The 112,042-nt window shown below is 64.9% G+C and carries 110 protein-coding genes, 3 tRNA genes and 3 pseudogenes; 71 read left to right on the top strand and 45 right to left on the bottom strand.

The genetic code is table 11. The features are described 5' to 3' along the window. The first annotated feature begins 392 nt into the window (after window positions 1-392). The 11 genes from dnaA (at window position 393) to AC50YC_RS14770 (ending at window position 12,667) form a co-directional block, all read left to right on the top strand. Entirely contained in the window at window positions 393-1,814 is a 1,422-nt protein-coding gene (gene dnaA, locus AC50YC_RS14820; protein WP_494952874.1) for a chromosomal replication initiator protein DnaA, read from the top strand. A gap of 533 nt (window positions 1,815-2,347) precedes the next feature. After that, a complete protein-coding gene (gene dnaN, locus AC50YC_RS14815) occupies window positions 2,348-3,472 on the top strand; it encodes a DNA polymerase III subunit beta (protein WP_494952873.1) in 1,125 nt (374 codons plus the stop codon). A 96-nt stretch (window positions 3,473-3,568) separates the two neighbouring features. After that, entirely contained in the window at window positions 3,569-4,453 is an 885-nt protein-coding gene (gene gnd, locus AC50YC_RS14810; protein ID WP_494952872.1) for a phosphogluconate dehydrogenase (NAD(+)-dependent, decarboxylating), read from the top strand. A 26-nt stretch (window positions 4,454-4,479) separates the two neighbouring features. Further along, entirely contained in the window at window positions 4,480-5,670 is a 1,191-nt protein-coding gene (recF, locus tag AC50YC_RS14805; protein WP_494952871.1) for a DNA replication/repair protein RecF, read from the top strand. Further along, on the top strand, window positions 5,667-6,230 hold the full coding sequence (locus tag AC50YC_RS14800; RefSeq protein WP_494952870.1) for a DciA family protein: 564 nt from the start codon (window positions 5,667-5,669) through the stop codon (window positions 6,228-6,230). Before recF ends, AC50YC_RS14800 begins: the two co-directional genes overlap by 4 nt. 422 nt (window positions 6,231-6,652) lie before the next feature. Next, complete coding sequence (gene gyrB, locus AC50YC_RS14795; RefSeq protein WP_494952869.1) at window positions 6,653-8,737, top strand: DNA topoisomerase (ATP-hydrolyzing) subunit B; 2,085 nt, start codon at window positions 6,653-6,655, stop codon at window positions 8,735-8,737. 61 nt (window positions 8,738-8,798) lie between these two features. After that, window positions 8,799-11,510 carry a DNA gyrase subunit A gene (gene gyrA, locus AC50YC_RS14790; protein ID WP_494952868.1) on the top strand — a complete coding sequence of 904 codons (2,712 nt, stop codon included), beginning with the start codon at window positions 8,799-8,801 and terminating at the stop codon, window positions 11,508-11,510. Continuing rightward, window positions 11,507-12,160: a DUF3566 domain-containing protein gene (locus AC50YC_RS14785; RefSeq protein ID WP_494952867.1), complete on the top strand. Its 654-nt coding sequence runs from the start codon at window positions 11,507-11,509 to the stop codon at window positions 12,158-12,160. The genes gyrA and AC50YC_RS14785 overlap by 4 nt, the downstream gene beginning before the upstream one ends. A 98-nt stretch (window positions 12,161-12,258) precedes the next feature. Beyond that, window positions 12,259-12,332: transfer RNA gene (locus AC50YC_RS14780), tRNA-Ile, on the top strand. A 63-nt stretch (window positions 12,333-12,395) separates the two neighbouring features. Then, window positions 12,396-12,518, top strand: coding sequence for a DLW-39 family protein (locus tag AC50YC_RS14775; RefSeq protein ID WP_494952866.1), 123 nt, complete (start codon window positions 12,396-12,398; stop codon window positions 12,516-12,518). A gap of 73 nt (window positions 12,519-12,591) precedes the next feature. After that, window positions 12,592-12,667 (top strand) — tRNA-Ala (locus tag AC50YC_RS14770). Between the two features lie 75 nt (window positions 12,668-12,742). Here AC50YC_RS14770 and AC50YC_RS14765 read toward each other — a convergent pair. Continuing rightward, a complete protein-coding gene (locus AC50YC_RS14765; RefSeq protein ID WP_494952865.1) occupies window positions 12,743-13,111 on the bottom strand; it encodes a cupin domain-containing protein in 369 nt (122 codons plus the stop codon). A gap of 117 nt (window positions 13,112-13,228) precedes the next feature. Between AC50YC_RS14765 and AC50YC_RS14760 the strand changes: the two genes are divergently transcribed. Then, window positions 13,229-14,143 (top strand): DMT family transporter, encoded by a 915-nt coding sequence (locus tag AC50YC_RS14760; protein ID WP_494952864.1) that lies wholly within the window; start codon window positions 13,229-13,231, stop codon window positions 14,141-14,143. 34 nt (window positions 14,144-14,177) lie between these two features. Here the strand turns inward: AC50YC_RS14760 and AC50YC_RS14755 are convergent, their stop codons facing one another. After that, window positions 14,178-15,053, bottom strand: coding sequence for a glycosyltransferase family 2 protein (locus AC50YC_RS14755; RefSeq protein ID WP_494952863.1), 876 nt, complete (start codon window positions 15,051-15,053; stop codon window positions 14,178-14,180). A 156-nt stretch (window positions 15,054-15,209) separates the two neighbouring features. After that, complete coding sequence (locus AC50YC_RS14750; protein ID WP_494952862.1) at window positions 15,210-16,190, bottom strand: hypothetical protein; 981 nt, start codon at window positions 16,188-16,190, stop codon at window positions 15,210-15,212. Between the two features lie 155 nt (window positions 16,191-16,345). Here AC50YC_RS14750 and AC50YC_RS14745 point away from each other — a divergent pair, with 155 nt between their 5' ends. Both AC50YC_RS14745 and AC50YC_RS14740 read left to right on the top strand, forming a co-directional pair. Further along, window positions 16,346-16,891, top strand: a complete 546-nt coding sequence (locus tag AC50YC_RS14745) for a peptidylprolyl isomerase (RefSeq protein WP_494952861.1) — start codon at window positions 16,346-16,348, stop codon at window positions 16,889-16,891. Between the two features lie 9 nt (window positions 16,892-16,900). Further along, window positions 16,901-17,782: a rhomboid family intramembrane serine protease gene (locus AC50YC_RS14740; RefSeq protein ID WP_494952860.1), complete on the top strand. Its 882-nt coding sequence runs from the start codon at window positions 16,901-16,903 to the stop codon at window positions 17,780-17,782. Between the two features lie 955 nt (window positions 17,783-18,737). Here the strand turns inward: AC50YC_RS14740 and AC50YC_RS14735 are convergent. Further along, a complete protein-coding gene (locus AC50YC_RS14735; protein WP_494952859.1) occupies window positions 18,738-19,343 on the bottom strand; it encodes a DNA-3-methyladenine glycosylase I in 606 nt (201 codons plus the stop codon). A 120-nt stretch (window positions 19,344-19,463) separates the two neighbouring features. After that, window positions 19,464-19,718 (bottom strand): cell division protein CrgA, encoded by a 255-nt coding sequence (locus AC50YC_RS14730; protein WP_354171480.1) that lies wholly within the window; start codon window positions 19,716-19,718, stop codon window positions 19,464-19,466. A 214-nt stretch (window positions 19,719-19,932) separates the two neighbouring features. Between AC50YC_RS14730 and AC50YC_RS14725 the strand changes: the two genes are divergently transcribed. Beyond that, the gene (locus AC50YC_RS14725; RefSeq protein WP_494952858.1) at window positions 19,933-20,574 is read left to right on the top strand and encodes an aminodeoxychorismate/anthranilate synthase component II; all 642 of its coding nucleotides are present in this window, start codon (window positions 19,933-19,935) and stop codon (window positions 20,572-20,574) included. 16 nt (window positions 20,575-20,590) lie between these two features. Here the strand turns inward: AC50YC_RS14725 and pknB are convergent, their stop codons facing one another. The 7 genes from pknB to AC50YC_RS14690 are packed head-to-tail and all read right to left on the bottom strand — an operon-like array spanning window position 20,591 to window position 30,155. Beyond that, complete coding sequence (gene pknB, locus AC50YC_RS14720) at window positions 20,591-22,552, bottom strand: Stk1 family PASTA domain-containing Ser/Thr kinase (RefSeq protein WP_494952857.1); 1,962 nt, start codon at window positions 22,550-22,552, stop codon at window positions 20,591-20,593. A 6-nt stretch (window positions 22,553-22,558) separates the two neighbouring features. Continuing rightward, window positions 22,559-24,376, bottom strand: a complete 1,818-nt coding sequence (locus AC50YC_RS14715) for a protein kinase domain-containing protein (RefSeq protein WP_494952856.1) — start codon at window positions 24,374-24,376, stop codon at window positions 22,559-22,561. Next, window positions 24,373-25,830 carry a peptidoglycan D,D-transpeptidase FtsI family protein gene (locus AC50YC_RS14710; RefSeq protein ID WP_494952855.1) on the bottom strand — a complete coding sequence of 486 codons (1,458 nt, stop codon included), beginning with the start codon at window positions 25,828-25,830 and terminating at the stop codon, window positions 24,373-24,375. Before AC50YC_RS14710 ends, AC50YC_RS14715 begins: the two co-directional genes overlap by 4 nt. Continuing rightward, window positions 25,827-27,278: an FtsW/RodA/SpoVE family cell cycle protein gene (locus AC50YC_RS14705; RefSeq protein WP_494952854.1), complete on the bottom strand. Its 1,452-nt coding sequence runs from the start codon at window positions 27,276-27,278 to the stop codon at window positions 25,827-25,829. The genes AC50YC_RS14710 and AC50YC_RS14705 overlap by 4 nt, the downstream gene beginning before the upstream one ends. Then, a complete protein-coding gene (locus tag AC50YC_RS14700; RefSeq protein WP_494952853.1) occupies window positions 27,275-28,930 on the bottom strand; it encodes a PP2C family protein-serine/threonine phosphatase in 1,656 nt (551 codons plus the stop codon). Before AC50YC_RS14700 ends, AC50YC_RS14705 begins: the two co-directional genes overlap by 4 nt. 2 nt (window positions 28,931-28,932) lie before the next feature. After that, window positions 28,933-29,412, bottom strand: a complete 480-nt coding sequence (locus tag AC50YC_RS14695) for an FHA domain-containing protein FhaB/FipA (protein ID WP_024368146.1) — start codon at window positions 29,410-29,412, stop codon at window positions 28,933-28,935. Continuing rightward, window positions 29,409-30,155, bottom strand: a complete 747-nt coding sequence (locus AC50YC_RS14690) for an FHA domain-containing protein (protein WP_494952852.1) — start codon at window positions 30,153-30,155, stop codon at window positions 29,409-29,411. The genes AC50YC_RS14695 and AC50YC_RS14690 overlap by 4 nt, the downstream gene beginning before the upstream one ends. A gap of 408 nt (window positions 30,156-30,563) precedes the next feature. On the opposite strand from AC50YC_RS14690, the gene AC50YC_RS14685 reads away from it, so the two are divergent. The 5 genes from AC50YC_RS14685 (at window position 30,564) to AC50YC_RS14665 (ending at window position 34,493) form a co-directional block, all read left to right on the top strand. After that, window positions 30,564-30,646 (top strand) — tRNA-Leu (locus AC50YC_RS14685). 240 nt (window positions 30,647-30,886) lie between these two features. Further along, window positions 30,887-31,963, top strand: a complete 1,077-nt coding sequence (locus AC50YC_RS14680; protein WP_494952851.1) for an ABC transporter substrate-binding protein — start codon at window positions 30,887-30,889, stop codon at window positions 31,961-31,963. A gap of 40 nt (window positions 31,964-32,003) precedes the next feature. Then, window positions 32,004-32,846: an ABC transporter ATP-binding protein gene (locus tag AC50YC_RS14675; RefSeq protein ID WP_494952850.1), complete on the top strand. Its 843-nt coding sequence runs from the start codon at window positions 32,004-32,006 to the stop codon at window positions 32,844-32,846. Then, complete coding sequence (locus tag AC50YC_RS14670; RefSeq protein ID WP_494952849.1) at window positions 32,833-33,678, top strand: ABC transporter permease; 846 nt, start codon at window positions 32,833-32,835, stop codon at window positions 33,676-33,678. The genes AC50YC_RS14675 and AC50YC_RS14670 overlap by 14 nt, the downstream gene beginning before the upstream one ends. Beyond that, window positions 33,675-34,493 carry an ABC transporter permease gene (locus AC50YC_RS14665; protein WP_494952848.1) on the top strand — a complete coding sequence of 273 codons (819 nt, stop codon included), beginning with the start codon at window positions 33,675-33,677 and terminating at the stop codon, window positions 34,491-34,493. Before AC50YC_RS14670 ends, AC50YC_RS14665 begins: the two co-directional genes overlap by 4 nt. A gap of 56 nt (window positions 34,494-34,549) precedes the next feature. On the opposite strand, the gene AC50YC_RS14660 is transcribed toward AC50YC_RS14665, so the two are convergent. After that, a complete protein-coding gene (locus tag AC50YC_RS14660; RefSeq protein WP_494952847.1) occupies window positions 34,550-35,239 on the bottom strand; it encodes a TetR/AcrR family transcriptional regulator in 690 nt (229 codons plus the stop codon). A gap of 187 nt (window positions 35,240-35,426) precedes the next feature. Here AC50YC_RS14660 and AC50YC_RS14655 point away from each other — a divergent pair, with 187 nt between their 5' ends. From AC50YC_RS14655 to AC50YC_RS14640, 4 genes are all read left to right on the top strand, one after another. Continuing rightward, window positions 35,427-36,839, top strand: a complete 1,413-nt coding sequence (locus AC50YC_RS14655; RefSeq protein WP_494952846.1) for a flavin monoamine oxidase family protein — start codon at window positions 35,427-35,429, stop codon at window positions 36,837-36,839. Window positions 36,840-36,885: 46 nt separating this feature from the next. Continuing rightward, window positions 36,886-37,797 carry a universal stress protein gene (locus tag AC50YC_RS14650; RefSeq protein ID WP_494952845.1) on the top strand — a complete coding sequence of 304 codons (912 nt, stop codon included), beginning with the start codon at window positions 36,886-36,888 and terminating at the stop codon, window positions 37,795-37,797. Next, a complete protein-coding gene (locus AC50YC_RS14645; RefSeq protein ID WP_494952844.1) occupies window positions 37,794-39,317 on the top strand; it encodes an APC family permease in 1,524 nt (507 codons plus the stop codon). Before AC50YC_RS14650 ends, AC50YC_RS14645 begins: the two co-directional genes overlap by 4 nt. A gap of 123 nt (window positions 39,318-39,440) precedes the next feature. Further along, window positions 39,441-39,923, top strand: a complete 483-nt coding sequence (locus AC50YC_RS14640) for a pyridoxamine 5'-phosphate oxidase family protein (RefSeq protein WP_494952843.1) — start codon at window positions 39,441-39,443, stop codon at window positions 39,921-39,923. A 56-nt stretch (window positions 39,924-39,979) separates the two neighbouring features. On the opposite strand, the gene AC50YC_RS14635 is transcribed toward AC50YC_RS14640, so the two are convergent. Both AC50YC_RS14635 and AC50YC_RS14630 read right to left on the bottom strand, forming a co-directional pair. Beyond that, window positions 39,980-40,618 carry an NADPH-dependent F420 reductase gene (locus AC50YC_RS14635; RefSeq protein WP_494952842.1) on the bottom strand — a complete coding sequence of 213 codons (639 nt, stop codon included), beginning with the start codon at window positions 40,616-40,618 and terminating at the stop codon, window positions 39,980-39,982. Window positions 40,619-40,696: 78 nt separating this feature from the next. Next, window positions 40,697-41,329 (bottom strand): hypothetical protein, encoded by a 633-nt coding sequence (locus tag AC50YC_RS14630; protein ID WP_494952841.1) that lies wholly within the window; start codon window positions 41,327-41,329, stop codon window positions 40,697-40,699. Between the two features lie 156 nt (window positions 41,330-41,485). On the opposite strand from AC50YC_RS14630, the gene AC50YC_RS14625 reads away from it, so the two are divergent. After that, a complete protein-coding gene (locus tag AC50YC_RS14625; RefSeq protein WP_494952840.1) occupies window positions 41,486-41,869 on the top strand; it encodes a VOC family protein in 384 nt (127 codons plus the stop codon). Window positions 41,870-41,922: 53 nt separating this feature from the next. Here AC50YC_RS14625 and AC50YC_RS14620 read toward each other — a convergent pair whose 3' ends face one another. Then, entirely contained in the window at window positions 41,923-42,327 is a 405-nt protein-coding gene (locus tag AC50YC_RS14620; RefSeq protein WP_441404776.1) for a DUF5997 family protein, read from the bottom strand. Window positions 42,328-42,405: 78 nt separating this feature from the next. Here AC50YC_RS14620 and AC50YC_RS14615 point away from each other — a divergent pair, with 78 nt between their 5' ends. Then, on the top strand, window positions 42,406-43,158 hold the full coding sequence (locus AC50YC_RS14615; RefSeq protein ID WP_494952839.1) for a LysR family substrate-binding domain-containing protein: 753 nt from the start codon (window positions 42,406-42,408) through the stop codon (window positions 43,156-43,158). Window positions 43,159-43,180: 22 nt separating this feature from the next. On the opposite strand, the gene AC50YC_RS14610 is transcribed toward AC50YC_RS14615, so the two are convergent. After that, window positions 43,181-43,516, bottom strand: a complete 336-nt coding sequence (locus tag AC50YC_RS14610; protein WP_494952838.1) for a hypothetical protein — start codon at window positions 43,514-43,516, stop codon at window positions 43,181-43,183. A 225-nt stretch (window positions 43,517-43,741) separates the two neighbouring features. Here AC50YC_RS14610 and AC50YC_RS14605 point away from each other — a divergent pair, with 225 nt between their 5' ends. From AC50YC_RS14605 to AC50YC_RS14570, 8 genes are read left to right on the top strand one after another with little or no spacing between them, the layout of a single operon-like run. Continuing rightward, entirely contained in the window at window positions 43,742-44,044 is a 303-nt protein-coding gene (locus AC50YC_RS14605) for an urease subunit gamma (protein ID WP_494952837.1), read from the top strand. Between the two features lie 9 nt (window positions 44,045-44,053). Further along, window positions 44,054-44,383 carry an urease subunit beta gene (locus tag AC50YC_RS14600; RefSeq protein ID WP_494952836.1) on the top strand — a complete coding sequence of 110 codons (330 nt, stop codon included), beginning with the start codon at window positions 44,054-44,056 and terminating at the stop codon, window positions 44,381-44,383. Continuing rightward, window positions 44,380-46,149 carry an urease subunit alpha gene (gene ureC, locus AC50YC_RS14595; protein ID WP_494952835.1) on the top strand — a complete coding sequence of 590 codons (1,770 nt, stop codon included), beginning with the start codon at window positions 44,380-44,382 and terminating at the stop codon, window positions 46,147-46,149. Before AC50YC_RS14600 ends, ureC begins: the two co-directional genes overlap by 4 nt. A 19-nt stretch (window positions 46,150-46,168) precedes the next feature. Continuing rightward, window positions 46,169-46,651, top strand: a complete 483-nt coding sequence (ureE, locus tag AC50YC_RS14590; protein WP_494952834.1) for an urease accessory protein UreE — start codon at window positions 46,169-46,171, stop codon at window positions 46,649-46,651. Continuing rightward, window positions 46,632-47,321, top strand: a complete 690-nt coding sequence (locus AC50YC_RS14585) for an urease accessory protein UreF (protein ID WP_494952833.1) — start codon at window positions 46,632-46,634, stop codon at window positions 47,319-47,321. Before ureE ends, AC50YC_RS14585 begins: the two co-directional genes overlap by 20 nt. A 27-nt stretch (window positions 47,322-47,348) precedes the next feature. Then, window positions 47,349-47,966, top strand: coding sequence for an urease accessory protein UreG (gene ureG / locus AC50YC_RS14580; RefSeq protein WP_494952832.1), 618 nt, complete (start codon window positions 47,349-47,351; stop codon window positions 47,964-47,966). A 38-nt stretch (window positions 47,967-48,004) separates the two neighbouring features. Further along, entirely contained in the window at window positions 48,005-48,835 is an 831-nt protein-coding gene (locus AC50YC_RS14575; protein ID WP_494953065.1) for an urease accessory protein UreD, read from the top strand. After that, the gene (locus AC50YC_RS14570; RefSeq protein WP_494952831.1) at window positions 48,835-49,956 is read left to right on the top strand and encodes a HoxN/HupN/NixA family nickel/cobalt transporter; all 1,122 of its coding nucleotides are present in this window, start codon (window positions 48,835-48,837) and stop codon (window positions 49,954-49,956) included. The genes AC50YC_RS14575 and AC50YC_RS14570 overlap by 1 nt, the downstream gene beginning before the upstream one ends. On the opposite strand, the gene AC50YC_RS14565 is transcribed toward AC50YC_RS14570, so the two are convergent. Then, window positions 49,953-51,896 carry a pectate lyase-like domain-containing protein gene (locus tag AC50YC_RS14565; RefSeq protein ID WP_494952830.1) on the bottom strand — a complete coding sequence of 648 codons (1,944 nt, stop codon included), beginning with the start codon at window positions 51,894-51,896 and terminating at the stop codon, window positions 49,953-49,955. The genes AC50YC_RS14570 and AC50YC_RS14565 overlap by 4 nt on opposite strands. A 256-nt stretch (window positions 51,897-52,152) precedes the next feature. Here AC50YC_RS14565 and AC50YC_RS14560 point away from each other — a divergent pair, with 256 nt between their 5' ends. The 5 genes from AC50YC_RS14560 to AC50YC_RS14540 are packed head-to-tail and all read left to right on the top strand — an operon-like array spanning window position 52,153 to window position 57,908. Next, complete coding sequence (locus AC50YC_RS14560; RefSeq protein WP_494952829.1) at window positions 52,153-53,445, top strand: ABC transporter substrate-binding protein; 1,293 nt, start codon at window positions 52,153-52,155, stop codon at window positions 53,443-53,445. Between the two features lie 3 nt (window positions 53,446-53,448). Further along, window positions 53,449-54,441, top strand: a complete 993-nt coding sequence (locus AC50YC_RS14555; RefSeq protein WP_494952828.1) for a carbohydrate ABC transporter permease — start codon at window positions 53,449-53,451, stop codon at window positions 54,439-54,441. Next, window positions 54,438-55,352: a carbohydrate ABC transporter permease gene (locus AC50YC_RS14550; RefSeq protein ID WP_494952827.1), complete on the top strand. Its 915-nt coding sequence runs from the start codon at window positions 54,438-54,440 to the stop codon at window positions 55,350-55,352. The genes AC50YC_RS14555 and AC50YC_RS14550 overlap by 4 nt, the downstream gene beginning before the upstream one ends. Continuing rightward, on the top strand, window positions 55,349-56,824 hold the full coding sequence (locus AC50YC_RS14545; protein WP_494952826.1) for a glycoside hydrolase family 1 protein: 1,476 nt from the start codon (window positions 55,349-55,351) through the stop codon (window positions 56,822-56,824). Before AC50YC_RS14550 ends, AC50YC_RS14545 begins: the two co-directional genes overlap by 4 nt. A gap of 25 nt (window positions 56,825-56,849) precedes the next feature. Continuing rightward, window positions 56,850-57,908 carry a LacI family DNA-binding transcriptional regulator gene (locus AC50YC_RS14540; RefSeq protein WP_494952825.1) on the top strand — a complete coding sequence of 353 codons (1,059 nt, stop codon included), beginning with the start codon at window positions 56,850-56,852 and terminating at the stop codon, window positions 57,906-57,908. Window positions 57,909-57,929: 21 nt separating this feature from the next. On the opposite strand, the gene AC50YC_RS14535 is transcribed toward AC50YC_RS14540, so the two are convergent. Then, on the bottom strand, window positions 57,930-58,844 hold the full coding sequence (locus AC50YC_RS14535) for a helix-turn-helix transcriptional regulator (protein ID WP_494952824.1): 915 nt from the start codon (window positions 58,842-58,844) through the stop codon (window positions 57,930-57,932). Window positions 58,845-59,034: 190 nt separating this feature from the next. Here AC50YC_RS14535 and AC50YC_RS14530 point away from each other — a divergent pair, with 190 nt between their 5' ends. The 3 genes from AC50YC_RS14530 (at window position 59,035) to AC50YC_RS14520 (ending at window position 61,342) form a co-directional block, all read left to right on the top strand. After that, window positions 59,035-60,078 carry an NAD(P)-dependent alcohol dehydrogenase gene (locus AC50YC_RS14530; RefSeq protein ID WP_494952823.1) on the top strand — a complete coding sequence of 348 codons (1,044 nt, stop codon included), beginning with the start codon at window positions 59,035-59,037 and terminating at the stop codon, window positions 60,076-60,078. Window positions 60,079-60,204: 126 nt separating this feature from the next. Beyond that, the gene (locus tag AC50YC_RS14525) at window positions 60,205-60,891 is read left to right on the top strand and encodes an HD domain-containing protein (protein WP_494952822.1); all 687 of its coding nucleotides are present in this window, start codon (window positions 60,205-60,207) and stop codon (window positions 60,889-60,891) included. 70 nt (window positions 60,892-60,961) lie between these two features. Then, window positions 60,962-61,342: a DUF7793 family protein gene (locus tag AC50YC_RS14520; protein ID WP_494952821.1), complete on the top strand. Its 381-nt coding sequence runs from the start codon at window positions 60,962-60,964 to the stop codon at window positions 61,340-61,342. Between the two features lie 11 nt (window positions 61,343-61,353). Here AC50YC_RS14520 and AC50YC_RS14515 read toward each other — a convergent pair whose 3' ends face one another. Further along, complete coding sequence (locus tag AC50YC_RS14515; protein ID WP_494952820.1) at window positions 61,354-61,806, bottom strand: hypothetical protein; 453 nt, start codon at window positions 61,804-61,806, stop codon at window positions 61,354-61,356. A gap of 216 nt (window positions 61,807-62,022) precedes the next feature. Between AC50YC_RS14515 and AC50YC_RS14510 the strand changes: the two genes are divergently transcribed. Together AC50YC_RS14510 and AC50YC_RS14505 are read left to right on the top strand one after the other, a co-directional pair. After that, complete coding sequence (locus tag AC50YC_RS14510; RefSeq protein ID WP_494952819.1) at window positions 62,023-62,649, top strand: dihydrofolate reductase family protein; 627 nt, start codon at window positions 62,023-62,025, stop codon at window positions 62,647-62,649. A 119-nt stretch (window positions 62,650-62,768) separates the two neighbouring features. Beyond that, the gene (locus AC50YC_RS14505; protein ID WP_056627301.1) at window positions 62,769-63,110 is read left to right on the top strand and encodes a YciI family protein; all 342 of its coding nucleotides are present in this window, start codon (window positions 62,769-62,771) and stop codon (window positions 63,108-63,110) included. A gap of 137 nt (window positions 63,111-63,247) precedes the next feature. On the opposite strand, the gene AC50YC_RS14500 is transcribed toward AC50YC_RS14505, so the two are convergent. Together AC50YC_RS14500 and AC50YC_RS14495 are read right to left on the bottom strand one after the other, a co-directional pair. Next, window positions 63,248-64,447, bottom strand: a complete 1,200-nt coding sequence (locus AC50YC_RS14500; RefSeq protein ID WP_494952818.1) for an NAD(P)/FAD-dependent oxidoreductase — start codon at window positions 64,445-64,447, stop codon at window positions 63,248-63,250. 4 nt (window positions 64,448-64,451) lie between these two features. Beyond that, window positions 64,452-64,658 (bottom strand): hypervirulence associated TUDOR domain-containing protein, encoded by a 207-nt coding sequence (locus AC50YC_RS14495; RefSeq protein WP_494952817.1) that lies wholly within the window; start codon window positions 64,656-64,658, stop codon window positions 64,452-64,454. 255 nt (window positions 64,659-64,913) lie between these two features. On the opposite strand from AC50YC_RS14495, the gene mmuM reads away from it, so the two are divergent. Then, window positions 64,914-65,882 (top strand): homocysteine S-methyltransferase, encoded by a 969-nt coding sequence (gene mmuM, locus AC50YC_RS14490; RefSeq protein WP_494953064.1) that lies wholly within the window; start codon window positions 64,914-64,916, stop codon window positions 65,880-65,882. A gap of 27 nt (window positions 65,883-65,909) precedes the next feature. Here the strand turns inward: mmuM and AC50YC_RS14485 are convergent, their stop codons facing one another. The 4 genes from AC50YC_RS14485 to AC50YC_RS14470 all read right to left on the bottom strand — a co-directional run bounded on the left by AC50YC_RS14485 (window position 65,910) and on the right by AC50YC_RS14470 (window position 70,030). Further along, window positions 65,910-66,869, bottom strand: a complete 960-nt coding sequence (locus AC50YC_RS14485) for a carbohydrate kinase family protein (protein ID WP_494952816.1) — start codon at window positions 66,867-66,869, stop codon at window positions 65,910-65,912. A 101-nt stretch (window positions 66,870-66,970) separates the two neighbouring features. Then, the gene (locus AC50YC_RS14480) at window positions 66,971-67,765 is read right to left on the bottom strand and encodes an ATP-binding cassette domain-containing protein (RefSeq protein WP_494952815.1); all 795 of its coding nucleotides are present in this window, start codon (window positions 67,763-67,765) and stop codon (window positions 66,971-66,973) included. Continuing rightward, a complete protein-coding gene (locus AC50YC_RS14475) occupies window positions 67,762-68,808 on the bottom strand; it encodes an ABC transporter permease (RefSeq protein WP_494952814.1) in 1,047 nt (348 codons plus the stop codon). Before AC50YC_RS14475 ends, AC50YC_RS14480 begins: the two co-directional genes overlap by 4 nt. Before the next feature lie 109 nt (window positions 68,809-68,917). Further along, entirely contained in the window at window positions 68,918-70,030 is a 1,113-nt protein-coding gene (locus tag AC50YC_RS14470; protein ID WP_494952813.1) for a substrate-binding domain-containing protein, read from the bottom strand. Window positions 70,031-70,194: 164 nt separating this feature from the next. Between AC50YC_RS14470 and AC50YC_RS14465 the strand changes: the two genes are divergently transcribed. The 3 genes from AC50YC_RS14465 to AC50YC_RS14455 all read left to right on the top strand — a co-directional run bounded on the left by AC50YC_RS14465 (window position 70,195) and on the right by AC50YC_RS14455 (window position 74,299). After that, window positions 70,195-71,193 carry a LacI family DNA-binding transcriptional regulator gene (locus AC50YC_RS14465; RefSeq protein WP_494952812.1) on the top strand — a complete coding sequence of 333 codons (999 nt, stop codon included), beginning with the start codon at window positions 70,195-70,197 and terminating at the stop codon, window positions 71,191-71,193. Window positions 71,194-71,236: 43 nt separating this feature from the next. Continuing rightward, the gene (locus AC50YC_RS14460; protein ID WP_494952811.1) at window positions 71,237-71,530 is read left to right on the top strand and encodes a putative quinol monooxygenase; all 294 of its coding nucleotides are present in this window, start codon (window positions 71,237-71,239) and stop codon (window positions 71,528-71,530) included. A gap of 138 nt (window positions 71,531-71,668) precedes the next feature. Beyond that, the gene (locus AC50YC_RS14455) at window positions 71,669-74,299 is read left to right on the top strand and encodes a GH32 C-terminal domain-containing protein (RefSeq protein ID WP_494952810.1); all 2,631 of its coding nucleotides are present in this window, start codon (window positions 71,669-71,671) and stop codon (window positions 74,297-74,299) included. Window positions 74,300-74,435: 136 nt separating this feature from the next. On the opposite strand, the gene AC50YC_RS14450 is transcribed toward AC50YC_RS14455, so the two are convergent. The 3 genes from AC50YC_RS14450 to AC50YC_RS14440 are packed head-to-tail and all read right to left on the bottom strand — an operon-like array spanning window position 74,436 to window position 75,834. Further along, a complete protein-coding gene (locus tag AC50YC_RS14450) occupies window positions 74,436-74,978 on the bottom strand; it encodes an alpha/beta fold hydrolase (RefSeq protein WP_494952809.1) in 543 nt (180 codons plus the stop codon). A gap of 36 nt (window positions 74,979-75,014) precedes the next feature. Beyond that, entirely contained in the window at window positions 75,015-75,629 is a 615-nt protein-coding gene (locus tag AC50YC_RS14445) for a hypothetical protein (RefSeq protein ID WP_494952808.1), read from the bottom strand. 31 nt (window positions 75,630-75,660) lie between these two features. Next, window positions 75,661-75,834 (bottom strand): hypothetical protein, encoded by a 174-nt coding sequence (locus AC50YC_RS14440; protein WP_494952807.1) that lies wholly within the window; start codon window positions 75,832-75,834, stop codon window positions 75,661-75,663. A gap of 88 nt (window positions 75,835-75,922) precedes the next feature. On the opposite strand from AC50YC_RS14440, the gene AC50YC_RS14435 reads away from it, so the two are divergent. The 6 genes from AC50YC_RS14435 to AC50YC_RS14410 all read left to right on the top strand — a co-directional run bounded on the left by AC50YC_RS14435 (window position 75,923) and on the right by AC50YC_RS14410 (window position 81,793). Continuing rightward, a complete protein-coding gene (locus AC50YC_RS14435) occupies window positions 75,923-76,465 on the top strand; it encodes a GNAT family N-acetyltransferase (protein ID WP_494952806.1) in 543 nt (180 codons plus the stop codon). 49 nt (window positions 76,466-76,514) lie between these two features. After that, a complete protein-coding gene (locus AC50YC_RS14430) occupies window positions 76,515-77,867 on the top strand; it encodes a 3-hydroxyacyl-CoA dehydrogenase family protein (RefSeq protein ID WP_494952805.1) in 1,353 nt (450 codons plus the stop codon). Next, window positions 77,851-79,041 carry an acyl-CoA dehydrogenase family protein gene (locus AC50YC_RS14425; protein WP_494952804.1) on the top strand — a complete coding sequence of 397 codons (1,191 nt, stop codon included), beginning with the start codon at window positions 77,851-77,853 and terminating at the stop codon, window positions 79,039-79,041. The genes AC50YC_RS14430 and AC50YC_RS14425 overlap by 17 nt, the downstream gene beginning before the upstream one ends. Beyond that, window positions 79,013-80,686 (top strand): AMP-binding protein, encoded by a 1,674-nt coding sequence (locus tag AC50YC_RS14420; RefSeq protein WP_494952803.1) that lies wholly within the window; start codon window positions 79,013-79,015, stop codon window positions 80,684-80,686. The genes AC50YC_RS14425 and AC50YC_RS14420 overlap by 29 nt, the downstream gene beginning before the upstream one ends. Window positions 80,687-80,749: 63 nt before the next feature. Further along, the gene (locus tag AC50YC_RS14415; RefSeq protein WP_494952802.1) at window positions 80,750-81,433 is read left to right on the top strand and encodes a TetR/AcrR family transcriptional regulator; all 684 of its coding nucleotides are present in this window, start codon (window positions 80,750-80,752) and stop codon (window positions 81,431-81,433) included. 123 nt (window positions 81,434-81,556) lie between these two features. Then, window positions 81,557-81,793, top strand: coding sequence for a hypothetical protein (locus AC50YC_RS14410; protein ID WP_494952801.1), 237 nt, complete (start codon window positions 81,557-81,559; stop codon window positions 81,791-81,793). 112 nt (window positions 81,794-81,905) lie between these two features. Here AC50YC_RS14410 and AC50YC_RS14405 read toward each other — a convergent pair. Continuing rightward, window positions 81,906-82,621 (bottom strand): annotated as a pseudogene (locus AC50YC_RS14405) (MFS transporter); the annotation flags it as partial. An 88-nt stretch (window positions 82,622-82,709) separates the two neighbouring features. Here AC50YC_RS14405 and AC50YC_RS14400 point away from each other — a divergent pair. After that, a complete protein-coding gene (locus AC50YC_RS14400) occupies window positions 82,710-83,054 on the top strand; it encodes a hypothetical protein (RefSeq protein ID WP_494952800.1) in 345 nt (114 codons plus the stop codon). 519 nt (window positions 83,055-83,573) lie between these two features. Then, window positions 83,574-84,317: a hypothetical protein gene (locus tag AC50YC_RS14395; protein WP_494952799.1), complete on the top strand. Its 744-nt coding sequence runs from the start codon at window positions 83,574-83,576 to the stop codon at window positions 84,315-84,317. A 1,294-nt stretch (window positions 84,318-85,611) separates the two neighbouring features. On the opposite strand, the gene AC50YC_RS14390 is transcribed toward AC50YC_RS14395, so the two are convergent. From AC50YC_RS14390 to AC50YC_RS14380, 3 genes are all read right to left on the bottom strand, one after another. After that, window positions 85,612-86,211 (bottom strand): response regulator transcription factor, encoded by a 600-nt coding sequence (locus AC50YC_RS14390; RefSeq protein WP_494952798.1) that lies wholly within the window; start codon window positions 86,209-86,211, stop codon window positions 85,612-85,614. Between the two features lie 268 nt (window positions 86,212-86,479). Further along, a complete protein-coding gene (locus tag AC50YC_RS14385) occupies window positions 86,480-87,397 on the bottom strand; it encodes a response regulator transcription factor (RefSeq protein WP_494952797.1) in 918 nt (305 codons plus the stop codon). Between the two features lie 1,142 nt (window positions 87,398-88,539). After that, on the bottom strand, window positions 88,540-89,445 hold the full coding sequence (locus AC50YC_RS14380) for an NmrA family NAD(P)-binding protein (protein WP_494952796.1): 906 nt from the start codon (window positions 89,443-89,445) through the stop codon (window positions 88,540-88,542). 363 nt (window positions 89,446-89,808) lie between these two features. Between AC50YC_RS14380 and AC50YC_RS14375 the strand changes: the two genes are divergently transcribed. Next, complete coding sequence (locus tag AC50YC_RS14375) at window positions 89,809-90,981, top strand: ATP-binding protein (protein WP_494952795.1); 1,173 nt, start codon at window positions 89,809-89,811, stop codon at window positions 90,979-90,981. A 26-nt stretch (window positions 90,982-91,007) separates the two neighbouring features. On the opposite strand, the gene AC50YC_RS14370 is transcribed toward AC50YC_RS14375, so the two are convergent. Then, window positions 91,008-91,154, bottom strand: coding sequence for a hypothetical protein (locus AC50YC_RS14370; protein ID WP_494952794.1), 147 nt, complete (start codon window positions 91,152-91,154; stop codon window positions 91,008-91,010). 245 nt (window positions 91,155-91,399) lie between these two features. Here AC50YC_RS14370 and AC50YC_RS14365 point away from each other — a divergent pair, with 245 nt between their 5' ends. The 3 genes from AC50YC_RS14365 (at window position 91,400) to AC50YC_RS14355 (ending at window position 93,934) form a co-directional block, all read left to right on the top strand. Beyond that, the gene (locus AC50YC_RS14365; RefSeq protein ID WP_494952793.1) at window positions 91,400-91,816 is read left to right on the top strand and encodes a hypothetical protein; all 417 of its coding nucleotides are present in this window, start codon (window positions 91,400-91,402) and stop codon (window positions 91,814-91,816) included. Window positions 91,817-92,122: 306 nt separating this feature from the next. Beyond that, window positions 92,123-92,959 carry an alpha/beta fold hydrolase gene (locus tag AC50YC_RS14360; RefSeq protein WP_494952792.1) on the top strand — a complete coding sequence of 279 codons (837 nt, stop codon included), beginning with the start codon at window positions 92,123-92,125 and terminating at the stop codon, window positions 92,957-92,959. Between the two features lie 342 nt (window positions 92,960-93,301). Further along, window positions 93,302-93,934: a hypothetical protein gene (locus AC50YC_RS14355; RefSeq protein ID WP_494952791.1), complete on the top strand. Its 633-nt coding sequence runs from the start codon at window positions 93,302-93,304 to the stop codon at window positions 93,932-93,934. A gap of 750 nt (window positions 93,935-94,684) precedes the next feature. Here the strand turns inward: AC50YC_RS14355 and AC50YC_RS14350 are convergent. From AC50YC_RS14350 to AC50YC_RS14340, 3 genes are all read right to left on the bottom strand, one after another. Further along, window positions 94,685-95,272, bottom strand: coding sequence for a sigma-70 family RNA polymerase sigma factor (locus AC50YC_RS14350; protein ID WP_494952790.1), 588 nt, complete (start codon window positions 95,270-95,272; stop codon window positions 94,685-94,687). 271 nt (window positions 95,273-95,543) lie between these two features. Continuing rightward, window positions 95,544-95,795, bottom strand: a complete 252-nt coding sequence (locus AC50YC_RS14345; protein WP_494952789.1) for a hypothetical protein — start codon at window positions 95,793-95,795, stop codon at window positions 95,544-95,546. A 167-nt stretch (window positions 95,796-95,962) separates the two neighbouring features. Next, the gene (locus AC50YC_RS14340) at window positions 95,963-96,553 is read right to left on the bottom strand and encodes a TetR/AcrR family transcriptional regulator (protein WP_494952788.1); all 591 of its coding nucleotides are present in this window, start codon (window positions 96,551-96,553) and stop codon (window positions 95,963-95,965) included. Window positions 96,554-97,477: 924 nt separating this feature from the next. On the opposite strand from AC50YC_RS14340, the gene AC50YC_RS14335 reads away from it, so the two are divergent. Beyond that, complete coding sequence (locus AC50YC_RS14335; RefSeq protein ID WP_494952787.1) at window positions 97,478-97,774, top strand: HAD family hydrolase; 297 nt, start codon at window positions 97,478-97,480, stop codon at window positions 97,772-97,774. After that, window positions 97,740-98,159: an HAD-IA family hydrolase gene (locus AC50YC_RS14330; RefSeq protein ID WP_494952786.1), complete on the top strand. Its 420-nt coding sequence runs from the start codon at window positions 97,740-97,742 to the stop codon at window positions 98,157-98,159. The genes AC50YC_RS14335 and AC50YC_RS14330 overlap by 35 nt, the downstream gene beginning before the upstream one ends. Before the next feature lie 301 nt (window positions 98,160-98,460). Here AC50YC_RS14330 and AC50YC_RS14325 read toward each other — a convergent pair. From AC50YC_RS14325 to AC50YC_RS14295, 7 genes and pseudogenes are all read right to left on the bottom strand, one after another. Then, a pseudogene (locus AC50YC_RS14325) lies at window positions 98,461-98,703 on the bottom strand (ester cyclase); the annotation flags it as partial. Between the two features lie 60 nt (window positions 98,704-98,763). Then, window positions 98,764-99,192 (bottom strand): cupredoxin domain-containing protein, encoded by a 429-nt coding sequence (locus AC50YC_RS14320; RefSeq protein WP_494952785.1) that lies wholly within the window; start codon window positions 99,190-99,192, stop codon window positions 98,764-98,766. A 71-nt stretch (window positions 99,193-99,263) separates the two neighbouring features. Beyond that, entirely contained in the window at window positions 99,264-99,899 is a 636-nt protein-coding gene (locus AC50YC_RS14315; protein ID WP_494952784.1) for a hypothetical protein, read from the bottom strand. A gap of 46 nt (window positions 99,900-99,945) precedes the next feature. Further along, window positions 99,946-100,401, bottom strand: a complete 456-nt coding sequence (locus AC50YC_RS14310) for a sortase domain-containing protein (RefSeq protein WP_494953063.1) — start codon at window positions 100,399-100,401, stop codon at window positions 99,946-99,948. A gap of 249 nt (window positions 100,402-100,650) precedes the next feature. Next, complete coding sequence (locus AC50YC_RS14305; RefSeq protein ID WP_494952783.1) at window positions 100,651-101,421, bottom strand: hypothetical protein; 771 nt, start codon at window positions 101,419-101,421, stop codon at window positions 100,651-100,653. 179 nt (window positions 101,422-101,600) lie between these two features. Further along, a complete protein-coding gene (locus AC50YC_RS14300) occupies window positions 101,601-102,074 on the bottom strand; it encodes a hypothetical protein (RefSeq protein WP_494952782.1) in 474 nt (157 codons plus the stop codon). Next, on the bottom strand, window positions 102,071-102,466 hold the full coding sequence (locus tag AC50YC_RS14295; RefSeq protein ID WP_494952781.1) for a cupredoxin domain-containing protein: 396 nt from the start codon (window positions 102,464-102,466) through the stop codon (window positions 102,071-102,073). The genes AC50YC_RS14300 and AC50YC_RS14295 overlap by 4 nt, the downstream gene beginning before the upstream one ends. 304 nt (window positions 102,467-102,770) lie before the next feature. On the opposite strand from AC50YC_RS14295, the gene AC50YC_RS14290 reads away from it, so the two are divergent. The 5 genes from AC50YC_RS14290 (at window position 102,771) to AC50YC_RS14270 (ending at window position 105,671) form a co-directional block, all read left to right on the top strand. Continuing rightward, window positions 102,771-103,559 carry an isocitrate lyase/PEP mutase family protein gene (locus tag AC50YC_RS14290; RefSeq protein ID WP_494952780.1) on the top strand — a complete coding sequence of 263 codons (789 nt, stop codon included), beginning with the start codon at window positions 102,771-102,773 and terminating at the stop codon, window positions 103,557-103,559. A 206-nt stretch (window positions 103,560-103,765) separates the two neighbouring features. Further along, window positions 103,766-104,317 (top strand): type IV secretory system conjugative DNA transfer family protein, encoded by a 552-nt coding sequence (locus AC50YC_RS14285; protein ID WP_494952779.1) that lies wholly within the window; start codon window positions 103,766-103,768, stop codon window positions 104,315-104,317. A gap of 37 nt (window positions 104,318-104,354) precedes the next feature. Then, entirely contained in the window at window positions 104,355-104,894 is a 540-nt protein-coding gene (locus tag AC50YC_RS14280) for a TraM recognition domain-containing protein (protein ID WP_494952778.1), read from the top strand. Between the two features lie 92 nt (window positions 104,895-104,986). Beyond that, window positions 104,987-105,187, top strand: coding sequence for a hypothetical protein (locus AC50YC_RS14275; protein WP_494952777.1), 201 nt, complete (start codon window positions 104,987-104,989; stop codon window positions 105,185-105,187). A 106-nt stretch (window positions 105,188-105,293) separates the two neighbouring features. After that, complete coding sequence (locus AC50YC_RS14270) at window positions 105,294-105,671, top strand: DUF4913 domain-containing protein (protein WP_494953062.1); 378 nt, start codon at window positions 105,294-105,296, stop codon at window positions 105,669-105,671. Window positions 105,672-105,742: 71 nt separating this feature from the next. Here AC50YC_RS14270 and AC50YC_RS14265 read toward each other — a convergent pair whose 3' ends face one another. Then, a complete protein-coding gene (locus AC50YC_RS14265) occupies window positions 105,743-107,296 on the bottom strand; it encodes an amino acid permease (RefSeq protein WP_494952776.1) in 1,554 nt (517 codons plus the stop codon). Between the two features lie 977 nt (window positions 107,297-108,273). Here AC50YC_RS14265 and AC50YC_RS14260 point away from each other — a divergent pair. From AC50YC_RS14260 to AC50YC_RS14245, 4 genes and pseudogenes are all read left to right on the top strand, one after another. Continuing rightward, a complete protein-coding gene (locus tag AC50YC_RS14260; RefSeq protein WP_494952775.1) occupies window positions 108,274-109,677 on the top strand; it encodes a DUF6421 family protein in 1,404 nt (467 codons plus the stop codon). Continuing rightward, a complete protein-coding gene (locus AC50YC_RS14255) occupies window positions 109,674-110,432 on the top strand; it encodes an SDR family NAD(P)-dependent oxidoreductase (protein WP_494952774.1) in 759 nt (252 codons plus the stop codon). The genes AC50YC_RS14260 and AC50YC_RS14255 overlap by 4 nt, the downstream gene beginning before the upstream one ends. Beyond that, window positions 110,429-111,541 (top strand): threonine aldolase family protein, encoded by a 1,113-nt coding sequence (locus AC50YC_RS14250; RefSeq protein WP_494952773.1) that lies wholly within the window; start codon window positions 110,429-110,431, stop codon window positions 111,539-111,541. Before AC50YC_RS14255 ends, AC50YC_RS14250 begins: the two co-directional genes overlap by 4 nt. Before the next feature lie 212 nt (window positions 111,542-111,753). Next, a pseudogene (locus AC50YC_RS14245) lies at window positions 111,754-112,042 on the top strand (pyridoxal 5'-phosphate synthase lyase subunit PdxS); the annotation flags it as partial.

Below are 112,042 nucleotides of genomic sequence, written 5' to 3'. Positions count from 1 at the left end.
GTATGTGCCGCTTCCCTCGACTCGCAAGACGCTGGGCGTCGGGAGAGATTCAAATGAGGCGAAAAGCGTACACATGGGACTTCACAACGTTAGGGCTTGCCGCCCTCCCGAGTCAAACCGGGGGTCGCGCAACGGGCTTTCCACAGTTGTGGCTAACTCCCGCTCCAGCCTGTGGATGAAGTGGGTCACGCACCCCGATTTAGAACTACAACGGTGTGATTATCCACAGGACACAACCCAGCTATCTTCTGGCGTTTTCATCCCCTAGAGTGTCTCAGTAGCCGATTATCCACGGGCTGTGCATAACCCTGTGGATTAAGCCGGGGCCAGCGCACTGGTTCGGGACTTGTGGCTGCAGGTAATGCAGGCAAGCAAGTTTGAGGAACTGATTGATGACAGTAGACGAAGCCAACCAAGCCAACACTGTCGGAAGTTCCTGGCGCCGGGTCGTGAGCCTGCTGGAGAACGATCACCGTGTTTCACCCCGGCAGCGTGGCTTCGTCATCCTCGCCCAGGCCCAGGGCCTGATCGGATCCACCCTGCTGGTGGCCGTACCGAATGAGCTCACCCGCGAGGTACTCCAGACGCAGGTGAAGGAAGCCCTCGACGACGCCCTCCGGAGCGTGTTCTCCGACGAAATCCGTTGCGCGATCGACGTCGATACCGATCTGGTGCCGCTCCACACGGAACCGGAAGCCGCCGTCGAGCTGTCCCTGGCGGCCGATCCGTCAGTGGAACTGAAGCCGCAGCCGATGCTGCCAAGCACCTCCCACGAATTCGGCCGGCTCAATCCGAAGTATGTCTTCGACACCTTCGTGATCGGTTCCTCCAACCGCTTCGCCCATGCCGCGGCTGTCGCCGTGGCCGAAGCGCCGGCCAAGGCCTACAACCCGCTGTTCATCTACGGTGACTCCGGACTCGGCAAGACCCACCTGCTCCACGCGATCGGCCACTATGCCCGACGGCTCTACAGCGGGATCCGGGTCCGGTATGTGAACTCCGAAGAATTCACCAACGACTTCATCAACTCCATCCGTGACGATGAAGGCACCAGCTTCAAGACGACCTACCGCAACGTGGACGTCCTGCTGATCGATGACATCCAGTTCCTCGCCGGCAAGGACCGGACCTTGGAGGAGTTCTTCCACACCTTCAACGCGCTGCACAACAACAACAAGCAGGTGGTCATCACCTCCGACCAGCCGCCCAAGCTGCTCGCCGGTTTCGAGGACCGGATGAAGTCACGGTTCGAGTGGGGCCTGCTGACCGACATCCAGCCGCCGGAACTCGAGACCCGGATCGCGATCCTCCGGAAGAAGGCCCTGAGCGAGGGCCTGTCCGCCCCGGACGACGCCCTGGAGTACATCGCTTCGAAGATCTCCAGCAACATCCGCGAACTCGAGGGCGCGCTGATCCGCGTCACGGCCTTCGCCAGCCTCAACCGCCAGCCGGTCGACGTGGCCCTGGCCGAGATGGTCCTAAAGGACCTCATCACCGATGACGGGGCCCAGGAGATCACCTCCGCGCAGATCCTCACGCAGACCGCGGACTACTTCAAGCTCAGCATGGAAGAACTCTGCAGCAAATCCCGGACCAGGACACTGGTGACCGCCCGGCAGATCGCGATGTACCTGTGCCGGGAACTGACGGACATGTCCCTCCCCAAGATCGGGCAGGAGCTCGGCGGCCGCGACCACACCACGGTCATCCACGCGGACCGCAAGATCCGTGAGCTCATGGCCGAGCGCCGAGTGATCTACAACCAGGTGACCGAGCTGACCAACCGGATCAAGCAGCAGCAGCGTAATTCCTGAGCTGATTCCTGACCTGCCCGGACGCGCACTCTGACCTTATTAACAGGTGCCTGTGGACAAGCCTGTGGATAGTTAAGGGGACAACTGCGGTTAATGGGCTTAAAACCCTTAAGGCGCCTGTGGATCAGCGGAACGGGCAAAAATGTTATCCCCATCCACACCCTGTTTAAAACCTGCTCCGCCCACAGTCCATGAACAGGGCTTAACCGCGGAATCGCGCCGCCAAACAGGGTTATCCACAGTATCCACAGCAGTTATTAACACTACTAATCCCTAGAAAATGAAATTCCCTCAAATAACAACTTCCGTCCGCACCCCGCACACAGCCCAGGACCGTTCCGGACTCCGGCCGGAAACCGGCACCGGGCCGGCCAGGCCGAACCACACGGATGTAACCCGGGGATGGGAGAATCACACTTCTTGCGGCTAAGCTGTCTGCAGTGTGTCCGTCCTGGACATCTTTTGTGATTCCTTGCCGGGCCCCGGGCCCGACCACCAGCGATGACAGCAGCAATGAAAGGCGGCACCCTTCCGTGAAGTTCAGAGTCGAGCGGGACGTCCTGGCAGAAGCCGTGACCTGGGCCGCCCGGTCGTTGTCTCCGCGGCCGCCAGTACCCGTACTTTCCGGCCTGCTCCTCAAAGCTGAAGCCGGTACCGTCAGCCTCTCGAGCTTCGATTACGAGACTTCAGCCAGGCTCGAAATCGCCGCTGACATCACCACCGAAGGCACGATCCTGGTCTCCGGACGCCTGCTTGCCGACATCTGCCGCAGTCTGCCCTCAGCACCGGTCGAGATCCAGACCGACGGAAATAAAGTCACCCTCAGCTGCCGCCGAAGCTGCTTCCACCTGGCCACCATGCCGGAAGCCGAATACCCGCCCCTGCCGGCATTGCCCCCCATCAGCGGCACCGTCCCGGGCGACTCGTTCGCCCAGGCTGTCTCCCAGGTGATCATCGCGGCGAGCAAGGACGATACCCTCCCCATCCTCACCGGCGTGCGGATGGAGATCGAGGACGATCTCATCACCCTGCTGGCCACCGACCGCTACCGGCTGGCCATGCGGGAGGTCCCGTGGAAGCCGGTCACCCCGGGCATCTCCACCAGCGCACTGGTCAAGGCCAAGACGCTTAACGAAGTAGCGAAGACCCTTGGCGGCAGCGGCGACATCAACCTTGCCCTCGCCGAAGATGACAGCAGGCTCATCGGGTTCGAAAGCGGCGGCCGCACCACGACGTCGCTCCTGGTCGACGGGGATTACCCCAAGATCCGCTCACTCTTCCCGGAGTCCACCCCGATCCACGCGACCGTGCAGACCTCCGAACTCGTCGAAGCCGTGCGGCGCGTCTCCCTCGTGGCGGAACGCAACACCCCGGTCCGGCTCGCCTTCACCCAAGGCCAGCTGCACCTCGACGCCGGAACCGGCGAAGACGCGCAGGCCTCGGAAGAACTCGAAGCCCAGCTCACCGGTGACGACATCACCGTGGCCTTCAACCCCCACTACCTGATCGAGGGCCTGAGCGTCATCGAAACCAAGTTCGTGCGCTTCTCCTTCACCAGCGCGCCCAAGCCGGCCATGATCACGGCCCAGAAAGAGGCCGACGGCGAGGACCAGGGCGACTACCGCTACCTGGTCATGCCGGTCCGGCTGCCCAACTAGCTGGCAGCTGGTTCCGCCGTGATCCTCTGGAACGGCTAGACCCTCTGGCTGACGCCACCACCCGAAACACCCCAGCGCAGAAAAGAGATCATCTAAGTGCACATCGGACTGATCGGCCTTGGAAAAATGGGTTTCAACATGCGCGAACGGCTGCGCAAGGGTGGAATCGACGTCACCGGTTTTGACCGCAACCCGGACGTCACCGACGTCGCCAGCGTGGATGAACTGATCGCCGCCGTGCCGGCCCCGCGCCTGATCTGGGTGATGGTTCCCTCCGGCGAGATCACCGATGCCGTGATCACCGAACTCGGCAGCAAGCTCGATGCCGGCGACCTGGTGATCGACGGCGGCAATTCCCGCTTCACCGAGGACCAGAAACACGGTGCGGCACTGGCGGAAAAGGACATCCGCTTCGCCGACTGCGGTGTTTCCGGCGGCGTCTGGGGCCTGCAGAACGGCTACGGCCTGATGGCCGGCGGGGACGCCGCCGATATCGAACGGGCGATGCCCGTCTTCGACGCACTCCGTCCCGAGGGCGACCGCGCCGACAGCTTCGTGCACGTCGGCGGGGTCGGTGCCGGGCACTACGCCAAAATGGTCCACAACGGCATCGAATACGGGCTCATGCAGGCCTATGCCGAAGGGTACGAACTCCTTGCCGCCAAGGACATCGTCACCGACCTGCCCGGCACGTTCCGCGCCTGGCAGAAGGGAACCGTGGTCCGGTCCTGGCTGCTGGACCTCATGGTCAAGGCCCTCGATGAGGACCCCGGCCTGGAATCGATCGACGACTACGTCGAGGACTCCGGCGAGGGCCGCTGGACGGTGGAAGAAGCAATCGCCAACGCCGTGCCGGCCCCGGCCATCACGGCGGCACTTTTTGCCCGGTTCTCGTCCCGGGAGGACAACTCCCCGGCAATGAAGATGGTTTCCGCGCTGCGTCACCAGTTCGGCGGTCATGCGACCCGTCCGGCCAAGTAGTCCTGCCCTGAAATCCTGAACCCCGCGTGTACCTAGAACAACTTTCGCTCACAGATTTCCGCAGTTACGCCCAGGTGGAGTTGAGCCTGGAGACCGGCGTTACGGTGCTGGTCGGCTCAAACGGCATTGGCAAAACCAACCTGATGGAAGCCATTGGCTACCTGGCCACGCTCAGTTCTCACCGGGTCAGTTCCGACGCCCCGCTGCTGCGGTTCGGCACCGAACGGGCCATGATCCGCGCGAAGCTGGTCCGCGGTGAGCAGTCCACCGTGCTGGAACTGGAAATCAACAGCTCCCGCGCCAACCGCGCCCGGATCAACCGCAGCAATCCGGTGCGGGCGAGGGACATCCTGGGTATCTGCCAGACGGTCCTGTTCGCCCCGGAGGACCTGGCCCTGGTCAAGGGCGATCCGTCCAGCCGGCGACGATTCCTGGATGAGCTCCTGGTCAGCCTCATCCCGCGGCACTCGGCCACCCGCAGTGACTACGACCGGGTACTGAAGCAGCGCAACGCGCTGCTGAAATCCGCCCGCGCCGGGAAATTCAGTTCGGGGCATGAGGCCACCCTGGATGTCTGGGACCAGCACATGGCCCGGGCGGGAGCCGAGCTGTTGCATGCACGGCTCGAACTGGTGGAACGCCTCCGGCCCCACCTCAGGAACGCTTACGCCCAACTCACCGACGGGTCCAAGGAAGCGGGTGCCGTCTACCGCTCAACGCTGCAGGGTGCCGTGGAGGACGACGGCGCGGTATCGGCCGCTGCTGCCGGAGCCGCCGAGGACCTGCGGCCGCTTTCCGTCGACCAACTCACCGAACGCTACGTCCAGGCCTTCGCATCGTCGCGGCGCAAGGAGCTGGAACGTGGGATCTCCCTCGTCGGCCCGCACCGTGACGAGCTCGAACTGGTCCTGGGGGAGGCCCCCGCGAAGGGCTATGCCTCGCATGGCGAAACCTGGTCCATGTGCCTGTCCCTGCGGCTGGCCTCGTACTACGTGATGCTCGACGACGCGCGCACCGGCGGATCCGCTCCCATCCTGATCCTGGACGACGTTTTCGCCGAGCTGGACGTCCAGCGGCGGCGTAAACTGGCGGCAATAGTATCCGGCGCCGAGCAGGTGCTCGTGACTGCCGCCGTCGAGGACGATATCCCATCGGAACTGGCCGGGCGGCGGGTGAAGGTAGTCCCGGGAGGAATCGATGAGCGGGAAGATCGATGAATAAGGATACCGACGGCGGCCTGCAACCGGGCCGCGATCCCGACGATATCGACGCCGCCCAGTCGGCCCTGAACAGGATGCGCGAAGCGGCCGCGTCCCGCGGCGAAATCCGGCGCAAGGCTCCTCCGCGCCCCGGCAGCACCCCGCAGAAGACCGGCCGCAGTTCCGGCGGCACCCGCGGCTTCGGACAATTCCACGGCACCGGCCGGGACCCGATGGGGCTCGGCAAGGTGGTTGGCCGTCTCGTCGCGGAGCGCGGCTGGAGCTCACCGGTCGCCGTTGGCTCGGTGATGGCCGAGTGGGCAACACTCGTGGGGCCGGAGATTTCCGCCCATTGCACCCCGGAAAGCTTCACCGACACGACCCTCCACGTCCGCTGTGATTCCACCGCCTGGGCAACCCAACTGCGCCTGCTCAGCATGAGCCTGCTGGAGAAATTCCGCACCGAACTCGGCGACGGCGTCGTGACCAAGATCCAGGTCCTCGGACCTGCAGCGCCGAGCTGGCGCAAGGGAAGCCGGACCGTCAACGGGCGCGGCCCGCGGGATACCTATGGATGAGTCCGGATTTTCGTGGTTCCCGCCGCACCCGATCTGAAGCACTCCTTGCAAAACTATTGAAAAATCCGCAAATGGCGTGTAGGGCGCTCAGACGCGGCGGAGTCGTATAGGCACCCGCATCCGGTGGTCCTGGAGCCTTGCAGGTATGGCCTGTGGCCTCCCAGCGGTACTTTCCTCCCCGTTTGGCCCCCGGGAATGCGGGTTTCGCCCCTATAACACGGTAGAATCGGGGGTAGATAACTGGGCGCCGGTGAAACGTTGACTGAGTCCGTTTCCGACGCAATATCCGCGTGCGGTAGACGGATCCTCGAGCCAGCAGCACAACCGGTGTCTTCAGCGACGTGCCCGTTGGCAGTAGCTCTTTCCTTTCGGGAGGGGGCAACGGCTGGCCTTTAACGAAAAAAGAGGAGTCGAAAGCGCCTGTGGCTAACGACAATGCAGAGATCCCGGCAGTGGAACCAGTAGTGGCGGGAACGGCGGATACCCCGCCGGAAGCCGCAACTCCCCACGGCTACGGCGCCAGCGACATCACGGTGCTCGAAGGCCTGGAAGCTGTCCGGAAGCGTCCCGGCATGTACATCGGCTCCACCGGGCCGCGCGGTTTGCACCACCTGGTCTATGAAGTCGTGGACAACTCAGTGGACGAGGCCCTGGCCGGGTACTGCACTCACATCGAAATCGTGCTTCAGGCCGACGGCGGGGTCAAAGTGGTCGATAACGGCCGCGGCATTCCGGTTGACATGCACCCGACCGAGCACAAGCCCACCGTGGAGGTCGTTATGACCATCCTGCACGCGGGCGGCAAGTTCGGCGGCGGCGGCTACGCGGTGTCCGGCGGCCTGCACGGCGTTGGCATCTCCGTGGTCAACGCGCTCTCGAGCCGCGTCGACACCGAGGTCCGCCGGCAGGGCCACGTCTGGCGGATGTCCTTCGCTGACGGCGGCAAGCCGCAGGGCGGGCTGGTTCAGGGTGAAGAGACATCTGACACCGGCACCACCCAGACGTTCTACCCGGATGCCGGCATCTTCGAATCCACGGATTTCGATTTCGAAACACTGCGCGCCCGCTTCCAGCAGATGGCCTTCCTGAATAAGGGGCTGCGGATTACGCTCACCGACGAGAGGCGCGCCGCGGAGGAACCGTCCGAGGACGGGGATCTGGACCTCGACGCTATTCCGACCGAAGGTGAAGTACCGGCCGAGTTCCACACCGTCGTGTACCAGTACGACGACGGGTTGCTGGACTACGTCAAACACCTCAACTCCGGCAAGAAGGTCGATGTGGTCCACGAGGACGTCATCGCGTTCGAAACCGAGGACAAGGAACGGCACATCGCCCTGGAAATGGCGATGCAGTGGACCAACGCGTATTCCGAGAGCGTCCACACCTATGCCAATACCATCAACACCCACGAGGGCGGCACGCACGAAGAGGGCTTCCGCGCCGCGATGACTTCGCTGATCAACCGCTATGCGCGGGAGAAGAGCATCATCAAGGAAAAGGATGACAACCTCACCGGTGATGACATCCGCGAAGGCCTCACGGCGGTGATCTCGGTCAAACTGGCCGAGCCGCAGTTCGAGGGCCAGACCAAGACCAAACTCGGCAACTCCGAGGTGAAGGGCTTCGTCCAGCGTGTGGTCACGGACGGACTGGGCGACTGGCTCGAACGCAACCCGGGCCCGGCCCGCGATGTCATCCGCAAGGCCATCTCGGCAGCCCAGGCACGTATGGCAGCGCGCAAGGCCCGCGACAACGCGCGCCGCAAGAGCCCGTTGGAATCGTTTGGTATGCCCGGCAAACTCTCCGACTGCTCTTCGAAGAACCCGGAGAAATGCGAGGTCTACATCGTGGAGGGCGACTCCGCTGGCGGTTCCGCCAAGCGCGGCCGCAACCCGGAAACCCAGGCCATCCTGCCGCTGCGCGGCAAGATCCTGAACGTGGAGCGGGCCCGGCTGGACAAGGCCCTGGGCAACGCCGAGGTCCAGTCCATGATTACCGCTTTCGGCACGGGGATCGGCGAGGACTTCGACCTGAGCAAACTGCGCTACCACAAGATCGTCCTCATGGCCGATGCGGACGTCGACGGCCAGCACATCACCACCCTGCTGATGACCCTGCTGTTCCGCTACATGCGCCCGCTGATCGAGAACGGCTATGTATACCTCGCGCAGCCCCCGCTGTACCGGATCAAGTGGTCCAACGCCCCGCACGACTACGTCTACAGCGACCGGGAACGCGATGCACGGCTGCTGTCCGGCCAGGCCGCAGGCCGCCGGATCCCCAAGGACAACGGCATCCAGCGGTACAAGGGACTCGGTGAGATGGACTACACCGAACTGTGGGACACCACCATGGATCCGGATCACCGCACCCTGCTGCAAGTCACCATGGACGACGCCCTGGCCGCGGACCAGACTTTCTCCACACTCATGGGCGAAGACGTCGAATCGCGCCGAAACTTCATTCAGCAGAACGCCAAGGACGTTCGGTTCCTCGATATCTAGCGGCCACCAAAGCCCTTCATATTCCCGGACTGATATATACCTGAAACGGAAAATATAGACTATGAGTGACGAAACACCAGAAGTTCCGGCCGGCCCGGCCGATGCCGACGCCGTTATCGAGGGCACTGTCCTGGACACCGACGTGCTGACCGACCGCGTCGAACAGGTCGACCTGCAAACGGAAATGCAGCGTTCCTACCTCGACTACGCGATGGCCGTAATTGTGGGCCGGGCCCTTCCGGACGTCCGCGACGGCCTAAAGCCGGTGCACCGCCGGGTGCTCTACGCGATGTTCGACGGCGGCTACCGCCCGGAGCGGTCCTTCAACAAGTGCGCCCGTGTGGTCGGCGAAGTCATGGGCCAGTACCACCCGCACGGTGACACGGCCATCTACGATGCGCTGGTCCGCCTGATCCAGGACTGGACCATGCGCTACCCGCTGGCGCTGGGTCAGGGCAACTTCGGTTCTCCCGGCAACGACGGTGCTGCTGCACCGCGGTACACCGAAACGAAGATGGCCCCGCTGGCCATGGAAATGGTCCGCGACATCGACGAGGAAACCGTTGACTTCCAGGACAACTACGACGGCAAGAACCAGGAACCCACCATCCTGCCGGCGCGTTTCCCCAACCTCCTGGTCAACGGCTCCTCGGGCATCGCCGTCGGCATGGCCACCAACATTCCGCCGCACAACCTCCGCGAGGTCGCCGACGGCGTGCAGTGGTACCTGTCCAACCCGACCGCAAGCCGCGAAGAACTGCTCGAAGAGCTGATCGTCCGCATCAAGGGACCCGACTTCCCGACCGGCGCCACCATCCTGGGACACAAGGGGATCGAGGACGCGTACCGCACGGGCCGCGGCTCGATCACCATGCGTGCCGTCGTCAACGTGGAGGAACTCCAGGGCCGCACCTGCCTGGTGGTCACGGAGCTGCCTTACCAGGCCAACCCGGACAACCTGGCGATCAAGATTGCGGAACTCGTCAAGGACGGCAAGATTTCCGGCATCGCGGACCTCCGCGATGAAACCTCGGGACGCACCGGCCAGCGCTTGGTCATCGTGCTCAAGCGCGACGCCGTCGCCAAGGTCGTGCTGAACAACCTCTACAAGCACACCCAGCTGCAGGACAACTTCGCAGCGAACATGCTGGCGATCGTCGACGGCGTGCCCCGCACGCTGAGCCTGGATGCGTTCATCCGCCACTGGGTCACCCACCAGATGGATGTCATTGCACGCCGCACCCGCTACCGCCTCCGCAAGGCCGAGGAAGAAGCGCACATCCTGCGCGCCCTCCTCAAGGCGCTCGACGCGCTCGACGAAGTCATCGCGCTGATCCGGGCCTCAAACACCACCGAAGCGGCCCGCGACGGCCTCATGCAGCTCCTCGACATCGATGAACTCCAGGCCCGCGCCATCCTCGACATGCAGCTGCGCCGGCTCGCGGCACTGGAACGCCAGAAGATCCAGGACCGCCACTCCGAACTCGAAGCCCTGATCGCCGAGTACAACTCGATCCTGGCCTCCGAGGAACGCCAGCGCGCGATCATCAGCACCGAACTGGGCGAAATCGTGGCCAAACACGGGGATGACCGCCGCACCAAGGTGCTGCTGGGCTTCGACGGCGACATGTCGATGGAGGACCTGATCCCCGAAGAGGAAATGGTCGTCACGATCACCCGCGGCGGCTACGTCAAGCGAACCCGCAGCGACAACTACCGCTCGCAGCAGCGCGGCGGCAAGGGCATCAAGGGCGCGCAGCTGCGCGGCGACGACGTCGTCGAGCACTTCTTCGTCACCACCACCCACCACTGGCTGCTCTTCTTCACGAACCTTGGCCGGGTGTACCGGGCGAAGGCGTACGAACTCGTGGAAGCCGGACGCGACGCCAAGGGCCAGCACGTGGCGAACCTGCTCGCATTCCAGCCGGACGAACACATCGCCCAGGTGCTGGATCTGCGGGACTACCAGCAGTCGCCGTACCTGGTCCTGGCCACCAAACGCGGTCTGGTGAAGAAGACCCGCCTCGAGGACTACGACACCAACCGCTCCGCAGGCGTCATCGCGATCAACCTCCGCGACGGCGACGAGCTGGTCTCCGCACAGCTGGTCTCGGAGACGGATGACCTGATGCTCGTCTCCCGCATGGGCCAGTCGATCCGCTTCACCGCAACCGATGAGGCCCTGCGCCCGATGGGCCGGGCAACCTCCGGTGTCACCGGAATGAAGTTCCGCGAGGACGACGAACTGCTGGCCGCCGACGTGGTCACGGACGGTTCCTTCGTGTTCGTCGTCACCGAGGGCGGCTACGCCAAACGCACCGCGGTGGAGGAATACCGCCTCCAGGGCCGCGGCGGCCTCGGCATCAAGGTCGGCAAATACCAGGAGGAGCGCGGCCACCTCGTGGGCGCCCTGATCGTCCAAGCGGAAGACGAGGTCCTGGTGGTCATGGAAGGCGGCAAGGTGGTCCGTTCCTCCGTGGCCGGAGTGCCGGCCAAGGGACGCGACACCATGGGTGTTATCTTCGCCAAGCCGGACAAGAACGACCGCATCATCGAGGTGGCGCGCAACAGCGAACGAGGCCTCGAAACCGACGAACCACTCGACGACGATGCTGCCGAAAGTCAGGCATCGGCGGCGGATGACGTAACGTTGGCTGAAAATAACGGATCACATGATGGGTCCGCAGCGGAAGAATCAGCACCGGCCCCGGAGTCAGATGAGTCATCAGGCAATGCCGAGCTGGACGAAGACAATACCGGAGGTAACGAGTGAGTAATTCCGACTCATATCCCAAGCCGAACAGCGGCGTTCCCGGCGGAGTGCGGCAGCCTGCTGCCGCTCCGCGGGTAGGCGCGCCGTCCCGTCCCGAGCAGCGCCCGGGGGTGGCAGGCGGTCCCAATGGTTCCGCTCAGCGCCCGCAGGTGCCTGGCCAGCGTCCGGCCACGCAGGGACGCCCGGTCGCTCCCGGGCAGCGCCCGGCCACCCCCGGACAACGCCCGGACCAGAACCGTCCGGGCCAGAGCACCTCGGGGCTGATTAAGCCGGCCCCCAAGGCCAAGGTCCGCCGCGCCCGCCTGCTGGTGAGCAAAGTGGATCCCTGGTCCGTGCTGAAGATGGCCTTCCTGCTCTCGGTAGCGCTGGGCATCGTGACAGTTGTGGCCGCGATTGTGCTCTGGACGGTGCTGGATCTGACCGGAATCTTCGACCAGGTCGACGGTCTGCTCGGCACCCTGGCCGGTTCCGAGGGCGGTGGCTTCGAATTGAAGAAGGTCGCCTCGCTGGGACAGGTGGCATCCTTTGCCACGATCATCGCCGTCATCAACGTCGTCCTGCTGACGGCGCTCTCGATGCTCTCGGCCGTGCTCTACAACATCTCGGCCACCCTGGTGGGCGGCATCGGTGTCACCCTCACGGACGACTAAATCCCATAGTTTTCCCGGATTTTTCCCGGGGAAATGCCTCGATTTGAGATCGGGCCGGGATGTGCTGTAAAGTCGTATCTCGGCCCGATGAGGCATCGGGGCGTATAGCTCAGGCGGTTAGAGCGCTTCGCTGATAACGAAGAGGTCCCAGGTTCAAGTCCTGGTACGCCCACGGAATCTGTACGGATTCAAGTGGAGGTTCGGTGATATTTGTTTATCGCCGGATCGGAACGGGGTGAATGTGAAGAAGTTGCTCGTTGTTGCAGCTACGATCGCAGGCGTCCTGCTCTACAAGAAAGTGCAGGAATCCGAGGCCCGGAAAACTGTCTGGAGCGAATCAACCGATACGGTTGACTAGCCCGGACTCCCCGGAACGGGAGCTGGAAATCAGCTCCTCGGACTAGGGTATGATTGTCGGGTTGCTTCTTATGGGGGGCATGGCGCAATTGGTAGCGCACCTGCTTTGCAAGCAGGGGGTTCGGGGTTCGAGTCCCCGTGCCTCCACCATAGGAAAGGCCCCGGATCGCGGAAACGCGGTCCGGGGCCTTTTGCATGCCCAGCTGGTAGCCGGGGAATTACTCCTCATTCCTTGGGCTTCGCGTAGTCGCTCATGCCCTGCCAGTCGATGAAGACGTACGGTTCGTCGCCGACAACCCACGCGTCGTGCCCCGGCGGGATGATGCCGAAGTCACCCGGGCCGAACTCGTTCTCCTCGCCGTTGTCCATCAGGACCTTGAGGCGGCCCGAGATGGTGTACCCCTTGTGGGCAACCATGCAGCTCTCTGTCTGGGCGATCGGCTTGACGTGCAACGACCACTTCCAGCCCGGCAGGAACGTCACCCGTGCCACGGCATCGGCGTCCAGATTGACGATCTCCACCTGACCCATGCCGTCCTTGACGGGGCGGGTCTCCTCCGGATGGTCCAGGCTCTTGCGGATGGTTGAAGCCATAATGGTCTCCTTTGTGGATGATTGTGAGACCGGATTTAAGACTGGCACCACCGCCTGCCACGGTCAAGGATGCATCAGCAACAGGTGGCAGCAGCGAGCCCACACTACTGTTGGACCGTGAACTTCTTCCTCGCCGCCCTGGGCGTCCTCGGCGTGGCCTCGTCCGGGCCGCTCATTGCCGCCACCCTGGGTGCCACCTCCGTCAGCGCCCTGGCGATCGCCTTCTGGCGCAACGCCATCGGATCAGTCGTTATGGCCGGCCCGGTATTGGTCCGGAACCCCCGCCAGTTCGGCCGGGTTACCGGCCGCGAATTTCGCTGGTCCCTGGCGGCGGCCGTCGCCCTGGCGCTGCACTTCGCCTGCTTCATCACCTCACTGCAGTTAACCTCGGTCGCGGCAGCCACCGCCCTCGTTTGCCTGCAGTCCGGCTGGATCGCCGTCTTCCAGCTCTTCCGGGGGGTCAAACACCGCTGGCCGGTCCTGGTGGGCCTGGGGATCGCGTTTGGCGGTGTCGTCGCCATTACCGGGTTCGACATGGGTACCTCGCCGGAGGCGCTGCTGGGCGACCTGCTCGCGGTGGCGGGCGGCGCCCTGGCCGGTGTCTACACGCTGGCCGGCGGCAAAGCGCGGCAGACCATGGGGACGGGCGTCTACACCACCCTGTGCTACGGGATGTGCGCGGCCGTCGTGGCGGTGCTGGCATTGTTCTCGCAGCAGCCGCTGGCAGGTTTTGAGGCTGCCGGCTGGATTGGCATCCTGGCGATCACGGTGTGCGCCCAGCTGATCGGTCACACTGCCTTCAACCACCTGCTCGCCACCATGAGTCCGCTGCTGGTGTCCATGATCATCCTGCTGGAGATTCCGGGGGCCGCGCTGCTCGCCGCAGCGTTCCTGGCGGAGACCCTGCCGGCAGGAACCTACGCAGGCCTGGCGATGATCCTCGTGGGGCTCGCCGTCGTCGTCCTGGGGCAGCGCAGTTCACGCACCGGGTGGCGCACTGCAGCCGGACTGGCGGAGCTGGGTACGGATTGACGACGACGGCGGGCGGCGCCGTCAGCGCTGGGGATTACTGGCCGCCGCGGCGGGCGGGCTGGGCCGTGTTGACGGTGTGGATCGCGCGCAGCAGTTTGGCCGGGAAGTACACCGAGAAGAAGACCACCATGGGGGCCTTGAGCGCCATCTTCTTGACGTTGTGGGCCTTGTAGGTGCGGTCGAAACGCGTCACGTAGTAGCGGTAGTCCCGGGGCGAGTCCTCCAGCCGGCGTGCGGACATGCCGGAGACCATCTGCGGCCAGTACTGGATCCGGAGGTCGTGGTCGGCCAGGTGCAGGGACAGATCGATGTCCTCGTGCATCTCGTCCTTCTCATCCCGGCACGTCTCGGTCCGGATGATTTCCCAGGCGGAGCGTCGGAGGGCCATATTGGAGCCGAAGAGAAAGTGGTACTGGTGCTTGGCCAGCTTGAGCATCAGCTGGCGCATCTTGTCGTCGGCTTTGAGGCCGAAGCGCCGCATCGGCATATCGTAGTAGACCACCGGCCCGGTCGCAGCGTGGACGGACTTGTCCCGGAAGGCCTTCTGCACCTGTTCAACCCAGTCGGGTTCCAGGACGGAATCGGCATCGATCCGGCCCAGGATGTCCCCGGTGGCATGGTCGAGGCCGAAATTGCGGGTGGGGATCAGGCCCTGGTCCCGGTCCTGGCTGAGCAGGATGATGGGGCTCTCCGGGTATTCCAGTTGCATCTGCCGGACGATGTCGGCCGTGCGGTCCTTGGACATGTTGTCGACGACGATGATCTCGTGTGCCGGGACAGACTGGTACACGGCGGCAATGAGACACTGCCGGATGACGCTTTCCTCGTTGTAGGCCGGGATGACAATAGACACAGCCGGTGTGTGCACAGCATCGAGTAAGGCATCCTCAGAGGATTTTTCGGGTGACATCCCCCCAAATTTAGCACCAACGCGGTTTTTCGAGTCCGGCGCCGGGCGGTGCCCCGGCTACAAACTGGTAAACATCGGGTGCAAAAAGGGAGGGATCCCGCCACAATGGCGGAATCCCTCCCTTTAGCGGCTGCCCGCAGGCCGCCGGCGGTCTGCTTAGCTGCCGGTGGTCTTGTCCGTGCCGTTGTTGCGGCTCGCGGCGATGTTCCGGACAGCGGTCTTCGCATCGGTGGCAACCTTGGCGGAAGCGTCCTTGATGTCCTCAACAGCGTCCTCGGCCGCGTGCTTGGCCTTGTCCGCGGCTTCGTCGGCGGACTCGGCAGCGTCAGCCGACGCGTCAGCAGCGGTGTCGGCGGCGGCAACCGTGGCGGCGCCGGCCTGACCGGCAGCTTCCTTGGCGGAATCCTTGACGTCGTTGACGGTGGTGGCCGGAACGGGTGCCGGCGTGACCGGAGCCGGCGTCTTCCAGGGGTCCTCGACCGGCCTGGAAGCCCGCCAGGCGGCAACACCGGCGGCAACTGCCGCGGCGATGATACCGAAGATCAACAGCCCGCGGTGCTTGGGCTTCTGCTTCTTGACCAGCTCACCGCTGACGGCCTTGCTCGCCTTGTTCGCGGCGACCTTGACGTGGCTTCCCGCGGCCTTCGCCTGTTCCTGAACGGAGTGGATGATTCCCGCTTCGCCGAGCCGCTGGGCAACCGCATCCACATGCGCCGGAGCGCTCTGGAGCGTACGGTGCACGGCGTCGGACGCGTGGCCGATCTGATCCGAAAGCTTCGGCAGGTACTCCACGACCACGAGGTCGCGCGCGTTTGCGATCACCGGCGTCGCCTTGTCCAGTGCCTCGTGCAGGCGCGGGGTGGCGCTGTCAACGGCGTCGTTGATCCTTGGTGCGAGGTGGGCGAGCCCGTCCTGGAGACGCGGGGTCACCGTCGCCACGCCATCGGCGAGATTGTGGGCCGCCGACTTGAGCCCCTCCTGGATCTTGGGAGAAGCGGTATCCAGGCCCTGCTGCAGACGCGGAACGGCCCAGTTGACTGCGGCTTCAACCCGCGGCGTTGCCCAGTCCTTGGCGGTCTCTACTCCGGTGCTGACTGAATGCTCCAGCTCACGGGCAATACGGTCCGTTTTCTTCACAACTACCTCCCGATTAATGTGACGGTTCTGCAGTTAGCCTACGTGTCCCAGACCTCACGGGCTATTCTTCAAGCCGATTTTGGGCCGATTTCACCCAGCGCGGAACTGGCGGACCGGCCCGGTGTGTGATGGCCTCTCATGGAAGAATAGGGCCTATGACTGCCATCGCAACTGCAAAAGCAACCATCCACACGAGCATGGGCGACATTGTCGTCAACCTCTTCGGCAACCACGCCCCCAAGACCGTCGAGAACTTCGTCGGACTGGCAACGGGCGAGAAGGCCTGGACCCACCCGGAGTCCGGCGAGGACAAGACCGGGACGCCGCTCTATGACGGCACCATCTTCCACCGCATCATCAAGGACTTCATGATCCAGGCGGGCGATCCCCTGGGCCGTGGCGTGGGCGGACCGGGCTACAAGTTCGACGACGAAATCCACCCGGAGCTGACCTTCAACGAGCCCTACAAGCTGGCCATGGCGAACGCCGGCATCCAGATGGGCCGCGGCACCAACGGGTCGCAGTTCTTTATCACCACCATCCCCACCGGCTGGCTGCAGGGCAAGCACAGCATCTTCGGCGAGGTGGCGGACGATGATTCCAAGAAGGTTGTCGACGCCATCGAGGGTGTCCGCACCGGTGCGGGCGACCGTCCGGTCGAGGACGTCACCATCAACAGCATTGACGTAGAAAAGCTCTAAGCCCAGCGCATGAGCTACGGAATTCCGGCGGCAGAGCCGTCCGCGGAGATCCCGGTGTGCCCCCGGCACCCGGACAGGCCCGCCTATGTGCGCTGCCAGCGTTGCGGGCGCCCCGCGTGCCCCGACTGCCAGCGGGCGGCCGCCGTCGGATTCCAATGCGTTGACTGTGTCAACGAAACGAAACGCACCACACCGGACGTCAAGACCGTCTACGGCGGCGCCGTGACCTTGGGCAAGCCTGTGGTCACGCTTTCCCTCATCGGGCTGTGTGCCCTGGTCTTTGTGTTTCAGTGGCTGGTTCCCAACGATTGGATCTACCGGAACCTGGCCTTCGCCACCGTCTTCGCCAGCCCGGAGTCCGGGGTCTTCGAGCCTTGGCGGATGGTGACGTCCGCCTTCCTTCATTCGCAGGGTTTCATCCTCCACATCGTGCTCAATATGTACATGCTGTGGGTGTTTGGCCAGGCACTCGAACCGCTCCTGGGACGAATCAGATTCCTGGCGGTGTATTTGCTGTCCGCCTTTGGCGGTTCGGTCGGCTATCTGCTGCTGACACCGGGATACGTCGCGGGCCAGCAGCTGAGCGGAGTTGTCGGCGCTTCGGGCGCCATCTTCGGGCTCTTCGGAGCCATGCTGGTGGTCCAACGCCGCCGCGGCGGCGACACCAGGCAACTCTGGGTGCTGATCCTTATTAACGGCGCCATCGGCTTTGTGGTCCCCTCGATCGCCTGGCAGGCGCACCTGGGTGGGGCCGTCACCGGTGCCCTGTGTGCTGCCGTACTGGCGTACACACCCCGCGGCCCGCGCCAGGGCCTGCTGCAGGCCGCCGGTCTGGTGTTGGTCTTCGCCCTATTGGTCGCCGTCTCCGCCCTCCGGGTCGCCAGCGCCTGACCCCGCGGGCCCACCCCTGCCGTGCCGCACCTGACGGTCACGCCGGCCTGCCGCGCCGCACCTGACGGTCACGCCCCCTGCCGCGCCGCACCTGACGGTCCAGCCCCCTGCCGCGCCTCTCGCGCGGACCCTCGTCCTGGGGTTTCCCACAGCGTGGTCCCGTTTTCCACAGCGCAACACGCCCGCGCATGCTTTGTGCACTCTCACCAGCAGTCGGCGGGAACCGCAAGAAGACCCGCCCACCGGTCGAACCGGAAAGTTGTCCACAGGGTTTATCCACACTGTTGGTAACTTACACGTCTGTAGTTCAGGCGGTCGTCCCGGATCTGACGGCCACACCGGGCGATTCCTCGCCGGAGCCCTTTGCGATCTCCACAAATGTGGATAACTCCTGTGGGCAGCCCTGTGGTTAAGTGGACAACTTCCCCGGGAATCCACGCTGGTGCGCTGGGGGCGCCTGCGTGGTCGAACAAGCGATGCCGATGCCCAAGGCCGTCCCCGGGTCGGTTCCGGGATCAAATCTGATTTCAACAGGGTTATTCACAATGTTAATAACTTGTGGGTTGCAGTAATGTGGCCAGAATCAGCGCCAGCTGGGGCCGAACCCCTCGGAACCTGTCTCAAACCGCTCAGTTATCCCCAGGTGTGGATAAGTTGTGGGTACCGCAGTGTTGTTAAGTGGATAACTCGGCCGGGTGGCTGGAGGCGCTGAACAGGCGCGGCCGTCTCCGCGTGACGCTTCCCTCTTCCGGCAACGGGGAACATCCTCCGAAGTTATCCACAGGGAATCCACACTGTTAATAACTTACAACCCCGTAATTCTCCGCCGAGCCTTCTTTGGAGGGTCATTCTGAGCGCCATAACGCGCAGGAAAGGCCCGCTCAGGATCGAAACCCCTGCAAAGTTATCAACACTGTGGATAACTCAAAACCCGGAGTTGTGCACAGTAGGAGCCTCAGCGTGGCCAGATTCCGGAGGTTCCCCTGCGGTGGCTGTCCAGCAGATGGGTGTCAATCATCCCGATGGCTTCCATCAGTGCGTACATCGTGGTGGGTCCGACGAACGCGAAGCCCCGCTTCCGCAAGGCCTTGGACAGGGCGATCGACTCGGCCGAGGTCGTGGGGATTTCCTCAGGGGACCTCGGCTCGGGAGTGGACTCCGGCTGGAAGGCCCACACGAAGTCAACAAGCCCGCCATCCTGCCGCAGATCCAGGGTGGCCTGGGCGTTGGTGATGGCGGCCCGGATCTTCAGCCGGTTTCGTACGATGCCGGCGTCGAGGAGGAGGCGGTCAACATCGGCGTCGGTGAACGCGGCCACCGTCTCGGGATGGAAGTCGTGGAATGCAGCCCGAAATGCCGGCCGTTTCCGGAGAATCGTCGCCCAGGAGAGTCCTGCCTGGAAAGCCTCGAGGCTGATGCGCTCGTACAGGCCCTGCTCGTCGCGGACGGGAAGTCCCCACTCGGTGTCGTAGTACTCGCGCAGCATCGGATCCACGGCCGCCCACGGGGGCCGGGCCAGGCCGTCGTCGCCGATTACCGGTCCGGTTAGTGCCGGGGCCATCTGGACTCCTTCGCTTGCGTTGTTCTTCAGCTCCAGCATTATCTTCCCCTCGGAGGACACGGCGTTAACGCGAAAGACCGGCACACAGGGTGTACCGGTCTTCGTAACGTGCTGCGGCGTTCAGGAACGCCAGCGGGTGGTCATCAGGAAGCCAATGATGGCAATGCCGAAGCCGGCGATGATATTGCCGGATCCCCAAGCGGCGACGGGAAGTGTGCCTTCGCTGATGTAGAAGGTGATGATCCACAGCAGACCAATGATCATCAGGCCGAACATCACCGGCTTGAACCAGACCGGGTTGGGCTTATTGGCCTGCGCGGCGGAAGTCTGCGGCGTTTCGTGGGCAGTCCGTTTGCGGCGCTTTGACTCGGGCACGGGTCCTCCTAGGCGGCTGGACCAGGAGCGGGACCCTGGCTTGATATCCTGCAAGAAGGAATACCCCGGCGGTCAGCGCTCTTGGTCACGTTGAAGTTCTTATTCGGAGCCAATTCTAGCCGTAGTTCACACCACGGGGATGTCCGCCGCGAATGTCCGGAATGGCACGATTCACCCTGTTCTCTGTTTCAACGATTGGTTCAGCAAGGCACCCATGAGCACAACCAAGATTCTCGTCGTCGACAACTACGACAGCTTTGTGTACACCCTGGTGGGATACCTCCAGGAACTCGGCGCCGAGACCACGGTGGTCCGCAACGACGATGTCACCCTGGCCGAGGCAATCGACCTGGCGGAGGCACGCGACGGCGTCCTCATCTCCCCTGGCCCCGGGAACCCCGCGGGCGCCGGCGTCTGCATCGAGCTGATCAAGTGGTGCGGCAGCCACAACAAACCCATGCTTGGGGTCTGCCTGGGACACCAGGCCCTGGCCGAGGCCTACGGGGGAACCGTCACGCACGCGCCCGAGCTGATGCACGGCAAAACGTCCCTCGTGGAGCATCACGGCACCAGCGTGTTCGCCGGGCTGCCTTCGCCTTTCACCGCGACCCGCTACCACTCCCTCGCCGCCGTGCGTGAGAGCATCCCGGAGATCCTGGAGATCACCGCGGAGACGGGAAGCGGAGTGGTTATGGGGCTCCAGCACCGCAGTGCCCCCCTTTGCGGAGTGCAGTTCCACCCTGAGTCCGTGCTCACCGAAGGCGGCTACCAGATGCTCGGGAACTGGCTGGAGTCGCTCGGTATGGCCGGCGCTGCCCAGCGTGCCGCCTCGCTAAGCCCGCTTATCAAGCACTAAGCCCGCCCCGGAACGCTCAGTCGCCCTTGTCGCCCTTGGTGGACGTCGGGGTCGGGGTCGGCGTGGGTGTGGGTGTGGGGCTTGGTGGCGGGGGCGGAGCCTTGGCCACGGTGACGGTCACCGTCTTGCCCTGTTCCACCAGCGCCTCCGCAGGGTCGGACTGTCCGGTGACCTTACCCGGTTCGACCTGGGAGTTTTCGACTTCCGTGGCGGTCATGCCCAAGCCCAGCGCCTTCAGGGCGGCTTCAGCCTCGGCTTGAGGAAGCCCGACGAGCTGGGGAACCACCACCTTGCCGGTGGAAACGATAATTTCGACGATGCTGCCGGTGGGTACGTTCTGGCCCGGCGCCGGGTTGGTAGTGATCACGATGCCGGCCGGGACCGTGGGACTGTTGGCCATGGTGGTACCCGGCGCTCCGGCGAGACCGTTCTGGCGCAACATATCGCGCGCGGCAGCCTCCGTGCGTCCCGGCAGGTCGGCGGGGATGGTGATGACGCTGGGGCCCTCAGAGATGTTGAGCGTAATGTCGGAATTCGGGTCCAGCGAGCTCCCCGTGGCCGGGACGGTACCGATCGCGATGCCCTTGGCAACGGTTTCGTGCTGCATCCGGCTGAGCTGGGGTTTCAGCCCTACATTGTAGAGCTTCTGGAGGGCCTCGGTCTCGGTCAGTGATGTCACCGACGGCACCAGCACTTTAGCGATCGGGGGCGGCGGCTGGTTCATCATGTTGTATAGCCACAGGCCGCCTCCTGCCAGCACCAGGACGGTGACGAGCATCAGGGCGGTGATCCACGTCCGACGCCGGGACTTCTGACGCGGAGTGTGCTCGCGTTCGGGCGGCAGGACCAGCGGCAGGCTTCCGGTATCAGCGGCGCCGTAGACGACACCGTGGGCCATCAGGGCGTTCTCATCGTCAGCCGGGGTCTCCAGCACGGGCCGGAGCCGGCCGGTGGGGGTCTCATCGAGGAATTTCGCGCCGGTCACGGAGAAGGCCGCAGTCGGGGTGCCGTCCGGGGTCGGGACCGTGTTATTGGGGTCGGTGGGAGCTTCACTCGCGGCCGGCGCGGTGACGCCGACTCCGCTCCGCGCAGCCCGGAGGGCACGGCGGAACGCTGCGGCATCCTGGAAGCGGTCCGCGCGGTTCTTCTGCAGCGCCTTCATCAGCACGCTGTCCAGTGCTTCGGAGACGTCAGGATTCAGGCTGCTGGCCAGTTCGGGGATCTCTCGCACATGCTGGTAGGCCACCGAGACGGGGCTGTCCCCGATGAAGGGCGGCCGGCCCGCCAGCATCTCGTACAGCAGGCAGCCGGCGGAGTAGAGGTCACTGCGGGCATCGACGGTCTCACCGCGGGCCTGTTCCGGTGACAGATACTGGGCAGTGCCCACCACGGCCTGGGTTTGGGTCATGGTCGCTGCCGAGTCCGCCATGGCGCGGGCAATCCCGAAGTCCATCACCTTGACGCTGTTGGAGTCCGGGCAGAACATCACATTGGCGGGTTTGATGTCGCGGTGAACAATACCGGCCTTGTGGCTGTAATCCAGCGCCGCGAGCACCCCAAGGGTGAAGTCGATCGCTTGGTCGATGCTGACTTCCTTGGCCCGGATCAGGTCCCGGATCGTCTTGCCGGAGACAAACTCCATCACGATGTACGGCACCCGGACGGTGTCCTCGTGGTCGCCGGGGACGGCGTGGTCCCCGGTGTCGTAGATGGCCACGATCGAGGGATGGTTCAGCGCGGCGACGGCCTGCGCTTCGCGTTTGAACCTGGCCTGGAACTGGGGGTCCCGGGCCAGGTCCGGACGGAGCAGCTTAACTGCCACGGTGCGTCCCAGCCGGGTGTCGAGGCCGCGGAAGACGTCGGCCATGCCGCCGCGGCCGATCAGCTCACCCAGCTCATAGCGTCCGCTGAGGACGCGCTGCGTGTTCACGGGGCCGCGGTCCTCCCGGTGCGATGGGGTGCGGGGTGAAGTGGGCATGGTGGGCTACGTTCCCGTTGGGCTGGGGGTTGATTCCACGGCCGCGGCCTTGGCCAGGTGGTAGGTCACGAGCGAACCGGCGGGAACCTTGGCGCCGGAGGCGGGCTCGGAGCGGACGAAAGTCCCGGGGTCCTCGTCTTTGTTCGTCGGATTGACATCGACACCCTTGGCCCACCGCAGGCCCGCATTCAGGATGGCCTGCTGGACGGTGGCTTCGCTCGCCCCGGATTGCAGGGTCGGGACCGTCACGGTTTCGGGGGCTTCCGGTCCCTTGGAGTAGGACACGGTGATGGTCGTGTCAGGCTGGACCCGCCCGGCCGGGTCTATTTCCAGTACCGTCCCGGGGGCGGAGGCGTCGAAGACTTCCACTCCGGTGACACCAAGGCCCAGGCCAATCAGTTCGTTGCGAACTTCGTTGTATTGCCGGCCCAGGTAGCTTTCCGGAATCAGGTTGATTGCAGCCGGTGTCGACTGCGTGGGGGTGGCGGAGCTGCTGGTGGGGCTGGGGCTCGTGGACGTGGGCGAGGCGCTGGTGGTGGTCGGTGACGCGCTGGTCGTGGTGGCACTGCTGCTACTCGCAGGAGTCTGCGGGAACAGGATTCCGGCCTGGGTCAGCATGACGCCCACCAGTGCGAACAGCACGAGCAGGATCAGGGCAATCAGCGGCCAGGTCCAGGGGCTGCGGCCGCGGCGTTCCGGCTCATTGACCGGTTCGTCGTAGTCGTCGTCCTCCTGGACCCAATTGCGTTCCGCGGCGAGGGCGTCGGCACGCGACAGCGTGTTGCGTGCTCCGTACGAGCTGGCGGCGGCTCCGGCAGCGGTCCCTGCCGCGGCGCCCGCACCGGCGGCGCCGACCACCGGCAACGCCGAGGTGGCCGAGGTCGGACGGTCCGCAGCGCCGATGACACCGGTTGCTGCCGTGGGCATGTCCACCGGTGCCGTGATCGGCCCGGTTGCTGCCTCGAAGAGCAGCATGCCCGGGACGGCGGCGTGTGCCGCCGCGATGTCGCCGTTGCGGATGGCCTCGGCGGCCTCGGACAGCTTGAGGGCGTCGGCCGGGCGGTTCTTGGGGTCCTTGGCCAGCATGGACATCAGCAGGGCTCGGACCGGCTTCGGCAGGGTTTCCGGCAGCGGCGGCGGAGCGTCGTTGACCTGGGCCAGCGCGATCGCGATCTGGGATTCCCCGGAGAACGGACGATGCCCGGTAAGGCACTCGTATCCGATCACGCCGAGGGCGTAGATATCCGAGGCGCCGGTGGCCAGCTGGCCGGTTGCCTGCTCGGGTGCGAGGTACTGGGCGGTGCCCATCACCTGGCCGGTCTGGGTGAGGGGGACCTGGTCGGCCAGGCGGGCGATGCCGAAGTCCGTGACCTTGACGCGCCCGTCCGGGGTGATCAGCAGGTTGCCCGGCTTGATGTCGCGGTGGACCAGGCCCTGGGCGTGGGCCACGGAGAGGGCGCGGGCGGTCTGCGCGATCATGGACAGGGTGCGGTCCGGGGAGAGCACCTGTTCATGTTCGATGATGCTGCTCAGCGGCTGGCCCGGGACCAGCTCCATGACGAGGTAGGCGGAGCCCTCTTCCTCGCCGTAGTCAAAAACGTTGGCGATGCCCACGTGGTTCAGGAGCGCCGTGTGGCGGGCCTCGGCGCGGAACCGCTGGAGGAAGCCGGGGTCGCCGGTGTACTCCTCCTTGAGCACCTTGATGGCGACGATGCGGCCAAGGATCAGGTCTTTGGCTTTCCAGACTTCTCCCATGCCGCCGATCGCAATACGCGTGGTCAGCTGGAACCTGCCGCCGAGGGTGATTCCTGATGAAGGCCTCACTTATTCAACACCGCCTCAAAAATCTTCTTCGCGTTCGGACTGGTTAGCTTTGCGCCGGTGGTGATGTCTACGCCTTCCATGACGATAGTGACTGCCACCTGCGGGTCATTCGCCGGGGCAAACCCGGTAAACCATGAGTTGTTCAGGCCGTCGCCGAGTTCGGCGGTACCGGTCTTGCCGGCCACCCTCACGCCGGGCACTGCCGCCCCGCGGCCGATGCCCTCGCTGACTACGCTGACCATCCATTCGTTGATCTGCCGGGCAATCTCCGGTGTGGTGGAGGTCAGCAGGGCCTGAGGTTTCGGCTCGCTGATCGGCCGCAGGTCCGGGGAGCGGACGGCCTTGATCAGGTTCGGCTGCATCTGGACCCCGCCGTTGGCGATTGCGGCCGTCATCTGGTTGATCTGGAGCGGAGTGGCCCGAACGTCCCGCTGGCCGATCGACGACTGTGCCAGGCTCGCGTCGTCCAGCACTTCGGTCGGGAAGAAACTCGGGGCGGAGTCCAGCTTCAGCTGGTCGCCGAAGTCCTTGCCGAAGCCGAACTTCTCCGCCTGGTCCGCGATGGCCGCCTGCCCCAGATCCAGGGCAATACTGGCGAAGGGGGTGTTGCAGGACTGCTGCAGGGCGAAGGCGAACGTCGCCGTGTCGCGGGTGTAGCAGTTGCCGCCGGCATAGTTGGGCAGCGTGTACTGGATGCCGGGGAAGGACATCTCCGCCGGGTTGGGCAGGACGCTGTCCTTGTTGTACTTTCCTGAGCTGAGGGCCGCGGCTGTGTCGATGATCTTGAAGACCGAGCCCGGTGCCAGCAATTCCCCGGTCGGGCCGCTGACGTTCTGGTTCAGGTTGATCCCGGGCACCTTGTTGAGCTCGGCGAAGTTGGCGGCCTCGGCCACGGGATCCTGGGTGGCGATCAGGTTGGGGTCGTAGGAGGGCTTGGACACCATGGCCAGGATCGCGCCGGTCTTCGGGTTGGTCACCACGATCGATCCGCGCTGGCCATCCGGAATGAGGTCGAAGGCGAGCTTCTGGATCTCGGGATCCAGGGTGAGCTCAACCGAGGCGCCCTTGGGCTGGTTGCCCAGGAACAGCTGGCCGACCCGGTCCAGGAACTGCTGGTCCGAGCTGCCCGCGAGCTCTTCGTTCATCGTCTTCTCGAGCCCGGTCACGCCGAAGCTCCTGGAGAAATAGCCGGTGATCCCGGCGTATGGTTCCGGCTGGTTGTAGGTGCGCTGGAACTTGCAGCTCTCCGCGGCAGGCACAGACTCCGCCACGGGGGCACCGCCGACAATGATCGCGCCGCGGTCGTTGCAGTAATTCTGCAGGAGGGTGCGCTTGTTCCACGCATTGGCCTCCAGCTCGTCCGCGCCGACCACCTGCACGTAGCTGAGGGCACCGAAGATCAGGACGAACATCGCGATCGCGGCGATCCAGGCATTACGAATGGCTTGGTTCACAGCTTCACCACCTCCGTGGGGGCGTCCGGACTGTTCCGTCCGGTGCCGGGAACGGCGGCCGGCTTCGAAGGCATAGCCGGCATTACTTTCTGTGGGTCGGGTTCCTCACCGGGAGCCAGCGGTGTTGTGTCCACCGGGCCGCGGGCCGTGTGCGAGATCATCAGCAACAGTCCCACGATGATCCAGTTGGCCAGCAATGAGGAGCCGCCCGCGGCCAGGAACGGGGTGGTGAGGCCGGTGAGAGGAATGAGACGGGTGACGCCACCGATCACGACAAAGCACTGCAGCGCGATGGCGAAGGAGAGCCCGGTGGCCAACAGTTTCCCGAACGCATCCCGGGTGCCGAGTGCCGCCCGGAAACCGCGGGTGAAGAGCAGCAGGTACATCAGGACGATCGCGAAGAGGCCAATCAACCCCAGTTCCTCGCCGAAGGAGGCAATGATCATGTCGCTGTTGGCGAAAGGAACCAGATTGGGGCGTCCCTGGCCGAGACCGGTGCCCACCAGGCCGCCGTTGGCCATGCCGAACAGTCCCTCGACGATCTGCAGGCTTCCGCCGAACGCCCGTCCGTAGACTTCGTCGGTGAAAGCGTTGATCCAGCCGTCAATCCGCAGCGCGACGTGGGAGAAGACACGGGAGGCGACGAACCCGCCGGCGGCGATGAGCCCGACACCGATGATGACCCAGCTGATGCGGCTCGTGGCGACGTAGATCATCACCAGGAATAGGCCGAAGAACAGGATCGACGAGCCCAGGTCCCGCTGGAAGATCAATACGCCGATGCTCACAAGCCACGCGGCAATCATGGGGCCCATGTCCTTGAACCGCGGGAACTGGATGGGGCCGACTTTCCGGCCGGCCAGCAGGATGAGATCGCGGTTCGAGGAAAGATACCCGGCAAAGAATATGGCGAGGGTGATCTTGGCAATTTCGCCAGGCTGGAAGGTCATCGAGCCGACCTTGATCCAGACCCGCGCGCCCAGGATTTCACCGGCCGTGATGCCGGGGACGAGCGGAAGGATCAGCAGAAACGCACTGACGGCCAGGGAAATATAGGTGAAACGGCGCAGGATCCGGTGGTCCTTGAGGAACCAAATGACGGCGATCGAAACGGCCATGGCCACCAGGGTCCAGCGCAACTGGTTGTTCCCCGTGTCCTCCCCGACCCGGTCCAGCCGGTGGATCATCGCGAGGCCGAGGCCGTTCAGTGCGACCACCAGCGGAAGAATTACCGGATCGGCATATTTCGCCCGAATCCGGAGGACGATGTGGAAAGCAAGGGCGGCGACGGCGAGCAGGCTCGACTGGAACCAGAAATCGGTGTCGAACGCCTTCTGCTGGTCCACCCCGACCAGGGCGTTGGCCCCGATGCCGACGGCGAGGGCCAGCACCAGCAGGACAAGTTCAACGTTCCGCCGCGGCCTGGGCGTGGGATCGATGGGTGTCATTGGTCCCCCTCACAGATAGGGGCCGTCGCCGTCGGCGAGGGTGCCGCAGTTCCGGCAGCGCCGGGACTCGCCGTCGCGCCCGGATCCGCGGTGGCGCCCGGATCCGCTGTGGCGCTGGGATCCGCCGTCGCACCGGGGGTGGCTGGGGTTGGGGACGGGGTGATGCATTCGTCCGCGGGTGCGGTGGTGCCGGTTCGCTCAAGGTTCTTGACGATTCGCTGGGCGTCATAGAGGTCCCGGGCCGGCACGGTCTGGCGCACCCGCTGCTGGGAAAATTCGGGCAGATCTGACATCCGGATTTCGGTCACCGCTTCGAGGGTGGAGAGCTGGATGGGCCCCAGGCGCTGAGAGACCCCGTTGTAGATGGCCACGTGCTGGTCGTGCTCGCCGATGTAGTACCTCGTCTGGGTCCAGGCGTAGCCGAGCCACAGACCCACCGTGAGTAGTGCCACGATGGCCGCGGCGATGGAGACCGTCACCCAGCGGCGGGGCCGGCCGGCCTGCCGGTACTCGTCGGCTTCCTCCCTCGCCTGCTCCGACTTGTGGGTCAGGACCGTCGCAGCCCGGCGGGCCATGGTGCGCCCCGCGATGGTCGGAATGGAACCGGACTCCGCGGCGGCCGCGGCAGCGCCCACGAGTTCGTGGGGGCGCCCGGCAAGTTCCTCGCGGAGCACCTCGGCGGACAAGTGCTCGCCCAGGTGCGGATCGGTGGAGGTGGGCGGTTCGCCCTTTTCGGGGGCACCGCCAGCCGGCCTGTCGCCCGGTGAACCGGTGTCCGAAGGGGACGCCGTGGCCACGGACGGGTTGGGGGCCGTTGCTGCCGCGCCAGCCAGCGGGACGATTTCGACGGCGGCCGTCCGGACGTCGTCGGTGGTCTGTTCGGCGATTTCCAGCATCACCACGGTGACGTTGTCCGGAGCGCCGGCGTCCAGGGTGAGATCGACCAGCAGTTCGACGCATTCACGCAGGTCCTTGGTCTCCCGGACCGTGCGCTCCACGACGTGGCCGGCCACGTAGTTCAGGCCGTCGGAACAGAGCAGCCAGCGCTCACCCGGCTCGACGTCAAGCGTGTCCAGGTCAAGTTCAGGGCTGGCGTCGACGTCGCCAAGGACGCGCATCAGGACGTTCTTGTGCGGATGGGACTCGGCTTCGTCGGGGCGGAGCCGGCCTTCGTCGATGAGGCGCTGGACGAATGTGTGGTCCACGCTGACCTGCTCGAATTCGCCGTTCCGCAGCCGGTACGCGCGGGAGTCGCCAATATGGGCGAAGTGCAGCTTGCCTTCGGCCAGCAGGAGGGCGGTGACAGTGGTGCCCATGCCAGCAAGTTTGGGATTCATGTGGACGAGTTCGGAGAGCAGCGAGTTGGCGGTCTGGATCTCGTCCGCCAGGACGGTGCCGGCGTCGCCGTCGTAGTCGTCGCTGTCGAGGTGGATCATGTCCAGCACCGTGGCGGCAGAGGCGACGTCGCCGCCTGCGTGTCCTCCCATGCCGTCGGCAACGACGGCGAGGTGGCGGCCGACGTAGGCGGAGTCGTCGTTCTTCGCGCGCACGCGGCCGACGTCGGAACGCGCGGCGTAGCGCATGATGAGTGGCCGCTTGGAGGCAGTTGTTTCGCCTTCGGCCCTGTCTGCGGGGTGGTCCGGGGCAGCCACGGCTACGGCCTCAATTCAATGACCGTCTTGCCGATTCTCACGGGGACACCCAGCTCTACGGGCAGTGCCCTGGTCAGCTGCTGGTCGGCCAGGTAGGTGCCGTTGGTCGAGCCAAGATCCTCGATGAACCAGCGGCTGCCTTGCGGGAACAGGCGGGCGTGGCGGCCCGAGGCATAGTCATCCTCCAGCACGAGGGTGGCTTCCTGCGCGCGGCCCAGCAGGATGGGGCTCGCCGCAAGGGGGATCGTGGTGCCCTTGAGTGGCCCTTCGGTCACGACCAGCTGGCGTGGCTGCTGCTTGACTGGGGCCGCCGGTTCGGCCAGAGCCGGATTCTTGCGGACCTGCCTCGCCGTGGGGGCGCCCGCTGCAGCCTTGCGGCCGATCATGAGGTCGCGCCTCATGGCGGCAACAATGCTGAAGATCAGTACCCACAGGAGCAGGAGGAAACCGAAACGCAGGGCGGTGATGGTCAGTTCGCTCACTGGCGGCCGCCTGGGCTGGCGGGCAAGAGTCGGAAGATGATTTTGGTCCGTCCCATTGTGATCGTGGAGCCGTCGTTGAGTTCCGAGGAACCCACGATCTTGTGGCCGTTGACGTAGCTGCCGTTCGTGGATCCCAGGTCGACGGCCTGGGCGTTGCCCTGCCCCGTACGGATTTCCAGATGGCGGCGGGAAACGCCGGTGTCGTCAATAAGGATGTCTGCTTCGGAGGAGCGTCCCAGCACGATCGACGGCGCATTCAAGGAGTAGCGCTGCCCGTCAATGTCCAGCACAGGCTGCATCCGGGAAGGCTGGCGCGTCGGCGCGGCAGGCATTCCGGCGTGCGCGGGAGGCTGCGTGGAGGGGGAGGAGGAGGACTTCTCGGTCCGGGACTTGATTTCGAAGTCGCCGGCTCGGCGGTCCCCGTCCCGGCGGAAACTGATCCGGACGGGACCCGGCAGGGTGTAGCCCTGGCTGCGCACGTGGTTGATGACGACGTCGCACAGTTCTTCGGCGAGCGGGGTTCCCCATTCCTGGGCCCGCTGGAAGTCATCGTCACTGAGGAGGACGTCGAAGACGTTGGGGGCGAGGGTCCGCCCGGCGGCGATGGTGATGGCCTTGTTGTCAACCTCGCGGCGGAGGTGGCTGGCGATCTCGACAGGCTCAACCTGGGCGCGAGAACCGGTGGAGAAGACTCCGCGGACGGCCTTTTCGATGCCGCGCTCGACTTTGTCCAGCAATCCCATGGTCCTTCTCCTTTCGTGACGGCTGCAGGGCAGCGTTCGTTCCGGAACTCGGTTGCCCACATCTGCGGGAGCCCGCTGTTAACGGGCACTCCTACATCAGATACTACTGGGCGAGTCTGGGAATGGCCTTAATGCGCGTCGCCACTCCGCGCCGGGAAATTGCTTCGGACCGGCTCTGACGTGCACTGACATCGGCCCGATCCGCCCGGCGGGGACGGGTTCCTGGCGGCGCGGTGAGCCCCGGGGCTCACCGCGCCGGACCCCGGATTTCGGGCGCAGAACGTCCTGCACCATCCCTCGCCGGGAGCCGATTGGTGTTTTCCCGCTGTTGTCCGTTATGCTTGATCTCGCTGCTTTTACGAGGTTCACGGCCTGATTTTGGGCCAAGAACTATGTGGAAGAAGTTGCGCGCGAGTGGCGGAACGGCAGACGCGCTGGCTTCAGGTGCCAGTGTCCGAAAGGGCGTGGGGGTTCAAATCCCCCCTCGCGCACGCAAATGAAAGAAACCCCGGTCTTCGGACCGGGGTTTCTTTCGTTTAACCCGCGGAACTGACGCGTCTGGTTCAGCCCGCAACCAAGACCGCCCAGCGCCGCGGCGCCGATCTAACCGAGAGTTAACTTTACGGAAACGGCAAGGCGCAGATTCCTGAAACAACCGTTCCCTAAGGTCAGTGCCAGACGACCCCGCGGGGGTCGTTCTAATGCACCGGCTCCCGATTTGGAGAAGTAGAATGACGGCTTTTGGTTCGGAAATGCGCCCGACGCGCCGCATGCTGCTGGCGGGGATGTCCTCCGTCGCACTCGTGGCCCTTACCGGCTGCGGCGGCGGGACCAGCGCTGCGACGTCGACGGCCAGTGGTGCGGCGGGGGATCTCGGGACACTGGAGGTCCAGTTGTCCTGGTTGAAGAACGCTGAGTTCGCCGGTGAATATTTTGCCGACAGCAAGGGCTATTACAAAGATGCGGGCTTTACGGCGGTCAACCTGATTGCGGGCGGCCCGGGCGGCGCTTCGGCGGAGACCATGGTCCTTTCCGGCAAGGCCCTGGTTGGCACCTCGTCGCCGGTGGGAGTAGCCCCGGTGGTGCTCAATGAGGGTGCGCCGTTAAAGATCATCGGCTCCACGTACCAAAAGAACCCGTTCACCATCGTGTCGCTCGCGGAAAATCCGATCACCGCCCCCGGTGACCTGATCGGCAAGAAGATCGGGGTGCAGGCCGGCGTCAACGAGACTCTCTTCGATGCCCTCCTGGAGGTCAACAGTATTGATCCGTCCCAGGTCACGAAGCTGCCGGTGCAGTACGACCCGCAGCCGCTGCTGAATGGCGACGTCGAAGGGTTTTTTGCCTATCTCACCAACGAGGTCCTGACCCTCGAGCTGGGCGGGCACAGGACCGCGGTGCTGCCGTTCGCGGACAACGGCCTGCCCTTCGTCGCCGAAAGTTTCGTCGCGACCGAGGATTCCATCAAGAACAAGCGGACAGAGCTGAAAGCGTTCCTGGCGGCAACTATCAAGGGCTGGAAGGACGCGCTGGCGGACCCGGCGGAATCGGCCAGGCTCGCCGTGGAGGTTTATGGCAAGGAGCTCGGCCTCACCCTGGACAAGGAAAAGGCCCAGGCGGAGGCGCAGAACAGCAAGCTCATCGAGACTCCGGATACGGACAGCAACGGACTTTTCTCCATCTCCCAGGAGCTGATGGAGAAGAACATCGAAATACTCAAGCTGGCCGGCTACGACACCACGGCGGAGCAGATCTTCGACCTGAGCCTCCTCGACGAGGTCTACGCCGAGAACCCGACCCTGAAGTAGCCATGCCCGGAAGTAAGTTTGACGAATGTAAGTAGGACGAATGACTGACGTGAGCACGGCTGCCGTCTCCCACGGCATGCTCTCCGGTACCGGCATATCGCTCAGCCGGCTGGGCAAGAGTTTCCGCATGGGCCGCCAGAGCGTCGTGGCCCTGGAAGACGCCAACCTGAGTACATCGCAGGGAACGTTCCTGTCCCTGCTGGGGCCCTCAGGATGCGGCAAGTCCACCATCCTGAGGATCCTCGCCGGCCTGGAAACCCCCACGACCGGCCAGGTCACGGTGGACGGCCACACCCCGGCTGAGCTGCGCACCCGGCATGAACTGGGTATCGCCTTCCAGGATCCGGCCCTCCTGCCATGGCGAAGCGTGGTCTCCAACATCCGCCTGCCCTTCGAAGTGGCCGGTCTGCCCGTTGACCATGCCATGGTGGACGAGCTGGTGGGGCTGATCGGCCTGAGGGGGTTTGAAAAGGCCAAGCCGGCGCAGCTTTCCGGCGGTATGCGGCAGCGGGTCTCCATCGCCCGGGCGCTGGCACTCAAGCCGTCGGTGCTCCTGCTGGACGAACCGTTCGGCGCCTTGGATGACATGACGCGTCAGCGCCTCAATCTTGAACTGCTGCGCATCTGGACGGAGAAGCCGGCCACCACGCTTATGGTCACCCATGGAATCGCGGAGGCAATGTTCCTCTCCGACGTCGTCGCCGTAATGAGTGCACGGCCCGGCCGGATCAAGGAAATCATCACTGTTGACCTTCCCAGGCCAAGGACACCGGAGATGATGCGGACGCCAGAGTTCCACGCCCTGTGCGACCGGGCTTCTGAGCTGCTGTTCGGCGACGTCGGCGCGCACCGAGGGGAGGGAGGGTCCCGTGACGACGACTGACACGAAGACAGCGCCCGTTTCCCGGCCGTTTCCGCCGTGGGCGGCGGCGGGAATCGGGGTGGCGGCCACCGTTGCGCTCTGGTGGCTGGCCGCGGCCACCGTACTTTCAGGGGTGGGGGCCGCAGGCGACGGAACGGGCGGCGCCGTGCCCACACCGGGCGAGGTTGTTAGCCAACTGGCCGGCGACGGCGTTGGTTTCTATTGGCCCAACCTTGCGGTCACGGTCGTGGAGGCGTCCGCCGGCTATTTCTGGGGCAATATTGCAGCGCTCCTGCTGGCCGGCAGCGTGCTCGTGTTGCCGGCCCTGGAGCGGCTTGTCACCCAGCTGGCCGTCATCAGCTACTGCCTGCCGATCGTGGCCATCGGACCGCTGGCCTTCATTGTGATCGGATCGCCCGCGCGCGGCCAGGCGTCGGGAACAGCCGTGCTCCTTGCCGGCATCTCCGTTTTCTTCACCACCGTGGTGGGCGCCCTGTCCGCGCTGAAAAGTGCGGACCAGGCGAGCCTGGACCTCGTTGCCGTCTACGGCGGCGGCAGGTTCAAGCAGCTGGTCAAAGTGCAGCTCATTTCGGCGCTGCCGGGGATCCTCACCGCGCTCAAGATCGCCGTTCCCGCGGCCGTGCTGGGGGCAGTCCTGGGCGAATACGTGGGAGGAGTGGACCGCGGGATCGGCCCGGCGCTGGTCAACGCGCAACAGAACCTCGAAATTGCCCGGGCCTGGGGGGTCGCCCTGGTCGCCGGACTGCTGGCCGGCGCCGGATATGGAGTCTTTTCCGTGATCTCACGGTTCGTCACTCCGTGGTCCGCCGGCCGACCGGGGGCCTCCCGATGACGTCGCGAAACCACGGTCCCGCCGTCCTTAAAGGCCTCGGCCGTGCGGCAGTGGGGCTGCTGGTGTCCCTGGCCGTCGTGCTGCTGCTGTGGGTGGCGCTGCTGAAGTTCTTCAACATCTCGCCGTACGTGGGCAAAGGCCCCCTGGATGTCTTCAACTTCCTCTTCACCGTCCCGGCATCCGGCGGGAACCGGCAGGCTGTCCTGCAGAACCTCGGCCAAACCATGATCGACGCCTTTCTCGGCTTCGCCGCCGGGATAACCGGGGCCGTGGTGATCGCGGCCGTCTTTGTCCTCTTCCGCGGCGTGGAGAGTGCACTGATGCCGATCGCCATGCTGCTGCGCTCCGTGCCACTGGTCGCGTTGGCGCCAATCATCATCCTCATTTTCGGGCGGCAGGAACCGGCCGTGGCCGCCATCGGGGGGATCGTGGTGCTGTTTCCTGCCCTGGTGACGATTGTCTTCGGACTCCGCTCGGCGTCGCCCGCCATGCTGGAGGTCGTCGATGTCTACGGCGGCTCCCGGTGGACGGCGCTGCTGAAGGTTGCCTTGCCGTCATCCCTCCCGTCCTTCTTTACCGCAGTCAAGGTCTCCATCCCGGGAGCGGTGACGGGGGCCTTGCTGGCCGAATGGCTGGCCACGGGTAAAGGTGTGGGCTATGCGATCATCTCAGCCGTCTCCCGCGCCAGGAACAACGAGGTGTGGGCGCTGGTGGTGGTGATCACGCTCGTGTCGATCATCCTGTACACGGTTGTCGCCCTGCTGGAGGACGCCATGCTGAGGAGATCCGGGCAGGCACCGTCGACGTCGGCATGACTGGCCGGGCGCGCCGGTGCGCCGGTGCAACGTGCGAGGCACGTCCTCGTCGGCGGTCAGCCGCGGAGCGCCCCGAAGCGCGCGATCATCGCCTCCAGGCCCAGGTTGAAGGCGACGTCGGCGGGCTTCTCGTAGCCTTCCAGGTCCTGGTGCTTGACTGCCGCGGTGAAGTTCGGCGTCGAGTCCGCCATGCTGCCGGAGTCAAAGATGTCCGCCGGCGCGGTGACGTCATAGGCGGAGCCGAAGATGAAGGACTCCATAGCCACGATTGCGGAAACGATCCGCCCCCGGGGGAAATCCGCGCGGCTGAATCCCGCGCTGACGGCCTCGTACATGGCCAGCGTCTTGGGGGCGTCGGTCACCGGGAGCACGGCGATCACCGGGATGAGCGGCGTGTGCTTGGAGAACACGTCGCGGTAGCTCCAGGCCCAACGGCGCACGGCCTGGTCCCACGGTTCGGTCTCGAAGGCGGTCACGTCAACGAACGACGTCAGGTGGTCCTGGACCAGGACCAGGACATCGCGCTTGGACGAAACATGGTTGTACAGGGCCGACGGCGCCACATTCAGCGTGCGCGCCAGGGCAGCCATGGTGAACCCGTCGTAGCCGCTCTTCCCGATAAGCTGCAGGGCCGCCGCGGTGATGCCGTCCTGGTCGAGGACGGCGGCAGCGGGCCTGCCCACCCGGCGGCGCGGTTTGGCGTCGTGGCGGTGTGGATCTGCAGGGGCGCTGGTTGATGCCGGCATTGCTGGCCTTTCTGCGGTCGGTCTCCTGGGTGCTCCCATTGTGTCCCCAACTTTACGGCCAGTTTGCCAGCGAAATTTCTTGTGCGGGAGGTCTTCCCTGATGCCCGTGAAGGGTCTATAGTCAATCCTAAATGAATGGCATTCATTTAGTGGTCCGCATCACTTCAGCGGCCACAGAGAGGACATCATGCTGGAACTTGACCGCGACGTCGTCATCGTCGGAGCTGGCCCCGCCGGGCTGACCGCCGCCCGGGAACTGAAGAGGGCCGGCCTCAGTGTGGCCGTCCTGGAGGCGCGCGACCGTGTCGGCGGCCGCACCTGGACCGACACGATTGACGGCGCCATGCTGGAAATCGGCGGCCAGTGGGTCTCCCCGGACCAGACCGAACTGCTGGCGCTCCTCGACGAGCTCGGCCTGCAGACCTATTCCCGTTACCGCGACGGCAAATCTGTCTATATCGGCTCCGACGGCACACGCACCCTGTACTCGGGCGATACCTTCCCGGTCAGCGAAACCACCGCCGCCGAAATGGACAAACTCACCGCCCTGCTGGATTCCCTCGCCGCCGACATCGGCGCCACCGAACCGTGGGCGCACCCCAAGGCCCGGGAGCTGGATACCGTCTCCTTCCACCACTGGCTGCGGCAGAACTCCTCGGATGAGGAAGCCTGCAACAACATCGGGCTCTTCATTGCCGGCGGCATGCTCACCAAGCCGGCCCATGCGTTCTCCGCGCTGCAGGCCGTGCTGATGGCTGCCTCCGCCGGTTCCTTCAGCCACCTCACCGATGAGGACTTCATCCTGGACAAGCGCGTCGTCGGCGGCATGCAGCAGCTTTCCGAGCTGCTCGCCGCCCAACTGGGTGACGACGTCGTGCTGGACAGTCCGGTGCGCACCATTAACTGGGCGGCGTCCTCCGCAGGAGGAACTGAAGAAAACACCGCCGGTCAGCGCGTGACCGCTGTTTCGGAACGCGCCACCGTGAACGCGCGCTTCGTCATCATGGCCGTGCCGCCGAACCTCTACTCCAGGGTCTCCTTCAACCCGCCGCTGCCGCGCCGCCAGCACCAGATGCACCAGCACCAGTCACTCGGCCTGGTCATCAAGGTGCACGCTGTCTACAGCACGCCGTTCTGGCGCGAGGACGGCCTCTCCGGAACCTGCTTCGGCGCCGGCGCCCTGGTCCAGGAGGTCTACGACAACACCAACCACGAAGACACCCGCGGCACCCTGGTCGGTTTTGTCTCGGATGAGAAAGCCGATGCAATGTTCGAGCTCAGCGCCGAGGAACGCCGCCGCGCCATCCTCGAATCGATGGCCGGATTCCTGGGTGACAAGGCCCTCGAGCCGGAGGTCTACTACGAGTCGGACTGGGGCTCCGAGGAGTGGACCCGCGGCGCCTATGCCTCCAGCTACGACCTCGGCGGACTGCACCGCTACGGAAAGGACCAGCACGCCCCGGTCGGCCCGATCTACTGGTCCTCCTCGGACCTCGCTGCCGAGGGCTACCAGCACGTCGACGGCGCGGTCCGGATGGGACGCCAGACTGCGGCCCGGCTTGTCGCAGCGGCAGACCGAACCCCCGTGGCCTCCAATTAGCCCGACGCTCCCACCCACGCCCAACAGTTCAGAAAGGACCGGCCAGATGCGTTACGTAGTGGGGTATTCAGCCAATGCCAGGGGCCACGATGCCGTTAATCTGGCCGCAGCGCTGGCACGCGGCCGCGGTGCCAGCTTGGACCTCGTCCTGGTGGTGCCCGAAGTCCAGCAGTTCGGCGCCGCCCATGCGCCCAAGGCAGGCTTCGAGAACCTCCTGAACGAGCAGGCGCGCCAATGGCTCGATGAGGCCCTGGCCCTCGTCCCCGCGGACGTTCCGGCGCAGGCGCACATCCGCAGCGGCGACTCGGACGCCCAGGCGCTGATCGAGGCGGCCGAGGAACTAGGGGCGGACGTCCTGGTCATCGGGGCAAGCAGCACCGGCCTGTTCAAGCGGTTCACCATCGGTTCGGTGGCCAGTGCACTCCTTCACGCGTCCACCGTTCCGGTGGCCCTGGCACCGCACGGCTACTACCGCCAGGAGGCCCTGACCCGCATCAGTTGCGGACTCGGCACCCGGGCGGGAGCGGAGAAGCTGCTCGATTTCGCCATCGGCATGGCGGCGAACCGGGCGGTCCAGTTGCGGGTGGTGTCGCTGCTTGCCCTCGACGGCGGGGACCCGGGCGCGGCCGATGCCGCCCGCGAGTACGCGGAGAAGACCGTCGCGGCCGCGGCGCCGGTCAGCCCGTCGGGCGTCCAGCTGGCAGCCAAGACGGACGTCGTCGTCGCACAGGGCCGGAGCATCGAAGAGGCCGTGGACGGCCTCGACTGGGAGGACGGCGAGGTCCTGGTCATCGGTTCGAGCCGCCTGGCCCAGGGCCGGTCCATCTTCCTCGGCAGCACGGCCAACCGGATCCTGCGCGCCCTGCCGGTGCCGATGCTCGTGGTCCCCAGCGGCTACGAACTCAAGCACCAGAATCCGTCAACATCGAATGACACGTCCGGAGAGGCACCCCAATGAGCACCGAACACGTGACGGCCAAGGCCTCGCACGACACCCACGCAGGACTGAGCGCCAAGGGCCTCAAAGCCGGATCGGTCGGCCTGATCGGCGCCGTCGTCATCGGGGTGTCCTGTATTGCCCCTGCCTACACTCTGACCGCGGCCCTGGGCCCCACGGTCGCCGAAGTCGGCGTCCAGCTGCCGGCCATCTTCCTGGTGGGCTTCATTCCGATGCTGCTCGTCGCGTTCGGCTACCGGGAACTGAACAACGCCATGCCCGACGCCGGAACCTCCTTTACCTGGGCTTCGCGCGCCTTCGGCCCGTGGATCGGCTGGATGGGCGGCTGGGGACTGATCGCCGCGACGATCATTGTGTTGTCCAACCTTGCCGCCGTGGCGGTGGACTTCTTCTACCTCATGCTGGCCCAGCTGTTCGGCAACCCCGAGCTGGCGGACCTGACCCTGAACCTGCCGCTGAATATCGCCACCACGCTGGTGTTCATCGCGCTGGCCTGCTGGATCTCCTACCGCGGCATGGAAACTACCAAGGGTGTGCAGTACGTGCTGGTCGCGTTCCAGCTCTTCGTGCTCGGCTGGTTCGCGGTCGCCGCTTTCAGCCACGTCGCCAACGGCACCGCCTTCGATGCCACCGCGATCACCCCCGACTGGTTCAACCCGTTCGCCGTCGAATCCTTCTCGGCCTTCGCCGCCGGCGTCTCCCTCTCGATCTTCATCTACTGGGGCTGGGACGTCACCCTGACCATGAACGAGGAAACCCGGAACCCGGAGAAAACCCCGGGCCGCGCAGCCACCGTCACCGTGCTCGTCATCGTGATCATCTACATGACCGTCGCTCTGGCCACGCTGGCGTTCGCCGGCATCGGGCAGGAGGGCCTGGGAGCCGGAAACCCGGAAAACCAGGGCAGCATCTTCGCCGTCCTCGCCGGACCGGTCATGGGCCCGTTCGCCATCCTGATGTCTCTGTCCATTCTGAGCAGCTCGGCCGCGTCCCTGCAGTCGACGTTCGTCTCACCAGCCCGGACGCTGCTGGCCATGGGCCACTACAAGGCGCTGCCGACCAAGTTCGGCCGGATCAGCCCTACCTTCAAGTCCCCGAGCTACGCCACGATCGCGGCGGCCATTGCCGCGGCGGGGTTCTACGTGATCACCCGGACCACCTCCGAGAACGCCTTGTGGGACACCATCACCGCGCTGGGCATGATGATCTGCTTCTACTACGGCATCACCGCCCTGGCCTGTGTCTGGTTCTTCCGGAGCGAGGCCTTCAGCGGGGCACGGGCATTCTTCTTCAAGTTCCTCTCCCCGCTCCTGGGCGGGGTCATCCTGCTGGTGATGTTCGTCAAGACCGCCTATGACTCCATGGACCCGGCGTACGGTTCCGGATCATCTGTCGGCGGCATTGGCCTTGTGTTCATCCTGGGCATGGGTGTGATTCTGCTGGGTGTAGTGCTCATGCTGGTCATGGCCAAGATCCGCCCGGAGTTCTTCAAGGGCAAGGTCCTGCCCACCGGGTACTAGGCCGCCGCCGCAACACGCCAGAAAGATCCTCCTTCCGGCAGCCCACTGGAAAGTAAGCACACTTACCAATAGGCTGGCGGGAGGGGGATCTTCCCCCGTTCGGAACCAGAACGAGGTGACAGCATGTCGGACGCAGAAAACATCAGCAAAGTTACGGACATCATCAACGATTCACGGATCGGGATGTTCACCACCGTCAACGAAGAAGGCGCCCTCGTCAGCCGGCCGCTGGCCGTCCAAGACGTGAAGGACGACGGCGATATGTGGTTCTTCACCTCCGCCACCACCTCCCAGGTGGCCCATGTCCGGGCGCACGCGCGCGTCAACGTCTCCTTCGGCAAAGGCACGGAATGGGTGTCGGTCGCCGGGACGGCGGAAGTCGTTACCGACCGCCAGAAGATCCACGAGCTCTGGAACCAGATGGTCGAGGCCTGGTTCCCGGACGGCCCGGACACCCCGGAGGTGGTCATGCTGCACGTCGATTCCGACTCCGCCGAGTACTGGACCAGCCCCGGCGGAACCGCCGCGACGGTGCTGCAGTGGGTCAAGTCCAAGGTCACGCACAGCCGGATGAGCGTGGGGGAAAGCGGCACGGTCGAACTCTAGGCCCGTCCTGCACCGCGGCGGGTCTAGGCACCCGCCGCGGGGGTACCGGCGTCGGACTAGTCGATGATCTTGAGCCCGCTGGCCCAGTTGAACGCCTCGTAGGCGGGGTTGGCCTGCAGTGCCATCACGAGGAGCTGGAATCCTTCCAGCTCCCGGGCATGCCGTAGCCCGCCCACCCGCAGGGGCCGCAGTCCTGCGGCCGCCGCGAACGATGCGACCTTGTTGGCCGCCTCCTCGGAGTCCGAGGCGATGAAGACATCCAGTGGCATCCCGCCCTTTGATCCGTCCGTCAGCGGGCCGGCGAACGTCGTGTTGAAGGCCTTGACGACTTCTGCCCCGGGCAGCAGGGCGGCGATTTCCTCGGCGGCCGAGGACCCAGGTTCCACGGTGAGGGAATCGAAGGTGTCCGCATTGTCCGGGTTGCTGATCTCCACCACGGTCTTGCCGCTCAGGGTGTCGCCGTAGTGCGTCGCCACTTCCTTGGCCGGTCCGAAGTAGAGGGCCAGCACCACGATGTCACCCTCCGGGATATCGCCCAGTCCTCCGGATGCGGCGTCACCACCCAGCTCGGCCGCGAGTTTGGCCGCGTGTTCCGGGGACCGGCTGAGGATCTGGAGCGAACGTCCCGCGGCCACGGCGCGCGTCCCGATCGCCCGTGCCATGTTGCCGCTGCCGATGATGGTGATGTCTGCCATGGTGCTTCCTTCCGGGGATGACCGAGGATTGCGGGACGTGGAGTGCGGCAGGGGGTTCAGCTGTTGCGGTTCGTGCGCTCAGCCGCGCGCCGGATCCGCGGTGGGATGTCCGGCGGGTCGGGTCGGGGTGTCTTGCCCGACCCCGGCGGCCCGTTCGGCGTCGGCGAGGGCCTCCTCCAGCCGCGCAACCGCCGGGGCATAACCGGCGTCCGTCCCGCCGCGGAGCCGCTCCGCGGCCTTCATCGCCCGGATCAGGGCCGCCGTCTCCGGCTGCCGCGGATCACTCATGGCGGGATAGTCGATGCTGTGCGCGGGATCTAGTTCGTAGCGCTGCCATCGGGCCACGGCGCTGCGGTGCCGGGGCGCGGCCGCCTCATTGCTGGCCGCGATGTGCCGGGAAACCCGCCGGTCCTCGCGCCGGCTGAGGACCCGGGGAGTCCAGAAGTAGGAGGCAGTTGCGGCGGCAACGGCGAGGACACCCAGCAGCAGGCCGGCCCACGGTGCGGCGAGGGCGGGGAGGATCACGGCCGGCGCCACAATGGCCAGGCCGGCGAAGAGGTCCCAGAACACGGCGTCCGGCAGGCCGTCGCCGTCGGCGGCCACATGCTTGCGGATGAGATAAACGGAGGCTCCCGACGCGCACACGACGACGACCGCCAAGGCAAACAATTGCCACAGCGCAAAGGGGGCGGGTTCGAACAGGGACGGCATTACAACACCTCCAGGGATCCGGCCCGGGCGGGCGCGGTTCCGCTGATTCCATTGGAATCCATTGAAGGCGGGCCGTCAATGGTCCGAGCACTGTGCGGGAGCCCGGCGCGGTGCGTCCGGTTCACACCGGGTCCGTCCCGGCGTAGCCTAAGGCCCATGCGACTGAAAATGTGCAGCATCCACGTCAAGGACCCCGCTGCGGCTTACGAGTTCTACACTGGAATCCTGGGTTTCGAGAGCCTCCTGGCCATGCCGGAGCATAACCTGTACATCGTGAAGGACCCGGCAGGGTCCGGCGGCGGATCAGTCGGGCTCCTGCTGGAACCCAGCGACAACCCGATCGGGTCCACCTACATGAATGCACTCCACGACGCCGGGATGCCCGCGATTGTCCTGGGTGTGACCGACGTCCGGGCGGAGTACAAGCGGCTCTCGGCCAAGGGCGTGATATTCCAGGCCGAGCCCTCCGACGGTCCGGGCGGCACCACGGCGGTGTTCGACGACGGGTGCGGGAACTTCGTCCAGCTCCACCAGGACTGAGGCAGGACCGGCCCTCGCCGGGACCCCGGGCGTGCCCTGGGCGGAAGCCGCTGCTACTCGGCCGCGGCGCGAGCCTTCTTGGCGTCCTTCTTCGCAGCCTCGTCCTTGACCCGCTGGGCCTCGGCGCGGACGGCGGCGTGGGTGGAACGTTCGGCGACCAGCCACGCCGGGGGAGCTTGCAGCAGCGCGGTGATTTCCGCCGTCGTCAGCGCTTCCTCAACGCCGCCGCGGGCCAGGCCGCTGATGGAGACATTGAGCTTTTGCGCGACCACCGGGCGGGGGTGCGGGCCGTTGCGGCGCAGCTCGGCGAGCCACTCCGGCGGGTTTGCCTGGAGCTCGGCGAAATCGGCGCGGGTGATGACCGAATCCTGGAACTCCTGGGGTGTTGCGGGCAGGTAGATACCAAGCTTCTTGGCAACGGTGGCCGGCTTCATGGACTGGGAGTTTGCAGAGGTCATGCTTCAAGGGTATCCGGCCAGAGGCTGACTGGTCACCGGCGCTGAGCCCGGCGCCAGCCCGGGCGGTACTGTGAACATGTGTCCGCAGCAGAAGAAACACCCCAGACCCCCGACGAAACCGCCGCCGTCCCGGCCGTAGCAGCAGCACGGGAGTTGCGGTTCGCCTACGTCGCCGGCGTGACGCCCGGCAAGTGGACCCGGCGCTGGGAAGAGCGGATGCCCGATGTTCCGCTGCACTCCTTTATGTCCGACGAGGGCGCCCAGCTCACCGTGCTGCGGGACGGGTCCGCGGACCTGAGCTTCGTCAGGCTGCCGGTGGACCGCGAAGGCCTGAGCGTCATCCCCCTGTACGAGGAACAACCCGTGGTGGTGGCACCCAAGGGGCACGAGATCTCGGTGTTCGAGGAGGTGGCCTTCGCCGACCTGTCCGCGGAGACGTTCCTGGACGTCGCCGAACTCGGCGGACCGGAGATGGCCCTGCAGGTGGTGGCCTCCGGAGCCGGCCTGGTGATCCTGCCGATGTCCGTGGCACGCCATTTCAACGTCAAAGGCACCGTGGCGCGCCAGCTCACCGGCGCGCCGACGACCGAGATCGCCGTGGCATGGCCCAGCGACAGCACGGACGAGGTGATCGAGGAGTTCATCGGGATAGTCCGCGGCCGGACCGCCGCGAGCTCCCGCCAGCCCTCCGCCCAGCAGGAAAAGCCCAAGAAAGAGCCGAAGCCGGACCGGCGCGGTCCCGCGGTCAAGAAGCCCAAGGTGGCGCAGCGCTACGCGCCCAACCCGGACAAAGGCCGCGGCAAGGGATCACGGAAAAAGGGCAAGCGCTAGGACGCTGCCCGACCCGGAACGGCTACTTGGCGCAGGCGTCCTGCAGGGCCTTGACGGAGTCGCCCGGAACCTGGTCGCCGGAGTCGGCGATCTGGCGCAGCGGGGTGGTGATCTCGGCGGGAACACCTGCGGTCTCTGCACCGGCGACCAGGCCGCCCAGCAGTTCCTTGTCCTGGACACTGACCAGCCCGTCCTCGACGAGTGTGCAGGCCTGCTTCTTCACTTCACTGCCGGCCGCCGTGGCAACCTGGGAGGCGCCGTCGCTGACGGCTTTGTTCGCAGCGTCCTCCACCTGCCCGCAGCCCGTCAGGGCAATCATGAGGGTGGCAGCGGACAGGGCGGCGAGGCGGAGTTTCATTCATCCACCCTAACAACCGCTCCTGAGCGGAAGCTGGTTGCGGGCCGTCAGTGCATGCCCTTTTCGGCCGTGTGACCCGCTGAGCCCGGGACGCCGCCGGCGCCGTCCGCGTCCGGCGCGCCGCAGTTTGTTTCGCCGGAAACCTGCAGGAAACGTTCGCCGTCTACTCTGGCAACACCGCGGCGCCGCCAGGCCCGTGACCGCCGGTGTTGAAGGGATTCCGTCATGCATCTTCTGCCCCGTGAGCAGGAAAAGCTCATGATCGTGGTCGCGGCCGACCTCGCCCGCCGCCGCCAGTCACGGGGGCTGAAGCTGAACTTCCCGGAGGCGGTGGCCATCATCAGCTACGAGCTGATCGAGGGCGCCCGGGACGGCAGGAGCGTGGCGGAGCTGATGAGCTACGGCACCACCGTGCTCCGCCGGGAGGACGTCATGGAGGGCGTGCCCGAGATGATCCACGACGTCCAGATCGAAGCCACGTTCCCGGACGGCACCAAGCTCGTCACCGTCCACGACCCGATCCGTTAGGGGAGCACGATGATTCCCGGAGAATACGTTCTCGGCCCTGAGCCCGTGCTGGTCAACGCCGGCCGGGAGGCGACCGACGTCGTGGTGACCAACACCGGCGACCGTCCCGTACAGGTGGGCTCGCACTTCCACTTTGCCGAAGCGAACGCCGCCCTGACGTTCAACCGGCGGGCCGCCTACGGCCGGCGCCTGGACATCCCGGCGGGCACGGCGGCCCGCTTCGAGCCGGGGGACAGCAAGACCGTCCGGCTGATCGAACTCGCCGGCCGGCGCGAGGTCTACGGTCTCAGCAACGCGGTCAACGGCGCGCTTGCCCCGATTGAAGGAGCACGCAAATGAGCTTCGAAATATCCCGCAGGCAGTACGCGGACCTGTACGGACCCACGACCGGCGACTCCATCCGCCTCGCCGACACCGACCTTTTCCTCGAGATCGAGAAAGACCTCACCGTGTACGGCGAGGAAGTGGTCTTCGGCGGCGGCAAGGTGATCCGCGACGGCATGGGCCAGAACGGCCAGCTGACCAGGGACGGGGGCGACCCTACTGGTCTCGGCGGCGAAATTCCGGACACCGTCATCACCAACGTGGTCATCCTGGACTACACCGGGATCTACAAGGCCGACGTCGCGCTCCGGGACGGCCACATCTTCCGGATCGGCAAGGCCGGCAACCCGCAGATCACCGACGGTGTGGACATCGTGATCGGTGCCAGTACCGAAATCATTGCCGGTGAGCGGAAAATCCTGACCGCCGGCGGCGTGGACTCGCACATCCATTTCATCTCCCCGGACCAGGTCCCCGCCGCCCTGTGCAGTGGCGTGACCACCATGATCGGGGGCGGCACCGGCCCCGCCGAGGGCACCAAGGCCACCACCGTCACCCCCGGTAAATGGCACATCCAGCGGATGCTGCAGGCGGCCGAAGGGCTGCCAATCAACATCGGCCTGTTCGGCAAGGGGCACGCGTCCGCCGTCGAGCCCCTGGCCGAGCAGATCCGCGCCGGCGCGATCGGGCTGAAAGTCCATGAGGACTGGGGCTCCACGACGTCCTCGATCGACACCTCGCTCAAGGTCGCGGACGCCTACGACGTCCAGGTGGCCATCCACACCGACACCCTGAACGAGTGCGGCTTTGTGGAGGACACCATCCGGGCCATCGACGGGCGCGTGATCCACACCTTCCACACCGAGGGCGCCGGCGGCGGGCACGCCCCGGACATCATCAAGATTGCCGGGCTGCCCAACGTCCTGCCGGCCTCCACCAACCCCACCTTGCCGTACACACGCAACACGATCGAAGAGCACCTGGACATGCTCATGGTCTGCCACCACCTGAACCCGGATATTCCGGAGGACGTGGCGTTTGCGGACTCCCGCATCCGCGCCGAGACCATCGCCGCGGAGGACGTGCTCCAGGACCTGGGGATTTTCGCGATCACGTCCTCGGACTCCCAGGCCATGGGCCGGGTGGGCGAGGTGGTGATCCGCACCTGGCAGGTGGCGGACAAGATGAAGAAGCAGCGCGGGGTGCTCAAGGACCCGGACGGTGGAGTGCACGGCGCCGCCTCCGGCCTGGGCGCGGAGAGCGATAACTTCCGCCTGAAACGCTACGTGGCGAAATACACCATCAACCCGGCCATCGCGCAGGGCATGGCGGACTCCATCGGCTCGGTGGAGGCCGGGAAGTTCGCGGACCTAGTGCTCTGGGACCCGGCCTTCTTCGGGGTCAAGCCGGAACTGGTGCTCAAGGGCGGGCAGATCGCCTATGCACTCATGGGGGACGCCAACGCCTCCATCCCCACCCCGCAGCCGCGGACCATGCGGCCCATGTTCGCCGCCTACGGCAAGGCCCTGCAGCAGTCCTCCATTACCTTCCTCTCCCTGGCCGCCATCGACGCCGGGGTTCCGGCGGAGCTGGGCCTGGAGAAGGTCATCCGGCCCGTGTCCGGCATCCGCAACCTCACGAAAGCGGACCTCAAGTACAACGGCGCCACCCCGGAGATCGAGGTGGACCCGGAAACGTACAGGGTGACGGTCGACGGCGAGGACGTCACCTGTGAGCCGTCCGACGTGCTGCCCATGGCGCAGCGCTACTTCCTTTTCTAGGCGTCCAGAGGAGACAGGCATGATCATCGAAAAGGTCCTAGGCAACACGCACGACCTCCCTCCGGGTCCGGACCCGTATGCCGGGCTGCACCGGGAAAAGGTGGTGCTCCCCAGCGCCCAGCTGGTCAAACGTGTCCAGCGTGTCACTACCGACCACGGCAAGGAACTTGGCATCCGCCTCCCCTCCGGTGCCGGGGACCTGCGTGACGGCGACATCCTGCAAGTCGCGGAAGCCAACATGATCGTGGTGTCGGTGCTGCCCACCGATGTCCTCGTCATCGCGCCGCGCTCCATCCATGAGATGGGGGTGGTGGCGCACTCGCTCGGCAACCGGCACCTGCAGGCCCAGTTCTTCGACGCCTCCTCGGAGTACCGGGCCGAGGTCATGGTCTGCCAGTACGACCACACGGTGGAGGACTACCTCAAACACGTCGGAGCGCCCTATGACCGCCAGGAGCACGTGATGCCCGTCCCCTTCCGCCATGCCGAGCACTCCCACTAGCCCGGCGTCCTACCAGCTGGCCCTGCAGCAGCTGTGTGATTCGGCCCTGCCCACCGGGGCGTTCGCTCACTCGCTGGGGTTTGAGAGCTACATCGACCGCGGGCTGGTGCACGATGAGCAGTCCTTCGGCGTGTGGCTGTCCGCCTTTGTGGGGCAGCAGCTGAGCTACTCGGACGCCCTGGCCATCCGTTTCCTCTATGAGGGCGACCCGATCTCCGAGCTGGATTCGCTGCTGACGGCCCAGCTGCTGCCCCGGCAGCTGCGCGAGGCCAGCGTCAAGATGGGCACCCGGCTCCTCGAAATCGGCGCGGAGATCTTTCCGTCACCGGGTCTGGCGGAGTACCGGGAGCTGGTGGGTTCCGGCCGCGCCGCCGGCCACCAGCCCCTGGCGTTCGCCGTCGTCGCGCGTTCGCTCGGTGTACCGCTGCCCGAGGCCCTCGCCGCCTACCTATTCGCCGCGGTCACATCGCTGACGCAGAACGCCGTCCGGGCCATCCCGCTGGGGCAGAACGCCGGCCAGCGGCTGCTGCGGACGGCAGCCGGCGACGTCGCGGCCGCGGTCGGGCGCGCCGGCAGCCCGGACCGGTCCGACTTCGGCGCGGTCAGCCCCGGCCTGGAAATTTCGCAGATGCGGCACGAGCGCCAGCGTGCCCGCATGTTCATGAGCTAGCCACAAGAAATATGTCTGGAGAAGAATATGTCTGAGCCCATCAAAATCGGCATCGGCGGCCCGGTGGGCGCCGGCAAGACCCAGCTCGTTGAGCGCCTCACCCGCCACATGAGCCGGGACATCTCCATGGCCGCGATCACGAACGACATCTACACGATCGAGGACGCTAAGATCCTTGCGGCCAACGGCATTCTCCCGATCGACCGGATCATCGGTGTGGAAACCGGCGGGTGCCCGCACACAGCCATCCGCGAGGACACCTCCATGAACACGGCCGCGATCGAGGAACTCAAGAGGCGGCACCCGGACCTGCAGGTGATTTTTGTGGAATCCGGCGGGGACAATCTCTCCGCGACATTCAGCCCCGAACTGGTGGACTTCTCCATCTACATCATCGACGTGGCTCAAGGCGAGAAGATCCCGCGCAAAGCCGGCCAGGGCATGATCAAGTCTGACCTCTTCATCATCAACAAGACCGACCTCGCACCCCACGTCGGCGCGGACCTGACCGTGATGGAACGGGACTCGCGCGAATTCCGGGGCGTGAAGCCGTTCTGCTTCACCAACCTCAAGACCGACGAAGGACTGGACCGCGTCATCGAATGGGTGCGGCGCGATGTCCTGATGCTCGACCTGGCGTCATGAGCACGACGGCGGATTCCCCTACTGCTGTTGTCGCACCGATGGGGGAGCTTGCGTTGCGCATCGGCGTGCGCGCTGGACGGTCGGTGGCCTCGCATCAGTTTCATCAGGGCGCCTTGAGAATATTGCGGCCGCATTACCTGGATGACTCCGGACAGGTTTGTTATGTGGTGGTCAATCCTGGCGGGGCATATTTGGGGGCAGACCTCTATGTCATTGATGTGGAGGTGGAGGACGGGGCGAGGCTGCTGCTCACTACCCAGTCCGCCACCAAGATCTACCGGACGCCGGGTTCCTTCGCGGAGCAACGGACGCGGCTGCGCCTGGGGGAAGGATCGCAACTGGAATTCGCCCCGGACCAGCTGATCGCCTACCGGGAGGCCAGCTACCGGCAGAACACGCACATCACCCTGCACCCGACGTCGAGCCTGGTCATGTCCGAGGTCATCACCCCCGGCTGGTCGCCGGACGGTGCCTCGTTCCGTTACGAGGAATTGCGGCTCCGGACCGAAATTCTGGTCGAATCCTCAGGGAGGAGCGCTCTGCTGGCCCTCGACAACCTGCTGATCCGGCCGCCGACGCATGATGTGACAGGGCTGGGATTCTTGGAGGGATTCAGCCATGTGGGATCCCTGATCGTGGTCGACCGGCGGGTCGACCAGGCCCTCGCGGACGAACTCCACGTGCTGGCCGGGGGGCATGATGCCTATACCGGCGTCTCCCTGACTGCCACGGCTGATGGCATCAGCGGCCTGGTGCTCCGGTCCCTCTCGAACAGCACCGAAGAACTCAACCGGCTGCTGGGCGCCTGCAGCGCCCTGCTCCGGCAGCGATGGCACGGCACGGCGCCGCTGGACCTCAGGAAATACTGATGACCACATTGACCGGATTCGCCGCCCTGTACCGCCGGCGCGAGCAGCTCCCGTTGCGGACCCGGCTGCTTGTCACCTTCGGCGCCGTAGTCGCCCTGCACGCGGCCGCCGTCGTGCTTCTCCTGGCCGCTCTGGTGACGGCCGGTGAACCGCTGGCGCTGGGCCTGGTGCTGACTGCCTATCTGGCGGGCATCAAACACAGCTACGACTGGGACCACCTCGCCGCCATTGACAATTCGACGCGCAAGTTCGTGGCCCAGCACCAAGACCCCGTGAGCGTCGGTTTCGCCTTCAGTCTCGGCCACAGTTCGGTGGTGATCCTGTCCGGGATCCTCGTGGTGGGCGGCGCCGCGATGGTGGGCCAGTTTATGGAGGACGGCACCACCGGAAACCTTGTGCTGGGGCTGATCGGCAGCGGCGTCTCGGGGATCTTCCTGCTGGCCATCGGGCTGTTCAACGGATCCGCCTTCATCCGGGCCACGCAGGCCTACCGGAGGGTGCAGGGCGGTAGCGCAGTGCGGGCGGAGGATCTTGAGGCCAAGGGATTCGTGGCCCGGCTGCTGGCGAAGCCCCTGTCCCGCGTGCAGCGGCCGCGGAACATCTACGTCATTGGCTTCCTTTTCGGGCTGGGTTTCGACACAGCCACCACGATCGGCCTGCTGGTGATGGCGGCGGCCGCCTCCCTGGCCGGGGTCTCCCCGCTGGCCCTCCTGGCGCTTCCGCTGGCATTCACGGCGGCGATGACGCTGTGCGACACCGCCAACGGGGTAGCCATGATGCGCATGTACAGCTCCGCCATCTACAATCCGCAGCGGAAGTTGGGCTTCAATGCGCTGATTACCGGCATCTCCGCTGTGTCGGCCCTGGCCATTTCATTCATCACCCTGGGCGGGTTCTTCAACTCCGCATTCGGCCTCGAGGATCCCGTGACCACCTGGCTCGGACAGATCGACCTGGGCGAGGCCGGGCTGCTGCTGGTGGCCTGCCTGTTGACCATCTGGGGAGTAGCCTCCGTGCGCGGGCGCCTGGCCGCGGCACGCCGGCCAACTAGCCGGCCGGCGTCCCGGGTTTGCCTGGCCGGCGGGCGGGACGTGGCGTCCCGCCCGCAGGCGGCGTCTTAGCCGAAGCTGGCGACGTAGCTGGGAACCCCGACGGCGTCCGTCGACACCGGCGCGCCGGTGTCGTTGATGACATGGTCCAGGGTCCCGGCGCCGAGGTTGACCGTCAGCAGGCCGTGGAGCTTAACTCCGGGCGTGACCGGTACTTCGAAGCCCCGGGTGGCGTGAATTGTGGGGTCGACGTTGTTGTAGACGTAGCTTCCCCCGCCCCAGAGTTCGTGGGTCTTGACCGAATCGGCGATCTTGTAGCCCGCCCAGCCAAGGACTCCGTCATGCTGCCAGGCGGCCTGGTTGGGAGCGTCGTAGGGCAGTTCGTTCTGGAAGAACACCGTCTTGCCGTGCTCGCCGTTCCAAATGACGTTGTACTGCTGGTAGTGCTCCACGAACAAGCCGGTGGCCGTGACATGGTCGCCGTTGATGATGACGCCGTTGTCCCCTGTGTTGGTGGTCCAGCCGACGCCGTTTCCATGGTCTGCCCGCCAGGCCCAGATGTGGTCCAGGAGCACGTTGTCGCTGTTGACTTCCAGGCTGAGCGAGGCCTTGCCCACGTGCGGGCCGCCGATACGGAAGAACACGTCGTGGAGCGTGGTGGGATTGGCCGGATCGCTGCGATTCAGTGAGGTCGGGGATCCGCCGGCCGCTGGATTCTTGGCCTTGCCGATGCGCATCAGCGCGGGCGAGTTCACGTCGCCGGCATCCACCGTGACGGCGGCGATGTCGACGCCGGGGACATCCGCGACGGTCAGCGGTACGGCGCCGTTGACCGCGGTGAGGGTTGCCATCCCGAGCCCGAGGACGACGGTGTTGGCACGCTTGACCTCGATGCTCTGGTCGATGTCGTAGACCCCTGGAGTCAGCAGCAGGTTCTTGCCGCGGGCCAATTGGGAGTTGATGGTCTTCACCGAATCGCCGGGGCTGGCCACGTAGAAGTCGGACAGCGGGATGCTGCGGCCGGCCGTCGGACCGTTTTCCCATGTGGTCCCGGCGGAGTCCGTGCGGACCGCGGGAACGAAGACGCCGTACTTGCCTGCGGCGTCAAAGGTGAGGTACGGCTTCTCCCGGCTGACCGGGGTGCTCGCCAGGTTGGTGTACGGCGGATTCGGGAACGACTGCGCCGGGGCACCCTCCACACCGGAAAAGACCTGGTTCCAGACCCCGTTGGACCAGTCGCCGATGCTGCTGTCGCGCACGAAGTACTGCTGCTGTGAGCCGTTGATGACGGGGCCGGTCTTCGAATCGGAAATGAAGCCGCCGCTGGCGAACTGCGGCCCGGCGGTGCAGTAGTCCATCAGGGAGAGGTTGCCGCCGGTGACGTTGACCCGCCGCATGGGGGAGGCCTGCGAGGCAGCCCAGAAGTTGGCCGAGCCGCGGCAGCCGTCGAGACCGGTGACGTTGATGGTGAGGTTGGACAACGAGCGCCAGAAGTTGTTCAGTGCGATGCAGTTGTCCGCGGTCAGGCACCGGTTGTAGACGTCAACGTGCCCGTTGATGGTGACATCCGTGGGTGAGGCGCCCAGGCCCGCGACCTCGGTCGAGTATCCAACCTGGACGATGAGGGGCTCCTCGGCGCTGCCGTAGGTGCCGGGCTTGAACAGCAGGGAGTACCGGTTGGCTCCCATTTCGTCGTCGACCTGTTCGGCCGCAATGGAATCGACAGTGGCCTGAATCTCAGCCACCGGCATGCTGGGGTCGAAGATGCGGACGTTGGGACCGAAGCCGGGGTCTTCTGCCTGCGGGACGGCCGGGGCGGCGGCTTGGGTTGGTGCCGGGGCGGGCGCCTGTGGCGTGGCCGCCACCGAGGCGGCCGCCACTCCACCGCCGCTGCCGATCAGGCCGATGAGGAGGGCGGCGGTGCCGGCGATGGAGCGGACCCGGAGGCGCCGTGGCTGCTGAATCTCAGCCAGGGCTGCCGCCGGTCGAGCGGGAAATTGGGCTAGCGGCATTGCTGGTCCTGTTCTCTGGGGGTGTGGGAGCGCTCCCGCACTGGAGCGTAGCACCGCCCCCGGCGGTGGGCAAGGGTTCGATCCCCTGGGGAGTACCCGCTCTTGACAATGCGATGTGAGGTAGGACACCATGTCCGTGAGAGCGCTCCCACACGGACCGCCCAGCTCGCCGATGGTGGGCCTGCCCCCATCCGGCACCGGCACCTTTTCTCCGGCGCTGTGAAACGGATGGAACTTTGACGAAGGAGTCTCCCCTGTGAAAAACCCCAGCAAATTCTCTGTGCTGTCGGCTGCGGCCGCCTGCCTGGCCCTGTCGCTGACGGCCTGCGGATCCTCCGCTCCCGAGAAAGCCGGCGCCGGGGAGGTCACCGGCTCAAAGCCGGTGACACTGACCGTTGGCACCTTTAACGAGTTCGGCTACGAAAAGCTTTTTGAAGAATACGAAACGTTGAACCCCAACGTCACGATCGAGCACAAGAAGGCCGCCACAAGCAACGAAGCCCGCGATAACCTCACTACCCGGCTGGCAGCCGGATCCGGCCTGTCCGATATCGAAGGCGTTGAGGTGGACTGGTTGCCCGAGCTGCTGCAGTACCCCGACCGCTTCACCGACCTGAGCGACCCGGCTGTCGAAGGACGCTGGCTGGACTGGAAGGCCGACGCCGCGAAGACTGCCGATGGGAAGCTTCTGGGCTACGGAACGGACTCCGGACCCGAGGCGGTCTGCTACAACGCCGAGCTGCTCAAAAAGGCGGGCATGCCCACCGAGCGCGAAGAAGTCGCGAAGATGCTGGGCGGGACCTGGGACAGCTACTTTGAGGCCGGCAAGAAGTTCAAGGCCGCCAACCCGGGCGCGGCGTGGTTCGACTCCGCGGGGGCCATCTACCAGGGAATGAGCAACCAGCTCGAGAAGGCCTATGAGGAGGAAGACGGCACCGTCATCGCGACGGAAAACCAGAAGGTGAAGGACATCTACAACCAGGTGCTGACAGCCTCCACGGATGATGGACTTTCGGCCCACCTCAAGCAGTGGAGCGACGACTGGGCCGCCGGGTTCCAGACGAACGCGTTCGCAACAACCCTGTGCCCGGGCTGGATGCTCGGTGTTATTGAAGGCAACGCTGCCGGGGTGACCGGCTGGGACGTCGCCAACGTCTTCCCCGGAGGCGGCGGTAACTGGGGCGGCTCCTACCTGACGGTCCCCACCCAGAGCGAACACCAGGCCGAGGCCAAGAAACTGGCCGGCTGGCTGACCGCCCCCGAGCAGCAGATCAAGGCCTTCACGGCGAAGGGCACCTTCCCGAGCCAGAAGCAGGCGCTGGAAAGCAACGAACTGCTCGGCGAGACGAACGCCTTCTTCAACGGTGCCCCCACCGGTCAGATCTTCGCCGAGCGGGCCAAGGCCGTTGACGTAACCCCGTTCAAGGGCACCAAGTTCTTCGCCATCAACGACGCCATGCAGCAGGCACTCACACGCGTGGACGTCGACAAGACGGACGACGCCGCCTCCTCCTGGGAGAAGTTCGTCACCGCCGTGAAGTCCCTGTAAGCCATGACGATCACGGACCAGGTCAAGCCCCAAAGCGTCGGTGATGAGCCGCCGCCGCCGGGCGGCGGCAAGAGCGTCCGACGTCTGGCGTTCTCCCAGCAGGTCTCCAAGTGGGATGTGAAACTTTCCCCGTACCTCTACATTTCCCCGTTCTTCCTCCTGTTTGCCGTCACGGGTCTTTTCCCGCTGCTGTACACGGGCTGGGTTTCGCTGCACAACTGGAACCTCATCGGCGGGCAGGGGAAGTTCACGGGCCTGGAGAACTATGCGTTCGTCCTGGCGCAGCCCTACTTCTGGAACGCCGTCGGCAACACCCTCAGCATCTTCATGCTGTCCTCCGTTCCCCAGGTTGTCATTGCCCTGCTGATAGCGGCGGTGCTGGATGCGAACCTGAGGGCCCGGACGTTCTGGCGGATGGGGGTCCTGGTGCCGTTCGTCGTCGCGCCGGTGGCGGTGGGCCTGATCTTCAACAACCTCTTCGCGGACCAGTTCGGTCTGATCAACGAGATTCTGAAGGCTCTCGGCCTGGATCCGGTCCGCTGGCATTCCGAGTCGCTGGCCAGCCATACGGCGATCGCCACCATGGTGAACTTCCGCTGGACCGGCTACAACGCCCTCATCTTCCTCGCGGCCATGCAGGCGATCCCGAGGGACGTGTTCGAAGCTGCGACGATCGACGGTGCCGGCCGGCTGCGGCAGTTTTTCTCTGTCACCGTTCCGATGCTGCGGCCCACCGTGATCTTTGTGGTGATCACCTCCACCATCGGCGGACTGCAGATCTTCGATGAGGCGCGGGTGTTCGACCAGTCCGGGCTGGGCGGGGCGGACAGGCAGTGGCAGACGCTGACCATGTACATCTGGGAACTTGGCTGGGGCCAGCGGAACTTCGGCAGGGCCTCCGCCGTGGCGTGGCTGCTCTTCGTGATGATCGTGCTGATAGCCCTGCTCAACTTCATCATCACCAAGCGCATAGCAAGCCAGGGAGGCCGCAAATGAGCTCCATCCCCATGATCGAACAGAGCGCAGGCAAGGGCGCCGCCCGGGCCGCCGCACGGCGGGGGCCCGGCAGCGGGCGCAGAACGGGAACCTCCAGCGTCCGCCGGCCCGGCTTCCTGACGTACGGTTTCCTCGGAGCCGTCCTGCTCGCGTCCCTCTTTCCCCTGTACTGGTCCTTCCTTGTAGGCAGCCACGACAACACGGTCCCGAGCCGCGGCATCCCGCTGCTGCCCGGCGGAAATTTCCTCGCCAACGCGGAGAAGGTCTTCGACAGCATCCCGTTCTGGAAGGCCATGGGCAACAGTCTCATCGTCTCCAGCGTGACTGCGGCCTCCGTTGTGGTGTTCTCCACCCTCGCCGGCTTTGCCTTCGCCAAGCTTCGGTTCCGGGGGAGCAAGGGGCTGCTGGTCTTCGTCGTCGCCACCATGGCCGTCCCGACGCAGCTGGGTGTGGTCCCGCTGTTTATCGTGATGTCCAAGCTGGGCTGGACCGGCTCGCTGTGGGCTGTCATCATCCCCGGTGTTGTGACGGCCTTCGGGGTGTTCTGGATGACCCAGTATCTCCGGGACGCCCTTCCGGATGAGCTCATCGAGGCGGTGCGGATGGACGGCGCCTCGATGATCCAGGCCTTCTGGTACATCGGATTTCCGGCTGCCCGGCCGGCTGCTGCCATGCTGGCCCTGTTCACTTTTGTAGCCACCTGGACGAACTTCTTCTGGCCATTCATCGTCCTGGACCCCTCCAACCCCACGTTGCCGGTGGCGCTGCAGCTGCTGCAGGCCGCACACTTTGTGGACTACTCGGTGGTGCTGGCAGGTGCGGTCCTGGCCACCGTGCCGCTGCTGCTGTTGTTTGTCGCTGCAGGCCGCCAGCTCGTTTCCGGAATCATGCAAGGAGCAGTAAAAGGATGAACACCACCCCACTACCATTCCCCGAAGGCTTTCTGTGGGGGGCGGCCACAGCTGCCTACCAGATCGAAGGGGCGGCCCACCTCGGCGGCAGAAAGGACTCAATCTGGGACACGTTCTGCCGGGTTCCCGGCGCGGTCGCCGATGGCCACAATGGCGACGTCGCCTGCGACCACTACCATCGCACTGCCCAGGATGTGGCGTTGATGAAGTCGCTGCACCTGAAGGCGTACCGGTTTTCGGTGTCCTGGGCCCGCTGCATGCCGGACGGCAGGACACCGAATCCTGAGGGGATCGCGTTCTACTCCCGTCTGGTGGATGAACTGCTCGCCGCAGGCATCACCCCCTGGCTGACGCTCTACCACTGGGACCTGCCGCAGGCCCTGGAGGACGAGGGCGGCTGGGCCAACCGGGAGACCGCCCGGCTTTTCGCCGCCTACGCCGCCGTGCTGCACGAGGCGATCGGTGACCGGGTGCGGATCTGGACTACCCTCAACGAACCGTGGTGTTCGGCGTTCCTTGGCTACGCCGCCGGCGTCCACGCCCCGGGCCGGCAGGAACCGGCGACCGCCCTCGCGGCAGCCCACCATCTGCTGCTCGGGCACGGGCTCGCCGTTGCCGAACTGCGCCGGCGTGACCCGGACGTGAGCCTCGGCATCACCCTGAATCTCACCGTTGCTGATCCGGCCGACCCCGGCTCCGCGGACGACCGGGACGCGGCCCGCCGCATCGACGGGCTGCACAACCGGATCTTCCTGGATCCGCTCTTCCGCGGCGAGTACCCCGCGGACGTGCTCGAGGACGTTGCCGGACTCGGGTTCGACACCGTCGTGCAGGACGGTGACCTGGCCGTCATCTCGGCGGCCGTGGACTTGCTGGGCGTCAATTACTACCAGGGCGAGGCCCTCACCAAGGCCGCGTCTCCTGCCGACCATCCGGACCGCCCGGAAACCGTGACGACGACGGCGCAGGCCGCGCCGGAGTCCGTCGGCCGGCCTGCGGCATCACCGTTCGTCTCCGCTGACGGCGTGCACTCGGTGCCGCGCGGGCTGCCGGTGACGGGCATGGGCTGGGAGGTCCAGCCCGAAGGCCTGTTCAGGCTGCTGACGCGGCTCCAGCGCGAGTACACGGGACCGGCCGGTATCCCGATCTACATGACCGAAAACGGTGCCGCCTACCCGGACGTTCCCGACGCCCAAGGCTTCGTCGACGACCAGGACCGGCTGGCCTATTTTGACGCACACCTGCGGGCGGTGCGGGAGGCGATCGACGCCGGCGCGGACGTCCGCGGCTACCTCGCGTGGTCGCTGCTGGACAACTTCGAATGGGCCTACGGGTACCACCAGCGCTTCGGTCTGGTCCGGGTGGACTACGAGACCCTGGAGCGGATACCCAAAGCCAGCGGCCTCTGGTACGCGAAGGTGGCCGCGTCGAACGCTGTACCGGCCCACCAGATGGTCTCGCACATGGGATGACCGGGGATGTCGTATTCTCAAAGTGATGAGCGAACAGATCCACCGGGGTGTCCGGCCCGAACCGGCGAGGCCAAGCCCCACCCTTGAAGACCTCGCGAAGGCGGCGGGAGTGTCCCGCTCGACCGCCTCGCGGGCCATCAACGGCGGCTCCCGGGTCAGCCCGGAAGCCCGGGCAGCCGTGGACGCCGCCGTCGTTGCCCTTGGCTATACCCCGAACCCGGCGGCACGGAGCCTCGTCACCCGGCGGACCTCATCGATCGCCCTGGTCATCAACGAACCCGATGCCCGCGTCATGATGGACCCGTTCTTCGCCGCCGTGATCACCGGGGTGACGGAGGCGCTGCGCGAGACGGAAATGCAGTTGGTCCTGCTGATGTCCCGTGCCGGCGGCGACCCCTCCCGGACGGTCCGCTACCTGCGCGGCGGCCACGTCGACGGAGCCATTGTGGTCTCGCATCACAAAGCGGATGGCTGGACCGAGGAGCTCGCCGCGTCCGGGCTGCCCACCGTATTCATTGGCCGGCCCTGGGACGCGGATCTCGGCATCCACTACGTTGACGTGGACAGCTTTCAGGGCGCCCGGCTGGCGGCGCTCCACCTTGCGGCAGCCGGGCGCACCCGGCTCGGAACCGTCACCGGCCCGCTGGACATGACGGCCTCGGCGGATCGGCTCGCCGGCTGGCATGCGGGCCTCCGGGAAGCCGGACTCCCGCCGGGCCCGGTCGCCCACGGAGACTTCACCGCCGCCGGAGGCGCCCAGGCCACGGAGCAGCTGCTGGCCCAGGACGGAGGCCTGGACGGCATCTTTGCCGCCTCCGACCTCATGGCCCGCGGCGCGATCACGGCCATCCGGGCCTCGGGGCGGACGGTCCCCGGGGACGTCGCCGTCGTCGGTTTTGACGACCACGTGTCGGCTCCGGGCGAGCTGCCCCTGACCACGATCAACCAGCCCATGGTGGAAATGGCCACTGAGGCGGGCCGTCTCCTCCTCGCTGACATCGAAAATTCGGGTGCAGACCGCGATCCGGTGATCTACCCGGCGCGACTGGTTGTGCGGGCCAGCAGCGGGCCGAAGGGCGGGTAGGCCCGAAAGCCGTGGGCGTCATTACGGCTGGAGCGGTGCCGGCCCTGATCGGGTAGCAGCTGGTGACTGCGCCTGCTGCGTCTCCGCCTGACGGGTCGCGGCCCAGCTGGCCAGCAGCCGCAGCGCGTCCCCGGTGGGAGAACCGGGCTCGGCGGTGTAGACAAGCAGCGACAGCCCGGCGTCGGCCGCGAGATCCAGGCCCTCGTACATGAGGTGGAGGTCCCCGACCACGGGGTGCCGGAAGTGCTTGAGCCCGGTGTAGTGCTGACGCACGTTGTGGGCAGCCCACCGGGTGCGGAACTCCTCACTGCGTGTGGAGAGTTCCCCGACGAGGTCGGTCAGGCCCCGGTCGTAGGGGTCACGGCCGGCCTCGGTCCGCAGGATCGCCACCGTGTCATTCGCGGCACGCTCCCAGTCCGGGTAAAACCCGTAGGCCCGGCTGTCCAGGAAGATGAACCGGGCGTGGTTGGCCGGCCGGACAGGGCTGGCGTACATCTCGGAATACAGCGCGTAGCCGAGCTGGTTGGCGGCAAGGATATCCAGGCGTCCGTTGCGCACGAACGCCGGGGCGTTGGTCATCGCGTCGAGCATGAGTTGCACGGACGGACGGACGGGCTGGGTGGCGGGGCGGCGTCGCTGCGGCTTGCGGCTGGTGCTGGAGGCCCGGGCGAGGTCAAACAGGTGGGCCTGCTCCGCCTCGTCGAGCTGCAGCGCCCGCGCCAGGGCTTCCAGGACTCCCTCGGAGACGCCGGAGAGGTTTCCGCGCTCCAGCCGGGTGTAATACTCGACACTGACCCCGGCCAGCATGGCAACCTCGCCGCGGCGCAGTCCGGGGACCCGGCGGTTGCCGCCGTAGACGGGCAGACCCGCCTGTTCCGGGGTGATTTTCGCCCGCCGGGTGGCCAGGAAGTCCCGGGTCTCGCTCTGGTTGTCCATACCTTCAACGTTAGAGGGTGCGGCCCCGTAAGGGAGTCCCTGCCAGTACCCCTTACAGCAGGGCCTCCCTCTCCGGCAGCTGAGTAGTGTTTGATGGATAGTGCCCCCGATGACGTCCGGGCCGAAAGGCCGCACCTGACCGGTGCCGGACGCCGGGGCACCCCCCAAACCATCCAAAAGCAGGAGATCCATGCTTACCGTTAACGCTTACGCCGCCACTTCCGCGACGGAATCCCTCGTTCCGACCACCATTGAACGCCGGGACGTTGGCCCGCACGACGTCCTGATCGATATCAAGTTCGCCGGCATCTGCCACTCCGACATCCACACCGTCCGCGGCGACTGGGGCCCCCAGCAGTACCCGCTGGCACCGGGCCACGAAATCGCCGGCATCGTCACCGAGGTCGGTTCGGCCGTCACCAAGCACGCCGTCGGCGACCGGGTCGGCGTCGGCTGCATGGTGAATTCCTGCCGCGAATGCGTCAACTGCCAAAAGGGCGAGGAACAGTACTGCCTCGCCGGGAACACGGGCACGTACGGCGCCGTCGACCGCGACGGAACGATCACCCAGGGCGGCTATTCCACCCATGTGGTGGTGACCGAGGACTTCGTCGTACAGATCCCGGAGGGCATCGAGCTCGACGTCGCCGCGCCGCTGCTTTGCGCCGGCATCACCACCTACTCGCCGCTGCGCCACTGGGGGGCGGGACCCGGCAAGAAGGTGGCAGTCGTGGGGCTCGGCGGACTCGGACACATGGCCGTCAAGCTCGCCCACGCCATGGGCGCCGAGGTGACCGTGCTGTCACAGTCGCTGAAGAAGCAGGAGGACGGGCTCAAACTGGGCGCCGACCACTACTACGCCACCAGCGACGAAAACACCTTCACGGATCTGGCGGGCTCCTTCGACCTGATCATCAACACCGTCAGCGCGAAGATCGACATCAGTTCCTACCTGCAGCTGCTGACCCTCGACGGCGCCCTGGTGAACGTGGGCGCCCCGGCGGAACCGCTGCCGGTGAACGCGTTCGCCCTGATTATGGGACGCCGGTCCTTCGCCGGATCCATGATCGGCGGCATCCGCGAGACCCAGGAAATGCTTGACTTCTGCGCCGAGCACAACCTTGGCGCCGAAATCGAGGTCATCCCGGCCGAGAAGATCAACGACGCCTACGAGCGCGTGCTCGCCTCCGACGTGCGCTACCGTTTCGTGATTGACACCTCCACGCTGAGCTAGTCTCCGCGGCCGCGGCAAAGAGTGAGGCAAGGGGCCCGGCCGGTTTCAACCGGCCGGGCCCCTCCTGGTTCTGCTGGGCGGAAGATGGTCCTTGCCCGCGGCCGGTTCGGCGGGCACGCTGGCAGGATGACCAAACTGCATCCCGACGCCAACTTTTCCGGCCTGGACATCTCCGCGGGGATCGAAGCGGAGCCCGACGGCGTCCTCGCGCTGGACCCGGAACTGGCCGCCATCTGGACCCTTGCGGCGCCGTACCTGTTGGTTCGCGACAACGACGCCCACACGCTCTACGCCTTCGGGCTGGCCCGGGCGCTTCTCGAGGCGCACCCCGAGGCGGACGCCGCCGTCGTCCTCCCCGCGATCATGCTGCACGACATCGGCTGGTCCCGGGTGCCGCCCGCGGAGGTCCTGCAGGCAATTGCGCCCGGCGGCGGCAAGCCGGACCTGGTGCTGCTGCACGAGAAGGAAGGCGCCCGGCTCGCCGCCGGGATCCTCGCCGAGGCCGGGTACGACGCCGGGAAGGTGCCGGCCATCCTGGACATCATCGACGGCCACGACTCCCGCCGCGAGGCGATGTCGATCGAGGACGCGATCGTCAAGGACGCGGATAAGACCTGGCGGCTCAGCCCGCACGGCATCGACACGGTGATGGATTGGTTCGGCCTGGACCGCGGGCAGGCGCTGCGGCTGTGCAGCCAGCGGGTCCACGGGCATCTGTTCACCGCGGAGGCCCGGGCCATGGCCCGGGCACTGTCCGCGCTGGAATCGGTGACGCTGTGGCCGCAGCGGCAGGCGCTGCCCGGCGCGGGATAGGGCGCCAGCCGGGGGCGCACCGGGGCCATGCTGCAGAGTATCGTCCCAGCTCAGGCCTAGAATGAGCACGATGATGCCTGTAGAAGCTGTCGCCGCCGAAGGGAAGAATTCCCTGAGCGTGCGCGCGGGGATCATTGAATCCGTCTGGCGTCCCGGCTCGTTTGTTGACGTCGACGACGCCAAGGACGCCATGCTGGCCGTGGCTCGACTCAGCGGAGGCACCCCGATGCCGATGCTCTCCGAAATGACCGATGTGGAGATCAGCGCCGCCGCCCGGTACGAGTTCGCGCAAACCACCGGTGTGCTGGCCATCGCGGTCCTCGGATCCAGCGCAGTGGACCGCGTGGTTGCCGCCGCCATGAGCCGCCACACCCTGTACCCGCACGAGTTCTTTACCTCCAGGAACGCCGCCATGACCTGGCTGGCGGACGTCGTCAAAGGCCGGGGCTAGGTTCTCCCTGCTCAGACTCCGCTCAGGGTGTCGATGTAATCCAGCGTTTTGGCGCTGACATGCCGCACGGCCGCAAGGTCCTCCCGGAGGGCTGTTCTCCTGGCCGGGTCACCGAGCGCGGCTCGGAGTTCCACGACCGTCTCGATGCCCTGGCGCTCGAACACGCGTGTGATGTCCTCGACCTGGGCCAGGCGGCCCGGCGACGGCCAGCTGATAACGTCCGAGAGCTTCCCCGTCTCAAGGTGCTGGCGGAACCCGCTGGTCGTGGCGGCATCCGGCCATGCCGCAATCAAGGCGTCAACGCGCGGCTTGACGGTCTCGTGGTAGTTCTGCCGTCGCTGCAAGGTGGCATCGACAATGATCGCCCCGATGTGGTCCCAACCACGGCTGGCTTCGGTCGAGGCGTCTGTGCCGTGGGAGTCCTTTGGCGCCGGAAGGTTGGCAGCATCATTATCGCTAGTCATAAGTGAATACTTCCATGAGCCGGACGTGAGCGTGTGGCTGCGGCAGTCGAGGTCGGGGGAGGGGATCCCGCCAAACATATCTACGAGGGCAAGAAATCCGGGTCCTTGCCTAATCTGGCCCTGCCGCCTTCGGAGGGAAGACGTGAACCCAACGCGCAGCCATTGCCCTTGGTGTCTGCGTTGCATAGCCTAACCATGCCGAGCAGGGAGAAGGCCATGAAGCTGACAGTGACCGAGTTCGTGAGCATCGACGGCGTATCGCAGGGCCCGGGATCGCCTGAGGAAGACACCAGCGACGGGTTTACCCGGGGTGGATGGCTTGTCCCCTACATGGACCAAACATTCATCCGCCAGGCCGCGGAGTGGCTCAGCCGGGCCGACGCGCTCTTGCTCGGCCGGCGCACCTACGACGCCTTCGCGAGGGACTGGCCGCAGATCACAGATCCGAACGATCCCTTCACCCCGTCCATGAACAACCTGCCGAAATACGTCGCCTCGCGCACCTTAACCAGGGGCACATGGAATCCGACCACGATCCTCTCCGCCGACGTCGCAGCCGAGGTCGCGGAGCTCAAACAGCAACCCGGACGGGAACTCCAGATCCACGGAAGCGCTCGGCTCGTCCAGTCCCTGCTAGCCGCAGGGCTGATCGATGAGTTCCGACTCGTGATTGCTCCCGTCATCGTCGGTCTCGGTCGCCGCCTCTTCCCCGACGGCGGCCCGTCCGTGGGACTGCGCCTGGTCAGCAGTCAGACCACCCCTGGCGGACTCACCCTCCAGGTCTACGAACAAGCTGGACTCGCCACCTACGCGACCTACACGGGCGTCTCCGATCTGCCCTAGCAGTCAGACCTGCAGCCTTTTAGTGAGGCCCGACACCGCCTCATAATAGGGCTGAGCACCAAAGCGGTGCCGCAGAGAAGAGCCGACGGCTGGCGCCGTCGGAGGAGAGGAGTCCTCGCATGACGAAGTACCTGATCTCGTTCCCCGGTGAGGCCATGGTGTTCCCCGAGGAGGACTTCGAGGCTGTGGTCGAAGCCTCGCATGCCGTCATCGACGAGGCCAAGGCGGCGGGCGTGTACGTCTTCGGCGGCGGCATCGATGAGGACGTAGACCCCGTGCTCGTGGCCGGTGACGGCACCGTCACCGAGGGCACGTACCCAGGGCACAAGGTGCCCAACGGCGGCTACACCGTTCTCGAGCTGCCCTCGCGGGAGGCTGCACTCGAGTGGGCCGCGAAGATCGCCGTCGCCTGCCGCTGCTCGCAAGAGGTCCGGCAGTTCCAGTACGACCCGGCCAGCTGACGAGGGCAACCTCAACCAAAGGGTCGTGCATTGCGCGCCCATAACGAAAGAAGCGCAGCAGCGCACAGGGCGGGTGCCGTCGATCGACGGCACCTCGCTGGCCTATTCGTCGATCGGACCCGGGTGGCCATTGAAGGCTAAGCGCGGCCTTTTAGGATCAGGTTCCAGTACACCTGGGGGAAGATATCGCGGTCCACAACCCATGATGCGCGGCTTTCTTTCCACGTTGGCACCTTCGGGACAGAGGGCATGGGCCGGTACTGGTCATCGAACTCAGCGAAGACAACCGTTGCGCGGGAAACCGTGAAGGGGCACACCGAATATCCGTCGTACTTCTCCGTCAGGGGATTGCCCTTCCGGGCCGCTACCAGGTTCTTGGCCAAGACCTTCGTCTGCTTTCGCAACGCACCGCCGGACTTGGAGTTGGTGGTCGCCGCGGCATCCCCCAAAGACCAGATGTCCGGAAAACGGACGTGCCGGAGGGTCTGCGGATCCACCTCCACAAATCCGCCGGAGTCGCCCGGAGCGGGCAGCTCCGTGGCTTTGAGCCAGTCCGGGGCCGACTGCGGCGGGACGGCATTGAGCACGTCGTAGTGCAGCTCCTCGGTGGCTCCGGTTGCATTGTCCCGGATCAGCGCGTTCTGTGCCGCAGCGTCCACCGAAACCAGTTCGCTATTGAGACGCAGTTCAATGCCGTACTCGGCAATCTTGCGGTTCAGCTCGTCATCCACTCCGGGCACTCCGAACACGGTGGGGTACGGCTGCACCATGACTACCCGAATGTCCTGGAGCACCCCCTGCTCCCGCCAGTAATCGCAGGCCAGGTACATCGGCTTCTGTGCGGCGCCGCCGCACTTGATGGGGCCTGAGGGCATGGTGAAAACGGCGGTCCCGGCCGTGAGGCCGCTGAGCAGCGTCCAGGCCTTGGCTGCCAGGCTGAATTCATAGTGGGACGCGCCGGACGGGGAATGGACGGCCTCTGCCAGACCAGGGATCTTGTCCCAGTCCAGCTGCAGGCCGGGGCAAACCACCAAGTGGCCAAACCCCAGTTGCCCGCCCGAGGCCAAAGTCACCGTGTTGCCTGCCGGGTCGATGTCCACTGCGCCGTCCCGGATCCATTCCACGCCCCGCGGCATAACGTTGCGCTGGGGCCGGCTGGCTTCCGAGGCCTTAGCCCTCCCGCCGGCGATGTGGGAAAACAGCGGCTGGTAGAAGTGGTGGTCCTGGGGCTCCACCACGGCTACATCCTTAACCCCGTAGCGATGGAGGCGCGCCGCGAGGGAAACTCCGGCGTTACCCCCGCCGATAATGAGGACTTCGCGGTACTGCCCGGCCATGACGTTACTTCCTTACAGTCAGGGCAGAGGCTTTGTGGGCTGCCCGGGCGCCGGTTTTAGCGGACTCCACGACGTACTGCGGCTCGTCCTCACTGGCCCGGTGGGTTTTTCCGTCCACCTCGAAGTCACTGACTTTTTTCTGCACGATCTTGCCGTGGGTGGGGCCCTGGGGCGTGTTCCATTCCACGGGTGTTCCCTTGCTCAGCGACATCGGTGCTCCTCGGATAGGACGGTTCCAGCAGCGCATGGGTGACCTGCAACCGGAGCCTCAATAGTAAGCATGATGAGCTTTATTGGGTATGGTCCGCTGGCTGCCGGGATCCTGTTACGTCAGCCCGGCTCCCGGCAGCAACGCGACGGCCGCCCTCCTCTCACTGCACGTTGTGCTACCTTGCATTGCCGGACCACGAGGCGCCGCGTCTGCCCGGCAGGCAAGAACGAACCGAACCGTTTGGAGTCCGAAACGATGCCCAGTAACACCAAGCTGTCCCGCATCCTCGATGCCGGAGCGAACCTGACCGTGGACGGCGCACTTGCCACCGAGCTCGAAGCGCACGGCTGCGATCTGGAAGACCCGTTGTGGTCGGCTAAAGTCCTTCTGGAACAGCCTCACCTCGTCAAGCGCGTACACCTCGATTACTTCCGCGCCGGAGCAGCGGTCGCCATCACGGCAAGCTATCAGGCCACGACCCTGGGATTTGCGCGGCGCGGCCTCGGCGAAGAAGAGGCCTTGGAACGGGTGGGGTTGAGTGTGCGCCTGGCCGATGAGGCGCGCCGCGAGTACCTCGTCGAAAACCCGGATGCGGGCCCCCTGCTGGTTGCTGGGTCGGTCGGACCCTACGGCGCGTACCTCGCGGACGGATCGGAATACCGGGGCGACTACGTCCTCAGCCGAAACGAGTTTTTGGAGTTCCACCGGCCTCGAATCGCGGCGCTGGTGGACGCCGGAGCGGACTTTCTGGCCTGTGAGACGCTGCCTTCATTGCCGGAGGCCGAGGCCCTGGTGGCACTCATGAAAGAGTTCGACGTCGAGGCCTGGCTCTCCTTCACGCTGAGGGATGGCGGCCACATCAGTGACGGCACGCCGCTGGCTCAGGTGGCAGAGCTCTGCAGGGATCAGCCGCTCGCGGTGGCGATCGGCGTAAACTGTGTGCCGCTGGAGCTGGTCTCCCCAGCCCTGGAGGCCTTGGGCAACGCCACCGAAACGCCACTGATCGCCTACCCAAATTCGGGAGAAACTTATGACGCAGTCACCAAGACTTGGGGGCCGGCCGCGGCCGGGGACCGCCCGGCGGGCCCTCATAGCAAAACGCCCCTAAGCCTTGCGGAGGGAGCGCCGATCTGGCGTGAACTTGGTGCCCGGCTCGTGGGCGGATGCTGTCGAACGACCCCGCACGATATCGCCGCCGTGGCAAGGCTGTCCGGCAATCCCTGACCAGAATCTCCCGGCGGGGATTGTGCTTCAAGAACCCGCGTATTGGGCGACGGACGGGGCGCCGATTGCCATGTTGAGTTCTTCCAGGGTCGGAGGATTCGCTCCCGGGCGCTGTACGGTAATGGCCGCGGCTGCAGCTGCGGTGTGACCGAGCTGGTCCAAGACAGCTGGGGCAAAGCCCTCGGTTCCCCGGGTGAGAAAGCCCAGGATCAGGGCGGACATGTAGGAGTCTCCGGCGCCGATAGTGTCGGCAACTCTGCATTTATCGGCAGGAATGCCGACGTTAGCGGCGGCGGTCGTGAATTGTGAGCCGTGCGCGCCCTTGGTGATGACGGCAAGTCCGGCGCCCAAGCCGAGGAGGTGGGCTGCCGTTTCGTCCAGGCTTTTTTGGGGGTACAGCCATTGGGCGTCCTCGTCGCTGAGTTTGACGACGTCGGTTAAGGGCACGAGCTCTTCGAAGATGGCTTTCGCCTCCCTGTGGCTGCCGAGCAGGGCTGGCCGGATATTCGGGTCGTATGTGATCATGCAGTGTCTGTGGGCCTGTTCGAGGAGAGATTTCACGGCGCCGGCGCCGGGACTAAGGAAAGTGGCGATGGATCCGGTGTGCAGAATTCTTGGGAAGTGGGCGGGGGCTGCCGGGGCAAGGTCCCAGGAGATGTCGAAGTCGTACCTGGCGGAGCCGTCCGGTTCAAGTGTTGCTGTTGCCGATGCCGTCCGGGCCATGGATCTTGATCCGGGCAGAAGTATCACTCCTGCGCTGCGGAGATGGTTTTCGATGGCGATCCCCCGCGCGTCCGGGCCGATGGCCGTGAGCAGACCGGTGGTTACGCCGAGGCGACCAAGTCCGTAGGCGACATTGGCCGGCGAGCCGCCAGGGTGTTCCACTTGGTTGTGTGACGTAGTGACCACGTCGATCAGCGCTTCACCCACGACCATGACGTCGAGCGTCTGGTGAGGGTCGCGCCGGGCTGTTTTGAGGTAATCCATGCTGTGTCTCTCGTGGGAAGCTGATGGCGGGGCGCGTCCGAGCCACTTCAGTCCGCGGACTGGTAACCCGGTCCGCGGACTGAAATGGCGGCAGCAGTGGATCAGGCGGTGGCTGCGCCGGTCATGATCGCAACTGCATCGGTCATGGTGTGTGATTGCGGGGTGATGGTGGCAGCGCATTTGCCGAGGCGCTGGATGTGGATCCTGTCCGCTACGTCAAACACGTGGGGCATGTTGTGACTGATCAGGATGACTGGCAGGCCGCGGTCCCGGAGGTCCCGGACCAGCTGCAGGACCTGGTTGGATTCCCGGACGCCGAGAGCCGCCGTCGGCTCGTCCAGCACGACAACCTTGGAACCGAACGCCGCGGCGCGGGCCACGGCCACGGCCTGGCGCTGGCCGCCGGAGAGGTTCTCCACCGGCACTGTGACGTCCTGGAGGGTGGAGATTCCCAGCCGGGCCAATTCCTGTTTGGCCTTCGTGCGCATGCCTTTGGTGTCAAGCATCCGGAACACGCTCCCGAGGAGACCTGCACGCCGTTCTTCCCGGCCAAGGAACAGGTTGGAGGCGACGTCCAGGGCCGGCGAGACGGCAAGGTTCTGGTACACCGTTTCGATGCCGTGGGCACGGGCGTCCTGGGGGCGTTTGAAGTGGACCGGCTGCCCGGACACCATCAGCTCGCCGGTATCCGGAATTTCGGCACCGGTGAGGCACTTGATCAGCGTGGACTTTCCTGCGCCGTTATCGCCGATGATCGCCAGGACCTCGCCCGGGTAGAGGTCCAGGCTGACGCCGTCCAGCCCTACGACGCGGCCGAAGGTCTTGACGAGGTTCCGGGCCTGCAGGATGGGCTGCCGAACTTGGGTACCGGCCGGCTCCAGGTGGGTGGCGGTCATGATTTCACCTTTCGGATCCACTGGTCGATGGACACAGCGACGATGATGAGGACGCCCACGGCGAGTGTCTGGTAGAGCACGTCCAGGCCTGCGAGGGAGAGGCCGTTGCGGAAGACGCCAACGATCAGGGCGCCCAGGAGGGTTCCCCATACGGACCCGCGTCCGCCAAAGAGGCTGGTTCCGCCGATAACGACGGCGGTGATGGAGTCCAGATTCAGGTCGACGCCGGCGTTGGGACTGGCTGCGTTGGTGCGGCCGATCTGTATCCAGGCGCCGACGGCCAGGACAGCGCCGGCGGCGAGGTAAACGCTCATGAGGACTTTGTTGACGGCGATGCCGGCCAGGCGGGCGGCTTCCTTGTCATCGCCCACGGCGTAGACGTGCCGGCCCCATGCGGTCTTCCCGAGGATGAACGCGACGACGATGTAGAGCAGGAGCATTACGACGACACCGGTGGAGATCCTGACCGGGCCCACCGGGAACGTGGTTCCGGTCCAGGTGAGCAGGTCAGGCATGGCCGAACCGCGCACTGTCGCGCCGTTGGAGTAGAGCAGGGTCAGGGCGATGAAGATATTCAGCGTGCCGAGGGTGACGATGAACGGCGGGAGCCGGAACCGGGTGACCAGGAACCCGTTGAGGGCTCCGGCCGCGAGCCCAACGACCAGGCCTGCGAGGAGTGCGACGGGTGCGGGCAGTCCGTTGTTGACGGCGAGCTGGGCCACGACCATCGATGAAAGGATCATGACTGCCCCGACGGAAAGGTCGATGCCTGCGGTGAGGATGATGAGGGTCTGGGCGATGGCCAGGGTGCCGACGACGGAGACCTGCTGGGTAATCAGGGAGAGGTTTTCAACCCGCAGGAACCTGTCGTTGAGGAGGCCGAACACGACCACCGCGATGAGAAGTACGAGGGCAGGGCTGACGGCGGGGTAACGGTGGAGGATATTCCGAATCCGGCTGAGCGGCGTCTGCCGGTCAAGGAATTCCTCCGCCAGGTCGGCGTGCCCGGTGCTGGGCGGGCCGGCGGTCTGTTGCTGGGTCACGATTGATCCTGATCTTCGGTGGGGTTTGCTAGAGAAGTCCTAGCTCGATGGGTGCAGTGCGGGGAGGCCGGCAGCGGGCGCCGGCCTCCCCGGCAAAGAACTGTCTGGGCTACTTTCCCCAGCAGATGTCGGTGGCTTCGGTGGTGGTGATGCTCTTAATGCCGTCGGCCGGCTTGTCCGTGACGAGCTCGACGCCGGTGTTGTAAAAGTCCAATCCTGCGGAGTTGGCCGGCTTCTTGCCCGTCTTGGCGAGTTCCACGATTGCCTTGACGCCCAGCTCGGCCATCTTTACCGGGTACTGCTGGGCTGTGGCACCGATGACGCCGGACTTGATGTTGCCGACGCCGGTGCAGCCGCCGTCCACCGAGACCACCAGGACGTCCTTTTCCTTGCCGGCGGCCTTCAGCGCCTCGAAAGCACCCGCGGCCGCAGGTTCGTTGATCGTGTAGACGACGTTGATGTTCGGGTTTTTGGCGAGCAGGGTTTCCATGGCGGTGCGTCCGCCGTCCTCGGCGCCCTGCGAGGCCTGGTTGCCCACGATCTCGTAGTCGCCTCCCTTGCCGCCGGTGTACGTGCCGGTCTTGGCTTCATCGCCGTTCTTCTTGGCGTCGGCGGTGTCGACGCCGAGGCCCGTGAGGAAGCCCTGATCCCGGTTGTAATCAACCGAGACGACTTTGTCGTCAAAGAGATCGATGAGGGCAATGGTTGCCTTTTGCCCACCCAGCTGGGCTGCGGTCCACTTGCCGATCAGCTCGCCGGCGGCGAAGTTGTCGGTGGCGAACGTGATGTCTGCTGCGTCTGCCGGGTCCGGCGGCGTGTCCAGCGCGATGACGAACAGCCCCGCATCCCTCGCCTTCTTCAGTGCGTCCACGACGGAGGGGCCGTTGGGCGTGATCAGGATGCCCTTGTCGCCCTTGGAGATGGCGTTCTCGATGGCCTGGATCTGGGTGTCCTCGTCACCGTCAGCCTTGCCGGCTGCGAGCTTCAGGTCCACGCCCTCGGCAGCGGCTGCCTCCTTAGCGCCGTCCTGCATGGAGACGAAGAAGGGGTTGGTGGTGGTCTTTACGATCAGGGACACGCCGACCTTTTCGGCGGACGCGCTTCCGGGGGTAGCGGTGGAGGTTCCGCCGCAGGCGGAGAGGCTGAGGGTGCCGAGGGTCAGTACTGCGCCCATGGCGAGCAGGCGGTGGGTCATGGTGTGCGGGGCTTTGGAACTCAACATTGAATCTCCTGTTTTCGGGGCACTTCCGATGCCTGACAACGATGTCAGGCCTCATGTAACCAGCGTCACAAGGTAGAGTCAATGAAAATTCGATGATGAAGGACGATGTTGTGACAACGATGTCTAATCGTTACCAGGCGGACCCCGCGAAGAATCGCCCCACCATGCGCCACGTTGCAGCCTTGGCAGGCGTGGGCATCAAGACGGTTTCCCGCGTCATGAACGATGAGCCGGGCGTCTCCGAAGCCACCCGCCAGCGCGTGCTGGACGCGTCCCAGCAGCTCAACTACCAGCTGGACATGGCGGCGGGGAGTCTCCGGCGGACCGGCCGGCAGACGCTTTCGATCGGACTGTTGCTGCCCAGTGTGGCCAACCCGTTCAGCGGCGAGATCCATCGGGCCCTGGAAGACGCTCTTGCGGCCCGCGGCATCGCCGTCTTTGCCGCCAGCCTCGACGACGACCCAGAACGGGAAAAGGCCCTGGTGGCCGCCTTCCTCGGGCGGCGGGTTGATGGCCTGGTCCTCACTCCCATAGCGCGGAGCCAGTCCTACGTCATTCCGGAACACTCCCGCGATCTGCCCATGGTGTTCATCGACCGTGAACCCGTGGGCCTCGAGGCGGACGCCGTGGTGACGGACAACGCTATCGGTGCCGCCAGGGCAGCCGCCCAATTCCTGGCGCATGGTCATACCAAGCCCGCCTTCCTGGGCGACCGCACGGACATCCAGACTGCCCGGGAACGGCGGCGCGGCTTCATCGAGGAACTGGGCCGGGCCGGTATTGCAACATCGACGGTTCCGGTCCGCGACGGACTCCATGATGAGGAGGCGGCACGGCTCGCCGCGCTTGAACTGCTCAGGGCCGAGGACCCGCCAACGGCTATCTTCTCCAGCCAAAACCTCGTCACTTTCGGCGCCATGCGTGCTCTGAGGGAGCTCGGATTGAGCAATCGCGTGGCCTTGATAGGGTTCGATGACTTCACGCTTGCCGACATGATGGAGCCCGCGGTGACAGTCATCGCCCAACATCCCGAGCGGATCGGGAGGCTGGCAGCGGAGCGGCTGCTGGCCAGAATTGATGGCGACAAGCAGCCTGCGCGGACGTATGTCGTTCCCTCTGAGCTGATTCAACGAGGCTCCGGCGAAATCCGTCCTCCATCATGAGGCCATCTATGGCTGAACAACCGATTGATTTGGAAGGATACCCGTGACCAAGACCCTGTACGCCGAATTCACCGTCAAGCCCGGCAGTGAAGCCCGCGTGGCCGAAATGATGCTTGAACTAACCGAGAAAGTCCGGCAGGAACCGGGCAGTGTTCTATTCCTTCCGTACACGGGGGAGGAGAATCCCAGGGACTACTTCGTCTTCGAGGTTTATCGCGATGAAGCCGCGTTCCAGGAACACATCCGAGCCGATTATGGTGCCCGATTCAATGCGGAGCTGGCTCACCACATCGAGGGTGAGGGGTCGGCGCTGACCTGGCTCCTGCCCCTGGAGTAGTCTTCAGCCGGGTGTCCGCCAGCCGGCGTTGCCCGAGTCGCCAAAACCGTTGACTTGTCTGACGGACATAACTTAGCGTCCTTCCCACTGACAACGTTGTCTACCGGCAACGCGCGCGATGAAGGGCGAAACAAGCAGATGAAGAGAACAACCACCCGCAGGACGCAAGCCGTGTCTGCACTGACGCTCGCGGGACTGACGCTGGCGGCGGCACTGGCAGGTTCCCTGCCGGCGTCTGCCGACACAAGCCTCGGGGAAGAACCCTACCGGCCGGCCTTCCACTACACGCCCGAAAAAAACTGGATGAACGATCCCAACGGGATGGTCTTCCACAAGGGCGTCTACCACCTGTACTACCAGCACAATCCTTCCGGAAACACTTGGGGGAACATGTCCTGGGGTCATGCCACGTCCAAGGACCTTGTCCACTGGGAGGAGCAGCCCCTGGCGATCTCCACCGATGCCCAGCAGGACATATTCTCCGGAAGCGTCGTGGTGGACAAGGACAACACCTCCGGTTTCGGAACAAAGGAGAACCCGCCGCTGATCGCTATCTTTACCAGTGCGTACAAAGACGCTTCTCCGCATCGGGGCCTGCAGGCGCAGTCGCTGGCCTACAGCCTGGACGACGGGCAGACCTGGACGCAGTACGATCAGAACCCGGTTCTGGACCGTAACTCGGCAAACTTCCGCGACCCCAAGGTCTTCTGGTACAACCAACCCGGCGGCGGTGGCTACTGGGTGATGACGGCGGTAGAGGCAACCGAACACAAGGTTGTCCTGTACAAGTCGACCGACCTCAAGGACTGGACGGCGCTGAGCGAATTCGGGCCAGCCAACGCCACCGGGGGACTGTGGGAATGCCCGGACCTGTTCCCGCTCGCCGTGGACGGCGATAGGAACAACATCAAGTGGGTCATGGTCGTCAATATCAATCCCGGCGGTGTCGCCGGCGGATCCGCCGGACAGTACTTCGTCGGAAGCTTCGATGGCACCACGTTTACCTCCGACACCACCAAACCGGCCGCAGCGCTTCCTCCCGGCACGGTCCTGGCCGGGTTCAACGACGGAACCTACAACGGCTGGACGGTGAACAACGAGCCGGGCAACTGGAAAAACGGCCCTTTTAGTGACGCCCCCGCCTCCGGCGCTCTTCCCGGCCAGAGCCCGGTAACCGGATTCGGCGCCACCGGCCTTATCAATTCCTTCAACGACGGCGACTGGCCGCTTGGGTCCATGCAGTCACCAACCTTTACGGTGTCCGATGACTATTTGAACTTCCTCGTGGGCGGCGGCAAGCACCCGCGGGTCTCCGACAAGCTGGACAACACCCCACCCGAGGGCGAGCTCAAGTTCAACGGCTTCGAGGTTCCCCCAGGGACCACACTGGCCGACGCCGACTGGACCGGAACCGGCGACCTCGCCCCCAATTTCCAGCCCTCCGCCAGTGGCGGTGACTTTTACATCGGGGCCAAGCGGGTCAACACCTTCGACACCGGCACCGCACCGGGCGATGACCGGCAGGGCACCCTGACATCACCGGAATTCCCCATCACCAAAAATTTCATGAGCATGCTGGTCGGCGGCGGCAACCGCTCCGCGGACTCCGGACAGATTCTTGCCGTCCAGTTGCTCATCAACGGCAGCGTAGTCCGCTCCCTGGCAGGAGACAATGCCGGAATCCTGAACTGGAAGGGCTGGGACGTCTCCGAATTCGCGGGACAGAACGCACAGTTGCGGGTCGTTGACCAAGCCACTGGCGGGTGGGGACACCTTACCCTTGACCATGTCATGCTCACCGACGCAGCCGCCGTGCCCAGGTCCGATGAAGAATCCGTGAACCTGGTAATCGATGGACAGGTGGTGCGAACGGCCACCGGAAACGACAGTGAAACGCTCGACTGGGCTTCATGGAATGTCAAGGAATTCGTCGGCCAAGAGGCGCACATCAAAGTCGTCGACAACAACCGATTCGGCTGGGGGCACATCCTCGCTGACGAATTCATGGCGAGCTCCGCACCCGCGACAACCCGACTGCAGTCCTATGACTGGCTGGACTACGGCCGTGACTACTACGCCGCCGTGTCCTTCGCCAACATGCCAGAGGACAAGAGGGTCATGCTGGGCTGGATGAACAACTGGGACTACGCCAACGACATCCCCACCAACCCGTGGCGCAGCGCCATGTCCCTGCCGCGTGAAGTGAAACTGACGCAGACCCCTGAAGGTCCCCGACTCGCCCAAAGCGCCGTCAAGCAGGTCGACAAGCTGGCCCAGAAGCCAAGCTACTCAACCATGGGAGGCATCGCGATCGCGGAGGGAACGACCCCGCTGCCAGCGGCTGCCTCGGGTCAGGTCCAACGCGTCGACATCAGCTTCGCTCCTGGCACGGCCAAGAAATCCGGCATCACCGTGCTGGGCGATGGAACATCAGCCACCGTCGTCGGCTACGACGCCACGGCCGGGACGATGTTCGTTGACCGCACCAAATCCGGCAACACCGCGTTCCACCCGGCCTTCGCTTCAATCGAGGACGCCCCCGTCACCCTGGATGCGCAGGGGAATATCACGCTCCGGATCTACCTCGACCGCTCATCGGTAGAGGTGTTCGCCCAGGACGGTCTGCGGACCATCACCGACCAGGTATTCCCTAACGCCGGAGCAGACAAGATGACCCTCTTTGCAGAAGGCGGGTCCGCCCAGCTCAAATCACTCACCGTGACTCCGCTGGAGAAAGCAATGTTCCTACCCGAAAAGAAGGAGCCCTAGCCTACCGCCTGACCCGCTCCGCGGAATTGGAGGTGAAGGGACTGCGTACGGTATCGCACCGGACTCAGTCCCTCTACCTTTTCCATACTGCGGTGGCCGCGGCTGAAACAGGCACACCCAACCGGAGGAACCGACGTCAGGGTCTACGCAGGAAGTCCCGCACGGTATCGATGTACTCCGCGGCCCGCGTTGCCATCACACCGTGGCCGGCGCCCGCGAAAAGACGGACCTCAGCCTCGGGATAGAGAGCCCGGAGCGCCGCACGTGCCTGGGATGAGAACGCCTCGTCCCGAAAAACGCTCGTGGACGGGACTCCCTCGGCGTCGAGTATCGCCGCGACCCCTGCCACGAGCTTGGCCATGGTCCGCACCGAGGGATAGGAGGGGGAGATGACGCGGAAGCGGGGTTCGAAAGCGGTGATCGTGCGGAACGCGGAATCGCCGAAGGACAAGCCCCCGCCCAGGACGAGAAGCGCCGGTCTGGCTTCCTCAGCTGCGGCGGGAACGTCCGCGGCATATGGCGTGGCGGGTCCCGCGATGTACTGCCATTCGACACCGCCGACTGTCAGCGACCGGCGCGGGTGGGTGGCACGGAACGCCCGCAGTTCGGCATAGCCGTCAATGGATCCTCCCGCCGGATGGACTGATAGGAGGGAGACTACGCCGCGGCTTCCGGCCATCGCAACGGATTCCTGGGCAAGGCGTTACCAGCGGGGTCACCAGAATTTCTGCACACTGGAGGCGGCGTCACGCAGCCGGGAGCCGTCCAGGAAGATGGAGCACTCCTCCAGACCGAAGTCTTTCCACTGTGCGACCAGCTGAAGGGTCCCTACCGTCGGCAGCGGCCAGAGCCACAGCGTGCAGGAGCCGGAAAGTTCGTCGTCGCCGCCGTTCCCGCCGCCGTTTCTCATCAGGAGCACCAGCGGATCGGGCTCCTCGGTGCCTTCGAAGAATCCGTGGGGGTGCGCGCCGGTGCTGGACTTTGAACCGTCAGGGAAGGCCGCGCCGAACAGAAGCACCGAAGCTCCCCCGGCGACCCTCCGGGCGCCAGGCCCGGGCCGGAAAAACATCTCGTTGAGGTCCGCCCATTCCTCATCGGTCTGGTCGCCCCGGCGGATGGTCCAGGACACGTCGAAGGAACAACCCGTTGAGAAGACGTCCGCGCTCTTGACGGCCATCACCATCGTCGGGCCCTGGTGCAGGAACTGACCGATCTGGACGACGGCCGGAAGCTCGTACAGCGGGGCGCCGGCCCAGACCGGCGGGACGTACCTGACCGCCCTGCCGCGTGGGGGAGTGGGCGGCACGGGAAAGTCCTGGAAAAAGGTCATGGATGGTCCTTTCGTCCGTGGGCGCCCGCGGTCACTGCGGACGGCCGGGGAGTTGGAGGGTGATGGGCTGTGTTGACATGGGACCGCCGCATTCGTCCGAGCCGCCGACCCTGGTCCACTCAAGCTGGTGTTGCCGCCGGGCCAGCAGGGTGCCGGCAACCGCCAGCACCACGGCCGAGCGAAAGATCCCCCAATTCGACCTCATTTCGCCAGTCTAGACAGGTTCACGGCGGACTGCCCGGTTTCCTCGGCCGACGGACGGCCGTAGCTCTGCGTCTGGTTGACTGGTCCGTATGATCAGGGATGCCCGGGCAGAGGACCTGTCGAAAATGCGCGGCATCGAACTCGCCGCGGGCGAGGCATTCCGACTGATCGGCATGGCTGCGATCGCGGACGCTCCGCCGCCCGCCCTGGATGCCTTGGCCGTATACCAGCAGGATGGCAGGGCCTGGGTGGCCACCGATTCCGCGGATGAACCGATCGCCTACATTTTGCTCGACGTCGTCGACTGGTTCGCGCATATCGAGCAGGTGACCGTCCACCCCCGGTACGGCCGCCGCGGTATTGGCCGGTTGCTTATCGAAGAAGCGGCCCGCTGGGCAACAGCACGCGGACTGGAGGGACTGACCCTGACCACCTTTGACGAAGTTCCCTGGAACGCCCCTTACTACCGGCGCCTGGGTTTCCGGGAGGTGCCCGAAGCTCAATGGCCGGAAGGCATACGGCGGATCGTGCAGTCCGAACGTGCCCACCGTCTGGCGGCCTGGCCGCGCGTCGTCATGAAGAGGGCGGTCACCTCCACTGGCGGCTCGGACGGTCCGCAACCACTCGGCTGAACCTCAATACCTATTGACGTGAGACTCAGTTTCACGATAGAACGATGAGATGGTTCCTGACAATGTCGTTGAAACTGCCACGCCCGCGGGGGCCAGCACAGCTGTCTCCGGAGTCGCCGGAACGTCGGCCCGCGCGTACGCGGCGGCCCTCCTGGCCGCTGAACGGCAAGGCCCGCAGGGCTCGCCCGGCGCAGACCCGCGTCCTGTCCGGCGCGTTGGAGTAATCGGAGCCGGGCTCATGGCCAGTCAGCTGGCCCTGCTCTTCGCTAGGCAGCTTGGGGTTCCGGTGCTGATCACCGATCTGTCCCAGGCAAAGGTGGATGCGGCACTTAGCGGGATCGCCGGGCACCTGGACAAGCTGGTTCTGCGCGGGCAGCTAACGGCAACGGCGGCGCGGGATCTTGGCGGCCTTGTCCACGGAACGGTGGACAAGCGCGAATTCCGGAACTGCGACGTGGTCATTGAGGCCGTGTTCGAGGAGTTGAGCGACAAACGCGCTGTCTTCGCCGAGGTAGAGCCCCTGCTGCGTTCTGATGCTCTGCTGTTGACGAACACCTCGTCCCTTTCCGTGGCAGCAATTGGTCGGGGACTGGCCAATCCGGAACGCCTGGTGGGACTGCACTTCTTCAATCCGGTGGCTGTGCTGCCCCTGGTGGAAATCATCAGCACCGAAGACGACGACGAGGTCAGCGTCGCCACTGCCTGTTCACTCGCCCGGCTCCTGGGCAAGACGGCTGTCCTGGTCATGGTCACGGACACGCCGGGCTTTGTGGTGAACCGGATCCTGAGCCGGCTGTTCTGCGAACTTCTCCGGATCATTGATGACTGGGCGGAGGTACAGCTGGCGGACCACGCCCTGGATCCGCTGGGACTGCCAATGACCCCGTTGACCCTGCTGGGTTTGATCGGTCCCGCCGTCCAGCTGCATATCTGCGAAACCATGCACGCCGCATATCCGGACCGCTTTCAGGTCAGCACCAGCCTGGCCGCCATTGCGCAGGCGCGCCTGCGCGGCTATCTCGACAAGTCGGGCACCGTGCTTCCCGAAGCGGCCGCCCTGCTGCCGAAGGCCGTCGCCGGCGCTCCGGCACCCGGCGCGGACTCCATCCGGGCGCGGATCCTGGATGCCCTGGCGGAGGAGGTGGGCCTGATGCTGGCTGAAAAGGTGGTGGCCGGACCGGCGGAAGTGGATCTCTGCATGCTGCTCGGCGCCAACTTCCCGGAGCGCCAGGGGGCCTCACACCGATGCTTGACCTCAGCGGCGCCTCCCGGCGCGTGTGGGGACAGGACTTCCACCCCGGCACAGGCTTTTCCGAATAGCCACGGCGCGCGGAACGTCCAAACAAGCGCCGCCCCCTTCACCCGTTCCTCAATTCCCGCTAAGGATGCAAGCCATGCCTGACTATGACGTCACCGAACCACTCGATACCGACTACTACTCCGTCTTTGCGGATATTCCCGCCCCCGACCGTGAAGTCTGGAACCGTGCCAGGGCCTTCACTGCGGAGGCAATGCCGCAGATGAACGACTACTGGGAGCGCGCCGAGTTCCCCGCCCACCTGGCGAAGCGGATGGGCAGCATGAACCTGCTGGCCGACGGCATCGACGTCCCGGGCCTGGACCTGATGTCGCCCCTAGGCGCCGGACTGGTCAACATGGAAGTCTCCCGCGGGGACGGTTCGCTGGGTACCGTGATCGCAGTCCAGGGCGGCCTGGCAATGCGCTCGATTGCACTCTTCGGGTCCGAGGCCCAGCGCGAAACCTGGCTTGGTCCGCTGGGCCGGGGCGAAAAGCTCGGCGCTTTCGCTCTGACGGAACCGGACCACGGCTCGGACTCGGTGGCACTGGAAACCACCGCCACACTCGACGGCGGGGAGTACATCCTCAACGGCGAGAAGAAGTGGATCGGCAATGGCTCGGTGGGGGATGTCACCGTGGTCTGGGCACGCGATGATGCCGGTGATGTCCGCGGCTTCCTGGTGGAACAGGACCGGGAGGGGTACGAGGCCGAGACCATCACCGGGAAGGCGTCGCTCCGAGCAATACACCAGGCCCGGATCAGGCTCAACAATGTCCGCATCCCCAAGGCCAATCTGCTCCCCGGTGCGCGCACGTTCAAGGACACCTCCACGGTCCTTGTCGCCACGCGGCTGGGCGTGGCCTGGTCGGCCCTGGGCCATGCCACCGCCGTCTACGAAGCCGCGCTGAACTACGCCACGCAGCGGACACAGTTCGGCAAGCCGCTCGCAAAGTTCCAGCTGGTCCAGGAACGGCTGACCTACATGCTCTCGGAGCTGACCAGCATGCAGCTGCATTGTTTCCATCTGGCGGGTCTTGATGCGGCCGGCCTGATGCGCCCCACCCAAGCGGCGATGGCGAAGTACCACAACACCCGCAAGGCCCGCGAGCTGGCATCCATTGCCCGCGACATGCTGGGCGGCAACGGCATCCTTCTGGAAAACCACGTGATCCGGCATCTGCTGGACATCGAATCCATCCACACCTATGAAGGCACGCAAAGCATTCAGACCCTATTGATCGGCCGCGATGTCACCGGACAAAGCGCCTTCGCCTAAAGGACCCGCCTTGACTACCCTCGAGCGTCCCAACGAAACTCCGCTGAGCCCCCTGCGGTTCCTCCAGCGCTCCGCCGAGGTCTTCGGTCAGAAGACGGCGATCATCCACGGCGACCGCTCCTATACCTACTCGGACTTCGCCGCCGAAGCCCAACAGCTGGCCAAGGCGATCAGGCGCAAGATCCAGCCGGGCGACCGCGTGGCCTTCCTGAGTCCCAACGTGCCTGAACTGCTGATTGCCCACTACGCCGTTCCCCTCGCAGGGGGCGTCCTGGTGGCCCTGAACACGCGGATGACCGCCCGGGAGCTCCAGTACATCCTGGAACACTCCGAAGCCAGGCTGCTGTTTGCCGATTCGGAACTGCTGGGCACAGTGGCGGGACTGGACCTTGGCCTGACGCAGGTGGCCGACGTGATCGAAGTGCCCGACAGCACCGTCCCTTATCCGGAGGTCCCGGGCGGAACCGGCGCTACCCTCTACGTTGATTTCCTCGCGGCACCGGGTAGCCCGGACGCAGATCTCCCGTGGGGCGTCCAGGACGAACGCGCCCCCATCACGCTGAACTACACCTCAGGGACAACGGGCAAGCCCAAAGGCGTGCTCTATTCACATCGCGGGGCTTACCTGAACTCACTCGGGGAAACCATCCACAATCAATTCACCGGCGACACCCGCTATCTCTGGACTCTTCCGATGTTCCACTGCAACGGCTGGTGCACGACGTGGGCAGTGACCGCCGTGGCGGGTGTCCATATCTGCCTGCGTGCCGTGCGCGCGGATGCAGTCTGGGACGCCATCGACACACTCGGCGTCACTAACCTCTGCGGCGCCCCCACGGTGTGCAGCATCATCGCCGGCGCGCCCCAGGCGCACGAACTGAAAAAGCCGCTGCGGATCACGACGGCGGGAGCCCCGCCTTCGCCGGCGATCATCACGTCCCTGGACTCACTGGGAATCACCGTGGTGCACGTCTACGGGCTGACCGAGGTGTACGGCCCCTACACGATCTGCGAGTACCAGTCCGAGTGGGATGACCTGTCCCCTCAGGACCGGGCCGTGAAGATCTCACGGCAGGGAGTGGGGATGCTGCAGGCCGAGACGGCGCGCATCGTGGACCTGGACATGGTCGACGTCCCGGCGGACGGCACAACAATGGGTGAGATCGTGCTGCGGGGCAACAACGTGATGCTCGGATATTTCAAGGATCCCGAGGCCACGGCCGAGGCCTTCTCCGGCGGCTGGTTCCACACCGGGGACCTCGGAGTTATGCATCCGGACGGCTACATCCAGCTCAAAGACCGGGCCAAGGACATCATCATCTCCGGCGGAGAGAACATCTCCACCATTGAGGTGGAGCAAGCCATCAGCAGCCATCCTGCGGTGTTGAACGTGGCCGTGATCGGCGTCCCGCATGAGAAATGGGGCGAACGTCCAGTTGCCTTTGTCATCCGCAGCAGCTCCAACCCGGTCACGGCCGAGGAAATCCGATCCCATGTCCAGGGCCTGCTCTCCGGATTCAAGGTGCCGGACCGGATCCTCTTCCCCGACGAACTCCCGCACAACTCCACCGGCAAGGTCCTGAAGTCCCAGCTCCGCGCCCTGGGCGTCAGCGCCGTGCCGCTTAACCAGGAAACCGCGAAATGAGCGGCCAGGTGTCCGTCGCACTCTGCGGCGGCGGACAGGGCGACGCGCTGTTACTGTACCGGGATGGCATCAGTGGCTAATTTCCGTTCCGAGGTGGCCGAGGCCGCCCTGGATCTGTTTATCGACAACGGCTACGACCCGACCAGCGTGGACGATATTGCCCTGGCGGCCGGGATCTCCCGGAGCACCTTCTTCCGCCAGTTCCGCGCCAAGGAAGACGTGATCTTTGCAGACCACGAAGCCTTGCTCGATGAGCTGGGCAGCTATCTGGCCGCGCGTCATCCCGATCCGTGGGAAGCCGTGTGCCAGGCCGCGGCACTCGTCTTTGGGAAGTTCTCTGAACGCCGGGAAATAGCGCAAAAACGCTATCACGTGGTGCAGGGGGTGCCCGCGCTCCGGGACCGGGAAACGATCATGGTTTCGCGCTACGAGCGCCTTTTCTCGGACTACCTCCGGCAGGCACTCCCGGGACTTGCGGCACTGGATGCGATCCGGTTCGCTGCGGCGGTCACGTCCACGCATAACTATGTGTTGCGCGAAATGATGCTGGATTCCCCTCGCGGTTCCCTGAAGAACTTGGAAGACGAATTGCGGACAGTACGCCGCATTTTCGGCGTCCTGTCCCCGGGTGACCCGTCCGCCGCCCCCGCCGGGGATGACCTCGTTGTGGCCGTTTTCCCCCGCTCCACACCCACCGCTGAGGTGGCGCGCCGCATCCAGGACACTCTCGACGGGCGCTCCACCTAACCGCTGGGAGCGGCGAGATGACGTCCTCGAACGGACTGGGTGGCGGAAGCATCGGCGTTCTACCGTGCGGATCCGGCAATCCTGCTGGCGATGCTGAAGTCCAAGCCGTGACAGACTGCGGCCATGAGTATTGAGCAATGGTGGCCGAGGCTGAAGCCCTCGACGCGGGAATGGCTGATTGAAAACAACGGCGACGTTGTACCGGCCGAGGTACTTGGTGAGATCGAGGACGCCGGCGGTTCGGTCGCGTCCGGCGCCTGGTGGGTGGGTGAAAACGGGCCGTCAGGCTTCTATTTCTCGGACGAGGCGATCGACTGGATCGAGGCCGTGGGAAACGGCGAAACACCGGACACCCGCTGAAGGCTGCGCAGGGTATTTCAACGTCAACCCATGAAGTGCCCCCTGCCTTTGACAATAGGGGGCACTCCGTGGAGGGCTAAACGACCCTTTCTGGCGCGTTCTTTCGACTTGCCTAGTGGGTCAGGTCCTTGCCCTTGGTTTCCGGGATGGTGAAGACGAACAACACGCTGACCAGCAGCAGCACCACGGCGTAGACGTTGAACACGTTGGCCAGGCCGATGGTGCCGAGCCAGGTCTGCAGGTACGGGGCGGTCCCGCCGAACACGGCCACGCAGATGGAGTACGGGACGCCGACGCCGATGGTCCGGATGCTGGTGGGGAACAGCTCCGCGTAGACGGCCGGAACGATCGCGGCGCTGGCGGCAATGAAGATCAGCATGACGGACATGGCCACGGCCAGCTGCCAGGCCGAATCCTTCAGCAGCCAGGTCATCGGGAAGTGCATGACGGCGGCTCCGGCCGCACCGGCCCAGAGTACCTTTTGCGGCCGATCCTGTCGGACAGCTTGCCCTAGAACGGCAGGGTGGCGATGAACACGATGTTGGCCACAACGCTGGCCCAGAGGGTTTCCCCGCGATCGATTTTCAACGTGGTGGCGGCGTAGCTCGGGGCCACCACACCCCAGATGTAGTAGATCACCGTGAGTCCCACCGTCAGCCCGATGACCTGGAAGGCCTGCTTGCGGTACTGCACGATCTGCGGCCAGATCGGGGCGCGCTTCTCGGCGGCCGTTTCGCCTTCGAAGGCCTCGGTCTCGTGCAGTTTGGAGCGCATGATCAACGCGTAGAGGCCCATAACGGCACCGACCAGGAAGGGGATCCGCCAGCCCCTGTCCCGCACCGCCCAACTCCGGGCACCAGGGCAGCACGGTAAGCCCGTCTCTCGGCCGTCGATTGCCGGCACTGCCATGTTGTTCATGGCCGCGTCCAGCAAGAACAAGACGGCCGCACAATCGGCGCTCATGCTGCAACTGGTGAACACTGCCTTCGCCATCCACGAACTGCACCAACAGTCCGGACGAACCCGTGAAGCGCAGCGGCTCCGGGCTGTCGTCACAGAGCAGCTGAAACCATTCGCGGCGACCATGCCCCGCCCGGTCACCGTCGGTGCACCCGAACAGGCAGCGGCCCAGAACGCCGTAGAACTTGGACTCCGCGGCATGGCGCCCATCCGTCCAGGGTCAGCGGTACCGAGCACACCAAAGCCAGCCAAATCCCACCAGCACACGGGCAGGGATTCCGGCCCGGTGCTTGACCGATAAAGACCACCACCCAACTGCAAGGGGAGCACGATGAGTGAATCAGACGGAATGGACGAAGTTCTGGACGGCGGAATGCGGCAGTCCCTCATGATCGCCTCACGCATTGCCTAGACGCTGGCCCGTCGCCGGCAGGAATCACAACGGCAGCAGGAACACCAGGACGCCAAGGCAGCGCACGAAGCCCAGGCCCGCCTCACGGCAGATCGCAGTGCGGCGCACGCGGCGCTGGCACCGGTCAATAGGGACCAGTGGTGGGACAAGGCCCAGCCCCAGGACATTGCCACGGCACATGCCGTCGCTGAAGGCTGGAAAGACCACGACCCGACCGCCCTGGCGGCCTCGGAAAAGATCCGTCAGGAAGTCCTCACCCGCTACGGCATCGACACCCGCGATACCGGCAAGGATGCTGGATACCTGGAGTCAGATATCCAGCAGGCCGCCACGGACAAGGCACGGCAGGACGCACTGGACCGCAGCCAGGAAGAAACTCGCACGGCGGACGCCGAACATGAGAAGGCCATGGGCCTGCTCGCTGCTGCCCGTGCCGAAGAACTCCGCGCCCAGGCCGTGACGCTTGCCCCGGAAATGGAACGCCACCAGGTGCCCGCGGAATACCTGGCCAACCCGGAACTGGCCCAGGCATTGCAGACCGCTCACACTGCGAAGACGCCCTCAGCAGTGGCGGCCGCGGACGCCACCGTGCAGGAGCGCCTGTTCCTCATCGGCAAGGACGGCATCAACGGTCCCGACATCGACCAGCTGCGCAAGGAAACCACCGCGAACATTAGCGGCGCCGGAGACTCACACTTCAAGGATCCCGCCTTCGTCCAAGCAGCCAAGGACATGCACGAGGCCAAACTCCTGGCGGAGGGAGGCTTCACAGGGTCCGAAAGGACACCCGTGGAACAGCGGTACGCACGCGCCGAAAAGGAACTATTCGCCCGCATGGAAAGCGTCGGCAGCGAGATCGAAAACCGCGTCACCGGCAACGACAGCAGCCGGCTCAAAGACCGGGGCCTCAAAACGGAAAGCACGTCTGCCGCTGACTACGGTTCAGCGGAACGCCAGGAAGCTTTCGCCGCATCCCTGGCAACAACCGGAGCGAACGAAACCCAAATCCGGGGACGCGCCGCTGCGGAGCGCAGCGAGGGCGCACACCCCAGCGCTGCCGTCACCATGGGCAAGGGCGCAGCCAAGGCCAAGAAGACCCGCAGCGGGGCAGCAGTGGGTGCGGAACGGACGAAGAGCGGCCCGGCTCGCTAAGCAGTAGCCCGGTAGGGTTGCCGGGGAGACTGGCGAACAGATATGGCTTCGATGGTTGAGAGATTATGGTCCTATTGGTCATTAGGGCTCTGGATGGTCGGCGTCATGCTCATCGTCTACCTTGTCTTCCGTAAGTCGAACATCCGGCGGGTTTTCGTTATCTCCTTGTTGGGTTGCGCGGCTATTTACGCCTTGTCGTCGTGGGTCTATGCCGCTCAGGCAGATCTACCTGCCAGGACAGAAGGGACAGCCCTCAGAACGCGAACGAGCGATCTAGGCACTAGCCTCTGGGCAATATTCGGACTGCTCTTTAGCTTCTACGGCTTCCTTGGCATGGCCGCCTTCTGGGTGTTCATGAGGTGGTCCGTCTAGGGGCCAAACGAAGGACGTCGGCGACGGCCCAATAGCCCAACGGTCGAGGCGGTAACAGCGCTGGTCTGACTCGAGGCGGACGCCTAGGCGGTCTTCCCCGTTCCTGAATTGTCAAGGCTGAGCCGGCTCTTCCGAATACAGAAGCTCTCGGCACGACGTTCTCGACCTTGAGCTCATCGAACGGTTCTAGCCACGGTTCCAGGCCGAGCGTGGCCCGCAACGCCCGTTCGAGCCGCACTTGCGCAACGACCTTTCGATTCGGCAATGACGCGGCCTCCAACGAAGTCGCGGGCCGCCTGCGCGCTCCCGAGAAGTCGACAACCTCGACGTGCGTCGCCGAGCCCACAGCCTCCTTGTAAGCCGGCAACGGGATCGCTGGATTGACGGGCGCTTGAGCCACCACAGTCCAGTGGCCAGCGTGAAGCTTGGCGTCCATCGAGAGGGCGAGAAACAGCACCGGCGCCGAGAGACCCTCACCGGCTCGCCCGGCCGCCTCGTCCAGAGGCAGCACAAGGTCGAAGATCGCGAAGAAGTACGCGTCTTTGCCTTAGGTCGCAACCACCTGCCCGACCCCGGCCCGGTCGTCCCCCGCGGGTACGACAAAGACGTCCCCAATCGTTTGCTTGTTCACCACGGGTCTCCTCCAGCGCCCCAATATCGGGGGTCGCTCATCTGTTGTCTGAGGTTCGAGAGACCACAGTTGGGGTTGCCAAGATTGGTTGGCCCGCCGCCACGTCGGATGAAGAACTCTTCCATACTGTCGAGCTTAGGTACTTTGCGTCCGGGCGTCGCGGAACCAGCCGTCAGGTGCTTTCTTGAGTTCCAGATGGCAGTCCGCGCCCGTTAACGCTGGGCCGACAAGACACGACCAGCCATCGCATCCATGGTTCGCAATCGGTCTGCTGCTGGGCGGGGATGCGGGTCAGGTTGTTGTCCGTGGCCCGGTGTTGCCGCCGAGTCCCAGCTTGGCCAGCAATGCTGAGACGTGCTCACGCACCGTGGTCGCGGCCAGAGCAAGAGCTTCGCTGATTTGGCGGTTGGTCTGTCCCTGGGCGATCAATGACAGCACGTCCTCCTCCGCGTCGGTTGGTACATCAAACCTCGGATCGACGGACGCTTTGATCAGCTCCGCTCTGGCACTGCCGAGCACGTCCTCGCTCATAAGTGACTCGCCGGCGGCGGCGCGGCGAATTGCTTCCTCCAAGTGCGGGTTGGGAAGTTCCCTCAGCACGTAGCCGGCCGCTCCGGCCAGCACGATGCCCCGAAGAGCCTCCTCATCGGCGTAGCTGGTCGGTATCAGGCACTGGAGTGACGGAGCAGCCGAGCGCGCGTCCCGGCATACTTCGATGCCGGTGCCGTCGGGGAGGAGCACGTTCAGCACCGCGACGTTTGATCCCGCCTCCAGAATCTGATGGCTGGCATCGCGCGCACTCGCGCATTCACCGACCACTTCAAGGCCCTGCGTGTCGAGCAATCCTCTTAAGCCCTGTCTGACGAAGTCCCGACCTTCGACAAGGAACACGCGCACCGGGACCTTGGACCGGCCCCGGACGGGGACAACTTTTGAGGACTCTCTCATGTGCATGCTTTCGGCACCTCATCGGAAGACCCCTGGGGCGGCATTCTGCCGCCTGTTGGCCCTTAGCTGGGTCTAATCATTCCGCCCTGACCACAGGGCCAAAAGACCGAAGCGCACCAGGACGCCAAGGAGCGGCGGATCAAAGCGGGCCTGATGGGGGTTCACGGCCGGCGCTGTGCCCGGCTTGACGGGGGATTTCGTTCCCGGGAGCTCAGCCGCCGTCTGATCCGAGGCAACCAAATTTTTGGCGTTTGTCCCGGTTCTCGAATTCCTCGTTCAGTTCGTAGCGGCCGAACTCTGTTTTCCGGTTCGGTTCGCCCTCGGCCACGATCGCGTGGTCAAACGGGCGCGGGTTCTGGCTGTCGAGCGCCTGCAGTTCCCGGTCCGGGACCGGCTCCAGGCTCTCCGGCAAGGGCTCCTCCGGGGTCAGGTGAAGGTTCTCCTTCACGTCAGAATCGGGTCTTGGCGTCAGCTCGGTCCGGGCCGCGGCAAGGGCTGCGGTGAGCCTGCCGGCAACCCCCGTCCGCTCCCCGGGCGGCACGCTACCGTCCTCGCGAATGCAGTCCAGAAGTGCTGCCGTGACCTCCGCGGCCGCGTCCGGGAAGACACTGAACCGGTAGCCGCCGTATGCGGGGTCTTCCGATTGACTCAACACCGTGGTGATGAGCACTGCGGCTTCTGTCCGACGCGTCAGGCCAAGCTTCATCAGCGCGGACGAGACTATGTTCTTTACGGTTTTTTCCGACAGGGACATTTCCTGGCCGATCTGGCGGTTCGTCATACCCTTCCCCAGACCGATGACGACCCTGCGTTCCTGCCTCGACAAAAACAGGAGTTTCCCACCCGGCTGACCTTGGCTGTGGCCGGGGAACGGGGTAAGCACGGCCTCCTGGAACCGTCGGCTGAAAGCGGTGTGCCCCGCCAGTGCCCGGCGGATCAGCCTCAGCTGTTCGCTGTTGCCGTCCTGTTTTGACAAGCACCCCCACGCCCCGGCCAGGATCGCGTCAATCAACACACCCTCGGTGGCTTCCGCGGTCAGCACCAGGCACCGGATTGAGGAGTCTGCCGCCGCCAGGTCCCGGCAGACATCGGTGCCGGACCCATCAGGAAGGTCATCGTCAAGGATCACCAGATCCGGGCGCAGGGCCGGGATCCGCCGGGCGGCCTCGCGGGCGGACCCTGCCTCCCCACGATAGTGAAACCGCTGGATTCCAGGAGCCTGCGCAGCCCCCGCCGGACAAGCTCGTGATCTTCGAGCAGATACACGCCCAGGCCGGGCGCGGTGTCCTCCTGCCCTTTTCCCAGATCAGCCATCGCCACCGTTCCGTTCGTTCACCGCCGCCGGGGCTCTGCCATATGCGGCACCCCACCTTGCGGCTACGGCGTTCAGCCGCCATGCCCTCATCCTATGGAGGAACGGCGGCGGGAACGGCAGCGGCTGCCCCGATCGCGCCGTGCCCCGTCAGATCGCCCGGGGCCATCAGCCCGGACGAAGGAGCGGGAAAAGTCCGTCCACTTGATCTCGCGCCCGTCGGGTCCGCAAGTAAGCGTGTACCTGCCTGACACCGCGCAGCCTCTGGCGATGGGGCCTTAAGCCGGGAAGCACGCGTGGTGTCAGCCTCCGAGGTCGGCGGCACTGGGCCACCCCCATACGGCACCCGGTTGTGGCCTGGGCCTGGGTGTCAGGTATCTCTGGCCCCGGCTGGACGGTTTGGATCTGGCGCCCTGACCCGAATCTGGGTGCCGACACCGTAACCGCGGGAAGGAACGGGGAGTTTTCTTGGATCCCGCGAGGCACCTCTGCTGGCCGCCCGTCAGCCACCGGCAGGTCACTTGCCAGAACCGGAGGATTGGAGCAGTTTTCTCAAGAGTCTTGATATACAAATGTTCCGACGCTTAGACTCGCCCAAGGCCGCAACAAGCCGATTTTTTGTTTTTGGGGGAAATCGCCAGTCTCTGCCGGCTTCGGCAATGAAGTGCAGGGAAGTCCGTCGGCTGCGGCCGGCGGCGAATGAGAACAGGGGAAGGCCGTTGCGCCCACATATGCGGGTGACGGCCTTCCTCCTTTCGACCTGACGGTCCGGCGGAAGGCTGCTCGGCCGTGACGGTGAGCGTGGATCCGAATCCGGGATCCGGGTGCCTGGGCCGCAGGTTTCAGCGGACAGGATGGCGTGCCGGTGCATGACCGGCGCCAGTTTCCTGGTCAGTCCGCGCCGCTTCGGTGGCAACAAAGGGCCCCGGTGCGGCCGGTAGCTCCGAGCAGTGCCATCCTCATGGTGTCTCCTTGCGGGTTGAGGTGGGCTTCCAAATGTCGCGTTCCCGGTGGGCGAAGTCGGGGAAGCTGATCGGGTCCCGGCCAAGAACCTGTTGCACGGTGTTGGACAGGCCGCCCGCCAGTCCGAGCCGGGCCGTTGTGTAGATCGCCGCGGTGACAATGACCATGCCCCAGGGCATTCGAAGGGTCCGGCGCGCGTGCCGGAGGTACCGGACGATCCCGGGACGGGCGTAGCGTATGGGCCGTCCGAGCTCTGCGGTCAGGATTCGGGCGATCTGTTCGTAGGTCAGCGCTTCCTGCCCCGTCACTGTCCAGGCGGTGTTGCGGTGTGCGGCGGGGTTGAGCAGAGCGGCCGCGGCGACGGCACCGACATCCTCGCCATCGACGAACGCGGTTGCACCGCCGCCGGCCGGGACCAGGATCTCATCGCGGTCCCGGATATCGGTCAAGTGCGTAGTGGAGAGGTTTTGATAAAAGAACGAGGCCCGCACGAACGTCCAGTCGACACCGGCACCGCGCAGCCACGACTCGATGGCGGCATGCGGAACAACCTTGTTCTTCTCCGCACCCTGAAGAGAAAGGAACACCATCTGCCCGACGCCGTGGGCTCGCGCGTACTCGAGGGCGGGAATGATTTGTTTCTTCGGCTTGCCCAGATGCGGCGGGCGCAGAAGAAACATCCGCTGAACCCCGTCAAAAGCGGCCGGCCAGGTCGACTCGTTGGTGAATTCAAGGCCGACGGCCTCCACCCGGTCACCGAACATCAGCTTCACCGACTCGGTGGTGCGCCCGGCCGCGCGGACTCTCCGCCCGGCGGCCAGCAGCTGTTCGACCACGATATGGCCGATGTTGCCCGTAGCCCCGGTCACCAGAATCACCTCGTCCGCCATCACGTCTTCCACTGCTCATGGTGTGCCGTACGCGCCCGCAATTTCCCGGCTCGGCCTTCACTTGTTGAAGTGGTCATGAAATTTCTGCATCTCCTCCGAGCGTGGTTTTAAGTAGTCATAGCGGCCCGCTACACCCGTCCTGGCAGAACCTCCGGGTGGTAGGAATTAACCGGTCCTCCGCAGGCTCCTTCCACACTCGGATCCCGATCAACCCCTCGCTCAACATACGACGCACGACCACGAGATGTTGGCCAAGGCTGGTTCCCGAGGCTGTGACCCTGGCCGGTGCTGTCGTCCAGTATCTGTCGCAGCCCAAGAAGTACGAAGCTATAGGCGGTTATAGCCTTTTTCACATAGTGCCTTATAATTTTGTATATGCATCTGGAACTCAACCCCTACAACCCTGGTTCGGGCCTTCCTCCCAAAGTTATGGGGGGCCGCCAGGCCGAGATCGACGCGTTTGACCTCTTGGTCGCCCGAACCAAAAGAGGGTTGCCGAACCGTGGGATGGTGCTCTCCGGGCTGCGGGGGGTTGGTAAAACCGTACTGCTGAACTACTTGCGGGCCCGCGCGGATAACCAGGGCTGGTTTACCATCTGGATCGAAGGCAAGCCGGAGGCTCAGGGTTTCACCGAAGTTCGGGAGAAGCTGGCGAGGGAACTGACCACCGCCGCCCGCAGATACGGTGGCTCCCGGCCCAAGGAGCGGTTCAAGCAGGCCATGGGCACCATACAGTCGTTCAATCTCTCTCTAGGGCTGACAGGCGTGAGGGCGGGCGTGGGATTCAAGACCGGACGTGCAGACTCGGGCCAAATTGACATAGACCTCGAAGAGTTGGTCGATGACATCTGCAGCTCTTTGAAAGAGGACAGGAGCGCCTTCGGCATTTTCATTGATGAGATGCAGGACCTGGATCCTGCCCTTCTCACGGCACTGATCTCAGTCCAGCACATGGCCGGACAGCGGGGATGGCCCTTCTACATCATCGGGGCCGGGCTACCGAACCTTCCAACGACCCTCAGCGAAGCCCGGACTTACGCTGAAAGACTATTTGACTACAGAATGGTCGGGCCCCTGGATCAGCCTGCGGCCGAATATGCTTTTGCGAGGCCGGCCCAGGAGATGGGGGCCGCCTTCGAACCTACTGCCCTAGCCAGGGTCGTTGAGGCCTCCGGAAGATACCCCTACTTCATCCAGGAATTCGGCAAGGCCATCTGGGATGCAGCTCCTGAGACGCCGTTCACCGATGCCGACGCAGACCTCGCCATAGTTGCCGGCCGGGGCCAACTCGACGCGGGATTTTTTCCGTCTCGATGGGGCCGGGCAACTAAGAAGGAAAAGAGCTACCTGCGGTCCATGGCCCAGGACGGCGATGAGGGTTCGAGTACAAGCCAAGTTGCCGAGCGGCTTGGCGTCAAGCTCACGAGCCTTGGACCGACCCGGGCGCAGCTCATCAGCAAGGGACTCATCTACTCACCGGAATACGGCAAAGTCGCGTTCACCGTTCCCGGCATGTCCGGGTTTATCCGGCGGCAACACGAGCAGTGATGCTTTCTCGCACCTGAAGCCACCAATCAGCCTGCGGCCGCGAACGCGCGTGCGGCGGCCAGTACCTGCGGTCCGGCGTCCTTCAGATGCCCGTCATGCAGCTGCTCGCAGCGGCCCGCGCCGAAGAACTCCGCGCCCAGGCCGCGACACTGGCCCCGGAACTGGAACATCACCAGGTGCCCGCGGACTACCTGACCAACCCCGAGCTGGCACAGGCATTGCAGACCGCACACAGCGCGAAGACCCCCAGTGCTCTGGAAGCAGCGGACGCCACCGTGCAGCAACGCATGTTCCTCATCGGCGAGGACGGAGTCAACGGTCCCGACCTTGCCAGCTGCGCAAAGAGACCACCGCGAACGTCAACGGCGCCGACGACCCGCACGTCGAGGACCCCGCGTTCGTCAAAGCCGCCAAGAAGATGCGCGAAGCCAAACTTCGGGCCGAGGGCGGCTTCACAGGCGCCCAATGGATGTTTCTGGAACAGCCGTACGAAGGCGCCGAAGAGGAACTCTTCGCCCGCATGGAAGGCCTCGGTCGCGAAATCGAGAACCGCGTCACCAGGGACGACAGCAGCCGGCTCAAACGCCAGCGCCTGAAAACCGAAAGTACGTCGGCCGCTGACTACGGCTCAGCCGAACACCATGAGAAGTTCGCCGAGACCCTGGCAAACACCGGCCCGAACGAAAACCAGGTACGTGGACGCGTCGCCGCAGCATCCAGCGACGGCACACATCCCAGCGCAGCAGTAACCGCTGGCAAGGCCGCCAAAGCCAGGAAGACCCGCACCGGGTCAGCAGCGGGCTATGAGAGGGGCAGGAATGGACCCGGCCGATAGTTCAGTGCTGATGCAGAAGGCGGCTGACTAAAGCCCGACTCAGGACCACTGGGATGGGTGGATTTTGACAATTGGCGCAGCTCCAGGGCGGTTGGATGCGGGTGTTCAGGAGCTCAGCAAGCGCTCTCTCTGCGGTTCGGCGTGAGATGTTGTTGCGTATGTCAACTTGGTGCAGGACACCCCTGCGCCGACGCTGACCAATTTGGTCATCGTAGCGAGGGAGGACCCATCCAAAAGACAGCCTGCTGACGAAGTAGCTAGAGTCGGCGTTGTACGCCGATCCCATCTCACAGTTGGAGGCTTTTCATGACTGAAGTTACTGCCCATCACGGCCTGTTCAAGGATACGAACCTGCACGTCGACGACACGGGGGGCCCGGGCCGGCCGGTCGTTCTCATTCATGGGTGGCCCCTGTCGGGGGAATCCTTCGCAGCCCAGGTGCCTGTCCTGCAGACTGCCGGCTACAGGGTCATCACCTATGACCGGCGGGGCTTCGGACGTAGCGACAAACCCAATACCGGCTGCACCTACGACACCCTCACCGCAGACCTGCACGCCCTCCTCGAGGCACTCGAGCTCACCGACACGACCCTCGTCGGATTTTCCATGGGCGGCGGTGAAGTGGCCCGGTACTTCACCAAGTACGGTACCGACCGGGTGCGCAGCGTCGTTTTCGCCGCGGCCGTCCCCCCGTACATGATGCGGGGCCAGGACAACCCGGATGGGCCTCTCACCGAGGACGCAGCAGCCGAGATGACCGCTGGCTTGACGAAAGACGAAGACTCCTTCTACGACGATTTCACCCGGCAATTCTTCTCCGTCAACGGGGAGCTTAAAGTCACCGAGCAGCAGCGTCAGGAAGCCCTCCGGCTCTGCAAGCAGGCTGACAAGAAGGCGGCGCTGGCCTGTATGGAGGCTTTCGGCACAACCGACTTCCGCGACGACCTGCCCAATATCACCGTCCCGGCCCTGATCCTGCACGGCGACGGCGACGGCACCGTGCCCTACGAAGGATCCGGTGCCCGGACCCACGCAGCCCTGCCCGGCAGCTACCTGCACGTTATCCTCGGCGCACCGCACGGCTGCAACGTCAGCCACCCCGATGAATTCAACCAGGCACTCCTGAGCTTCCTCCAAAAGTAGAAGCCCAGCGATCCAGTGAGACATCACTCCAGCAAATCAGGGTGAGGCGACCACAAAGGGCGCCTCACCCTCGTCTCGAGGCTTTACCCCTGCGGACGCGATCACTTAGCTCATCGTGGTCGACCTCATGCTCCATGCCGTGAAGACGGCCGGTTCCGTGTCCCTGATCGGTTGAGTCGCTTTATTGCTCACGCCAATCCGAAGCACCATGTGTTCCGAATCACAATAGACCAGCGGGATTTCCTCACTGGCCTGATCGAGGAGTGCATTGTGAATCGAACATCTGTAGTGGCCCTTGGGGCCTCAGCCGTTGCTTTAATCGCTGCTACCACCCTGACAGTGGTGCCCGCCCAGGCCCATAATTCCAAATCAGAAGAGAAAACCGTCACCCTGACCGCCAAGCTGAAACAGCTCAATGGCTCCGGAGCCTCAGGCACGGCTACCGCCGTCGTTCGCGGTGAAACGATCAAGCACATTGAGGTGCACGCCAAGGGCCTGACACCTGATGCCCCCCACGCCCAGCACATCCACTACGGCGAGCAGGCTCTGAACGAGTGCCCCACGCTCGAACTGGATACCAACAACGACGGGCGCCTGAACACCGTCGAGGGCGTACCCGCTTACGGGCCGGTCGTCGTGTCCCTGAACACGAGCGGCGACACCACGCCAGCGAGCTTCCTTGACGTCACGCGTTTCCCGGTCTCGAAGGACGGCCGCTACAACTACAGCCGCAATAACATCGCGTTCACCGATGTGGCAGGCACGGGTTACCCAGGAACCGGCGGTACGGGCACCGCCAAACAGATCGCCGAGGCCATCCGTGACGGTGAGGGCGTTCTAGTCATTCACGGATTGGACTACGACGAAAACGGCACGTACAACTTCAGCAACCCGGAAGGCGCCAGCGAGCTGAACCCGGACCTCCCGGCAGAGGCCACCGACCCGGCAGTCTGCGGAGTCCTCGAACGCCACTAGCACACCCCGCGGGCCCTGATCCAGCACAGGTGTCCGTGCCGATGCGTGCAATGGGTGCGTACAACATGACTCCGATGGTCCGCCCTGCCGTGTGGGGCGGACCATTGACATGTCCGGGCGCGGCAGCCGCGGCGACGGAAACGGTATTTGGTGAGGTGTGTCGCAGTCAGTGCCATCCGCTACCGGGCCGGATCCGAACGACAGGCGCAAGCTGCCGGCCCTCGTGCCCAGGCTGCAGAAAACGGAAGGACGCAGTGGCTCGTTGAGAGATAGCAACACTCGCCGTCGGCACAGGCCCTCCCTGCCGGCATCCTTGGCTTCGTCCCTGGCCGCACCAGCCAATACGACCAGCTTTAGTTCCCGGGGCACCATCCGGGGCGATGCTGATCGGCTTGTTCCAAGGGCGGTACCGCACACCACAACATCCTCCAGCCCTGACCCGCCGGATTTCGACGTCGACGTCGAGGAACAGCACGAACTCGTTCGACGCATTCTCTTACAGCCGAGTGGTGGCTGGGTATGGACGGGCCGATTACCGGAGAACTCGACGCTGCGCGCTCCCCGGCGTCGGATACGGACGGCCCAGTTTGGCCGTAGGGTGGAGCCGGCTGGCGTCGCGGGGACGGCAGGGCACACCGCATGCGCTGCGCCATCAGGGCACGGACTGCTACGGACTAAAGATATCGTTCGTCAGGGCGCTGCTGGCGGGCCAGATTATCCAGGGGCTTAGCCGTTCCAGGTGGCGCTTGGCTATACAGCTTTGAGTTGGGTCCTGAGCCTTTGGAGGCCATCCCTGATTCTGGATTTGACCGTGGGCAGCGGTACGCAGAGCTTTACCGAGATCTCCCGGTAGGTCAACGAACCGAAATAGGCAAGGACAATGGATTCGCGCTGCAGAGCCGACAGGCATGCCAACGAGGCGATGAGGATCCGGGCGTCCATCTTGTCTGCCACGGCATCGAGGACGCCGTCGTAGGCGTTCGGCGCGTTCGCTGCCCATCGATGGTCACGGTTGCGGCTACTTTGGTTTGCCCGGACTTTGTCGACTGCCCGTCGGTGCGCGATGGTCATCAGCCAGGCCATAGGAGTGCCAGTGTCCGGCCGGTATTTTGCTGCGTCCTGCCAGACGACGATGTATATTTCCTGGACCACTTCCTCGCTGAGCTCCCGGTCAATGATGACGCGCTGGACCAATCCCGTGACCTGTCGGGATGTGCGGAGGTAGAACTCACTGAATGCCTGATGATCGCCCTGTGCCGTGAGCAGCAGCAGACCGGCAAGAAAGTCCCGGGCCTGGTCGGTCGGAGCTGGAACATTCTGGTCAGCTAAACGGGTCATCGTGCCTTCAGGTCTGGGAACCGAGAACCACGGGTTGGCTGCGCGGACAGGGCGGCCAGATGCTCTGCTGTGGTGTCCAGCACCCGGGATCTGCCGCATTTGGAACAGAGGACGGCCACCGCGAGAGTGCCTGCCTGCCCACCCCGAACGGTCGGTGAATCAACCTCGAGGTGCAGGTCGGTGTCACACACTGGGCACCAGGGGCGATTTCCCCGTGGCTGATGCGCGTTCCGGGGTAGGTAACTGCTTGACGCTGTGGTCATGGCGGGGTTCACACCACGGCCCGGTAGCTGGTCAGGATGTAGTCTGCAGCCGCCGGTCCCTTCATGCGCAGGCACTGTCCGGGACCGACGCGTTGCCTCATCGCGGCCCAGAAGGTGTGCTCCGTCCGAGGGGAGTTGTGGGACACGCTGCACCAGCTGGTGTAGAGGCCAAACAAGGAGTCCCCGTCAAGAGTCGAGTCTGACTCCTGTTCACGATAAGTGGCTTCCTGAAGGAACTGGTCGAACTCTGCATAGGCCATGAGGGCTCTTCTCAACAAGATGCGGTGGTCCGCCGTCGGGCTACAGCGGATTCAAAACTCGGCGCCCTGGATAAGGACGCCAAGCGGAACTGCGGATCATCGTCCGGCGGAGAAACAGAGGTGAGGCGAATCAGCTACTTCCGGCGCGGGCGCCGGACGAGCGTGTATCAGGCGCGTTGGATTCGGGTGCGGGCCGTCGCCGGCCCGCTACCGGCCTGAGCGGCGACGCCCCCGTGGCTGGAGATGAGGGAAACGGCCATCCGCTTGGCCCAGACGGCTGCCTCTCTGTCTCCTTCGACCGCTGAGATAATGGAGCCCTTCGTCAGGATGTGGCAGGACCGCGCAAAAACGTCCGGCTGGTCGAGACCCGCCTCCTCGGCGAGAGTTCGCATGAAGGCCCTTACTCGGGCCAGATAGCTGACGGATGCCTCTCCCAAGGGATGTTTGGGGCCCATTTCCAGCATGGTGCTCACGAAGGCGCAGGCCTGGAAGTCATCCCGGCGAAACCACCCGTCCAGAACATCGAAAATCGCCAGCAACTGGGCTGTTGGGTCGGCGGATCTTTTCCTGCAATCAGCGATGATCTGCTCAACAGTAAGGTCCTGATGGCAGCGTTCCAGGAAAGCCAGAACCAACTCATCCTTGGACGTGAAGTGTCCGTAGAACGTGGCCTTGGCAACCCCGGCGCGCGAAATCAGCTCAGCTATGCCGACATCGCGGATGCCACGCTGTGCGAATAACTCGTAGGAGGCAGCCAATATGCGCTCCCGCGCGCCAACGCGGGATGGACGTGAAGGGGCAGGGGTGCCAATTGGGTCAGCTAATGAGCTTTGAGAGTGTTCCATCACCAGCAGACACTACATGCAAACCAGACAGACCGGTCAGTACGGTTCAAAAAATCCGGTTGTGAAATCCATGCTGCATCCGACCTGAACAGCCGCCACTGGGCTGCGCTCCGCGTCTGAGCTGACACATTCACAAACTGGGGAACACGACCGCAACTGCTACATAGAACCCACTGCTGAGTTCGGCCGCCTTGCGATGGACTCAAAGCACCGGGAAAACGACCCGAAAACACGCATCTGTTGCGTCGACACCCAAGAAACCGCCCATCCATTATGGGCAGTCGATGCAACAACAGGTTCAGGTCAAATATGGTTTGAAAGCCCTGCCGCCGGTAACGACGAGCCCGGAAAGGCCATGGGCGTCTACCTCGGAAATCGGGTACTGGAGTATCCTTGCGGCCTCCGCCTGCTGCTCCCGGGCTAGGAATTGCGCCGTATCATCAGGCAGCCCACCAGGTCGAGTGCTCCATCCGCTCGGAATGCTGCTCCGCCACGCACCGGGGGTAATCCTGATGATCGTGACATAAAAACGCTGACCGGATCGCTGGCCGTACCCGGCTGATCGGCGGAGTGTTCGCTGCGACCGCAGGCGTCATCGCGGCGGCGGTTTCGGCGGACTCCAGCGATGACCCCTCACAGTGATTTGGTTTGAGCCGGTGCTTCCGGGAAGCGCGCTCCCGACCACGCCCGGAACCGGGAGGACGCCGGTTTGTCCGTAAGCGTCCATTACCGGGTGTCCGACATGGGCTCAGCACCGCACATATCGCAACTCAAAGCGGTAAGTTCGCGGTTACGATCGGTCCGCGGATGCTTTCTGCTTGAACGAAATGAGCCCTCATGCCTGACATGCCCGCAGTTATCGTTTTTGACGTCAATGAAACACTGTCCGACATGTCAGTCATGGGGGAACGGTTCGCCGAAACCGTGGCGCCGTCCTTTCTGGCCAAGGTCTGGTTTTCCGGGGTGCTGCGGGACGGGTTTGCAATGACTGCGGCGGGGGACGCAGAACACTTCGTGGAGATCGCGACGGGGCTACTGCGGGTGAGCCTGACGGGACTGCCGTTGAACCGTGGTGTCGAGGTCGCCGTCAAAACACATCATGGACGGATTCGACGATCTGGTGCTGCACCCTGACATTGTCGGCGGAGTCAGGGACCTGGAAGCGGCAGGATTCCGGCTGGTGACACTGTCCAACGGCTCCGCCCAAGTGGCGCGGAAGCTGTTCGATGACGCCGGAATCGCTGAGGACTTTGAGGCCCTGCTGTCCGTTGAGGACGGGCCGGCCTGGAAACCGGCTCCGGAGGCGTATCGGCACGCTGCCCAGATGTGCGGTGTGGAACCAGGGCGCATGCTCCTGGACGCTGTCCATCCCTGGGATATCCACGGGGCAGCACGGACCGGGCTGCGCACGGCGTGGATTAACCGCAGCGGCGCATCCTACCCGTCCTATTTCACGCCACCGGAGATCACCATCGGGTCACTTCGTGAACTCGCGCCGCTCCTAAGGCCGGGTGCCTAGCCTGTAGAGGTGCGGGGATACCCCGGATTCCACGGAACGTGAGGCAGTGCCGGCCGGCTGATGCCCTCTGTCCTGCCGGTGCGGGGAGCCTAGCTACGCAGGTCCGGCTCTTCTGTTCAGGAGCGGTGGGCATGAACTGGGAGTGGTGGGCCCTCGATCAGACGGGCTGGCCGGGCATGAACTCTCGCGGACCTCTTGCGCACAGCGGCAGGGATGGCGATCTTGGCCGCTGGGGGTTACCCGCTGAGGCCCAACTGCTCGAGTGGGCCCACGACGTCGTAGTGGCGGCGCCCGTTGACGATCAGGCCGTGATCATCAACGAGCGTGAAGAATGCCATCTCGAACCTGAGGGATCTGCCGGTGGTGGGATGTCCCCGGACGGCAGTGTCAACGGGCCGGTATGCGTGCCCGCTAGGGTCAATTCGGCTGTGAGGGTCGAGCCGCTGACGACGCTGCACGCCACCTCGACCCGTAGGTTCGGGAAGGCGGTGAAGAAGGCCGAGGAGTCGTTCGCCACCGCGGCCCGTCCGAGCAGCGGTTCGGGATATTGCGGGTCGCGGACGGCGGCCTCCTCGCTGTAGAAGGCAGCGAACCGTGCGACATCCTATTTCACCGTGAGGGTGCCTTTCATGTTGCCGTGGAAGATGCAGTGGTAGGGGTAGGTCCCTGGTTCGGTTGGGGCGGTGAAGGTGCCGGTGCCGGTGCCGACTTTGATGGTGGCGTCGAACGCGTTGGCGGTGTCCGCGGTGATGGTGTGCGCTTCGATGTCCTCGTTGGTGACACTGATTGTCGCTCCGGGACTCACCGTTTCCGCGCCCTGGTATTTGAAGCCCTTGATCAATATTTCGGCCGGGGCCGCCGTGGATGAAGTGCCGGGGCTGGAGGTTGGGGGAGTGGTTCCTGGGCTGGTGGCTGGAGCTGATGTTGGCTGTGTTGTTGGCGCTGATGCCGTGCCGGACGCGGACGTGCCGGGGTTCCCGCAGCCGGAGAGGGCGAACAAGGTCATTGCCGCCGCGAGTCCGAGTGCTCGCATTGTTCTGATGTTTGTCTTCATGTTGAAACCTTTCGTGGAGCCCGGCTGTGATGGTGTGCTGAGGAGCTGAGTCAGGGGTGTTCGATCCAGCAGGCCAAAATGGTGGTGGAGAGCTGGTAGGCCAGGGCGTTCCTGCTGATGCTCTCGGGCCCCAGGGCGGGGTGCAGTCCGGTGGCGTCCACGTGCAGGACGAAGTTGTCTTTTTGGAACACCGCTGAACCGTCGGCGGTTTCGTAGGCCGGGAATCCCAGGTTAGCGAGGCCTTCGATGGGTTTGGCGTCTTTCGCGAGGGCCTGCATGGCGTCGAAGTATGTCATTGCTGATGTCTTGTCCGCGGCTTCTTGGACGGAGATTTCCAGGGCCCCTTCGGCCAGGTGGTAGGTGCAGGTGAAGGTGTTGTCGGCCCAGTCGTTGACGGTGTGCGGGTCTGAGTCCAGGTCCAGGATGGCTGTGAGCCTGTCCATCGGCTGGTCGCCGCATACCATCAGGGCAGCGGCGCTGGGACCGTCCGCCGTCGCACCCGGCGACGCTGATCCCTGACTGTGATGCCCGCCGCCGTGACTGCCGGCGTGGCCGGTCTCAGATGAAGCTGCAGGTGACGTCGACGGGGCGTTCGATGGCGCGGACACGGCCGCGGACGCGGCGCAGCCGGTCAGCAGCAGGGCGGACAAGGCCAAGGAGGCCACTAATGGCTTGCGGTGTTTCACAGCTCTTCCATCCTGGCCGCCGCACTTTCCGGGTCAGCGGCCGTTGTCAGGCTTTGAGTTTGGCGTAGATGACGTAGTTGTCGTCGAAGAGCCCGGTGGCGGGGTCGAAGCCGTCGCAGGTGATGAGCCGGAGCTCAGCTCCGGGGGTGTTTCCGTAGACTTCGAGGGTGGGGAACTGGTTTTTGCCGTAGAGGGCGCCGCGGTCAACGGTGAACACGGCGGTGCTGCCGTCGGTTCGGGAGACGTTGATTTCAGCGCCGGGGGCGAGGTTGCGCAGGTCCGCGAAGACGCCTCTGGCGCCGCCGAGTGCGTTCACGTGGCCCAGCATCACGGAGGGGCCGCGTTCCCCGGGGGCGGGGGAGCCGTTGTACCAGCTGGCGGGTGCGTCGCTGCCGGTGCCCGGTACCTCGAGGGACCCGTTCTCCCGTAACCCCAGGTGGAGCAGGTCGGTTCTGACGCCGATGGAGGGAATCGCCAGGGTGACGGGGGCGGAAGCGCCCATCACCGGTGGAAGCTGCTGCGTTGCCGGAGCCGCCGGAGGGCCAGCGGACGGAGCCGGGGAAGTGTCGGGTGCTGCCGCAGCCGGGACGGAAGCCGAAGGTTGGGAGCCGGCGTCCGGCGTTCCGCTGTTCCCCGCGGCGCAGCCACTCACGCTGAGGAGGAGCAGAACCCCGGCCGCCGTGGCGGCCCGGAGGCCCCCGCGGCGGCCGGAATTCCTGATTGTCACAGTAGTGATCCGGTCCGTCGGTGCTTAGGCTGCTGCGCCGGCGGTGCGGCGGCGGATAACGTAGGCTCCACCGGCGAGGGCGATCAGGGCCAGGCCGCCACCGACAGCGAGGGCGCCGGTGTCGGTGCCGGTTTCCTGGGTGACGCCGGTGTCAGCGCCGCCTGCAGGCATCTTCATCTGCCCGGCCTTCAAGGTCCCGCACAGGGCGGGGGAGGTGGCGGCCAGCGGAAGCGTCGGAGCCAGATCGCTCTTGGCGGCCTGGCCTGCCGCGCTGAGGGTGGCGGGGTCCAGGCCGTGGACGACGACTACAGCGGTGCCGGCCTCAAGGGCGGCCTTGGTTTCGGCGTTCAGTTCGAACGTGCGGTCAACCGTGTAGGCGGCACCCTGGCCGCCGACCTTAAGATCAAGGCCCGCTGCGGGGCTGGTGTCACCGCTGGTGGACAAGGTGGTCACGATCCCGCCGTAGGACGGGGCGCCTTCGGTGGTGGAGATGACCTTGTCGCCGTCCTTATCGGCCGAGGGCGCCGGGCAGACACCCTGGGCGCCGCCGTGAATGTGCTGGACATGCGGGTACGGAGCGTCCATAAAGGTCGCCGGCATGCCCGAAACCTTCAGGACGACGTGGGCCTGATTGCCCGTGACATCAACACTGATGGTGCCCGAGCCGGCGCTGCCGTTGAGCTGGCCCAGGGTGGACTGGTAGGACTGGTCCGCTGCCATCGCAGGGGAACCGGACAGGGCAACTGCGGCCAAAGCCAGAGTGGGGACCGCCATAAAGCGAAGCGTCTTTTTCATTGGATAAATCTCCTCATACACGCGCGTGGATGTTGGCACCCCAGGGAAGGGGACAGCAGTACTTCGGAACAACGCCGGGAAAAGACGGGTATGGATGTGGCCGGGTTCACATATTTTTAGTCAGACCAATGTCGGGCAGGCACCAGAGGCGCCTTCCCGGGCCGGTAAACCCGTCCGGGTCATGCCGTTGAAGCCCCGCGGCGGCGGCCCCTGGCAGCAGGCCCTGATTCAGGTGGGGTCTTGCGCAGCAGGGCGTACCCGGCCACCGCCAGGCCGCCAGCGGCCGCTTCGGCCACCGCTGTGATGACCTTGGCCGCGTACCAGACCGGTTCATACATCGAAGGCAACGGCCCAATAGCAGGGACCTGGACATACCGGTAAAGGATGACCGCGGCCAGGGACGATAACGCGACCACCGCGGCGGCCGCGAAAGCGGTCCGGGAACCTACCAGCAGCACAAACACGGCAGCGACGACCGAGGAGCCAGCCTGGACCAGAAACAGGGTGCCTTGCCCGAGCCCGCCCGGGGCCGCCAGCTGATAGCCCGGGGCGAGCTGGACATGGACCACGGCACTGACCACCAGGCCCGCAGCGACACAGACACGCAGTACCCAAAGAGACCGTGCCTGCGGTTTTATTGCGGGCCTGCTCATTTCACGACCAGCGTCCCCGTCATCTGCGGATGAAAGCTGCAGATAATCCCGTACTCACCCGGAGCATCCGGAGCCCGGAAGCTCACCGTTGCACCGCCCGGGACTTCAACGTCGAAACCGCCCTCGTCCTTGGCCGTCAGGGTATGCGGGGCGCTGTCCGCGTTCGTCACCGTCACCATCGCCCCCGGCTTTATCGACGCGGGAACCTCATACGCGAAGCCCCTAATCGTGATGACAGCCTCACCGGCCGAGGCCGACCCACCAGCTGACGGGAAAGAGGAACTGGTGGCGGGCGGAGCGGCGGAGGGTGCACCTTCCTGGGCGGCGCACCCGGTAATGGCCGCCAACGACACGGCGACAGCTACGGTCAAGATTCGATTGATCGTTCTCATGACAATCCCTTTCCCAGGGATGTGTCCGCCGCGCGCCGGACTGGTGCGCCTGTCAGGAAACTACCCACACACCCTATTCGTCACCCCCGCCCTCGCGGACTGCCCGGGCCTCTGGGTCGAAATGCCCCAGTATGCGGCCGGCCTGTGTAGGTCGGCCTAACCGGGGAGGTGGCGGCTCACCAGGCGTCACTTTTGGTGCGGTGGAATCAACACAGCGTCAGCTCATAACGCCGACACCAGATGCACTGCTTCCCGGTCCGGCCACCGGTCGGCAAAGCATTGGATGCCGGGTTAGGCTGGCGCGATGACTGATCAAGAGAATTCCAAGTCCGTAAAGGCCACCGAACTGCTCCGCCTGCACCGGGCCCCGGAGGTCCTTCAGCTCATCAATGTTTGGGATGTCATCACGGCTCGTGTGATCGCTGATCTGCCCGGCACCAAAGCCCTTGCTACCGCTTCCCACTCCATTGCCGCGTCGTACGGTTACGAGGACGGGGAAAAGATGCCCGTGGAGCTGATGCTGGAGGTTGTCGGCCGTATCGCGGCGTCCACTGCTTTGCCGGTCAGCGCTGACCTGGAAGCCGGGTACGGCAACCCGGGGGAGACGGTGCGGCGGGCGATCGGTGCAGGTATTGTCGGGGCCAACATTGAGGACCAGATGCGCCCGCTGGCGGAGGCCGTGAAGCAGATGGGGGATGCCGTCCGGGCCGGGGAGGCCGAAGGGATCGATTTCGTCCTCAACGCCCGAACCGACGCTTTCCTCCTCGGACAAGGCAGAGACCCCTCGGACGTCCTGGCCGACGCCATCGAACGCGGAAAGGCATTCCTGGACGCCGGAGCGTCCTGCGTCTTCGTTCCCGGCAAGCTTGACGAAGCGACCGTGGCAGCCCTGGTCGAAGGCATCGGCCTGCGGAAAGTCAGCGTCATAAACGTCCCCGGCTCCCTCGCCCCGTCCCGGCTGCAGGAGCTCGCCGTCGCACGTATCTCCTATGGGCCCTGGACCCAGCGCGTGGCCCTGACTGCCCTCGCGGACACCGCCACTGAACTGATGAACGACGGGGCCCTGCCTGAGAACACCAGAGCTTTGAACTGACAACTCAGGACAGGCCAGGATCCCCATGGGGCCGGGTTGGCTGACCGGACGGCTCCGATGGTGGGGACGGCCCGACCGGCCGGCCGCCTCTATCCCCTCCGGCACCCGCACGCCGGGGTCCTGGCCTGAAGGGGTGTGTCAATCCGTTGAGGATGCGGCGCCGAATAGTGGTCGGGCCTCCGTAGACCTTCCCGTCACGATCGACCTTGATCCTGGGCACCAAAGGAGCCACGGCCACGGCCGTGCGGCTTGGCGCGGACAACTCCACAGGGGTGCGGCTTGGCCGCAGCGTCGCCGGGAAGCGCCCGCTGTGGGCCTCCTGGGAGGACATGCTGATCCTTATCGCCGGTCCCCGGACGATGAAGACCACCTCCTACGCCGCCCCGGCAATCCTGGACGCACCCGGGGCGGTGATCGCCACCTCGAACAAGCGCGACATCGTGGATGTCACCCGCCCGATCCGGGCAGAGGTCGGCGCCGTGTGGGTCATTGACCCGCAGGCCGTCGCGGAAGAAGATTCCACCTGGTTGTGGAACCCGCTGTCCTATGTGAAGAACGAAGCGACGGCCGGGAACATGGCTCAGCACTTCGCCAACGGGTCCCGGGAACCCGGGACCAAACCGGATGCCTACTTCGACCCGGCAGGGAAGAACCTGCTCAAAGCCTTCCTGCTCGCCGCCTCACTCGACTCCGCCCCGGTCACGCAGGTCTACACCTGGCTGACCCGCCCGCACGACGAGGCCCCCGCAGAACTGTGAGGACCGCCGGCTATATAACCTGCTCTCGGACATGGTCATGGGCCACATCAGGGAACCGGAAAAGCAGCGGGCCGGTGTCTTCGGCACCGCCCGGGAAATGGTTTCCTGCCTGACCGACCGCGAGGTCAGCCAATGGTCACCCCGCTGCGGAACACGACGGTGGACACCGACCCGCGGCCGCAGTTCGTCCCCGAGGACTTCGTGCGGCAAAGGCACGCTCTACAGCCTTTCCCGCGAAGGCGTCGGCACCGCCAGCCCCCTCGTCACCGCCCTGACCGTCGCCGTCGTAGAAGCGGCTGAAAAGTACGCCACCTCCCAGCCCGCCGGTCGGCTCGCCATCCCGCTGCTCGGAATCCTCGATGAAGCTGCGAACGTATGCCGTTGGAAGACCCTGCCGGACCAGTACAGGCACTACGGCTCACGCGGGATCATCCTCATGACCATTCTGCAGTCCTGGTCCCAGGGCGTGGAGGTCTGGTCGCTGGAAGGGATGCGGAAGCTCTGGTCGGCGTCGAACGTGAAAATCTACGGCGGCGGCGTCCCGAGGTCGGCTACCTCGACGAGCTCTCCCGCCTGATCGGCCAATACAGCTACATCAACGTCTCCCGCAGCCACAGCAAAAACGGGTCGTCGTCCTCCCGGCAGGAGAAGAAGGACGAGATCCTCTCCGTGGCAGACCTGACAGCCCTGCCCAGGTTCCGGGCCATCCTGCTCGCCTCCGGTGCCCCGGCAACCATGATCGAAACCATCCCCTGGATGAACGGCCCCCACGCCCAGAAGGTCAAAAACTCCCTCACCACCCAGGAGAAAGTCGATCGCGAGCCTGCCGTCGTTCCGGCGCACAATCCATGGATGGACGGCCACGCGTGAGGGCGGAGTTCGGGGACGCGTTCGGCGACGAAGAGGCCCAGCCCACACCGAGCGGCCACAGCCATGACGAGCCTGAACCGGAGCTGGTTTACTCCAGTGCCGTTGAATTCTTCGCCGAGCTCCTGGCCCAGTCCTACGTCCGGGAACACTCAACGAAGGGGCAACGTTCGCCTGGTGCCCCGAATGGTACAAACACCCCGAAACCCTGATCCGCATGGAAGCCATTTGGCGCGCCTGGGAACACCTGCGCCTTGAGTCGGCCCTCGGCGTCAGCACCTGGTGGCCCGCAGCATTCGCACAGGGAGCCCGAGGCCGGTATCTTCGGCTCAGGACCAGCGTCGGTTTCGCCGGCCCCCTGATCCTCTGGGGTGGCCGAGTCGGTCGGTTACTTCGTGGCCATCAGCGGGTCGGTGGCTTGGGGTTCTGTATTCGCTCAGGTCTCAGGCTCTTCTTTTGGTGCTGCTGTTCCTGGGCATCGGCGTGATGCTGGTGGCTCGCTGTCGCCCGGCTGCCACGGGGGACCCCGCAGTACGTGCGGGGTCCCCGGCAGCAGGGTCACCGGGCGCTGGCGGCAGGTTCGTCCTCGAGGTCCTCCGGTGCCGTGAGGTCCATTTCGAGCAGCGGCACCACTTTGGACTTAGTGATGAAGCGGTGGGCCAGCCACAGGACGATGAAGACCGGCAACCCGATATAGGAGGAAAGCACCTCCATGCCCCTTCCGGCGAGCACGGCCTCGTAGTTCTGTCCCGCGATCACCAGGACCAGCAGGGCAAAGGCCAGCAGCGGGCCAATGGGGAACAGGGACGCCTTGTACGGCAGGTCGCTGACCTTGTTTCCCTGGGCCAGGAAGCCGCGCCTGAAACGGTAGTGGGAGACCGCGATCCCCGCCCAGACGATAAAGCCGCACAGGCCAGAAATGTTCAGCAGCCAAGAATAGGCCGCGCCCTGACCGACGATCGCGGCGAGGAACCCGAAGAGTCCCACAGCCGCGGTCGCCAGCAACGCCGGGATCGGCACGCCACGCGCATTAGTGCGGCCGAAGATCTTCGGGGCCATGCCGTCATGGGCCATGGCGTAAAGCATCCGGGTCGAGGCATACAGTCCTGAGTTACCCGCGGACAGGATGGCTGTCAGGATCACCGCGTTCATCAATGCCGCGGCGAAGGCGATCCCGGCGCGCGAGAAGACCAGAGTGAATGGTGATACTGCAATATCGGCTTCGCCGGAGGTCAGCAGGCTCGGATCGTTGAACGGGATCAGGCAGCCGATGATGAAGATGGCACCAATGTAGAAGAGCATGATGCGCCAGAAGACAGTGCGGATAGCCTTCGGCACTTCACGACGCGGGTTCTTGGCTTCGCCTGCGGCCACGCCCACCAGCTCGGTGCCCTGGAAGGAGAACCCGGCAATCATGAAGACTGAAATGATCGAGACCCAACCCCCGTGGAACACCTCATCGCGGTTTTCCCAGTTGCTCAGTCCCGGGGAGTTATCCCCGAGGATGCCGAAGATCATCAGCACGCCGGCGATCAGGAAAACTACCACTGCGCTGACCTTGATTAAGGAGAGCCAGAACTCCGATTCACCGAAGGACTTGGCCGAGAGGGCGTTGAGCCCGGTTAAAACCACCAGAAAGATCCCGGCCCACACCCAGCCGGGGACCCCCGGGAACCAGAAATCCATAATGATTCCGGCCGCGACCAGCTCGGCGGCCACGGTGATGGCCCAGTTGAACCAATAGTTCCAGCCGATCGCGAACCCAAAGGACGGGGAGACAAAACGGGTGGCAAAGGACTGGAAGGAGCCGGCGACCGGAATTTTGGCTGACATTTCGCCCAGCGACTGCATCAACAGGAATACCATCAGCCCGACCAGCGCATAAGCAGCCAACGCACCGCCGGGACCCGCCTGGGAAATGGTGCCGCCCGAGGCCACGAACAGCCCGGTACCGATCGCACCGCCAATGGCGATCATCTGCAGGTGGCGGCCGCTTAGCCCGCGCTTGAGTTCGTTGCCAGTTTCTCCGGAGGCGCGTCCGGCCCCTGTCGCCAGGGATGATCCGGTTCGTGCCACTGCATCGGGGTTGATATCTGCGACAGTTCCGCTCATTGGCGGATCATCTGTTTGGGTGGGGGAGCTGAGTCCCATGGTGCCTCCGGGAAGGTAGCAGCGAATGAGTTTGGGCTTTCCGGCGGGTCGGCCGGGAACAATGGTGACCAAGCTAACACACGCAAAGAAAGAGCCCTTTGGGACCGGAATGTTGCATGAGAATGCGGGCAAGGTCTTACGAATAGGCCTGACTTCCCCGTTCTGAGCATAAGATTTGCTAATTTGCTTGCCCTGAAAGGGTAAGCGGCTCTGGCGATCTGCTATGGCACTCGGCGGGGAAGCGGGATCCGGGCTTTTGGAACTGACACGGTTACCGCTGGCACAGCGTCGTGACTGCAGGCGGCGGGACGGAACTCCTCGGCGGGGCGGTGGCACTGCGGGCCGGTCCGCCCGCATCAAAGGCCGAGCGGTTCGGGATCTCCCTTTCCTCGTGGCCCGGATCTGGCGCAGGTGGAACATCCAGCCGCACGGCATCGAGACGTTCAAGTTCTCCACCGATCCCAGCTGGAGGCCAAGCTCCGTGACAAGGTCGGCCTCTGCATGTCACCGCCGGAGAACGCGGTTGTGGTCAGCATCGACGAGAAGACCCATCCAGGCCCTTGGCCGCACCCATGCGGACCAGCTGCTGTCCCCGGACCATGCGTCCCAGCAGACCCACGATTACAAACCGTAACGGGACCATGGCACTGTCGCGGTCCTGGACGGCTTTGACCTACAGGCAAATTCTGTAGGCACATCTGCTGATCGGGCCCAGTGGCAGGAGCTGAGCCTGGGAAGAATGCATCAGGGGCACAAAATCATTTTTAGATGCGCTGACTCTAGGATGACCGGAGCATTCAACACCAAGACCCGCAAGAGGCATAGGTGGGAAGAGAGCGCATTTAGCAATAGAGTTTCTTATGCTTAGCCCAAAAACCAGTCAAGCCTCCTTATCCTTTGCTACGTTCTTCGGGAACCCATCAACGGAAGGAACGAGCATGTCTGTAATCGCAAACCCGGAAGTGACAACCATCCGGGCAGACGACCTCAAGGCGCTCCCGGCCTGGCAGGCCCTGAAGAGAGCCGTCATTGGACTGCAGCAGGTTCAAGCGCAGGACGGCTCCGTTCCGGAACCTGCTCATCACGATCAGGCCCGCCTGAATGTCAGTACCATTGCCGACTCAATCGAAGACCTGCGTCCCCACCTTCTCCACGACATCGAATACCTTGGACTACTCGTCCAAGACTTCAACCGTTGGGAGTCTGAGTGCTTCGGTGTTCCGGACTTCCTGAACTCCCTGATTGCCTTCCACCCCGAGCAGTGGCGCACCGATGGGCTGCCGCACTTGGTTGTGTTCCCCATGTACACGCAGAACGGCAGCACCAACCGACACTTTGAGGCCGTCCTCATCGAGGTTATTTGGCCTTCCTTCGTCGCTGAACTGGAGGCAGGAAGCTACTCCAACAAGCTGTTCGTCCCCATCAGCTTCGCCGATTTCACGCCGGGCTATGACACGAACTCCGCAGTACTCTTCCCCGAGACCGTAGCGGTCCGGAGCACCCCGTCGTTCACTTGGGGAGCCATCTTCGCGGACCGCGAAGCCGCCCGCTTCCGCCGCGTCTTAAAAGCTGCTGCCGACATCACTTCCCTGGACCTGCCGACTGACGCCGCGGAACTGCTCGAGGACCAACACCTCACGGAGAAGACCTTCGTGATGTGGGACCTCATCCACGACCGGACCCACATGCGCGGTGACCTGCCCTTTGACCCGTTCATGATCAAGCAGCGGATGCCGTATTTCCTGTATTCACTCGAGGAGCTTCGCTGTGACCTGACCGCCTTCCGCGAATCAGTCCTCATCGAGAAGGACGAGAACGCTTCCGAGGATGCGCGCAAGCACGCCAAGCTGGTCCAGTACGCCGTGATCTTTGACCGGATCTTCCGCTTCGCGATTACCGGGAACCGGGTCCGTAACTACGACGCCGTGGGCGGCCAGTTGCTGTTCGCCTGGATGCACCAGCACCGGGTCCTGCACTGGACCGACGGAAAGTTGAGCATTGACTGGAAGGACGTCGCGGGCGTGGTCGTCGAGCTGGGTATCCGCATCGAGGAACTTTACTGGCGGTCGATCGACCGGCCGAAGACCGCACACTGGCTGGCGGCCTATGAGCTCGTCTCCGAAACCCTTACCCCCAACCCGTCCTCGGTTTGGGCCAAGGGACCGGACGCCCTTCCGCTCGACGGCCCTCCTCGGGGACTGACGGACCAGGTCCTTGATGACGAATTTCCCTTGTCAATGTTCTACGAGGCACTGGAGAAGAAGATGCGCTCTGTCATTGAGTCAACTGCCGGGATCACCGGTAAGAGCCCGGTGAAGACCGAGGGCGAGGCGGGCGCATGAGCCGGGTCCTCTCGGGGCGTACAGTCGTCGTCGCCGGTTCGACCAGCGCTGCCGGCGTTGCAGTGGTCCGTACCCTCTCGGATGCAGGGGCACGGGTGGCCGCGGTGGACATTCTTGAGGACCGAGTGCAGGAGCTCGCGGGCGCGTACGACAACGTCACAGGCTATGTCTGCAACCTCGCGGACCTGCAGGCCGTTGAGGATTTGGCGAATTCTGTCCGGCACGATCTGGGTCCCGTGGACGGCCTCGTCCATCTTGTAGGAGGGTGGCGCGGCGGTACCGGCATTCAGGGGCAGACGGATGAAGACTGGGACTTCCTGCACACCAGTGTCCTCACCACTCTGAGGAACACCAGCCGCGCGTTTTACGATGACTTGGCTGCCTCCCCTGCCGGACGCCTGGCCATCGTTTCCGCACAGTCCGCTTCCTCGCCGACGGCGGGCGGCGCCGCCTATGCGGCGGTCAAGTCCGCCGCCGAGGCATGGACTCTGGCCGTGGCCGACGGATTCCGGGACCTGCAGGGAGGAAAAGAAAGCCCTCTCCCCGCGCAGCACTCAGCCGCCCTGGTCTTCGTCGTCAAGGCTCTGGTCGATGACCGGATGCGCGCAGCCCAGCCGGAACGCAAATTCCCGGGATTCACCGATGTCAGTGTCCTTGCCGACGCCGTAGAGCGGATCTTTGACCTGGAGGCAGGACAGATCAATGGGCAGCGCCTGCCCCTCACGACCGGCCATATTTTGGGTTCACCGGCATGAGCGTCAATGTCGGTTTCACAGCAGCCGTCCCGCAGGTCCTGGCGGGGCGCCTGCATGACCCGAACTACCGGGGCTTCGCCTCGGATAACTACGCCGGGGCTCATCCCGAAATCATCGAAGCAGTTCAGGCAGCCAACGAAGGCCACGTCACCGCGTACGGTGACGACGTCTACACCGGGCGGCTTCAACAGGTCGTCCAGTCCCACTTCGGGACTGCTGCAACCGCATATCCCGTCTTTAATGGAACGGGGGCCAATGTCCTTGCCCTCCAAGCCCTGCTGCCGCGCTGGGGCGCTGTCATCTGCGCGGCGACTGCGCACATCAACACAGATGAGAACGGCGCCCCGGAACGCATCGGCGGAATAAAACTCCTCCCGATCCCAACCGCGGATGGCAAACTCACCCCGGATCTGATCGACGCCGAAGCCTGGGGATGGGGAGACGAGCATCGTGCGCAACCGCTGGTCGTATCGATCACCCAGACCACCGAACTCGGCACCTGCTACACGCCGGAAGAAATCCAGCGGATTTCTGAGCACGTCCATGCGAAAGGAATGAAACTCCACCTGGACGGAGCAAGGCTGGCCAACGCTGCAGCACACCTCGGGCTTCCTTTGCGGGCATTCACCACCGATGTCGGTGTCGACGTCCTGTCCTTCGGCGGCACCAAAAATGGGCTGCTGTTCGGCGAAGCCGTGGTCTGGCTCAACTCACAGTCCGACCCAGGAATGAATTACCTGCGCAAGATGAACATGCAGCTTGCCTCAAAGATGCGGTTTGTCTCTGCGCAACTGATTGCCCTGCTAACGGATGAGTTGTGGCTGCGGTCCGCCAGTCACGCCAACGACATGGCTCAACGTCTCAGCGCAGGGATTTCGGCCATTGACAGTGTCTCCCTGACGCAGGTCACACAGTCCAGTGGCGTCTTTGCCGTCCTTCCACCCGGAGCTGCCGCGAAAGTCCGGGAAGCCTTCCGCTTTTATGACTGGGACCAGGCACGCGGTGAAGTCCGGTGGATGTGCTCCTGGGATACCACCGAAACCGATGTCCAATCCCTCGTGGCTGCCGTTGAAGCGGCCGTGGGCTCCCTGGCCTCAGCAAACGGCTGACCGCGGAGACGTACCCCCTTAACGGCGGGTATTTCCGGTTGTCGCAGTCTTAAATTGTCGCGCCCGCGTCATCGTCACCGGAGGGACAGGGGATCTCATCCGCCGCGATATGTGGGGCTGAGCCAGTTCGCCCCTGCTCATCCTGAGCCAAGACGGACCCCCGTGGCACCATTCTCCCCGGTCCATCTCGCCCTCCAGATAGGAATTTCTTCATGACCACGAGGACCATATCCCCCACAAAAGTGACGGGCAGCAACCGCGTCAAGCGCGGCATGGCGGAGATGCTCAAGGGCGGCGTCATCATGGACGTCGTCAACGTCGAGCAGGCCCGCATCGCTGAGGATGCCGGAGCCGTGGCAGTCATGGCGCTGGAACGCGTTCCCGCCGACATCCGCGCTCAGGGCGGCGTGTCCCGCATGTCCGATCCGGACATGATCGAGGCGATTATCGCCGCCGTGTCCATCCCGGTCATGGCCAAGGTCCGCATCGGCCACTTCGTCG

This window comes from Pseudarthrobacter sp. MDT1-56 (assembly GCF_059383555.1).
This window is presented reverse-complemented; position numbering and strand designations above follow the sequence as displayed.

What these genes read in the sequence shown, in the direction of transcription:
- gyrA (WP_494952868.1), top strand. Translation starts at nt 8,799, where the DNA reads ATGAGTGACGAAACACCAGAAGTTCCGGCCGGCCCGGCCGATGCCGAC.
- AC50YC_RS14500 (WP_494952818.1), bottom strand. Translation starts at nt 64,447, where the DNA reads ATGGCCGGGCAGTACCGCGAAGTCCTCATTATCGGCGGGGGTAACGCC.
- AC50YC_RS14520 (WP_494952821.1), top strand. Translation starts at nt 60,962, where the DNA reads ATGATGCCTGTAGAAGCTGTCGCCGCCGAAGGGAAGAATTCCCTGAGC.
- AC50YC_RS14675 (WP_494952850.1), top strand. Translation starts at nt 32,004, where the DNA reads ATGACTGACGTGAGCACGGCTGCCGTCTCCCACGGCATGCTCTCCGGT.
- AC50YC_RS14305 (WP_494952783.1), bottom strand. Translation starts at nt 101,421, where the DNA reads ATGAAAAAGACGCTTCGCTTTATGGCGGTCCCCACTCTGGCTTTGGCC.
- AC50YC_RS14625 (WP_494952840.1), top strand. Translation starts at nt 41,486, where the DNA reads ATGCGACTGAAAATGTGCAGCATCCACGTCAAGGACCCCGCTGCGGCT.
- AC50YC_RS14745 (WP_494952861.1), top strand. Translation starts at nt 16,346, where the DNA reads ATGACTGCCATCGCAACTGCAAAAGCAACCATCCACACGAGCATGGGC.
- ureG (WP_494952832.1), top strand. Translation starts at nt 47,349, where the DNA reads ATGTCTGAGCCCATCAAAATCGGCATCGGCGGCCCGGTGGGCGCCGGC.
- AC50YC_RS14400 (WP_494952800.1), top strand. Translation starts at nt 82,710, where the DNA reads ATGGCCGCGTCCAGCAAGAACAAGACGGCCGCACAATCGGCGCTCATG.
- AC50YC_RS14480 (WP_494952815.1), bottom strand. Translation starts at nt 67,765, where the DNA reads ATGACCGCCACCCACCTGGAGCCGGCCGGTACCCAAGTTCGGCAGCCC.
- AC50YC_RS14510 (WP_494952819.1), top strand. Translation starts at nt 62,023, where the DNA reads ATGAAGCTGACAGTGACCGAGTTCGTGAGCATCGACGGCGTATCGCAG.
- AC50YC_RS14680 (WP_494952851.1), top strand. Translation starts at nt 30,887, where the DNA reads ATGACGGCTTTTGGTTCGGAAATGCGCCCGACGCGCCGCATGCTGCTG.
- AC50YC_RS14725 (WP_494952858.1), top strand. Translation starts at nt 19,933, where the DNA reads ATGAGCACAACCAAGATTCTCGTCGTCGACAACTACGACAGCTTTGTG.
- AC50YC_RS14455 (WP_494952810.1), top strand. Translation starts at nt 71,669, where the DNA reads ATGAAGAGAACAACCACCCGCAGGACGCAAGCCGTGTCTGCACTGACG.
- AC50YC_RS14430 (WP_494952805.1), top strand. Translation starts at nt 76,515, where the DNA reads ATGGTTCCTGACAATGTCGTTGAAACTGCCACGCCCGCGGGGGCCAGC.
- AC50YC_RS14655 (WP_494952846.1), top strand. Translation starts at nt 35,427, where the DNA reads ATGCTGGAACTTGACCGCGACGTCGTCATCGTCGGAGCTGGCCCCGCC.
- AC50YC_RS14395 (WP_494952799.1), top strand. Translation starts at nt 83,574, where the DNA reads ATGGGCCTGCTCGCTGCTGCCCGTGCCGAAGAACTCCGCGCCCAGGCC.
- AC50YC_RS14280 (WP_494952778.1), top strand. Translation starts at nt 104,355, where the DNA reads ATGGGCCACATCAGGGAACCGGAAAAGCAGCGGGCCGGTGTCTTCGGC.
- ureE (WP_494952834.1), top strand. Translation starts at nt 46,169, where the DNA reads ATGATCATCGAAAAGGTCCTAGGCAACACGCACGACCTCCCTCCGGGT.
- AC50YC_RS14570 (WP_494952831.1), top strand. Translation starts at nt 48,835, where the DNA reads ATGACCACATTGACCGGATTCGCCGCCCTGTACCGCCGGCGCGAGCAG.
- AC50YC_RS14250 (WP_494952773.1), top strand. Translation starts at nt 110,429, where the DNA reads ATGAGCGTCAATGTCGGTTTCACAGCAGCCGTCCCGCAGGTCCTGGCG.
- AC50YC_RS14410 (WP_494952801.1), top strand. Translation starts at nt 81,557, where the DNA reads ATGAGTATTGAGCAATGGTGGCCGAGGCTGAAGCCCTCGACGCGGGAA.
- AC50YC_RS14800 (WP_494952870.1), top strand. Translation starts at nt 5,667, where the DNA reads ATGAATAAGGATACCGACGGCGGCCTGCAACCGGGCCGCGATCCCGAC.
- pknB (WP_494952857.1), bottom strand. Translation starts at nt 22,552, where the DNA reads ATGCCCACTTCACCCCGCACCCCATCGCACCGGGAGGACCGCGGCCCC.
- AC50YC_RS14755 (WP_494952863.1), bottom strand. Translation starts at nt 15,053, where the DNA reads ATGTCACCCGAAAAATCCTCTGAGGATGCCTTACTCGATGCTGTGCAC.
- AC50YC_RS14565 (WP_494952830.1), bottom strand. Translation starts at nt 51,896, where the DNA reads ATGCCGCTAGCCCAATTTCCCGCTCGACCGGCGGCAGCCCTGGCTGAG.
- AC50YC_RS14495 (WP_494952817.1), bottom strand. Translation starts at nt 64,658, where the DNA reads ATGTCGCTGAGCAAGGGAACACCCGTGGAATGGAACACGCCCCAGGGC.
- AC50YC_RS14535 (WP_494952824.1), bottom strand. Translation starts at nt 58,844, where the DNA reads ATGGACAACCAGAGCGAGACCCGGGACTTCCTGGCCACCCGGCGGGCG.
- AC50YC_RS14705 (WP_494952854.1), bottom strand. Translation starts at nt 27,278, where the DNA reads ATGACACCCATCGATCCCACGCCCAGGCCGCGGCGGAACGTTGAACTT.
- AC50YC_RS14265 (WP_494952776.1), bottom strand. Translation starts at nt 107,296, where the DNA reads ATGAGCGGAACTGTCGCAGATATCAACCCCGATGCAGTGGCACGAACC.
- AC50YC_RS14635 (WP_494952842.1), bottom strand. Translation starts at nt 40,618, where the DNA reads ATGGCAGACATCACCATCATCGGCAGCGGCAACATGGCACGGGCGATC.
- AC50YC_RS14425 (WP_494952804.1), top strand. Translation starts at nt 77,851, where the DNA reads ATGCAAGCCATGCCTGACTATGACGTCACCGAACCACTCGATACCGAC.
- AC50YC_RS14765 (WP_494952865.1), bottom strand. Translation starts at nt 13,111, where the DNA reads ATGGCTTCAACCATCCGCAAGAGCCTGGACCATCCGGAGGAGACCCGC.
- AC50YC_RS14445 (WP_494952808.1), bottom strand. Translation starts at nt 75,629, where the DNA reads ATGACCTTTTTCCAGGACTTTCCCGTGCCGCCCACTCCCCCACGCGGC.
- AC50YC_RS14255 (WP_494952774.1), top strand. Translation starts at nt 109,674, where the DNA reads ATGAGCCGGGTCCTCTCGGGGCGTACAGTCGTCGTCGCCGGTTCGACC.
- AC50YC_RS14620 (WP_441404776.1), bottom strand. Translation starts at nt 42,327, where the DNA reads ATGACCTCTGCAAACTCCCAGTCCATGAAGCCGGCCACCGTTGCCAAG.
- AC50YC_RS14415 (WP_494952802.1), top strand. Translation starts at nt 80,750, where the DNA reads ATGGCATCAGTGGCTAATTTCCGTTCCGAGGTGGCCGAGGCCGCCCTG.
- AC50YC_RS14420 (WP_494952803.1), top strand. Translation starts at nt 79,013, where the DNA reads ATGTCACCGGACAAAGCGCCTTCGCCTAAAGGACCCGCCTTGACTACC.
- AC50YC_RS14260 (WP_494952775.1), top strand. Translation starts at nt 108,274, where the DNA reads ATGTCTGTAATCGCAAACCCGGAAGTGACAACCATCCGGGCAGACGAC.
- AC50YC_RS14740 (WP_494952860.1), top strand. Translation starts at nt 16,901, where the DNA reads ATGAGCTACGGAATTCCGGCGGCAGAGCCGTCCGCGGAGATCCCGGTG.
- AC50YC_RS14465 (WP_494952812.1), top strand. Translation starts at nt 70,195, where the DNA reads ATGCGCCACGTTGCAGCCTTGGCAGGCGTGGGCATCAAGACGGTTTCC.
- AC50YC_RS14645 (WP_494952844.1), top strand. Translation starts at nt 37,794, where the DNA reads ATGAGCACCGAACACGTGACGGCCAAGGCCTCGCACGACACCCACGCA.
- AC50YC_RS14485 (WP_494952816.1), bottom strand. Translation starts at nt 66,869, where the DNA reads ATGGATTACCTCAAAACAGCCCGGCGCGACCCTCACCAGACGCTCGAC.
- AC50YC_RS14600 (WP_494952836.1), top strand. Translation starts at nt 44,054, where the DNA reads ATGATTCCCGGAGAATACGTTCTCGGCCCTGAGCCCGTGCTGGTCAAC.
- AC50YC_RS14650 (WP_494952845.1), top strand. Translation starts at nt 36,886, where the DNA reads ATGCGTTACGTAGTGGGGTATTCAGCCAATGCCAGGGGCCACGATGCC.
- ureC (WP_494952835.1), top strand. Translation starts at nt 44,380, where the DNA reads ATGAGCTTCGAAATATCCCGCAGGCAGTACGCGGACCTGTACGGACCC.
- AC50YC_RS14295 (WP_494952781.1), bottom strand. Translation starts at nt 102,466, where the DNA reads ATGAGAACGATCAATCGAATCTTGACCGTAGCTGTCGCCGTGTCGTTG.
- dnaA (WP_494952874.1), top strand. Translation starts at nt 393, where the DNA reads ATGACAGTAGACGAAGCCAACCAAGCCAACACTGTCGGAAGTTCCTGG.
- AC50YC_RS14375 (WP_494952795.1), top strand. Translation starts at nt 89,809, where the DNA reads ATGCATCTGGAACTCAACCCCTACAACCCTGGTTCGGGCCTTCCTCCC.
- AC50YC_RS14345 (WP_494952789.1), bottom strand. Translation starts at nt 95,795, where the DNA reads ATGGCCTATGCAGAGTTCGACCAGTTCCTTCAGGAAGCCACTTATCGT.
- AC50YC_RS14555 (WP_494952828.1), top strand. Translation starts at nt 53,449, where the DNA reads ATGACGATCACGGACCAGGTCAAGCCCCAAAGCGTCGGTGATGAGCCG.
- AC50YC_RS14525 (WP_494952822.1), top strand. Translation starts at nt 60,205, where the DNA reads ATGACCAAACTGCATCCCGACGCCAACTTTTCCGGCCTGGACATCTCC.
- AC50YC_RS14530 (WP_494952823.1), top strand. Translation starts at nt 59,035, where the DNA reads ATGCTTACCGTTAACGCTTACGCCGCCACTTCCGCGACGGAATCCCTC.
- mmuM (WP_494953064.1), top strand. Translation starts at nt 64,914, where the DNA reads ATGCCCAGTAACACCAAGCTGTCCCGCATCCTCGATGCCGGAGCGAAC.
- AC50YC_RS14610 (WP_494952838.1), bottom strand. Translation starts at nt 43,516, where the DNA reads ATGAAACTCCGCCTCGCCGCCCTGTCCGCTGCCACCCTCATGATTGCC.
- AC50YC_RS14450 (WP_494952809.1), bottom strand. Translation starts at nt 74,978, where the DNA reads ATGGCCGGAAGCCGCGGCGTAGTCTCCCTCCTATCAGTCCATCCGGCG.
- AC50YC_RS14310 (WP_494953063.1), bottom strand. Translation starts at nt 100,401, where the DNA reads ATGGGCGCTTCCGCCCCCGTCACCCTGGCGATTCCCTCCATCGGCGTC.
- AC50YC_RS14350 (WP_494952790.1), bottom strand. Translation starts at nt 95,272, where the DNA reads ATGACCCGTTTAGCTGACCAGAATGTTCCAGCTCCGACCGACCAGGCC.
- AC50YC_RS14630 (WP_494952841.1), bottom strand. Translation starts at nt 41,329, where the DNA reads ATGCCGTCCCTGTTCGAACCCGCCCCCTTTGCGCTGTGGCAATTGTTT.
- AC50YC_RS14575 (WP_494953065.1), top strand. Translation starts at nt 48,005, where the DNA reads ATGGGGGAGCTTGCGTTGCGCATCGGCGTGCGCGCTGGACGGTCGGTG.
- AC50YC_RS14690 (WP_494952852.1), bottom strand. Translation starts at nt 30,155, where the DNA reads ATGGGATTGCTGGACAAAGTCGAGCGCGGCATCGAAAAGGCCGTCCGC.
- AC50YC_RS14360 (WP_494952792.1), top strand. Translation starts at nt 92,123, where the DNA reads ATGACTGAAGTTACTGCCCATCACGGCCTGTTCAAGGATACGAACCTG.
- AC50YC_RS14545 (WP_494952826.1), top strand. Translation starts at nt 55,349, where the DNA reads ATGAACACCACCCCACTACCATTCCCCGAAGGCTTTCTGTGGGGGGCG.
- AC50YC_RS14660 (WP_494952847.1), bottom strand. Translation starts at nt 35,239, where the DNA reads ATGCCGGCATCAACCAGCGCCCCTGCAGATCCACACCGCCACGACGCC.
- AC50YC_RS14435 (WP_494952806.1), top strand. Translation starts at nt 75,923, where the DNA reads ATGATCAGGGATGCCCGGGCAGAGGACCTGTCGAAAATGCGCGGCATC.
- AC50YC_RS14440 (WP_494952807.1), bottom strand. Translation starts at nt 75,834, where the DNA reads ATGAGGTCGAATTGGGGGATCTTTCGCTCGGCCGTGGTGCTGGCGGTT.
- AC50YC_RS14320 (WP_494952785.1), bottom strand. Translation starts at nt 99,192, where the DNA reads ATGCGAGCACTCGGACTCGCGGCGGCAATGACCTTGTTCGCCCTCTCC.
- AC50YC_RS14605 (WP_494952837.1), top strand. Translation starts at nt 43,742, where the DNA reads ATGCATCTTCTGCCCCGTGAGCAGGAAAAGCTCATGATCGTGGTCGCG.
- AC50YC_RS14540 (WP_494952825.1), top strand. Translation starts at nt 56,850, where the DNA reads ATGAGCGAACAGATCCACCGGGGTGTCCGGCCCGAACCGGCGAGGCCA.
- AC50YC_RS14735 (WP_494952859.1), bottom strand. Translation starts at nt 19,343, where the DNA reads ATGGCCCCGGCACTAACCGGACCGGTAATCGGCGACGACGGCCTGGCC.
- AC50YC_RS14470 (WP_494952813.1), bottom strand. Translation starts at nt 70,030, where the DNA reads ATGTTGAGTTCCAAAGCCCCGCACACCATGACCCACCGCCTGCTCGCC.
- AC50YC_RS14515 (WP_494952820.1), bottom strand. Translation starts at nt 61,806, where the DNA reads ATGACTAGCGATAATGATGCTGCCAACCTTCCGGCGCCAAAGGACTCC.
- AC50YC_RS14335 (WP_494952787.1), top strand. Translation starts at nt 97,478, where the DNA reads ATGCCTGACATGCCCGCAGTTATCGTTTTTGACGTCAATGAAACACTG.
- AC50YC_RS14585 (WP_494952833.1), top strand. Translation starts at nt 46,632, where the DNA reads ATGCCGAGCACTCCCACTAGCCCGGCGTCCTACCAGCTGGCCCTGCAG.
- AC50YC_RS14290 (WP_494952780.1), top strand. Translation starts at nt 102,771, where the DNA reads ATGACTGATCAAGAGAATTCCAAGTCCGTAAAGGCCACCGAACTGCTC.
- AC50YC_RS14330 (WP_494952786.1), top strand. Translation starts at nt 97,740, where the DNA reads ATGGACGGATTCGACGATCTGGTGCTGCACCCTGACATTGTCGGCGGA.
- AC50YC_RS14665 (WP_494952848.1), top strand. Translation starts at nt 33,675, where the DNA reads ATGACGTCGCGAAACCACGGTCCCGCCGTCCTTAAAGGCCTCGGCCGT.
- AC50YC_RS14505 (WP_056627301.1), top strand. Translation starts at nt 62,769, where the DNA reads ATGACGAAGTACCTGATCTCGTTCCCCGGTGAGGCCATGGTGTTCCCC.
- AC50YC_RS14550 (WP_494952827.1), top strand. Translation starts at nt 54,438, where the DNA reads ATGAGCTCCATCCCCATGATCGAACAGAGCGCAGGCAAGGGCGCCGCC.
- AC50YC_RS14365 (WP_494952793.1), top strand. Translation starts at nt 91,400, where the DNA reads ATGCGCGAAGCCAAACTTCGGGCCGAGGGCGGCTTCACAGGCGCCCAA.
- AC50YC_RS14300 (WP_494952782.1), bottom strand. Translation starts at nt 102,074, where the DNA reads ATGAGCAGGCCCGCAATAAAACCGCAGGCACGGTCTCTTTGGGTACTG.
- AC50YC_RS14640 (WP_494952843.1), top strand. Translation starts at nt 39,441, where the DNA reads ATGTCGGACGCAGAAAACATCAGCAAAGTTACGGACATCATCAACGAT.